This window comes from Mesorhizobium sp. B2-3-2, assembly GCF_006442295.1.
GTDB lineage: Bacteria > Pseudomonadota > Alphaproteobacteria > Rhizobiales > Rhizobiaceae > Mesorhizobium.
Genome location: NZ_VFWA01000005.1, coordinates 230,687 through 346,029, shown reverse-complemented (window position 1 = coordinate 346,029; position 115,343 = coordinate 230,687). Strand labels below are relative to the sequence as shown.

General features: G+C 64.5%; 97 protein-coding genes, 1 pseudogene and 1 riboswitch (2 of these 99 running past the window's edge). Of the genes and pseudogenes, 44 read left to right on the top strand and 54 right to left on the bottom strand.

The genetic code is table 11. The features are described from left to right. On the bottom strand, window positions 1–757 hold the 5' portion of the coding sequence (locus tag FJ964_RS15760; protein ID WP_140551220.1) for a Gfo/Idh/MocA family oxidoreductase. It extends 392 nt beyond the left edge of the window; only the first 757 of its 1,149 coding nucleotides appear in the window; its start codon is at window positions 755–757; its stop codon lies off the left edge, out of view. A gap of 168 nt (window positions 758–925) precedes the next feature. Here FJ964_RS15760 and FJ964_RS15755 point away from each other — a divergent pair, with 168 nt between their 5' ends. Genes FJ964_RS15755 through FJ964_RS15715 form a run of 9 tightly spaced genes read left to right on the top strand, consistent with a single transcriptional unit; the run spans window position 926 to window position 9,325 of the window. Further along, on the top strand, window positions 926–2,272 hold the full coding sequence (locus FJ964_RS15755; protein ID WP_140551219.1) for an ABC transporter substrate-binding protein: 1,347 nt from the start codon (window positions 926–928) through the stop codon (window positions 2,270–2,272). A gap of 2 nt (window positions 2,273–2,274) precedes the next feature. Next, window positions 2,275–3,207, top strand: coding sequence for a sugar ABC transporter permease (locus tag FJ964_RS15750; protein WP_140551218.1), 933 nt, complete (start codon window positions 2,275–2,277; stop codon window positions 3,205–3,207). After that, a complete protein-coding gene (locus FJ964_RS15745) occupies window positions 3,204–4,040 on the top strand; it encodes a carbohydrate ABC transporter permease (protein WP_140551217.1) in 837 nt (278 codons plus the stop codon). The genes FJ964_RS15750 and FJ964_RS15745 overlap by 4 nt, the downstream gene beginning before the upstream one ends. Window positions 4,041–4,045: 5 nt before the next feature. Beyond that, a complete protein-coding gene (locus FJ964_RS15740) occupies window positions 4,046–4,867 on the top strand; it encodes a sugar phosphate isomerase/epimerase (protein ID WP_140551216.1) in 822 nt (273 codons plus the stop codon). A 4-nt stretch (window positions 4,868–4,871) separates the two neighbouring features. After that, entirely contained in the window at window positions 4,872–5,948 is a 1,077-nt protein-coding gene (locus tag FJ964_RS15735) for a Gfo/Idh/MocA family oxidoreductase (RefSeq protein WP_140551215.1), read from the top strand. Then, window positions 5,948–6,766, top strand: coding sequence for a sugar phosphate isomerase/epimerase (locus FJ964_RS15730; RefSeq protein ID WP_140551214.1), 819 nt, complete (start codon window positions 5,948–5,950; stop codon window positions 6,764–6,766). Before FJ964_RS15735 ends, FJ964_RS15730 begins: the two co-directional genes overlap by 1 nt. Further along, on the top strand, window positions 6,766–7,599 hold the full coding sequence (locus FJ964_RS15725; protein WP_140551213.1) for an alpha/beta hydrolase: 834 nt from the start codon (window positions 6,766–6,768) through the stop codon (window positions 7,597–7,599). Before FJ964_RS15730 ends, FJ964_RS15725 begins: the two co-directional genes overlap by 1 nt. Continuing rightward, on the top strand, window positions 7,596–8,318 hold the full coding sequence (locus FJ964_RS15720) for a ribulose-phosphate 3-epimerase (protein ID WP_140551212.1): 723 nt from the start codon (window positions 7,596–7,598) through the stop codon (window positions 8,316–8,318). The genes FJ964_RS15725 and FJ964_RS15720 overlap by 4 nt, the downstream gene beginning before the upstream one ends. Then, entirely contained in the window at window positions 8,315–9,325 is a 1,011-nt protein-coding gene (locus FJ964_RS15715) for an ROK family protein (protein WP_140551211.1), read from the top strand. The genes FJ964_RS15720 and FJ964_RS15715 overlap by 4 nt, the downstream gene beginning before the upstream one ends. A gap of 114 nt (window positions 9,326–9,439) precedes the next feature. On the opposite strand, the gene FJ964_RS15710 is transcribed toward FJ964_RS15715, so the two are convergent. Then, the gene (locus FJ964_RS15710) at window positions 9,440–10,768 is read right to left on the bottom strand and encodes a dicarboxylate/amino acid:cation symporter (RefSeq protein WP_140551210.1); all 1,329 of its coding nucleotides are present in this window, start codon (window positions 10,766–10,768) and stop codon (window positions 9,440–9,442) included. A gap of 322 nt (window positions 10,769–11,090) precedes the next feature. Between FJ964_RS15710 and FJ964_RS15705 the strand changes: the two genes are divergently transcribed. The 3 genes from FJ964_RS15705 to FJ964_RS15695 are packed head-to-tail and all read left to right on the top strand — an operon-like array spanning window position 11,091 to window position 14,764. Next, window positions 11,091–12,896, top strand: a complete 1,806-nt coding sequence (locus FJ964_RS15705) for a sensor histidine kinase (RefSeq protein WP_140551209.1) — start codon at window positions 11,091–11,093, stop codon at window positions 12,894–12,896. Continuing rightward, complete coding sequence (locus FJ964_RS15700; RefSeq protein ID WP_140551208.1) at window positions 12,893–14,299, top strand: sigma-54 dependent transcriptional regulator; 1,407 nt, start codon at window positions 12,893–12,895, stop codon at window positions 14,297–14,299. The genes FJ964_RS15705 and FJ964_RS15700 overlap by 4 nt, the downstream gene beginning before the upstream one ends. A gap of 39 nt (window positions 14,300–14,338) precedes the next feature. After that, complete coding sequence (locus tag FJ964_RS15695; protein ID WP_140551207.1) at window positions 14,339–14,764, top strand: GNAT family N-acetyltransferase; 426 nt, start codon at window positions 14,339–14,341, stop codon at window positions 14,762–14,764. On the opposite strand, the gene FJ964_RS15690 is transcribed toward FJ964_RS15695, so the two are convergent. From FJ964_RS15690 to murA, 9 genes are all read right to left on the bottom strand, one after another. Further along, window positions 14,765–15,880, bottom strand: a complete 1,116-nt coding sequence (locus FJ964_RS15690) for an anhydro-N-acetylmuramic acid kinase (protein WP_140551206.1) — start codon at window positions 15,878–15,880, stop codon at window positions 14,765–14,767. Continuing rightward, window positions 15,880–16,881 carry a serine hydrolase gene (locus FJ964_RS15685; RefSeq protein WP_140551205.1) on the bottom strand — a complete coding sequence of 334 codons (1,002 nt, stop codon included), beginning with the start codon at window positions 16,879–16,881 and terminating at the stop codon, window positions 15,880–15,882. The genes FJ964_RS15690 and FJ964_RS15685 overlap by 1 nt, the downstream gene beginning before the upstream one ends. A gap of 232 nt (window positions 16,882–17,113) precedes the next feature. Further along, entirely contained in the window at window positions 17,114–18,862 is a 1,749-nt protein-coding gene (locus FJ964_RS15675; RefSeq protein ID WP_140551203.1) for an ABC transporter ATP-binding protein, read from the bottom strand. Further along, complete coding sequence (locus FJ964_RS15670; protein WP_140551202.1) at window positions 18,859–19,698, bottom strand: ABC transporter permease; 840 nt, start codon at window positions 19,696–19,698, stop codon at window positions 18,859–18,861. The genes FJ964_RS15675 and FJ964_RS15670 overlap by 4 nt, the downstream gene beginning before the upstream one ends. Continuing rightward, the gene (locus tag FJ964_RS15665; protein WP_140551201.1) at window positions 19,698–20,657 is read right to left on the bottom strand and encodes an ABC transporter permease; all 960 of its coding nucleotides are present in this window, start codon (window positions 20,655–20,657) and stop codon (window positions 19,698–19,700) included. The genes FJ964_RS15670 and FJ964_RS15665 overlap by 1 nt, the downstream gene beginning before the upstream one ends. A 31-nt stretch (window positions 20,658–20,688) precedes the next feature. Continuing rightward, window positions 20,689–22,203: an ABC transporter substrate-binding protein gene (locus FJ964_RS15660; protein ID WP_140551200.1), complete on the bottom strand. Its 1,515-nt coding sequence runs from the start codon at window positions 22,201–22,203 to the stop codon at window positions 20,689–20,691. Between the two features lie 186 nt (window positions 22,204–22,389). Beyond that, window positions 22,390–23,322 carry an N-acetylmuramic acid 6-phosphate etherase gene (gene murQ / locus FJ964_RS15655; RefSeq protein WP_140551199.1) on the bottom strand — a complete coding sequence of 311 codons (933 nt, stop codon included), beginning with the start codon at window positions 23,320–23,322 and terminating at the stop codon, window positions 22,390–22,392. Window positions 23,323–23,487: 165 nt separating this feature from the next. Continuing rightward, on the bottom strand, window positions 23,488–24,372 hold the full coding sequence (locus tag FJ964_RS15650; protein WP_140551198.1) for an N-acetylglucosamine kinase: 885 nt from the start codon (window positions 24,370–24,372) through the stop codon (window positions 23,488–23,490). Next, on the bottom strand, window positions 24,369–25,625 hold the full coding sequence (gene murA / locus FJ964_RS15645) for a UDP-N-acetylglucosamine 1-carboxyvinyltransferase (protein ID WP_140551197.1): 1,257 nt from the start codon (window positions 25,623–25,625) through the stop codon (window positions 24,369–24,371). The genes FJ964_RS15650 and murA overlap by 4 nt, the downstream gene beginning before the upstream one ends. A 183-nt stretch (window positions 25,626–25,808) precedes the next feature. Here murA and FJ964_RS15640 point away from each other — a divergent pair, with 183 nt between their 5' ends. Continuing rightward, entirely contained in the window at window positions 25,809–26,669 is an 861-nt protein-coding gene (locus tag FJ964_RS15640) for a MurR/RpiR family transcriptional regulator (RefSeq protein ID WP_140551196.1), read from the top strand. 17 nt (window positions 26,670–26,686) lie between these two features. Here the strand turns inward: FJ964_RS15640 and fhuB are convergent, their stop codons facing one another. The 5 genes from fhuB to FJ964_RS15615 all read right to left on the bottom strand — a co-directional run bounded on the left by fhuB (window position 26,687) and on the right by FJ964_RS15615 (window position 34,280). Continuing rightward, window positions 26,687–28,666, bottom strand: a complete 1,980-nt coding sequence (gene fhuB, locus FJ964_RS15635; RefSeq protein ID WP_140551195.1) for a Fe(3+)-hydroxamate ABC transporter permease FhuB — start codon at window positions 28,664–28,666, stop codon at window positions 26,687–26,689. Window positions 28,667–28,692: 26 nt separating this feature from the next. Continuing rightward, complete coding sequence (locus FJ964_RS15630) at window positions 28,693–29,568, bottom strand: iron-siderophore ABC transporter substrate-binding protein (protein WP_140551194.1); 876 nt, start codon at window positions 29,566–29,568, stop codon at window positions 28,693–28,695. A 22-nt stretch (window positions 29,569–29,590) separates the two neighbouring features. After that, a complete protein-coding gene (locus FJ964_RS15625; RefSeq protein WP_140551193.1) occupies window positions 29,591–31,774 on the bottom strand; it encodes a TonB-dependent siderophore receptor in 2,184 nt (727 codons plus the stop codon). A gap of 136 nt (window positions 31,775–31,910) precedes the next feature. Further along, window positions 31,911–32,795, bottom strand: a complete 885-nt coding sequence (locus tag FJ964_RS15620; protein WP_181172485.1) for an AraC family transcriptional regulator — start codon at window positions 32,793–32,795, stop codon at window positions 31,911–31,913. A gap of 129 nt (window positions 32,796–32,924) precedes the next feature. Continuing rightward, a complete protein-coding gene (locus tag FJ964_RS15615; protein ID WP_140551192.1) occupies window positions 32,925–34,280 on the bottom strand; it encodes a glutamine synthetase family protein in 1,356 nt (451 codons plus the stop codon). 487 nt (window positions 34,281–34,767) lie between these two features. Here FJ964_RS15615 and ftsZ point away from each other — a divergent pair, with 487 nt between their 5' ends. The 14 genes from ftsZ to FJ964_RS15545 all read left to right on the top strand — a co-directional run bounded on the left by ftsZ (window position 34,768) and on the right by FJ964_RS15545 (window position 51,233). Further along, on the top strand, window positions 34,768–35,805 hold the full coding sequence (gene ftsZ, locus FJ964_RS15610) for a cell division protein FtsZ (RefSeq protein ID WP_140551191.1): 1,038 nt from the start codon (window positions 34,768–34,770) through the stop codon (window positions 35,803–35,805). A gap of 380 nt (window positions 35,806–36,185) precedes the next feature. Continuing rightward, window positions 36,186–37,160, top strand: coding sequence for a sugar-binding transcriptional regulator (locus tag FJ964_RS15605; RefSeq protein ID WP_181165158.1), 975 nt, complete (start codon window positions 36,186–36,188; stop codon window positions 37,158–37,160). Window positions 37,161–37,205: 45 nt separating this feature from the next. Next, window positions 37,206–38,651: an extracellular solute-binding protein gene (locus FJ964_RS15600; RefSeq protein ID WP_140497757.1), complete on the top strand. Its 1,446-nt coding sequence runs from the start codon at window positions 37,206–37,208 to the stop codon at window positions 38,649–38,651. A 154-nt stretch (window positions 38,652–38,805) separates the two neighbouring features. Next, entirely contained in the window at window positions 38,806–39,729 is a 924-nt protein-coding gene (locus tag FJ964_RS15595; protein WP_023777019.1) for a sugar ABC transporter permease, read from the top strand. Window positions 39,730–39,741: 12 nt separating this feature from the next. Further along, a complete protein-coding gene (locus tag FJ964_RS15590) occupies window positions 39,742–40,599 on the top strand; it encodes a carbohydrate ABC transporter permease (RefSeq protein WP_140551190.1) in 858 nt (285 codons plus the stop codon). Window positions 40,600–40,603: 4 nt separating this feature from the next. Then, the gene (locus tag FJ964_RS15585; RefSeq protein WP_140551189.1) at window positions 40,604–41,722 is read left to right on the top strand and encodes an ABC transporter ATP-binding protein; all 1,119 of its coding nucleotides are present in this window, start codon (window positions 40,604–40,606) and stop codon (window positions 41,720–41,722) included. Continuing rightward, window positions 41,719–42,843 (top strand): ABC transporter ATP-binding protein, encoded by a 1,125-nt coding sequence (locus tag FJ964_RS15580; protein ID WP_140551188.1) that lies wholly within the window; start codon window positions 41,719–41,721, stop codon window positions 42,841–42,843. The genes FJ964_RS15585 and FJ964_RS15580 overlap by 4 nt, the downstream gene beginning before the upstream one ends. After that, complete coding sequence (locus tag FJ964_RS15575; protein ID WP_140551187.1) at window positions 42,843–44,396, top strand: FGGY-family carbohydrate kinase; 1,554 nt, start codon at window positions 42,843–42,845, stop codon at window positions 44,394–44,396. The genes FJ964_RS15580 and FJ964_RS15575 overlap by 1 nt, the downstream gene beginning before the upstream one ends. Window positions 44,397–44,406: 10 nt before the next feature. Next, window positions 44,407–45,447, top strand: coding sequence for a 2-hydroxyacid dehydrogenase (locus FJ964_RS15570; protein WP_140551186.1), 1,041 nt, complete (start codon window positions 44,407–44,409; stop codon window positions 45,445–45,447). Window positions 45,448–45,493: 46 nt separating this feature from the next. Next, a complete protein-coding gene (locus FJ964_RS15565) occupies window positions 45,494–47,011 on the top strand; it encodes a glycerol-3-phosphate dehydrogenase (RefSeq protein ID WP_140551185.1) in 1,518 nt (505 codons plus the stop codon). 48 nt (window positions 47,012–47,059) lie between these two features. Then, on the top strand, window positions 47,060–48,001 hold the full coding sequence (locus FJ964_RS15560) for a TIM barrel protein (RefSeq protein ID WP_140551184.1): 942 nt from the start codon (window positions 47,060–47,062) through the stop codon (window positions 47,999–48,001). Window positions 48,002–48,232: 231 nt separating this feature from the next. Then, window positions 48,233–49,066, top strand: a complete 834-nt coding sequence (locus tag FJ964_RS15555) for a transporter substrate-binding domain-containing protein (protein ID WP_181172484.1) — start codon at window positions 48,233–48,235, stop codon at window positions 49,064–49,066. Between the two features lie 2 nt (window positions 49,067–49,068). After that, entirely contained in the window at window positions 49,069–50,430 is a 1,362-nt protein-coding gene (locus FJ964_RS15550) for a cation:dicarboxylase symporter family transporter (RefSeq protein ID WP_140551183.1), read from the top strand. After that, complete coding sequence (locus FJ964_RS15545; protein WP_140551182.1) at window positions 50,427–51,233, top strand: amino acid racemase; 807 nt, start codon at window positions 50,427–50,429, stop codon at window positions 51,231–51,233. Before FJ964_RS15550 ends, FJ964_RS15545 begins: the two co-directional genes overlap by 4 nt. A gap of 21 nt (window positions 51,234–51,254) precedes the next feature. On the opposite strand, the gene fba is transcribed toward FJ964_RS15545, so the two are convergent. Then, window positions 51,255–52,319: a class II fructose-bisphosphate aldolase gene (gene fba / locus FJ964_RS15540; protein ID WP_140551181.1), complete on the bottom strand. Its 1,065-nt coding sequence runs from the start codon at window positions 52,317–52,319 to the stop codon at window positions 51,255–51,257. Window positions 52,320–52,581: 262 nt separating this feature from the next. Here fba and FJ964_RS15535 point away from each other — a divergent pair, with 262 nt between their 5' ends. The 3 genes from FJ964_RS15535 to FJ964_RS15525 are packed head-to-tail and all read left to right on the top strand — an operon-like array spanning window position 52,582 to window position 54,607. Then, a complete protein-coding gene (locus tag FJ964_RS15535; protein WP_140551180.1) occupies window positions 52,582–53,352 on the top strand; it encodes a DeoR/GlpR family DNA-binding transcription regulator in 771 nt (256 codons plus the stop codon). A gap of 18 nt (window positions 53,353–53,370) precedes the next feature. Further along, window positions 53,371–54,129: a triose-phosphate isomerase gene (locus tag FJ964_RS15530; protein WP_140551179.1), complete on the top strand. Its 759-nt coding sequence runs from the start codon at window positions 53,371–53,373 to the stop codon at window positions 54,127–54,129. A gap of 34 nt (window positions 54,130–54,163) precedes the next feature. Next, window positions 54,164–54,607 carry an RpiB/LacA/LacB family sugar-phosphate isomerase gene (locus FJ964_RS15525; protein WP_140551178.1) on the top strand — a complete coding sequence of 148 codons (444 nt, stop codon included), beginning with the start codon at window positions 54,164–54,166 and terminating at the stop codon, window positions 54,605–54,607. Here FJ964_RS15525 and dhaL read toward each other — a convergent pair. The 4 genes from dhaL to FJ964_RS15505 form a co-directional block, all read right to left on the bottom strand. After that, the gene (dhaL, locus tag FJ964_RS15520) at window positions 54,604–55,239 is read right to left on the bottom strand and encodes a dihydroxyacetone kinase subunit DhaL (RefSeq protein WP_224713286.1); all 636 of its coding nucleotides are present in this window, start codon (window positions 55,237–55,239) and stop codon (window positions 54,604–54,606) included. The genes FJ964_RS15525 and dhaL overlap by 4 nt on opposite strands. 10 nt (window positions 55,240–55,249) lie before the next feature. After that, window positions 55,250–56,257: a dihydroxyacetone kinase subunit DhaK gene (locus FJ964_RS15515; protein ID WP_140551176.1), complete on the bottom strand. Its 1,008-nt coding sequence runs from the start codon at window positions 56,255–56,257 to the stop codon at window positions 55,250–55,252. Between the two features lie 77 nt (window positions 56,258–56,334). Next, on the bottom strand, window positions 56,335–56,808 hold the full coding sequence (locus tag FJ964_RS15510; protein WP_140551175.1) for a 6,7-dimethyl-8-ribityllumazine synthase: 474 nt from the start codon (window positions 56,806–56,808) through the stop codon (window positions 56,335–56,337). Between the two features lie 77 nt (window positions 56,809–56,885). After that, a riboswitch (FMN riboswitch) is annotated at window positions 56,886–57,034 on the bottom strand. Between the two features lie 59 nt (window positions 57,035–57,093). Continuing rightward, on the bottom strand, window positions 57,094–58,284 hold the full coding sequence (locus FJ964_RS15505; RefSeq protein ID WP_140551174.1) for an MFS transporter: 1,191 nt from the start codon (window positions 58,282–58,284) through the stop codon (window positions 57,094–57,096). A 49-nt stretch (window positions 58,285–58,333) separates the two neighbouring features. Here FJ964_RS15505 and FJ964_RS15500 point away from each other — a divergent pair, with 49 nt between their 5' ends. Continuing rightward, window positions 58,334–58,873 carry an Lrp/AsnC family transcriptional regulator gene (locus FJ964_RS15500; RefSeq protein ID WP_140551173.1) on the top strand — a complete coding sequence of 180 codons (540 nt, stop codon included), beginning with the start codon at window positions 58,334–58,336 and terminating at the stop codon, window positions 58,871–58,873. Between the two features lie 155 nt (window positions 58,874–59,028). Then, a pseudogene (locus tag FJ964_RS15495) lies at window positions 59,029–59,842 on the top strand (methyltransferase domain-containing protein). 102 nt (window positions 59,843–59,944) lie between these two features. Here FJ964_RS15495 and FJ964_RS15490 read toward each other — a convergent pair. Beyond that, entirely contained in the window at window positions 59,945–61,267 is a 1,323-nt protein-coding gene (locus FJ964_RS15490; protein ID WP_140551172.1) for a four-carbon acid sugar kinase family protein, read from the bottom strand. An 8-nt stretch (window positions 61,268–61,275) separates the two neighbouring features. Further along, window positions 61,276–62,526: a 3-oxo-isoapionate-4-phosphate decarboxylase OiaX gene (oiaX, locus tag FJ964_RS15485; RefSeq protein ID WP_140551171.1), complete on the bottom strand. Its 1,251-nt coding sequence runs from the start codon at window positions 62,524–62,526 to the stop codon at window positions 61,276–61,278. A gap of 283 nt (window positions 62,527–62,809) precedes the next feature. On the opposite strand from oiaX, the gene FJ964_RS15480 reads away from it, so the two are divergent. Next, a complete protein-coding gene (locus FJ964_RS15480) occupies window positions 62,810–63,523 on the top strand; it encodes a transcriptional regulator NanR (RefSeq protein WP_140551170.1) in 714 nt (237 codons plus the stop codon). A gap of 10 nt (window positions 63,524–63,533) precedes the next feature. Here FJ964_RS15480 and FJ964_RS15475 read toward each other — a convergent pair whose 3' ends face one another. The 10 genes from FJ964_RS15475 to FJ964_RS15430 form a co-directional block, all read right to left on the bottom strand. After that, the gene (locus tag FJ964_RS15475) at window positions 63,534–65,372 is read right to left on the bottom strand and encodes a hypothetical protein (RefSeq protein ID WP_140551169.1); all 1,839 of its coding nucleotides are present in this window, start codon (window positions 65,370–65,372) and stop codon (window positions 63,534–63,536) included. Beyond that, window positions 65,369–66,403, bottom strand: coding sequence for a Gfo/Idh/MocA family oxidoreductase (locus FJ964_RS15470; RefSeq protein ID WP_140551168.1), 1,035 nt, complete (start codon window positions 66,401–66,403; stop codon window positions 65,369–65,371). Before FJ964_RS15470 ends, FJ964_RS15475 begins: the two co-directional genes overlap by 4 nt. Window positions 66,404–66,405: 2 nt before the next feature. Continuing rightward, window positions 66,406–67,470, bottom strand: coding sequence for an ABC transporter permease (locus FJ964_RS15465; RefSeq protein ID WP_140551167.1), 1,065 nt, complete (start codon window positions 67,468–67,470; stop codon window positions 66,406–66,408). Then, window positions 67,470–69,017, bottom strand: a complete 1,548-nt coding sequence (locus FJ964_RS15460; RefSeq protein ID WP_140551166.1) for a sugar ABC transporter ATP-binding protein — start codon at window positions 69,015–69,017, stop codon at window positions 67,470–67,472. Before FJ964_RS15460 ends, FJ964_RS15465 begins: the two co-directional genes overlap by 1 nt. After that, window positions 69,014–69,658, bottom strand: coding sequence for a DUF2291 family protein (locus FJ964_RS15455; RefSeq protein WP_140551165.1), 645 nt, complete (start codon window positions 69,656–69,658; stop codon window positions 69,014–69,016). The genes FJ964_RS15460 and FJ964_RS15455 overlap by 4 nt, the downstream gene beginning before the upstream one ends. 76 nt (window positions 69,659–69,734) lie before the next feature. Next, the gene (locus tag FJ964_RS15450; RefSeq protein WP_140497809.1) at window positions 69,735–70,676 is read right to left on the bottom strand and encodes a D-ribose ABC transporter substrate-binding protein; all 942 of its coding nucleotides are present in this window, start codon (window positions 70,674–70,676) and stop codon (window positions 69,735–69,737) included. A 287-nt stretch (window positions 70,677–70,963) separates the two neighbouring features. Further along, window positions 70,964–71,791, bottom strand: a complete 828-nt coding sequence (locus tag FJ964_RS15445) for a phosphogluconate dehydrogenase C-terminal domain-containing protein (protein ID WP_140551164.1) — start codon at window positions 71,789–71,791, stop codon at window positions 70,964–70,966. Window positions 71,792–71,894: 103 nt separating this feature from the next. Next, window positions 71,895–72,944 carry an ABC transporter permease gene (locus FJ964_RS15440; protein ID WP_140551163.1) on the bottom strand — a complete coding sequence of 350 codons (1,050 nt, stop codon included), beginning with the start codon at window positions 72,942–72,944 and terminating at the stop codon, window positions 71,895–71,897. Further along, entirely contained in the window at window positions 72,941–75,424 is a 2,484-nt protein-coding gene (locus FJ964_RS15435; protein ID WP_140551162.1) for an ATP-binding cassette domain-containing protein, read from the bottom strand. Before FJ964_RS15435 ends, FJ964_RS15440 begins: the two co-directional genes overlap by 4 nt. Before the next feature lie 74 nt (window positions 75,425–75,498). After that, complete coding sequence (locus FJ964_RS15430; RefSeq protein WP_140551161.1) at window positions 75,499–76,521, bottom strand: ABC transporter substrate-binding protein; 1,023 nt, start codon at window positions 76,519–76,521, stop codon at window positions 75,499–75,501. A 349-nt stretch (window positions 76,522–76,870) separates the two neighbouring features. On the opposite strand from FJ964_RS15430, the gene nanR reads away from it, so the two are divergent. From nanR to FJ964_RS15410, 4 genes are all read left to right on the top strand, one after another. Further along, window positions 76,871–77,584, top strand: a complete 714-nt coding sequence (gene nanR, locus FJ964_RS15425; protein ID WP_140551160.1) for a transcriptional regulator NanR — start codon at window positions 76,871–76,873, stop codon at window positions 77,582–77,584. 104 nt (window positions 77,585–77,688) lie between these two features. Beyond that, a complete protein-coding gene (locus tag FJ964_RS15420; protein ID WP_318013078.1) occupies window positions 77,689–78,951 on the top strand; it encodes a ribulose-bisphosphate carboxylase large subunit family protein in 1,263 nt (420 codons plus the stop codon). A gap of 45 nt (window positions 78,952–78,996) precedes the next feature. Then, window positions 78,997–79,842 carry a phosphogluconate dehydrogenase C-terminal domain-containing protein gene (locus FJ964_RS15415; protein ID WP_140551158.1) on the top strand — a complete coding sequence of 282 codons (846 nt, stop codon included), beginning with the start codon at window positions 78,997–78,999 and terminating at the stop codon, window positions 79,840–79,842. 60 nt (window positions 79,843–79,902) lie between these two features. Further along, window positions 79,903–80,703: a TIM barrel protein gene (locus FJ964_RS15410; protein ID WP_140551157.1), complete on the top strand. Its 801-nt coding sequence runs from the start codon at window positions 79,903–79,905 to the stop codon at window positions 80,701–80,703. A 37-nt stretch (window positions 80,704–80,740) separates the two neighbouring features. On the opposite strand, the gene mtnA is transcribed toward FJ964_RS15410, so the two are convergent. Together mtnA and mtnK are read right to left on the bottom strand one after the other, a co-directional pair. Then, window positions 80,741–81,835 carry an S-methyl-5-thioribose-1-phosphate isomerase gene (gene mtnA / locus FJ964_RS15405; RefSeq protein ID WP_140551156.1) on the bottom strand — a complete coding sequence of 365 codons (1,095 nt, stop codon included), beginning with the start codon at window positions 81,833–81,835 and terminating at the stop codon, window positions 80,741–80,743. Further along, window positions 81,832–83,103: an S-methyl-5-thioribose kinase gene (mtnK, locus tag FJ964_RS15400; RefSeq protein ID WP_140551155.1), complete on the bottom strand. Its 1,272-nt coding sequence runs from the start codon at window positions 83,101–83,103 to the stop codon at window positions 81,832–81,834. The genes mtnA and mtnK overlap by 4 nt, the downstream gene beginning before the upstream one ends. A gap of 135 nt (window positions 83,104–83,238) precedes the next feature. Here mtnK and FJ964_RS15395 point away from each other — a divergent pair, with 135 nt between their 5' ends. From FJ964_RS15395 to FJ964_RS15385, 3 genes are all read left to right on the top strand, one after another. Continuing rightward, window positions 83,239–84,750, top strand: a complete 1,512-nt coding sequence (locus FJ964_RS15395; protein WP_140551154.1) for a sugar ABC transporter ATP-binding protein — start codon at window positions 83,239–83,241, stop codon at window positions 84,748–84,750. Between the two features lie 92 nt (window positions 84,751–84,842). Continuing rightward, window positions 84,843–85,838: an ABC transporter permease gene (locus FJ964_RS15390; protein ID WP_140551153.1), complete on the top strand. Its 996-nt coding sequence runs from the start codon at window positions 84,843–84,845 to the stop codon at window positions 85,836–85,838. Between the two features lie 40 nt (window positions 85,839–85,878). Beyond that, complete coding sequence (locus FJ964_RS15385) at window positions 85,879–86,931, top strand: substrate-binding domain-containing protein (protein ID WP_140551152.1); 1,053 nt, start codon at window positions 85,879–85,881, stop codon at window positions 86,929–86,931. A gap of 80 nt (window positions 86,932–87,011) precedes the next feature. Here FJ964_RS15385 and FJ964_RS15380 read toward each other — a convergent pair whose 3' ends face one another. From FJ964_RS15380 to FJ964_RS15365, 4 genes are all read right to left on the bottom strand, one after another. Beyond that, window positions 87,012–87,284 carry a type II toxin-antitoxin system YafQ family toxin gene (locus tag FJ964_RS15380; RefSeq protein ID WP_140551151.1) on the bottom strand — a complete coding sequence of 91 codons (273 nt, stop codon included), beginning with the start codon at window positions 87,282–87,284 and terminating at the stop codon, window positions 87,012–87,014. Window positions 87,285–87,286: 2 nt separating this feature from the next. Continuing rightward, the gene (locus FJ964_RS15375; RefSeq protein ID WP_140551150.1) at window positions 87,287–87,544 is read right to left on the bottom strand and encodes a type II toxin-antitoxin system RelB/DinJ family antitoxin; all 258 of its coding nucleotides are present in this window, start codon (window positions 87,542–87,544) and stop codon (window positions 87,287–87,289) included. A 57-nt stretch (window positions 87,545–87,601) separates the two neighbouring features. Next, window positions 87,602–89,656 carry a bifunctional aldolase/short-chain dehydrogenase gene (locus FJ964_RS15370; RefSeq protein WP_140551149.1) on the bottom strand — a complete coding sequence of 685 codons (2,055 nt, stop codon included), beginning with the start codon at window positions 89,654–89,656 and terminating at the stop codon, window positions 87,602–87,604. A 79-nt stretch (window positions 89,657–89,735) separates the two neighbouring features. Continuing rightward, the gene (locus FJ964_RS15365; RefSeq protein WP_140551148.1) at window positions 89,736–90,701 is read right to left on the bottom strand and encodes a sugar-binding transcriptional regulator; all 966 of its coding nucleotides are present in this window, start codon (window positions 90,699–90,701) and stop codon (window positions 89,736–89,738) included. A 193-nt stretch (window positions 90,702–90,894) separates the two neighbouring features. Here FJ964_RS15365 and FJ964_RS15360 point away from each other — a divergent pair, with 193 nt between their 5' ends. The 4 genes from FJ964_RS15360 to FJ964_RS15345 all read left to right on the top strand — a co-directional run bounded on the left by FJ964_RS15360 (window position 90,895) and on the right by FJ964_RS15345 (window position 98,110). Beyond that, the gene (locus FJ964_RS15360; protein WP_140551147.1) at window positions 90,895–92,535 is read left to right on the top strand and encodes an acyl-CoA synthetase; all 1,641 of its coding nucleotides are present in this window, start codon (window positions 90,895–90,897) and stop codon (window positions 92,533–92,535) included. Between the two features lie 367 nt (window positions 92,536–92,902). After that, the gene (locus FJ964_RS15355; protein ID WP_140551146.1) at window positions 92,903–93,511 is read left to right on the top strand and encodes a TetR family transcriptional regulator; all 609 of its coding nucleotides are present in this window, start codon (window positions 92,903–92,905) and stop codon (window positions 93,509–93,511) included. A gap of 56 nt (window positions 93,512–93,567) precedes the next feature. Further along, on the top strand, window positions 93,568–94,713 hold the full coding sequence (locus tag FJ964_RS15350) for an efflux RND transporter periplasmic adaptor subunit (RefSeq protein WP_140551145.1): 1,146 nt from the start codon (window positions 93,568–93,570) through the stop codon (window positions 94,711–94,713). Between the two features lie 247 nt (window positions 94,714–94,960). Continuing rightward, window positions 94,961–98,110 (top strand): efflux RND transporter permease subunit, encoded by a 3,150-nt coding sequence (locus tag FJ964_RS15345; RefSeq protein WP_140551144.1) that lies wholly within the window; start codon window positions 94,961–94,963, stop codon window positions 98,108–98,110. 77 nt (window positions 98,111–98,187) lie between these two features. On the opposite strand, the gene FJ964_RS15340 is transcribed toward FJ964_RS15345, so the two are convergent. From FJ964_RS15340 to FJ964_RS15265, 15 genes are all read right to left on the bottom strand, one after another. Continuing rightward, the gene (locus tag FJ964_RS15340) at window positions 98,188–99,897 is read right to left on the bottom strand and encodes an APC family permease (RefSeq protein ID WP_140551143.1); all 1,710 of its coding nucleotides are present in this window, start codon (window positions 99,895–99,897) and stop codon (window positions 98,188–98,190) included. Window positions 99,898–100,149: 252 nt separating this feature from the next. After that, entirely contained in the window at window positions 100,150–102,519 is a 2,370-nt protein-coding gene (locus tag FJ964_RS15335; RefSeq protein WP_140551142.1) for an aminomethyltransferase family protein, read from the bottom strand. Between the two features lie 262 nt (window positions 102,520–102,781). Further along, window positions 102,782–103,405 (bottom strand): sarcosine oxidase subunit gamma, encoded by a 624-nt coding sequence (locus tag FJ964_RS15330; protein ID WP_140551141.1) that lies wholly within the window; start codon window positions 103,403–103,405, stop codon window positions 102,782–102,784. Further along, window positions 103,398–106,379, bottom strand: coding sequence for a sarcosine oxidase subunit alpha (locus FJ964_RS15325; RefSeq protein WP_140551140.1), 2,982 nt, complete (start codon window positions 106,377–106,379; stop codon window positions 103,398–103,400). Before FJ964_RS15325 ends, FJ964_RS15330 begins: the two co-directional genes overlap by 8 nt. A gap of 226 nt (window positions 106,380–106,605) precedes the next feature. Continuing rightward, window positions 106,606–106,881, bottom strand: a complete 276-nt coding sequence (locus FJ964_RS15315) for a sarcosine oxidase subunit delta (protein WP_140551139.1) — start codon at window positions 106,879–106,881, stop codon at window positions 106,606–106,608. A gap of 11 nt (window positions 106,882–106,892) precedes the next feature. Next, window positions 106,893–108,146, bottom strand: coding sequence for a sarcosine oxidase subunit beta family protein (locus FJ964_RS15310; protein WP_140551138.1), 1,254 nt, complete (start codon window positions 108,144–108,146; stop codon window positions 106,893–106,895). 35 nt (window positions 108,147–108,181) lie between these two features. Next, complete coding sequence (glnT, locus tag FJ964_RS15305) at window positions 108,182–109,489, bottom strand: type III glutamate--ammonia ligase (protein ID WP_140551137.1); 1,308 nt, start codon at window positions 109,487–109,489, stop codon at window positions 108,182–108,184. A gap of 63 nt (window positions 109,490–109,552) precedes the next feature. Further along, the gene (locus FJ964_RS15300; RefSeq protein WP_140551136.1) at window positions 109,553–110,881 is read right to left on the bottom strand and encodes an FMN-binding glutamate synthase family protein; all 1,329 of its coding nucleotides are present in this window, start codon (window positions 110,879–110,881) and stop codon (window positions 109,553–109,555) included. Between the two features lie 6 nt (window positions 110,882–110,887). After that, complete coding sequence (locus FJ964_RS15295; protein WP_140551135.1) at window positions 110,888–111,619, bottom strand: GXGXG domain-containing protein; 732 nt, start codon at window positions 111,617–111,619, stop codon at window positions 110,888–110,890. Between the two features lie 4 nt (window positions 111,620–111,623). Next, window positions 111,624–112,520: a glutamine amidotransferase family protein gene (locus FJ964_RS15290; RefSeq protein ID WP_140551134.1), complete on the bottom strand. Its 897-nt coding sequence runs from the start codon at window positions 112,518–112,520 to the stop codon at window positions 111,624–111,626. An 86-nt stretch (window positions 112,521–112,606) separates the two neighbouring features. Beyond that, window positions 112,607–112,933 (bottom strand): hypothetical protein, encoded by a 327-nt coding sequence (locus FJ964_RS15285; RefSeq protein WP_140551133.1) that lies wholly within the window; start codon window positions 112,931–112,933, stop codon window positions 112,607–112,609. Next, window positions 112,930–113,619 carry a hypothetical protein gene (locus FJ964_RS15280; RefSeq protein WP_181172481.1) on the bottom strand — a complete coding sequence of 230 codons (690 nt, stop codon included), beginning with the start codon at window positions 113,617–113,619 and terminating at the stop codon, window positions 112,930–112,932. The genes FJ964_RS15285 and FJ964_RS15280 overlap by 4 nt, the downstream gene beginning before the upstream one ends. Window positions 113,620–113,662: 43 nt before the next feature. After that, window positions 113,663–115,066 carry an amino acid permease gene (locus FJ964_RS15275; RefSeq protein ID WP_140551132.1) on the bottom strand — a complete coding sequence of 468 codons (1,404 nt, stop codon included), beginning with the start codon at window positions 115,064–115,066 and terminating at the stop codon, window positions 113,663–113,665. Window positions 115,067–115,080: 14 nt separating this feature from the next. Then, entirely contained in the window at window positions 115,081–115,242 is a 162-nt protein-coding gene (locus FJ964_RS15270) for a hypothetical protein (protein ID WP_140551131.1), read from the bottom strand. A gap of 15 nt (window positions 115,243–115,257) precedes the next feature. After that, window positions 115,258–115,343, bottom strand: partial view of a hypothetical protein gene (locus tag FJ964_RS15265; RefSeq protein ID WP_140497873.1) — the 3' end only. The gene runs 292 nt beyond the window's last position; the window shows 86 of its 378 coding nt (coding positions 293–378); its start codon lies off the right edge, out of view; it ends in the stop codon at window positions 115,258–115,260.

Below are 115,343 nucleotides of genomic sequence, written 5' to 3'. Positions count from 1 at the left end.
ACACGTCCCATGAGGCGCCGAAGGTGACTGTCGCTCCTGACCGGAATTCGAGCAGCGACAGCACGTTGGTCGGTGTGCCGACCTTGAAGGTCGTGTTCTTGAACGGTCCCTCGGCCGATATCAGCCGCTCCTGCTGGCCCCGCGTCGCCATCGCCATGACGCGGCTGACCGGGCCGAGCAGATTGACCAGCATGGTCAGATAGTAGGGCCCCATGTCGAACACCGGGCCGCCGCCCGGCTGGTAGTAGAATTGCGGGTTGGGGTGCCAGTGCTCCATGCCGCGCCCCATCATGAAGGCGGTGCCGGTGACCGGCCGGCCAATGGCGCCTTCATCCATCAGGCGCCGCGCCCGCCGCCCGGCGGCGCCGAGGAAGGTGTCGGGGGCCGAGCCGAGCAGCAGCCCCCGCTTGGCCGCCTCCGATACCAGGCGGCGCCCATCGCTGGCCGAGGTCGCCAGCGGCTTTTCGGTAAACACATGCTTGCCCGCCGAGAGCGCCGAAAGCGAAACGTCGAAATGTGCTGCCGGGATGGTCAGATTGAGGACGAGATCGATCTCGGGATCGGCCAGCATGGCGTCGACGCCGAGCGCACGGATGCCATATTCCTTCGCCCGCAGCGCCGCTATGTCGGCCGAGATGTCGGCGCAGGCGCGCAGCTCGATGCCGCCGAAAAGCGCGGCATTGCGCAGATAGGTCATCGAGATGTTGCCGCATCCGACGACGCCGATCCCAAGCTTCGTCTTCGATCTTCCGTGCATTTTCTTGTCGCTCCTCCGATGCATGGCCTGCCCAATCCGTTGCGCCGGCAGCCGATCACGTCTGGGAAACCGCTATACAGCATTTTGAATATTGACGCGCGTAAAATTTTTATAGAACATGCGAAAAAGCTGGCGATATCGGGAGGCTGCCAGCCCTAGGAGGAGAAAATGACAGATATGAAAAAACGGCCAATCGCCGCATCTGAGCCTGTGGGTCATGTAACGATTGCCGACCGCCGGCAATTTCTTATCGGTTCCGCCGGCCTTCTGGGCGCGGCGGCGTTCGGGGCAGGGACCTCTCTCGGCATTGGACGTGCCCGCGCCCAGTCGCGCGCCGAAATAAGCTTCGCCAGCGCTGCCTTCTTCGGCAAGGAGACCTTCGGCGACCTGATCAAGGCCTTCAACGAATCGCAGGACCGCGTCCTGGTCAAGAACATCGAACTGCCCCCGCCGAGCTCCTCGACGGAAGTCTACCAGGGGCTGGTGCAACAGCTTGCCCGCCGCAGCGGCACGCCGGACGTTTTCAGCCAGGACGTGATCTGGATCGCCGGCTTCGCCGCCGCCGGCTGGGCGCTGCCGCTCGACGAGTATTTCCCAGCCGACAAGCGCACTGCTTACTTCACCGGAACGCTCAACGCCTGTACCTATGGCGGCAAGCTCACAGCACTGCCGTGGTTCATGGATTCGGGCATGTTCTATTACCGCAAGGACGTGCTGGACAAGCACGGCGACAAGGTGCCGGACAACTGGGCCGACATGGCGACGCTCGCCGCCGCCGCGCAGAAGGCCGGCGACGTCGATTTCGGCTATCTCTGGCAGGGCAAGCAGGCCGAGGTTCTGGTCTGCGACGCGGTCGAGATCATCACCTCCAACAACGGCGCTATCCTGGCGCCCGACGGCAAGTCGTCGCTGATCAACCAGAAGGGCGCGGTGGAAGCGATCCAGTTCCTGCACGACACCATCGCCACGACCAAGATCAGCCCGCAGGACGTGCTGTCCTGGGATGAGGAGCCGTCGCGCCAGCCCTTCACCTCCGGCAAGGCGATGTTCATGCGCAACTGGTCCTATGTCTATCCTATCGCGCAGGACCCCAAGGCCTCGCAGGTGGTCGACAAGGTCGGCGTTGCGCCGCTGCCCGCCTTCCCTGGCGGCAAGAGCTCGGCCTGCCTCGGCGGCTATCAGCTCGGCGTCAACGCCAACTCGAAGCAGCGCGAGGCCGCGATCGAGCTTTTGACCTGGCTATCGTCGACCGAGACCCAGCACCGCATCGCGCTGAACTTCGGCCTGGCGCCAACACGGCCGGCGCTGTTCCAGGATGAGCAGATCAAGAAGGAACAGCCGTTCATGGCGAGCCTGGAGAAAGTCTTCACCGGCGCCACGGCGCGACCGATCACGCCTGAATATGCCAAGGTGACGCTGGCGCTGCAGTCCGGCATCTCCAAGGCGCTGGTCTCCGGCAAGGTCCAGGCCGAGATGGACGCGCTCGCCGACCAGATCAACAAGATCGTCGCCTGATCATGGCCGCGGCCGCCACCGTTTCGCGCGCCGGCCGGCCGCGGCGGCTTGGCAAGGCGCTTCCCGGCGCCTTCTGGGCCCTCATCCTGCTGACGCCGGCCTTCGTGTCGCTGGCGTCGGTTTCCTTCTACCCGATCGTCAACGGGCTCTATCTCTCGCTGACCAACACCTCGCTGATCACGCAGGATCAGGATTTCACCGGCTTCGCCAATTACGTCCAGCTCTGGGGCGATCCGCAGTTCTGGAATGCCTGGTGGCATACGATGTGGTTCACCGCTGCCTCGACGGTGCTGGAGACGGTGATCGGGCTCTGCATGGCGCTCATCCTGTGCGAGGCCTTCAAAGGGCGCGGGCTCGTCCGCGCGGCCATGCTGGTGCCATGGGCGATGCCCACCGTCGTCACCTCGAAAATGTTCGGCTGGCTGTTCGACGGCCAGAACGGCATCATCAATTACATCCTCCTGCATGCCGGCCTGATCGACCACAACATCAACTGGTACGGTTCCCCCGATACGGCGATGACCACCATCATCATCGCCGATGTCTGGAAGACGACGCCATTCATGGCGCTGCTGCTTTTGACAGGGTTGCAGACCGTGCCCAATTCGCTGATCGAGGCGGCGCGCATGGACGGCGCCAGGGGCTGGACCACCTTCTGGCATATTCGCCTGCCGCTATTGATGCCGACCTTGCTGATTGCCGGCCTGTTCCGGGCGCTCGACGCCTTTCGCGTCTTCGACCTTGTGTACGTGCTGACCGGCGGCGGCCCGGCCGATTCGACCGAAACGCTGTCGACGCTGTCCTACAAGGTACTGTTCTCGACGCTGCAATTCGGCTACGGCTCGGCCGTGTCGACGGCGATGTTCATCACCGAAGGCATCATTGCGCTGGCCTTCGTCCTCTACCTCGTCAGGCAGATCAGGAGGGCGCAATGAACCGGACGCGCCCGCCGCTGCAAAGCCTCGCCATCTATGCCGGCGCCGTGCTGATCCTGGTCTGGTCGGCCGGACCGTTCATCTGGCAGTTCTCGACCTCGTTCCAGCTCGACAAGATGCTGACGTCGGGCTCGCCGTCGCTGATCCCGCACCCTTTCACGCTGGAGCACTACTACAACGCCTTCGTCGAGAAAGAGCTTCACCGTTATGTCTGGAACTCGCTGGTGGTGTCGCTGGCGACGACATTCCTGTGCCTCTTCGTCGGCTCGCTGGCCGCCTTCGCGCTGTCGCGGCTCAACGTCAAGGGCCGCTTCGGCATCCTGATGGTCATCCTGTCGGTGTCGATGTTCCCGCAGATCGCGCTGGTCGGACCGCTCTATCTGGTGGCTACCAATCTCGGCCTGCTCGACACCTACACGGCTCTGATCATCACCTATCTGGCGCTCGGCCTGCCTTTGGTGACCTGGGTGCTGTTCGGCTATTTCGAGACGCTTCCGCGCGAGATCGACGAGGCGGCGCGCATGGACGGTGTCAGCGTTCCCGGCCTGCTCTGGCGCATCATCCTGCCGATGTCGCTGCCCAGCCTGGTGACGACAGGCCTGCTCGCCTTCATCACCGCGTGGAACGAATTCCTGTTCGCGCTTGCCTTCACCTCCAACATCGACCGGCAGACGATCCCGGTCGGCATCGCCAATTTCACCAACCTCTATTACGTCCCCTGGGGCGACATCGCCGCGGCCTCCGCCGTGGTCACCGTGCCGCTGATCCTCCTGGTGCTGTTCTTCCAGCGCCACATCATCGAGGGATTGACCCAAGGCGGCGTCAAGGAATGAACGACATGACGAAGACGAAGCTCAAGGTCGGCTGCCAGACCTTCACCTGGGAGATGCTCGGCAAGGCCTGGACCGGCGGCCCCGACGATCTCCTCAAGGCGATCGCCGATGGCGGCTATGCCGGCATCGAGATCACCGACACCATGATCGGCCGCTATGCAGGCAAGCCGGTCGAGTTTGCCGCGGCGCTGGAGTCATCCGGCCTGATCCTGGTCTCCTTCGCCTTCGGTTCGAAAAGCGGCTTCACGCTGAAGGACGAGATCGGCGCCGACCTCGACACCGCAAAGCGCTGGATCGACTTCGCCGCCGCCTTCCCCGGCGCGCTGGTGTCGATGGGCTCGGCGACCGTCGTCTCCGACGGTTCGCGCGACGACAAATTCGCCATCGCCGCGGAGGTCTATAACAGGGCCGGCGAACTCGGGCGTAAGGCCGGTGTCCAGGTCGCCGTGCATCCGAGTTCCCACCACAACACGCTGCTCTTCGACCGCGCCGACTACGACGCGATCTTTGCCTTGCTCGACCCCGACCTGGTCGGCTGGGTGCCGGATACCGGCCACATCCTTCGCGGCCACAAGGACATGTCTGATACGCTCACCACCTACCGCGACCGTATCCGCTACATCCATCTGAAGGACGTCGACGCCAAGGGCGATTGGGCGATGCTGGGTGAAGGCGTCTGCGACACGCCTGAAGTGATCGAGATCATCGGTGCGGCGCCGCGCTTCAACGGCTGGCTGGTGCTTGAGGAAGAATCCGACACGGCCGCTGCCGATCCTGCCGGCGCGGTCAAGACCAACCGTCGGACGATGCGCGGCTACGGGGCCTGAGACGATGATCAGGAAACAAGACAGGCGCCTCAGGGTCGGCGTGCTCGGCTGCGGCCCCATCGCGCAGTTCGCGCATCTGGAATCCTGCGTCAAGGCCGGGAATGCCGACCTTTACGCCATTTGCGACGCCGCACCCGACCTGCTCGCCCGCATGGGCGCCACCTACGAGCCGCAGAAGATGTATGCCGACTACGACGCGATGCTCGCCGATCCCGAACTGGAAGCGGTCATCGTCGCCACGTCGGACGCCTATCACGTGCCGATGTCGGTCAAGGCGCTCGACGCGGGCAAGCATGTGCTGTGCGAAAAGCCGATCGGCACTTCGGTCGAGGAGGGCGAGGCGCTGGCGGCGGCAGTGAAGCGCTCCGGCAGGATCCTGCAGGTCGGCCACATGAAACGCTTCGATCCGGCGCTGGAGGCGGCGCGCGACTTCGTGCGCGACGAAATGGGCGAGGTGCTGGCGCTGAAGGCCTGGTATTGCGATTCCACCCACCGCTACACCAACACCGATGCGGTGCAGCCGCTGCCTGTCACCAGCAAGCTGGCGAAGAAACCGGCGGGCAATCCGAAGGCGGATCTCCGGCAGTATTTCATGCTGGCGCACGGCTCGCATTTGGTCGACACCGCGCGCTTCCTCTGCGGCGAGATCACGGCCGTACGCGCGCGCCTCAACGAGCGCTTCGGCGCCTATTGCTGGTTCGTCGAGACCGAGTTCGCCAGCGGCGCGCTTGGCCATCTCGATCTCACCGTCGCCGTACGCATGGACTGGCACGAGGGTTTCCAGCTCTATGGCGAGAACGGCTCCGTCATCGCCAAGACGTTCAATCCCTGGTACTTCCGCGCCAGCGAGGTCGATATCTTCCATGAGAAGGACGCGACCTCGCGAAAACCGCTCGGCGCCGACGGCCATTTCTTCCGCCGCCAACTGGAAGGTCTCGCCGACACGGTGCTGAACGGCGCGCCGATGCGCGGCGCCAATGTCGAGGACGGCATCGCCTCGATCCGCGCCATGGTCGCCATTGCCCGCTCCGTCGAGACCGGCGAGCGGATTGAGCTCGCCTCGGTCTCGGGTGCGGTCTGATGCGTCTCGGCATCTTCGCCAAGACCTTTGCGGGCACCGAGCCGGCTGCTGTGCTGAAAGCCGTGCGGCAGGCGGGTTATGAGACGACGCAGTTCAATCTCGCTTGCGCCGGCCTGCCGTCGATGCCCGATGCCGTGCCTGACGCAGCCATTCCTGCCATCCGCGCCGCCGCCCGATCGTCAGGCATATCGCTCGCCGCCCTGTCGGGCACCTACAACATGGCGCATCCCGACAAGGCGGTTCGCGACGATGGTCTTCGCCGTCTTGCCGTCGTCATCGGTACGGCGGCCGCCCTCGACATTCCGCTGGTCACGCTCTGCACCGGCTCGCGCAATGCAGCCGACCAATGGGCTTACCATCCCGAGAACGCCACACCGGCCGCCTGGTCCGACATGGCCGCCGAGATGGAAAAGGCGCTGGCGCTGGCCGAAGAGGCCGGCGTCGATCTCGGCATCGAGCCCGAGCAGGCCAACATCGTCACCTCTGCGAAGGATGCCACCCGCTTGATCGCCGACATGGGCTCGAAGCATCTGAAGGTCGTGCTCGATCCGGCGAACCTGTTCGAACATGCGACGCAGGAGGAGGCGCGCGCCATCGTCGCGGCGGCGGTCGACGAGGCCGCCGGCCATATAGCCATGGCGCATGCCAAGGACCGCTTTGCCGACGGACGCTTCGCCACCGCCGGCCGGGGCGTTGTCGACTTTCCGGATTTCGTCGGGCGGTTGAAGGCTGCCGGGTTCGACGGCCCGCTCGTCACGCACGGACTATCCGCCGAAGAGGCGCCTGGCGTCGCCGCCTTTCTGCGCGGGCTGCTCTGATGGTTGCCGCGCCGACGATCATCCTTCGCGACGATGCCGCGCTTCGCATCTTCGACACGGGGCAGGGAAGGCTTCCCGTCGTCTTCCAGCACGGTCTCGGCGGTGACGCCGCCCAGGTGGCGCAGAATTTTCCCGACGGCCCGTCGCGACGCCGGCTCACCGTCGAATGCCGTGCGCAAGGCGGCTCCGGCGCCGGCCACAAGCGCCCCTTTTCGATCGCCATGTTCGCCGACGACGTGCTGGCCGCCGCCGATGCGGCCGGCATCGAACGCTTCGTCGCCGGCGGCATCTCGATGGGTGCGGCGATCGCGCTGCGCCTGGCCGTCCGGCATCCCGAGCGCGTCACCGGCCTGGTGCTGGTCCGTCCGGCATGGGCCTTCGACGCGGCCCCCGAAAATATGCGTCCCTATGCGGAAGTGGCCGAGCTCATCCGAAACCGTCCGCCGAACGAGGCGCGCGCCGTCTTTGCCGCTTCCGTCACGGCGGCCCGATTCCGCGCCGAGGCACCCGACAATCTGGCGTCCTTGCTCGGTTTCTTCGAGCGCGACAACACAGCGGTCTTCGCCGAGGTAATGCAGGCAATCGCCGCCGATGGGCCGGGCGTCTCGCGTGGCGTGGCCGGCTCGCTCGCTGTCCCCACACTGGTCATCGGCAGCGGTACCGATCTCGTCCATCCCTTGGCGACTGCCCGCGAACTGGCGAAGACAATCCCCGACGCGGTCTTCGCCGAAGTGACCCCGAAGGCCACCGACAAGGATCGCCACTTCGCCGAAATCCGTGCCGCGATCGGCGACTTTCTCGATAAAAATTTCAACAACCAGGACCAGTCATGATCTCGAAACCCCTTTCAGGCCCAGCCGCCATCGCCGCCTTGCCGCGCGATCGTCTGATCGCCGAATTCTCGCTCTGGTCGGCCGATCTTGCCAATTTCGAGAGCGACCTCCGGCGCATTGAACCCTATGTCGATCTGCATCACATCGACGTAGCCGACGGTCTCTTCGCCCCGTCCTTCCTGTTCTTTCCCGATCTCGTCGCCCGCATCGCCAAACTGACGGCCAAGCCCATCCACGTGCACCTCATGGTCGACGCAGGGATTGTCGAGGCGCAGACGCGCCAGTTCATCGAGGCCGGGGCCGACATGATCAGCGTCCATGCCGAAAACGGCGAGGCGGGTCTGCGCGCGGTTCGGCTGGCACGACAACTCGGCGCCGAGGCTGGCGTCGTGCTGAGACTTGAAACGCCGGTCAAGACGGTGGCGCCTTTCGTCTCCGAAGTCGCGTTCGTCACGCTTCTGGGAACCGCGATCGGCGTCAAGGGGCAGGGCCTTTCGGAGAAAGCCTGCGACAGGTTGGTTGAGGCCCGCGCCATCCTGCGCAAGACCGGCCGCGAGGCGGCCGTCGTTTTGGCAGCCGACGGCGGCATCCGCCATGAGACGGTGCCGCGGCTTCGCGCCGCAGGCGCCGAGACCGTGGTGCTCGGCTCGCTCGCCTTCGGCGACAAGGATCTGGCCGGCCGCATCGGCTGGCTGCATGGGCTGAAAGTCGCGGCATGAGCAACGAAGCCGCTCTCGCGATCGATCTGGGCGGCACCGAGCTTCGTGCAGCCCTGGTCGACCGCGAGGGCAAGATACTGGCATTCGCGGCGGTGCCGACACAGGCGCAGGCTGGTCCCGAAGTGGTGATCGGCCAGATCGAGGCTCTCGCCGCGACCATCCATGCCGAGGCACCGGCGCTCGCCATTCTTGGCGTCGGCGTCGGCGCGCCGGGACCGCTCGATCCGCTGGCCGGCATCGCGGTCGGGCCGCCGACGCTTGCCGGCTGGCTGGACGTGCCGCTGGCCGACATCCTCGAGCGGCGACTCGGCTTGCCGGTGCGGCTGGAGAACGATGCCAATGCCGCGGCACTTGGCGAGTGGCGCTTCGGCGCCGGCCACGGCGCCCGTTCGCTCGTCTTCGTCACTGTTTCGACCGGCATTGGCGGCGGCGTCGTCGTCGACGGGCGCATCCTGCATGGCCGCCGCGGCCTTGCCGCCGAGATCGGCCATATGACCATCACCAATGAAGGCGAGCGCTGCATGTGCGGTGTCGTCGGCTGTTTCGAGGCCATCGCCTCGGGCACCGCGCTCGGCCGCCGCGCCAATGCCGCGACTTCAGCCTTCGACGGCTCGACGCTGCGCCGCCTCTCGGCCAACGGCGAGGTTACTGGCCGTCATGTCGTCGATGCGGCGCGGCTGCAGGACGATCTCGCCCTGGCCTTGCTCGAGGAGGAGGCGCGCTGGCTGGGCGTCGGCTTCACCAACCTCCTGCATCTCTATTCGCCCGACGTGCTGGTCGTCGGCGGCGGCATCGCCAATGGCCTCGATCTAATGGCTCCGGCAATAGAGGCGACCATCCGCCAGCGCGCCATGCGCGCCTATCGCGACGTGCCGGTGGTTCAGGCCCAACTCGGCCGCCACGCCGGGCTGGTCGGCGCGGCAAGCCTTGTCCTGTTCGACGACGGCACGGCCCGCGTGCCTGTCGAAGGGCCGAGCAGATATCCCGGACATGGGGAGGGACACTGATGGCCGAGCTGCGCGGCGTGCGCAAGTCCTGCCGCCTCACACGGTGAACACACGAAAAATGGCCGGAGGCAGCGATGCCTCCGGCCATTTACTATCGCTGTGCGACCGTGCGGGCTACTCGGCTGGAACGATGTCCGCCGGCAGGCTATCGTCGGCGGTACCCGCCAGCGCCCTGGCCAGTTTGGCCTCGTCGAGTTCGCCTTCCCAGCGCGCCACCACCAGCGTCGCCACCGCATTGCCGACGAAGTTTGTCAGCGCCCGGCATTCCGACATGAAGCGATCTACGCCGAGGATAAGCGCCATGCCGGCGACAGGCACGGCCGGCACCACCGAAAGCGTGGCGGCAAGGGTGATGAAACCGGCGCCGGTGATGCCGGCCGCCCCCTTGGAGGAAAGCATCGCCACCAAGAGCAGCAGGATCTGGTCGCCGAAGGAGAGGTGGATGTTCGTAGCCTGCGCGATGAACAGCGCGGCCAGCGTCATGTAGATGTTGGTGCCGTCGAGGTTGAAGGAATAGCCGGTCGGGATGACCAGGCCGACCACCGAGCGCTTGGCGCCGGCCTTCTCCATCTTCTCCATCAGCGAGGGCAGTGCCGCTTCCGAAGACGAGGTGCCCAGCACCAGAAGCAGTTCCTCCTTGATGTAGCGGATCAGCGACAGAATGGAGAAGCCGTTGTAGCGGCAGACGGCGCCCAGCACGATGAACACGAACAGGAAAGCGGTCACGTAGAAGGTGCCGACCAGCATGGCGAGGTTGATGACCGAGCCGATGCCGTATTTGCCAATGGTGAAGGCCATGGCGCCGAAAGCGCCGATCGGGGCTGCCTTCATCAGCACGCTGACCAGCTTGAACATCGGCGCCATCAGCGCCTGCAGGAAATTGAGCACCGGCGCGCCCTTGTCGCCGACCAGCGCCAGCGCGATGCCGAACAGCACCGAAAAGAACAGCACCTGCAATATGTCGCCGTCGGCGAAGGCGCCGACGATGGTCGCAGGGATGATGTTCATCAGGAAGCCGGTGACCGACTGGTCGTGCGCCTTGGCGGCGTAGCTGTTGACGGTCGCGGCGTCGAGCGTCGCCGGGTCGATGTTGAAGCCGGCGCCGGGCTGCACGACATTGGCCACGATCAGGCCGATGATGAGCGCCAGTGTCGAGAAGGTGAGGAAATAGAGCATCGCCTTGCCGGCGACACGCCCGACCTTCTGCAGGTCGCTCATGCCGGCGATGCCGGTCGCGACCGTCAGGAAGATGACCGGGGCGATGATCATCTTCACCAGCTTGATGAAGGCGTCGCCGAGCGGCTTCATGCTTTCGCCGAGCGACGGATAGAAATGGCCGAGCAGGATGCCGACGGTGATCGCGACGAGCACCTGCACGTAGAGCTGGGCGTAGAAAGGCTTGCGCTGCGCGGCAGGCGCGCGTGATTGGTTTGCCATCTGCATCTGCTATCTCCCTGGCCGGAGGGGACGGTACGCGCCGCCCCGCAAGACTTCTCCCATCGCGGCACTCCGGTCGCTCGCCGCTGTTGAGAGTTTTGCAAGCGCCGTGCCAGATCGAGAAAACGCCGGAACCCCGGATTTCCGGCAGTTTTGTCCCGTTTCGATGGAGGCCTGTGCGGATTTCCGCACTCACTCTTGTTTGCCTGGGCGGAGTTTCGCATTACAGTGGCTGCTGAACAGCGAACGGTGGAGAGGTCAGACGCCACAGGCAGGCACCGATAGCGGATATCAGGAGTTTGCCGGCCGCGACCTGCTGCGCGAAGCGATGGCCAGGCTGCGTGACGGCCGCTGGCTCATTCTCCTGATCGCCCTGGCAATGCTGGCGGGAGCGGTCGCGATTGCCGGGCGCCTTGCCGCCAACCAGGCCGCCGGCGATCTGCGCGACGGAGCACTGGCAGCCTTGCCGCTGGCGGCGGGCACCCTGACCGGCGAAATCGAAAAGCAGCGTCTCGTTCCCTTGGTGCTGGCACGCGACGATGCGGTGCGCGACGCGTTGCGCCGGGCCGGCAAAACGCAAGAGACAGCGCTCGATAACAAGCTCCGGGCCATTGCCGCGGACGCCTCGGCATCCGCCATCTATGTCATCGACACGGCAGGCATCGCAATATCCGCCAGCAACGCCGGCGAGCCGGGCAGCTTCGTCGGTATCGACTACAACTTTCGACACTATTTTACCGATGCCATGGTCAAGGGCGCCGCCAGCCAGTATGGCCTCGGCACCATCAGCGGCAGGCCGGGACTTTATCTCGCCAGCCGCGTCGACGACGGCAACACGCCGCTCGGCGTCGCGGTGCTGAAAGTCGAGCTCGACGGCGTCGAAGCCAATTGGCGCTCCAGCGGCTTTGTCGTCTTCGTCACCGACGAGCGCGGTGTCGTGCTGGCGACCAGCCGGCCCGAGTGGCGGTTCCACGCGCTTGCTCCGCTGTCCGCCGCGGACGCCGCGACAGCCCACGAGCAGCTTCAACTCGCCGAAGCCCGCTTCGAACCGCTGCCCATACGACGCGGTGCCGGCGACGGCCTGGCGACGATCGACGATGCCGGAAAGCCGCGCCGGTTCGTCGAGGTGGTGCAGGACCTGCCCGGCGCGGTTCCTGGCTGGCGTCTGTGGCTGCTCACGCCTGCCGATGCCGCCTTGACGTCGGCCGCCAACACGGCGCGCCTGACCACGCTGCTGGCGCTGCTGCTGACGGGTTTGCTTGCCTATGTGCTTCTCAGGCGCCGCCGTGCCCGCCGCCTGAGGCAGGAAGCGCTGGCGCGCATGAATGCCGAACTGGAGAGCAGGGTAAGCACACGAACGGCGGAACTGACCCGCTCCAACGCGGCCCTCGCCGGCGAGATCGCCGAGCGCGAAAACGCCGAGGCCAAGGTCCGTCGGCTGCGCGACGATCTCGCCCAGGCCAACCGGCTTTCCATCCTCGGCCAGATCGCCGCCGGCGTCGCGCATGAGATCAACCAGCCGGTGGCGGCGATACGCACCTATGCCGAGAATGCCGGCCGCTTTCTGCATGGCGGCAAGGTCGAATCCGTTTCCGGCAACCTGACATCGATCGTGTCGATGACCGAACGCATCGGCGCCATCACCGGCACGCTGCGCACCTTCGCGCGGCGGCCAGGCGTCGCCGCCTCGCCATTGCCGGTGCGCGAAGCGATCGACGGCGCGCTGTCGCTCCTGTCCGGCCGCATCCGCGATTCCGGCGTGACCATCGTCAAGCCGCGCGGCACTGCCTCGCCGATGGTCATGGCCAGCCGCATCCGGTTGGAGCAGATCCTGGTCAATCTCTTGCAGAATGCGTTGGATGCCCTGAAGGACCGGCCCGATCCGCGCATCGAGATCGAGCTTGCCGAGCGCGACGACAGGGTGCTGGTTTCGGTGCGCGACAACGGCCCTGGTCTCGGGCCGGAAGCGGCCGGCAATCTGTTCATGCCGTTCCAGACCACCAAGGAGAAGGGGCTTGGCCTCGGCCTGGTGATCTCGCAGGAGATCGCCCAGGAACTGGGTGGCACACTGCGCCTCGATCCGGACAGTACAAAAGGCGCGTCCTTCACCATAGATCTGAGGCGAATTGAATGACGCAGGGATCAGGGCTGGTCGCGCTTGTCGAAGACGACGCGGATCTGCTTCACGCCACCACGCAATTGCTCGAGCTTGCCGGCTTCAACGTGATCGCGTTAAAGGCCGCGGAGGCAGCGCTTGCCGCCGTCGACCGGGATTTCCAGGGCGTGGTTGTCAGCGATATCCGTATGCCCGGCATGAATGGCTTGCAGCTGTTCGATCGGATCAGGGCGATCGACATCGACATACCGGTCATCCTGGTCACCGGGCATGGCGATATCGACCTCGCGGTGGCCGCGCTCAAGGATGGCGTCTACGACTTCATCCCGAAACCCTATGCCGGCGAGCGCCTTGTCGAGGCGCTGAAGCGGGCAAGCGAAAAGCGGCGGCTGGTGATGGAGAACCGGCGGCTGCACGAGGCCGCCGCGCAGGCCGCCGACGGCCTGCCGCTGATCGGCGAGGCGCCCGCCATCCGCCGCCTTCGCGAGACCTTGCGCCAGATCGCCGACATGGATGTCGACGTGCTGGTGGAAGGGGAGACCGGCACCGGCAAGGAGGTGGTGGCGGACCTCCTGCACCGATGGGGGCGGCGCCGCGCAAAGCCGTTCGTGGCGCTGAATTGCGGCGCCCTGCCGGAGACCGTCATCGAGAGCGAGCTGTTCGGCCACGAGCCGGGCGCGTTCACGGGGGCGCAGCGGCGGCGGATCGGCCGCATCGAGCATTCCAGCGGCGGCACGCTTTTCCTCGACGAGATCGAATCCATGCCGGCGCCGCTCCAGGTCAAGCTGCTGCGGGTGCTGGAGACGCGCAGCCTCACACCGCTCGGCTCCAACGAAACGCGCCGCCTCGATCTGCGGGTCGTGGCGGCAACGAAAATCGACCTCGGTCGGCCAGACCAGCGCGGCGATTTCCGCGAGGATCTCTATTTCCGCCTCAACGTGGTGACACTGCGCATCCCGCCGCTGCGCGAGCGGCGCGGCGACATCCCGATGCTGTTCGGGCATTTCCTGGGCAAGGCCTCGCAGCGTTTCGGCCGTCCTGTCGCGGCCGTGAATGCCGCGGTGAGCGACCATCTCCAGTCGCATGACTGGCCGGGCAATCTGCGCGAGCTGGCCCATTTCGCCGACCGCGTCGCGCTTGGCCTGGGGCCTGACGAGGAGGCCGGGGCGACGTCCGCGCGCTCGTCGGAGCCCGCGGCGGCGCTGCCCGAACGGGTCGGCCGCTACGAGGCGCAACTCATCCGCGAGGCCTTGCGCGATCACGCCGGAGACGTGCGCGGCGCCATCGATGCACTCGGCGTCCCGCGCAAGACTTTCTACGACAAGCTTAAGCGCTACGGCATCGTCGCGTCCGAATACCGCAATAGCGACCCGGATACGCCCGGTTCGAGCACGGGCGTAAAACTTGCCCGCCCTTCGTAACGCTTCATTCCCAGCCAACTGCGCACTCCGGAAAGAGCCATGAACACGACACTGGAAACAACGGCAAACCCCTTGCCGGAAGAACTCGCCTTTCTCGGCGAGCGCCTGGCGGCGTTCAACGACGGCGATGTCGGAGCATCCGAAAGGAAGGCCCTGGCGGTGTTCGCACGCGACGAGCATGGCGCGGTCGTCGCCGGCATTTCCGGCTACACCGCCTGGGGCTGGCTCTACGTGCAGTGGCTGTGGGTCGACGAAAGGCTGCGCGGCCGGCACATGGCCGGCAGGATGCTGGACGCCGCCGAGAAGGAGGCGGTGGCGCGCGGCTGCCAGAACGCCTGGATCGACACCTTCAACCCGAATGCCGCCAGGGTCTATCAGCGCCAGGGATACCGGCCGTTCGGAACGCTTGCCGATTTCCCCGTCGGCCGCAGCCGCGTCTTCCTGCAGAAAAAGCTTGGCGACTGATCAACCGGCCAGCCGTCCGCCGCGCATCGGCTGCGGTGCGCCCGTCGTGCTGGGGAAACTGATCGGTAGGCCGCGCAGCACGCGCACCGCCAAAAAGGCAAAACACTCCGCCTCCACCGCGTCGCCGCTCCAGCCGAGGCTTTCGGCCTGCACCACCTCGACACCGGCGCGGCTGGCGATCATTGCCATCATCGTCGGGTTGTGGCGGCCGCCGCCGCTGACCACCAGTCTTTTCGGCCGGCTCGGCAGAAGATCGAGTGCCTTGCCGACCGCGGCGGCGGTGAAGGCGGTCAAAAGCGCGGCGCCGTCTTCCGCGTTCAGGCCATCCGCCATGGCGGCGCCGAAATCGAAGCGGTCGAGCGATTTCGGATAGGCCTTGGTCAGGTAGGGGTGCTGCAACAGCTTGGCGAGCCGGGCTTCGTCGACCTTGCCGGCACGGCCAAGCGCGCCGTCGCGGTCCATTTCGCCGAGCCCCTTCGACTTGATGAAGTCGTTGAGTGGCGCGTTGGCGGGGCCAGTGTCGAAGGCAACGACATTGTCGCCGCCGTCCCACCAGGTGATGTTGGCGACGCCGCCGAGGTTGAGCACGGCCACCTCGCCGCTGGCGCCGGCGCTGCGCATCAGCGCGGTGTGATAGGCGGCGGCCAAGGGCGCGCCTTGTCCGCCAGCACGCATGTCGGCAGAGCGGAAATCATAGGCAACCTTGGTGCCGAGGAGCGCATGCATCAACTCGCCGTCGCCGAGCTGGCGGGTCTGGCCGAGCCGCCCGACCTGCGGTGCGCGATGCAGCACGGTCTGGCCGTGGAAGCCGACCACGCCGATGTCCGCCATCCTCATCCCATAGCCTTCGACAAGCTCCCTGACCGCCGCCGATTGCGCGCGCGTCAGCGCTTCCTCGGCCTCGCGGAAGATAGCCGGCTCCGGTCCGGTGAAATTCCAGGCCCGCGCCTGCTTCAGCGTCTCCTCGAGCAGTGAGCGGATCGACGGGGGGTAGGGCATCAGCCGGTAGGTGCCGAAATCGTCGATGCGCTCGCCATCGGTCTTGATCAGGGCGACATCGATGTTGCCGTCCAGCACGGTGCCGGTCATCAGGCCGACGGCCCAGATGGATTCCATTATCGAACTCCATTGATGAGATCGCCGACCGCTTGGCGAAGCGCGACGATTCCGCTGTCGAAATGACGTGTCGGATGGATCCGGTTGGTAAGCAAGGTCCAGGCCTTGCCCCTGTCGAAGTCGATCCACAGCCCCGTGCCGGTAAAACCGGTATGGCCTATCGTTCCCGGGCTGCACAAGGCGCCGCCGGACCAGCCGTCATAGGGACGCTCCCAGCCATGAGTGCGGGTGGCGGACAAGGGCTGCCGCATCAGCGCGGTCGAGCATTCGGATGCGCCGGTCAGCAGCACTTGGGCGAAATCGAGCACCGAGGCCGCCGTGCCGAACAGGCCGGCATGGCCGGCGCCTTGCAATGCCGCGCAATTATCGTCATGGACTTCGCCGGACAGCACGCGATGGCGCCAGGTACAGTCCTCGGTCGCCGCGGCGACATCGGGCTTGGTGGACCACGCAAAGCCCGGGCCGGGCTCCATCTCGCGGATCGTCTTGCCCGACAGCCGCTCGAGCGCAAAGCCCAGAAGAATGAAATTGATGTCGGAATAAACCGGATCGCGCGCCCGCCATTCCCGTTGCAGGATGAAGGCGCGCAGCAGGTCGGGATCGCGGCCATAGGTGTAGATCGGTTCAACGGCCGGGAAGGGCGTCTGGTGCCCGAGGCACTGGCGAAACGTCACCTTCCGCTCCCAGGCACTCGCGTCGTACTGGCGAAGATCCGGCAGCACCGAGATCAGCGCCGCGTCGAGATCGATGGCACCGTCCTGCGCCAGCGCCAGAATGCGCGGCGTCGTGAAGATCACCTTGGTCAGGGATGCCAGGTCGAACCAGGTCTCCTCGCGCATTGGTCGCGCATTCGGAACCAACTGCGCCGCGCCGATGGCTCTGGTGATGCGTTGGCCATTGCTGTCGACAATGCCGAGCACGCCCCCGGGAATGCACCCGGCGGCCACTGCTGCCGCCAGTGGTTCGAAGGCGCGGTCGAAGATCTGGGCGAGGTCGGTCAATGGCGGCCTCCATCGGATAGGCAGCGATCCGTCGCGCCCCCCTCTGGCCTGCCGGCCATCTCCCCCACGAGGGGGGAGATTGGCAGCGTTAATGTTCCGCCAACCCTCCAACGCTGGAGATTGGCGAAAGCAGTGACGAAATCCGATGTCCCCCCTTGTGGGGGAGATGCCCGGCAGGGCAGAGGGGGGCGCTGGCCCGCCGACCTCGCATATCCCAGGGCGCCACTCCTCATCACCCTTCCACCCTCGCCATATGATCCCCGCCAAACCGCTCCCATCTCGCCGGCGCCGGCTCAAATCCCCGCGGGCGCACCAGCGACGGCACCTGGCGTGTGTCGATCTCGAAACGCTCATGCCGCCGGTCGATGGCCGGAACCGCTGATATGAGCTTCTTCGTATAGGAATGTTTCGGCGCCGACAGCACCGAGGCCGCGTCGCCGATCTCGACGATCTGGCCGGCATAGATGACGGCGATGCGGTGGGCGATCCGCTCGACGACAGCCATATCGTGCGAAATGAACAGATAGGCCAGCCCGAACTCACGCTGCAGGTCGACCAGCAGCTCAAGCACCTTGGCCTGCACCGAGACATCGAGGGCGGAAACCGCTTCATCCAAAACGACGACCGACGGGTTGAGCATCAGCGCGCGGGCAATGCACAGCCTTTGCCGCTGGCCTCCGGAGAATTCGTGCGGATAGCGCTGCAAACTGTTCTCCGGCAGGCCGACGCGCTCCAGCAGGCTCGCCATCCTGGCTCGCGTTTCGGCATCCGCCCGGCCGCCATTGGCGATCACCGGCTCCGCCAGGATGCTCTCGATGCTCAGCCGCGGGTTGAGCGAAGCGTAGGGATTCTGGAAAACCATCTGCACGGCCTTGGCGCTGTGCTTTGCCGAGGCTGTCCGGGCGGCGACCGAGAAGCTGCCGCGCGTCGAGCGCACAAGCCCAAGGAGTGCTTTCGCGGTGGTTGATTTGCCCGAACCGCTCTCGCCGACAATGGCCAATGTCTCGCCCGGCATCAGGTCGAAGTCGACACCGTCGACGGCGTGCACGGCGCCGTTCGCATGGCTGAAGAAACTGCTCCTGAGCGGAAACCGCACCACCAGGCCGTTGACCTCCAGGGCCGGGCCGGTCCTTGCATTCTTGTCGCGCTGTCGGTCCGCGCGTGTCGCGCGGCCGTGGGCGAAATGCGGCACATCCCGCAACAGATGCTGCGTATAGGCGTGCTGCGGCCTGTCGAGGATCTGGTTCAATTCGCCCTGTTCCACGACCTGCCCGTTCTGCATCACCATCACCTTGTCGGCGATGCCGGCGACAAGGCCGATGTCGTGGGTGATGAAGATCATCGACATGCCGCTTTCCTGCTTGAGCTCGGCAAGCAGCGCCATGATCTGCGCCTGTACCGTCACATCGAGCGCCGTGGTCGGCTCGTCGGCGATCAGCAGGCGCGGATTGCAGGCGAGCGCAATGGCGATCATCACCCTTTGCAGCATGCCGCCCGACAGCTGGTTGGGCGTGTATTTCAGCCGTCTTGCCGCATCGGGGATGCGCACCCGGTCGAGCGCGTCCTTGGCCGCCGCGGTGGCTTGTCTTCCGGTCAAACCACGGTGCAGCCGGAACGATTCCTCGATCTGCGTGCCGATCGTCAGCACCGGATTGAGCGAGGTCATCGGCTCCTGGAAGATCATGCCGATCTCTGCGCCGCGAATGCCGGTCAGTTGCGGCTCGGTCGCGGTCGTCAGGTCGAAGGCGCTGCCGTCGGCCCGTTTCAGTCTCATGGCGCCGCCGGTGATGCGGCCGCCGCCGAAATCGATGAGACGGTTGATCGACAGCGCGGTGACCGACTTGCCCGAACCGCTTTCGCCGACAATGGCCAGCGTTTCGCCGTCGGCGAGGTCGAAGCTGACGCCGCGCACCACTTCATTGGCTTGCGGATCGCGGCCGAAGCCGACGCGCAGGTCGCGAACCGACAGAAGCGGGATCATGCGAGCGCTCTCCGCATCCTGGGATCGAGGATGTCGCGCAAGGCGTCGCCCAACAGGTTGAAGCCCAGAATGCTGATCATGATCGCCAAGCCCGGGAAGATCATCAGCCATGGCGCGGTTTCCATCAAATTGCGGCTGTCACTCAGCATCAGGCCGAGCGAGGCGGCCGGCGGCTGCGTGCCGAGCCCGAGGAAACTCAAGCCGGCTTCGGTGAGCAACGCCCAGGCGAGCGCCAGCGTCACCTGGACGGTCAGGGGCGCCACCAGATTGAGCAGCAAATGCCGCGTGACGATATAGAACGAGCTGCTGCCGAAGGTGCGCGCGGCGTCGACGAACTCGCGCGCCTTGAGCGACAAAGCGGGGCCGCGCACCACGCGCGTGAAGATGGGCGTATAGACGACGCCGATGGCGACCACGCTGGTCCATGTGCCAGGTCCGGCAACGGTGACGATCAGCAGCGCCAGGAGGATGGCCGGGAAGGCCAGCAGCACGTCCATGATGCGCATCACAACGCCATCCCAGCGGCGCCCGAGCCAGGCGGCGGCGAGCCCGAGCACGGTGCCGGCAAGCGCGGCGAAGGCGACCGAAAAGAAGGCCACGGTGAAGGACTGGCCCACACCCGCCATCAGCCGGCTCGCCACGTCGCGGCCGAACAGGTCGGTGCCCATCCAGTAAGTGCCATCAGGCGCGTGCAGCCGGTCGATCCGGTATTGCGTGATCGGATTGTGCGGCGTGAGCCCCAGTAGGCCGAGGGCGGCGACCAGGAGATAGACGCCGACGATCACGCCGCCGATACGGCCGCTGCCGTGCCCGAAGATGGCGCGCAGCATGCGCATCACTGCTCGCCCAGCCGGATGCGCGGATCGAGCGCGACATAGGCGAGGTCCACCAGGAGATTGACGATCATGAAGTTGAAGGCGATGAACAGCACGCTGCCCTGCACCAGCGCGTAGTCGCGCTGGAGGATGGCATCGAGCACCATGCGGCCGAGGCCGGGCAGGGCGTAGATCTGCTCGACGATGACCGCGCCGCCCAGGAGATAGCCGAACTCGATGCCGCTCAGCGTCACCACCGGGATCAGCGCGTTGGGGAGCGCATGCCGCCAGATGACGCTGCGCGCCGAGGCGCCCTTGCTGCGGGCGGTGCGCACATAGTCGTCGCTCAACACGTCGAGCATGGCCGAGCGCGAGATGCGGGTGACCGAGGCGGCGAAAGCGAAGCCGAGCGTGATGGCAGGCAGGATCAGCTGGCTGAGATTGCGCAACGGATCCTGCCGCAGCGGCGCGAATTCGCCCATCGCCGGCAGCACGCCGAAACCGGCCGACAGCGCGTAGATGATCAAAAGGCCAAGCACGAAGCTCGGCGTCGACTGGCCGATCATGGCGACGATGCGCACTCCGAGGTCGGACAATTTCTCGCTATGCGTGGCGGCGTAGATGCCCGCCGGCATGCCGACGGCGAGCGCGATGATCATCGACAGCACGGCCAGTTCCAGCGTCAGCGGGAAGCGCTCGAGGATGACGTCCAATACCGGCCTGCCATAGGTGACGGAGATGCCGAAATTGCCGTGCAGGATGCCGCCGATCCAGCGCCAGTACTGGACGAACCAGGGCTGGTCGATGCCGAAATAGGCGGCGAGCGCGTCGCGCTGCGCCGGCGTCAGCAGGCCGGCCTCGGTGCCCAGCATCGCGGTGATCGAATCGCCCGGCACCATCCGGATCGCCACGAAGACCAGGATCGACACGCCAAGCAGGACGAGAGGAAACGCCGCCAGTCGTCGCATCAGATAGTTCACGCGAAGAAGTCCTCTCGTCCGATGCCTGCGGCTACTGCTGGATGGTAACCTTGCTCAGGCTGAACAGCGTGCCCGTCGGCGTCGGCACGAACCCGGCGATGTTCTTCTGCTGGGCCGTATAGCTGTAGGATGTGTAGAGCCAGATCCAGGGCGAGACTTCGGCGAGGTGCTTCTCGAACTCGGCGAAGATCGCCTTGCGCTTGGCCGGATCGGTTTCGGCGCGGCCTTTCTGCATCAGGCTGTCCAGCGTGTCGTCTATGTAGTTGGCCACCTTCTGCAGATTGCCTGATTTGGTCCAGTAGCGGTTGTACATTGTGTAGGGGTCGGCGCGGCCGCCATTAAGCGCGATCGCCATGTCGAAATCGCCCTTCAGCCAGGCGTCGACATAGACGTTGAGCTCCATCATCTTGATGTCGAGCTTGACGCCGATCTCGGCGAGCTGAGACTGGATGACCTGGGCTTCTGCCGCCGCCGTCGGCGGCTCGCCGGTGGCGCCGATCACGGTCGCCGAAAAGCCGTCGGCAAAGCCCGCCTCCGCCATCAGCTTCTTGGCCTTCTCGACATCGCGCTTGTAGCAAAAGAGCTGGCTTGGATCGGTCGCAAGGGCTGGGATGGTCAGCGGTCCGGTGACCTTGCCTTCACCGAGCGCGGCGGTGTCCAGCACCTCCTGCCGGTCGATCGCGCAGGAGATCGCCTGGCGCACCTTGAGCTCGGTCATCGGCTTGCGTGACGGATTGAGCTGCAGCACGTTATAGGCCAGCACCGGCGCGCGGTTCAGTTGCAGGCTGGCCTCCTTCGGCACAAGCGTGGCCACCAGCGGATCGTTGAGCAGCGCGAAATCGACCTGCTTGGTGCGCATGGCGGCGAGGATCGCCGCTTCATCGGGCAACACGCTGATCTCGATGCCGTCGACGCCGGTCGCGCCGCCGGCCCATTCCTTGTTGGCGCTCAAGACTTCCTTGGCATTGGGGTCCCATTTGTCGAGCTTGAACGGTCCGGAGCCGACCGTTTTGGTGCCGATCGAGCCGGCCTTGATCTCGGCCGCCGGCACGATGGCCGCGTTGATGTCGCTCATCGCCGTCAGGATCGGCGCGTCGGGCTGCGATAGATGGAAGACGACGGTTCCAGCGTCCGGCGTGTCGATGCTGGTGATCGACAGGAAGTTGGCGCGGGCGGCGGCGCCGGTCTTCTCGTCCAGGATGCGCTCGAACGATGCCTTGACGTCGGCCGGGGTCACGGCAGCGCCGTCCTGGAATTTCGCCTTGGGATCGAGCTTGAAGGTCAGATCCTTGCCGTCCTTGGAGAATTCCCAGGACGTGGCGATGGCCGGGATGATCCGCAGGCTGGCATCGACCCGCACCAGCGGCTCATAGATCAGCTCCAGGAGCCGCAGCGAGGAAAAGGCCGTCTGCTTGTGAGGATCAAGTCCCGTTGCATCCTGCGACCAGGCCATGTGCAGCGTTGCCGCCTGCGTCGAAACAGTGGCGATGCCAAGCATGGCTGCCAGCGTGATGCCCGACAGCAGCTTTCTTGTGAGGTGAACCATTCTCGTCTCCCATCTTTGCTTGAACCCGATGCCCTTGCAGTTCTGCGGACCGCTTCCAAGACACACGCGCTTTGGAGCATCGGCCCAGTCTATGCGGCTTCGCGCCGTCTTGTCTAAGTGGCTTCATGCCGCCTTGTCTAAAGCGGCTTCATGCCGTTTGGTCTCAAGCGCTTCATCCGTCTTGTCTCAAGCGCCTTCACGCGTCTTGTCGCTGATTGCCTTTCGCAGGAAACCCCCTGCCTTGGCGAGGGCTGCGCGTGCCTCCTCGACCTCAAGCCCGGTGATGGTCAGCAGGATCGCCAGCTTCACGTCGTTGCCGGTCCGGCCGAGCGCCTGGCGCGCCTGCGCCGCCGTGCAGCCTGTGGTCTGCATCACGATCCTGGTTGCCCTGGCGACCAGTTTCCTGTTGGACGGATTAAGGTCCACCATCAGGTTCTGGTAGCTCTTGCCGATGCGGATCATCGAGGCCGTGCTCAGCATGTTGAGCACCAGCTTCTGCGCCGTTCCGGATTTCAGCCGCGTCGAGCCTGTCAGCACCTCCGGACCGACGACCGGCGAGATGGCGATGTCGGCAATACCCGCTATGGTCGATGCCGGATTGCAGGACAGGGCGACCGTCGTTGCCCCCACCTGCTTGGCATGGTTCAGCCCGCCGATCACATAGGGCGTGCGCCCGCTGACCGCGATGCCGACCACCACGTCGTCCGGGGTGAGCCTGATGTCCTGCAAGGCCCTGGCGCCCCTCTTGGGATCATCCTCGGCGCCTTCGGTCGAGCGCACCAGCGCGTCGGGCCCGCCGGCGATCAGGCCAATGACCATGCCTTCCGGCACGCCGAAAGTGGGCGGACATTCCGAGGCGTCGAGCACGCCGAGCCGGCCGCTGGTGCCGGCGCCCATATAGATGAGCCGGGCGCCTTTCTGGAAGGCGAGCACGATGCGGTCGACCGCGGCCGCGATGTCCGGCAGCACCTTTTCGACCGCTGCCGGGACCTCCCGGTCCTCGTCGTTGATCTTGCGCAGCACATCGATCGTCGGCAGCAGGTCGATGTCCATGGTCCGCGGATTGCGGCCTTCGGAAACCAGCCGGTCCAGCTCGGACATCAAACCTTGCTCGCTCATCTCACGCTTTCAAAATCAGGTCGCTCAGCCTGTGACGGGAGTGGTTCCTCAACGGCTCCAGTACACGCGCACTTCGATCTATTGTCGCTACGCTGTTTCGTTAACGTCTTAGAATTCCATATTCGTTCCGTCAACGAAAAGATGGAATAAATTATTCCTCCGGTGCTAGCGCTCGCCGGGCGGCCTGCGGGCAAGAATGATCGCCCCGGAAACCGCGTCGCCATCGGCGGGTTTCAGGCGCCGGCGAACGTCGGGTGCGAGCCATGGTTCGAGCGGACTGGCGAGCCCGCCCAGCAGGGTCACGCGCGGCGCGCCTTTTTCGAACAGAACCCGCACCAGCGTGTCGATCTGTTCGGCGGCCTTTTGCACGATGCGCCGCCCGGCCGGATCGCCTTGGTCGGCGTGGCGCATCACCATCGGCGCCAGGGCCGCATAGTCGGTGGCGCTGGCGCGGTCCATCCAGGCCACGGCTTGCATAGGGTCGCTGTCGAAACGCTGCATGACCTCCGCCAGCAGCGCCGTGCGCTCATGTCGGCCGTCATGGGCGCGCAATGCCAACTGCACGGCCTTCAAGCCGAGATCGGCGCCGCTGCCTTCGTCGGAGATCGGAAAGCCATAGCCGCCGGCGCGCAGGTCGCGCCCTTCGACGAAGCCGAGCCCGATCGAACCGGTGCCGGCGATGACGATGGCGCCGTCCTGGCCCGAATGCGCGCCGAGGCAGGCGGCGACGCCGTCGCTGACGAAATCGATGCTGGCAAAAGGATGCGCGATCGCCCGCAGCGCCTCCAGCGCGCCCTTGCGGCCGATTCCGGCAAGGCCGATGCCGGCGTGGATCCGGTTGGTCTCGGCCGCTCCGAACCCTGCCTCCTCGATCGCCGCGCCAAAGGCCTTGGCAACCGACGCCCATGCCGCATCGATGCCGAGCCGCGTCGACGCCGGACCGGAGAGGCCCTGTCCCAGCACAGTCCCCTTCGCATCCTCGATGCGGGCGCGGCAGCCGGTGCCGCCGCCGTCGACGCCGAGAAAATAATCGGAGCGGCCGTCATTCATGCGCTCAACCGCTCGATGTCGGCGCCGCACAGACGCAGCTTGCGGTCCAGTTGCTCATAGCCACGATCGAGGTGATAGACGCGGTTGATGGTCGTCTCGCCCTCGGCGATCAAGGCCGCCAGCACCAGCGACACCGAGGCGCGCAAATCGGTGGCCATGACTTGCGCGCCGTGCAGGTTCTCGCCGCCGCGCACCAGCGCGGTGGTGCCTTGCAGCTTGATGTTGGCGCCGAGCCGCATCAGTTCGGGAACATGCATGAAGCGGTTCTCGAAGATGGTTTCGCGCAGCAGCGAGGCGCCCTGCGCGCAGCACATCAGCGCCATGAACTGCGCCTGGAGATCGGTCGGGAAGCCCGGATAGGGCTCCGTCGTGACGTCGGCGGCCTTGAGCGGCCGCTCGCGCGACACGATGAGCCCGCGGTCGCCGGGCCAGACGCCGACGCCGGTCGCCTCCAGCAATTGCACCACCGAGGCCATGTGCTCGAGCCGGGCATGCGTCAGTTCCAGCTGCCCGCCGGTGATCGCCGCGGCGATGGCATAGGTGCCGGCCTCGATGCGGTCCGGGATGATGTCGTGCCTGGCCGCGCGCCAGTCCGTGTCGCCGGCGATCAGGATGCGATGCGTGCCGGCGCCTTCGATGCGCGCGCCCATGGCGTTGAGGCAAGCGGCGAGGTCGGCCACTTCCGGCTCGCGCGCCGCGTTGAGGATTTCGGTTTCGCCCTTGGCCGTGGTCGCCGCCATCATGGCGGTTTCCGTCGCTCCGACGGATGGTGAGCTCAGCACGATGCGCGTGCCGGTGAGCCCGTTCGGCGCCGAGGCGACGATCAGCCCGTTCTCGATGGCGATCCGGGCGCCCAGTGCCGCGAGTGCGGCGACATGCATGTCGACTGGCCGCGCGCCGATCGCGCAGCCGCCGGGCAGCGAAACCCGCGCATGGCCGAAACGGGCGAGTAGCGGCGCCAGCACCAGCACTGTCGCGCGCATCTTTCTGACGGTGTCGTAGGACGTCTCCTTGGAAACGGCGGCACTGGTGTCGATCGTCGCGGCGTGGGCCGATCGCGTCACCTCGGCGCCGTGCAGCCGCACCACGCCGAGCATGTTCTCGACGTCGGTCACGTCGGGCAGGTTGGTCAGTTCGAGCGGGTAGGGACTGAGCAGCGCCGCCGCGATCTGCGGCAGAGCGGCATTCTTGGCGCCCGATATGGTGACCGCGCCTTGCAGCCTTTGCCCGCCGACGATGCGCAGTCTGTCCATGGCTGAAACCTTATGCGACCAGTGCCGGGCCGCGTCCGGCGTAGCGCGCTCGAAAGCCTGCTCCCAATCCGGTGCCTAATCCGGCCCGGTTCGAGAATTAATTCCGCGTTCTTGGCTGTCAATCGAAATTGGAATAAATTATTCCTCGGCCGTGCGACTGGACGTCAAAGCGCAAGGGGAACCATGTCCGTTCTGAACAGGATCAATGCCAAGCTCGACGGCATGGCGCCCGGCGATCGTGAGATCGGCCAGTACATCGTCGACAATCCCGACGAGATGCTGCGGCTGTCGACGGCTGCTCTTGCGGCCGAGATCGGGCGCAGCCAGTCGAGCGTCGTCAAGTTCAGCCAGAAGCTCGGCTATGCCAGCTACCAGGAGCTCAAGCTCGCCGTCAGCGAAGCCAAGGCGCGGGAATGGCAGATGCCGGCCGGTATGATCCACGGTTCGATCGAGGTCGGCGACGGCTACCAGGTCATCCTGAAGAAGCTGATCGGCAGCAAGCTTTTGTCGATGGAGCGAACCGTCGCCGCCAACAGCGAGCGGATCATCTCCAGGACGTTGGAATTGCTGAACGGCGCGCGCCGCATCCATCTGGTCGGCGTCGGCGCCTCTTCGCTGGTGGCGCGCGATTTCTCCTACAAGCTGATGAAGCTTGGCCGCAATGTGCTGCATGACAGCGACAGCCATATCCAGATGGCTAATGCCTCGACGCTCGGGCCTGGCGATGTGCTGTTCGCGCTCTCCCATTCGGGCGCCAGCATCGAAACCTTGCGCATAGCCGAGCTCGCCCGCAAGCGCGGCACCATGGTGATCGCCGTCACCGGCCTGCACGACAATCCGCTGAGCCGCGTTGCCGACATCTGCCTCTACACCATCGCCGACGAGGAGCGTGCGCGCTCATCGTCCATCACCGCGCGCGATGCGCAACTGGCGCTGACCGACCTTCTGTTCATCCTCCTGGTGCAGAAGCAGCCGGACGCCAATGATTATGTCCACAACAGCGAGGCGGCGGTCCAGGTGCTGAAGGCCGAACGGCCCTCGTAGCATGCCTGGACGCCGAGTCAGCCTTGGCGCGGCACGCCCTTGGCAAGCAGGTAGACGAGGTAAGGTCCGCCAAGCAGCGATGCGAACAGGCCGACAGGCAGTTCGTACGGGAAGGCCGCCATCCGCGACAGCCAGTCCGATATGGTCATCAGCAAGGCCCCCAGAAGCATCGCCCCGGCAAGATGAATGCATGCGCGCGAAAAGCCGAGGAGCCGGGCAAGGTGTGGCGCGATCAGGCCGACGAAGCTCAACGGGCCGACGATCAAAGCGGCCAGCGCGGTCAGGAGCGCGCTGACAACGACCAGCATCAGCCGCCCGCCGGCTACGGGCACGCCAAGTCCGCGCGCGCTGTCCGGCCCGAGCGGCAGGATGTCCAGCCAGCGCGCGGCAAGGAAAAGCGGCAGCGTCAGCGGCAACAGGCAGGCCTGTGCAACCGATGCGTCCAGGGCAGTCGCCTGGCCGGTCGAACCGCTCAGCCAGCGCAACAGCACATAGGACTGTGCATTGCCCATCGCGATCGTCGCGGTGATCAGCGCGCTGCACAGTGCGCTCATGGCAACGCCGGCAAGCAGCAATCGGTCGGCGCCGAATTTTGCCTTGGCGGCGATGGCCAGCATGGCGGCCAGTGCCGCCAGTGAGCCCAAGGCCGAGCCGGCGAGCTGCCAGCCCAGCCCGGCGGTTGCGCTGACCGTCAACACGGCGGTCAGGCCGGCGCCCGCGCCGGTGCCGACACCAAGCACTTCGGGGCTCGCCAGAGGGTTGCCGGTAACGCGCTGGATGACCACGCCCGCCGCCGCGAGCATTGCGCCGGCGGCCGCGGCCACGCCGACCCGCGGCGCGCGCCAGGAGACGAGATCGGCCAGCAGGTCGCCGCCGGCGATCGACCACCCTGCCGGTCCGCGACCGACCACGAGGGCCAGGGCGGCGGCGGCAAATGTGAGCGCAAGCAGGACGAGGATGACGCGCCAAGGCCGGCGGGCCTTGCGCGGCGTCATGCCATTGGAACCGAGATGCGGCCATTCGAACATGCGCAGCCGCGGCAGCAGCCAAAGCAGCAGTGGGCCGCCCAGAAGCGCGGTTCCCGCGCCGGTCGGAATGCGCTCGCCGCCAGGGCCGGCGGCGAGTTGGACCAGCCCGTCCGTCAGCCACAGCAGTACTGCGCCGATCAGCGGCGCGGCGATCAGCTTCTGCCGCAGCGTGCGCGCGCCCGAAAGCGTGGCGAGCGCCGGCGCGGCAAGGCCGACGAAACCGATGACGCCGATCTGCGCCGCGACGCTCGTCGCCATCCATACCGCAAGCGCGATGACGAGAAAGCGGCTGGTGTGGCGGGCAACGCCAAGGCCGCGCGCCGAGGCGTCGTCGAGGCCAAGGATGGTCAGCGGCCGCAGCAGCATCAATGCCGCGACAGCGCCGGCCGCCAGCCTCATCGTCAGTGCGATGGCCGGTCCCCAATCCTGCTGCACCAGCGACCCGCCGCCCCATATGAACAGCGAGAACAGGTAATCGCCATTGGCGAGGATCAGCGCGGCGCTGACGGAACTCGCGGTCAGCGCAACCATCATTCCGGCCAGCACGACCGACACCGGCTCCAGCCCGCGCCGCCAGGTCAACGCCAGCACCAGCAGCACAGCGGCGGTGCCGCCGGCAAAGGCGACCAGCCCTTGCGACCGTTCCATCAGCAACGGCGCGTAAAGCGAGGCTGCCGTCATCGCCAGTTGCGCGCCGCCCGAAATGCCGAGCGTCGATGGTTCGGCCAGCGGATTGCGCAGCACATGCTGCAACAGCAGGCCGGACAGGCCGAGCACGGCGCCCGCCAGCACCGCCACGACGGCGCGCGGCAGCGTGCTGTAGAACAGGATGACATGGTGGAGATCGCCCGGCAGCGACGCCGGCTGCTGCATGCCGACGCGCCATGCGAACAGGAGTGCGGCCACCCCCGCGAGCAGGCCCCACAGGACGAGCGGCGGCAGCGCGCCGCCGATGGTGCGGTGAGGCATCTCGCTTCTGGCTACGGCGCGCCCCGTCATGAAGCATGACCCGCAAGCGCCGCCGCCGCCAGGCGCGCGAAGCGGCGCGCCGACGGCAGGCAGCCGAAATGGTTGATGGCTTCGAGCACCGCGACGCGGCCCTGGCGCACGGCCGGCAGCGCGTTCCACAACGCATTGGTGGGAAGCGAGCGCCCGACATCCGCCGGCAAGGGCGAGACAATCAGGATCGAGGCCTCGGGCACCCGCGCCAGCGCCTCCAGGCCGACGGGTGCGGCAGCGCTGTAACTTGTCTCGTCGGACCAGGCATTGACCAGGCCGAGCCGCGTTAGCACGTCACCGAACATGGAGTCGCGGCCGAAGGCGCGGAAGTGCCTGGAGTCGCCGAGGCTGATGACAAAGACCGGCCGGCCGGACGTCGTTGGCAAGGCGGCGCGACGCCGCGCTATATCGTCGGCGGTGTCGCCGACGTAACGCTTCGCCTCCGCCGGTCGTCCGAGCTTTTCGCCCAGCGCCAGCGTTGCTGCCTCGGCGAGGGCGTAGGGCGGCACTCCGGCATCGTAGACGGTTTGCGCGAACACCGGCGCTATGCGCTCCAGAATCGGGCGTTGGTACTCGTAGAAATTGGAGATGACGATCAGGTCCGGCGCGACGATGCGCAACAGCTCGTAGTTAGGCGTGCCGCGCAGTCCCAGATCGGTCACGGATTGGGGAACGGCAGGCTCGACCGCAATCCTGCGGAACTGGATCAGTTCGGTCGCCGCCGCCGGCTCGACGCCGAGCGCCAGAAGCGTTTCCAGCATGCCCCAATCGATCGCGGCAATATTTGTCGTCGCGGTCCTGCCGGCAACCGGCGGCAGCAAGGCCGCGGCCGCCAGCGCAAGCACCTGCCGTCTGTTGGGCGGATGGATCATCGCCGGCGGGTTTGGTCCATGATTACCAACTCGTGTGCGCCTTCAGCTTGAAGGAGCGGCCTTCGCCGTAGGAGCAGGTGAGCGTTGCCTGGCAGCCCGACACATAGGTCTTGTCGAAGAGGTTGGTGATGTTGAGGTCGACGCCCCAGTTCTCCTTCTCGTAGCCGAGCTTCAGGTCGGCCAGCGTCACCGCCGGAACCTTCGCCGTATTCTCATTGTCTGCCCATGAGGAGCCGATATAGCGCAAACCGCCGCCAATCGAGATGCCGTCATACCAGTCGCCACGGAAGGTGTAGTCGACCGATGCGGAAGCCATCACTTCCGGCACGATGAAAGGCGTCTTGCCGATGAGCGCCGGATTGGCGTCCCTGGTGATGTCGATATCGTAAGCCGTGAATGCACCGGTAACCCGGAAATCCTCCGTCACGTTCACCTTGCCTTCGAGCTCAACGCCGCGTGAACGCAACTCGCCGGTCTGCATCTGGGTGAAGGGAGTGACATTCGACGGCACGTTCTGACGGGTCAGGTCGAATAGCGACAGGGTGAACAGGCCATCGACAAAAGTCGGCGCATACTTCACGCCGACTTCGTACTGCGTGCCCTCTTCCGGCTTGAACAGATTGCCCATCGCATCGGTGCCGATGATCGGATTGAAGAAGGTGGCGATGCTGGCATAGGGGGTTACGCCGTTGGCGAATTCATAGGCCAGGCCGGCGCGGCCGGAGAAATCGCCAACCGTGCTGCTCTGCGTGCTGGAGCCCGCCGAGTAATAGGTCGGGCGGTTGTCGGCTTCGAGCCAGCCACGGTCGTAGCGGCCGTTCAGTGTCACCAGCCAGCCATCGCCCAAGCGCATTTGATCCTGTGCGTAGAAGCCAAGCTGCTTCTGCGTCAGGTCCTGATTGAGATAGCTGACACGAGGCGTCAGCGGCGAACCGTACACCGGATTGAAAGCGTCGATCGGGTTGTCATAATTGGGATCGTAGAGGCCGGACGACTGTACCTGGTCGATGTTGTAATATTTGAAATCGACGCCACCCAGGATCGTATGTTCGATCGCTCCGGTCGCCACCTTGCCTTCGATCTGGTTGTCGGCGAGGAAGGTCTTGGCCGTGGTGTCATGATCGAAATTGATCCGCGCCAGCTCGGTCGGCCCTCCGATGGTTGACCAGCCGTTCGGATAGACGCTGACCTCGTTGATGTCGGCGGCGGTGAAACGGGCGTTGGAGCGAACGGTCCAGTCATTGTCGAACGTGTGCTCGAACTCGTAGCCGAGCGAGCCCTGCTCGCGTTTGTAGAGGTCGATGTTCGGTTCCATGAAGTTCGCATCGGGATCGATGCGGCCATAGTTCACGCCGCCGACAATGTGATCGATCACGGTTCCATCATAGGGCAGGAAGCTGCCGCCGTTATGGTTCTCGTCGATGTGGCTGTAATTGGCCAGTATGGTTAGCGTGGTCGCTTCGTCCGGCTTCCAGCTAATGCTCGGCGAGATGAAGCCGCGCCAGCCGTTCTGCAGGTCGCTGTAGGTATCGCCGCCGGCGACCTTGCCCGTCATCCGGTAGCTGACCGTGCCGTTGTTGGCGACATCGCCGATGTCGAAGCCGAGATAGACATTACCGGCATCGTTGACGCCGGTTTCGACATAGCGCGTGCGTTCGAAGTCCGGGCGCTTGCTGACATAGTTGACCATGCCGCCGGGATTGCTGCCGCCATAGAGCACCGAGGCCGGGCCTTTCAGCACTTCGATGCGCTCAAGGCCAAAGCTGTCGACATAGAAACCGCCGAAACCATAGCTGAACAGCTGGAGGCCATCCATGTAGGTGCCGGTGGCCGTTGCATCGAAGCCGCGAATGTACATCCAGTTGGTGTCGCTGTCGGGGCCAAAAGGCTGCGCAAAGACGCCGGCGGTGTAGCGCAGCGCCTCGTCGGCCTTCTGTGCACCCCGGTCCTCGATCTCCTGCCGTCCGACCACCGAGACGGATTGCGGGACATCCTTGATGTCGGTCGCGGTCTTGGAGCCGGTTCTGGTCTTCTTGGCGACGACGCCCTCGACCGGCCCGGTCGCGCTATCTCCGGCCTCGCCCTCGACCACGACCGGTTCAAGCTGGGTGCTGGATTGCGCCGTCTGCGCGAGCGCCGGCGGGATCATCGCGACCGCTGCCACGCCGGCCGCCAGAAGCGCCTTGATCCGGTAGATTCTGCTCATCAGGAAAGTCCCCGCCTGTCGTCGTTGAGATACTTGATGATTTATATCAACTTATCTGCGGGTCATTGGATGGATTTGGCCGGGTTGTCCGTTTTTGTCCAAACCTCGGACATCGCCGTCTCATGTTGCGGAAATGTCACTGGCGGCCGACGCTCTTCATCCACGCACCGGGCGTCAATCCGACCACGGACTTGAACACGCGGGTAAGGTGCGCCTGGTCGAAGAAGCCGGTGGCCTGGGCGATGTCGCCAAGCGAGGCAGCCTCATGCGCCATCATCGCCTTTGCCCTGTCGATCCGCGCCTGCATCTGCCAGCGGTGCGGCGGCACGCCCGTTGCCGCCTTGAAGGCATGGCTGATCGCCGTTTCGGACAGGCCGGTCAGCGCGGCAAGATCAGCAAGGCGGATCCTGTCCAGGCAGTGGGCGTCGATGTAGTCGGTGACGAGCCGCAGCTTGCGGCGGGGCAGGGGCGACCGGCGCCTGCCGGCGCTTGGCGGGTCTATCTGGAAAAGGCATGCGAACAACGCATTGAGGAGGCCCTCGCCATAAAGATCATGCAGCTTCCGCTCGCTGCCGCACTCGGCGGCGATAAGGCCGGCAAGCGTGGCGATCCGATCATCGCGAAACTGGAGGCGCGACATCTGCAAGGCATCGCGATCGAGGCTGCGGCCGAAGCGGCGGGTCAGTGTGGCCGCGTCGAAATGCAGGTCGAGATGCCTGATCCGCTTCAGTCCCTCGACCCGGCCGCGGATCGGCATCCCGGCCGGTATATAGGCCATGGAAAACGCCTGGTTGTGGCGGCGCGGTTCGCCCTTGGCGCCTTCGACGACGAAGGCGCCGTCGCCGGTGACGCCGAGAGCGACGAACAGCCGGGGGTCGGGAGAGACGTAATAACCCTCGGCATTGTCACCGCATGAGACATCCCAGAGATCGGCGACCACGCCGTCCCAGACGTGCCATTTCAGGTCGCCGATTACGGCAAATCCCTGAATCCGGCTCTCCATGCGCGCAACGAAGGTCAATTCTGTTTATCCCGGACATAATACATGACAAAAACTATCATGTTTATGCCCGGTCAGCGACTGCACCGCAAGCCCTTGCGGTTCGAAGGTCGTGCTGAACCGATGCCGCTGCCGTCGGTCAGCGCAGCCTCAGACGCTTTCGAGGTAGGTCTCGATCTCGAAGTCGCTGACGTTGAGCGCGAACGTATTCAGTTCCTGGCGTTTGCAGGCTATGAAAGAGTGGCGCAGGATCGCCGGGAAGATCTCCGACACATGCGTCCCGGTTTCAAAGGCCGCGATCGCGGATGCCCAGTCCGGCGGCAGCTTGGCCGGGGCAAGGCCTTGCCCGTCGTTCCCGGTCGGGTCGCCCGGTGACATCTGCCTTTCGATGCCGACCAGTGCCGCGCCCAGTATGGCGGCAAGCACAAGATAGGGATTGGCGTCCGCTCCCGATACGCGATGCTCGATGCGGCGCGCACCGGTCGGGCCGCCGGGAATGCGGATCGCGACCATGCGGTTCTCGTAACCCCAGGCGACGGCGGTCGGCGCGTAGGATCTCGGCCGGAGCCTGCGGTAGGAGTTGAAATGCGGCGCGAACACCAGCGTGCTCTCGGCCATCGCCGCCAGCAGTCCGCCGACAGCGTGGCGCATAATGCCGGAGCCCTGGTCGGTGCCGTCGTCGAAGACGTTGCGCCCATTGGCGTCGACAAGGCTGAAATGGACGTGGAAGCCGTTGCCGGCCCGGTCGCCATAGGGTTTGGCCATGAAGCAGGCGGCAAAGCCGTGCTTGCGGGCAATGCCCTTCACCGTGCGCTTGAACAGGACGGCGTCGTCAGCTGCCCGCAGCGCGTCCGCGACATGGTTCAAATTGATCTCGAACTGACCGACGCCGTTCTCGGCGATTGCCGTATCGACGGGAATGCCTTGTGCCCGGCAGGCTTCGTAGATGTCGTGGATGAAGGCCTCGAAGTCGTCGATCTCGTCGATAGACAGTGCCGCGTCGGAATCCAGACGCCGCCCGGTGACCGGCGAGACGGGCCCGACCGGCCGCTGCGATTGCGGATCGACAAGGTAGAATTCGAGCTCGGTCGCGGCGACCGGGGTCAGGCCCAAGGCCTTGTAGCGGTCGAGGATGCGGGCCAGCGCCCGCCGGGGATCGCCGAGATACGGTGCGCCGCTTTCGTCGGCGAGCCAGAGCGGGATGAGGGCGGTCGGATGCGCAGTCCAATTCACGGGAAGGATGCCGCGGCCGGTCCACTGGCACAATCCGTCTGCGTCGCCGGTCGAGAACACCAGCGCGTTGCCTTCGATATCCTCGCCCCAGATGTCCAGCCCGATCAGCGAATAGGGCATGCGCAGCTTGCCATCCAGCGCCTTGCGCGCCTGCTCGACGGGGATGCGTTTTCCCCGCATGATGCCGTTGAGGTCGCACACCGCGGCCCTCAGGCTCTGGATGTCGTTTCGGCTCTCAAGCCAGTTCAGAACGTCCGCGATTGCATCGCCCAATTTCCAACCTCTGGTTTCGAAGGGTGCCCGCGCCCTGATCGGCTGCACTATCCCTGGTAAAAATGGCTTGTGATTTTCGGAACCCGTATCCGGCCGCAGCCGGAACGGTTCCCTATTTTTTCAAGTCACTAGCTGGGATGTCGGGAGGCATTTCAAAACCAATTGCGCGATCTGCGACCGCAACATAGAGGTAAGGACGCGGAAAGCCAAGGCTCGGCATCGGCCTCAGCGCGCAGCGTCTGCAGCCGCATGAAGGCCCGAGATGCCTGCATCACTCTCGGGCATGCACGGCCGTCATGGGGATATGAAACGCCCCTATCACAAATCTTGACCTTCCCCGCCCTTGCACCTCTGGCCGCTCTCTGGCTTTTTGGGACACCCATCCGAGCGGACTGATTCGTCACGCCGCTCTGCGTCGGTTGCCGTTTCGCGGTGTGATCGATCTGGCGGGGCGTGAAGCGCGAGCGACTGGCGAAGGAGAAGAGGCATGGCCGAGTTCAAGAAGCCCGAGATCTCCGAGATGAGACCCAAGATCACCGTTGTCGGCGTCGGCGGCGGCGGCGGCAACGCCATCAACAACATGATCGCCGAGCAGCTTCAGGGCACCGAATTCATTGCCGCCAACACAGACGCGCAGGCGCTCACCATGTCCAAGGCGACGCGGCTGATCCAACTCGGCGCGCATGTGACCGAAGGGCTGGGCGCCGGATCGCTTCCCGAGATCGGCCGCGCCGCGGCCGAGGAATCGCTGGACGAGATCATGGACCATCTGGCCGGCACCCATATGTGCTTCGTCACCGCCGGAATGGGCGGCGGCACCGGAACCGGCGCCGCGCCGGTGATCGCCCAGGCGGCGCGCAAGGCAGGCATCCTGACGGTCGGCGTCGTCACCAAGCCGTTCACTTTCGAGGGCAGGCGCCGCATGCAGATGGCCGAAGAGGGGATCGAGCGGCTGCGCGAAAGCGCCGACACCGTGATCGTCATCCCCAACCAGAACCTGTTCCGGATCGCCGACGCCAAGACCACCTTCGCCGATGCCTTCGTCATCGCCGACCGGGTCCTCTATGCCGGCGTCAGCTGCATCACCGATCTCATCGTCAAGGAAGGCCTGATCAACCTCGACTTCGCCGACGTCAAATCGGTGATGCGCGGCATGGGCCGCGCCATGATGGGAACCGGCGAGGCGTCAGGCGATAGCCGGGCGATGAAGGCGGCGGAAGCCGCCATCGCCAACCCGCTGCTGGACGAGATGTCGATGAAGGGAGCCAAGGGCGTGCTGGTCTCGATTTCCGGCGGCCGCGACATGACCCTGTTCGAGGTCGACGAGGCCGCCACGAGAATCCGTGAAGAAGTCTATGAAGACGCCGACATCATCGTCGGCGCCATCTTCGACAAGAGCATGGAAGGCCGGTTCCGGGTTTCGGTGGTGGCCACCGGCCTCGACCGCGGGCTCGGCGTGGAAGATGCCGATGCCGGCATGGCGCACGACCATTCCATGCCGTCCGCGGCGCGGACGTTGCAATAGGCCCTGCTCGCCGGCGGCTTTCGCCGCCGGGCACATCGACGTCGCTCGGCCCATCACGCGGTCCAGCCTGGACCTGATCACCGAAAGCGGCTTGCCGAATGCTGCGATCCGCTCACCGGCGGGCCGCTGGGCGGCGGCGCTTCACCTGGCGGCGATGGTGATCGGGTTCCTGCGCGAAATATAAACCGACGCCGCTTTCTTTTGAGCGGTCGCCGTGGCCCTGATAGGTGCCGCGTGTCAGGTGTCCGCATGTCCATTCTCGTTGAAAATCAGCGCCCGTTTTTGAACCTCGCGTGATTTTGCAGGCCCTTGGCGCTTGACTCCGGCGCGTCGGTGTGAAAAATTTTGCAGAAACTGAAAAAAATATCAAAGGGCGGAACGTGGTTGGATTTGGAAACGGCCTCTTGCGCGATGATGAAACCGGCATGGCGGCACGCGCCGCCTGGCTTCATTACGCCGGCGGCCTGACCCAGTCCGAGGTTGCCAAGCGCCTCGGGCTGACCAGCCTCAAGGCCCACCGCCTGATCACCAAGGCCAATCAGGAAGGGTTGGTGAAGGTCTATATCGACGGCGAAGTCTCGGAATGCGTCGAGCTCGAGGACGAGCTGTCGCGCCGCTACGGCCTCGATTATTGCGAGGTGGTTCCCGATTTCGATTCCGAGGAGTTGCCGCTCAAGGCGCTCGGCATCGCCGGCGCGCAATTCCTCAAGCGGGAGATCGAACGCGGCGAGCAGGCGCTGATCGGCGTCGGCCATGGCCGCACGCTCGCCGCCTGCGTGGAATACCTGCCGCGCAGCTCGACAGACAAGATCCGCTTCGTTTCGCTGCTCGGCGGCCTGACGCGGAAGTTCTCGGCCAACCCGCATGACGTCATTCACCGCCTCGCCGAGCGCACCGGCGCCGAAGCCTATGTGATGCCGGTGCCGATGTTCGCCAACACTGTGGACGACCGCGCGGTGTTGCTGGGACAGAAGGGCATCAGTGAGGTTTTCGATCTCGCAAGATCCGCCGACCTTTTGTTTGCCGGCATCGGCACGGCCGAACGCGAAGCCTCGCTCGTCGCCACCGGCATGATCGAGAAGGGCGAGATGGAGGAGATCCGCCGCAATGGCGGCGTCGGCGAATTGCTCGGCCATTTCTTCGACGATGCCGGCAAAGCGGTGGCAACAACCCTTTCCAACCGGGCGCTGGCGCTGGCGCGCGAGGACATCGCCAGCCGCCGGATCGTCGCGGTCGCCGGCGGCAAGGTCAAGGTTCGAGCGGTCAAAGCGGTGCTGGAGGGCCGCTATCTCAAGGGCCTGATAACTGATGAGCGGACAGCGCGATCGCTCGTGGAGGAGACGCCAGTCGGGTAGCCGGCGTCGGTTCAGTTAAAACTACCCTGTGGAGGAGAAGACCAAATGCATGAGAAAGAGAAAGACCTCATTGACGCTTTCCTGCGCGGACAAGTCGACCGTCGTGGGCTGATCAAGGGCCTGGGTGCGATGGGCCTTGCCGCCGGCACGGCCGGTACGCTGCTCAATCTTGGGCAGACCCGGGCGCTGGCCGCCGACTTCGACTGGAAGGCGCACCAGGGCAAGACCATCAAGCTCCTGCTCAACAAGCATCCCTATGCGGATGCGATGATCGCCAACCTCGAAAACTTCAAGCAGTTGACCGGCATGAATGTCGTCTACGACGTGTTCCCGGAAGACGTTTATTTCGACAAGGTCACGGCCGCGTTGTCGGCGAGCTCGCCCGAATACGATGCCTTCATGACCGGCGCCTACATGACCTGGACCTACGGCCCAGCCGGCTGGATCACCGACCTGAATGAATGGATCAAGGATCCGGCCAAGACCAACCCCAACTATGCCTGGGACGACTTCCTGCCCGGCGTCAAGAACTCCTGCGCCTGGAACGGCAAGCCGGGCGGGGCTCTGGGCTCCGAAGACGCCAAGCAATGGTGCATTCCGTGGGGCTTCGAACAAAACAACATCACCTACAACAAGGGGATGTTCGACAAGGCGGGCGTCAAGGTTCCCGGCAATATGGACGAGATGGTGGCCGCTGCCGCCAAGCTCACCAAGGATGTCGGCGGCGGCGTCTACGGCATTGGCGTGCGCGGGTCGCGCTCCTGGGCGACGATCCATCCGGGCTTCCTGTCGGCCTACGCCAATTTCGACCAGAAGGACCTGAACGTGTCGGCCGACGGCAAATTGTCGGCCGCCATGAACACTGCCCAGTCCAAGGCTTTCCACAAGCAATGGGTGCAGATGATCCAGGAAAGCGGTCCGAAGGACTGGTCGACCTACACCTGGTACCAGGTCGGCGCCGATCTCGGCGCCGGCGCCTCGGCGATGATCTTCGACGCCGACATCCTCGGCTACTTCATGAATGGCGGCGACAACAAGATGGCCGGCAAGCTTGCCTTCGCCGCCTTCAAGGCCAACCCGGAGGCCAAGGCGCCAACGCCGAACATCTGGATCTGGTCGCTGTCGATGTCCAACTTCTCCAAGGACAAGGACGCCACATGGTACTTCATGCAATGGGCCTCCGGACCCGAGCATGCACTGTTCGGCGCCACCAAGATGGATTTCGTCAATCCGGTCCGCCAGTCGGTCTGGAAGGATGAGACATTCCGCGAGAAGCTGAACAAGAGCTATCCCGGCTACGTCGAGATGTTCGACGCCTCGGCGCCGGGCGCCTCGATCAAGTTCACCGCGCAGCCGCTGTTCTTCGATCTCACCACCGAATGGGCGGCGACGCTGCAGAAGATGGTGGCCAAGGAAGTGCCGGTGGACGAGGGTCTCGACAAGCTGGCCGAAAGCATCAACGGCCAGCTCAAGGAAGCCGGCCTCGGCTAGATGTAACGGAGGACCGGCCAGCCCTGGCAGGCCGGTCCGACCTTTTCAAGCTTGCGACGCGGTGCCGTAAGGTGGCCGCTAATTCGCCCGACCGGCCGCCTTGCTCCCTTGGGCGGCCGGCAGGGCGGAGCGACAGGGACAACGGAGCAGCACGATGACTGCGGTGGTATCGCAAAGACCCAAGCCCTCGGGCTTCAGGATCAGCAAGAGAGTGCTGCCCTACGTGCTCAGCCTGCCGGCTCTGCTGGTCTGTATCGGCATCCTGATTCCGTTCCTGACCTCGGTCGTGTATTCGTTCCAGCGCTATCGGCTGAGCCAGCCCTGGGCGCGGCAGTTCAACTGGGGCGACAACTACATCTCCTTTTTCACGGATCCGAAGTTCTGGAACACGCTCAAGGTCTCGCTGCTCTATGCCGGCACCACGGTGGTGCTGGAACTGCTTCTCGGCCTGGCCATCGCGCTGCTTTTGCAGAAGCGCTCGACCCTGAACAATTTTATCTCGATCATGCTGCTGATGCCGCTGATGACGGCGCCGGCGCTGGCCGCGCTGATGTGGAAGCTGATGACCAATCCCGGCTTCGGCGTGCTGAGCTATCTCGCCAGCCTCATCGGCTTACAGGATTTCCGCTGGGCCTCGTCGCCGTCGACGGCTTTGTTCACCGTCGTTCTCGTCGATATCTGGGTCTACACGCCCTTCATCATGATCCTGCTGCTTGCTGGGCTGCGCAGCCTGCCGACGCAGCCCTTCGAGGCCGCCGCCCTCGACGGCGTGCCGAGGAGCTTCGTCTTCTTCCGCATCACGCTGCCGATGCTGACGCCCTACATCCTGACGGCGACTTTGTTCCGCCTGCTCGATTCCATCCAGCAGTTCGACATCATCTACGCCATGACGCAAGGAGGACCGGGCGACACGCTGACCGTGTTCCAGGTCGAGGCCTACCTCAACTTCTTCCAGTCGACCAATGTCGGCCGCTCGGCGGCGCTGATGATCATCCTGTGGGCGATCACCTATTTCCTCTCCAACATCTTCATCAAGAACTGGCTCAGGCTGCGCGAGCGCGCCCGGGGCCAAGCATAGGAGGAGGCAGCCATGGAACACACCTCCTTGCTTGAACGCATCTTGCGCGGCGCGGCGCTGACGCTGGTCGTGATCTTCTTCATGTTCCCGATCGTCTGGATCCTGATGATGTCGTTCCAGACCAACGAGACCATCCTGCGCATTCCGCCGCAGCTGGTCTTCGAGCCGACGCTTGCCAACTACACCGCGCTGATTACCGGCAAGCTGACGACCGCCGCCGGTACGCTCGACATCGCCTTCATGCGCAATCTCTGGAATTCGGTTTTCCTGTCGGTGACCTCGGTCGCGGTCTCGCTGCTGCTCGGCGTCCCGGCGGCCTACGCCTTCGCGCGGCACAAGTTCCGCGGCTCGGAGGACATCGCCTTCACGCTGCTGTCGTTCAGGTTCGCGCCGGCCCTGCTGGTGCTGTTGCCGCTTACGCTCTATTTCCAGAAGCTCGGGTTGGCCAACACCTATATCGGGCTGATCTGGGTCTACCAGCTGATCTGCCTGCCGCTGATCCTGTGGATCGTGCGCGGCTATTTCGAGGATATTCCGGCCGACATCGAATATGCCTATCGCATCGGCGGCCATTCCTGGTTCGCCACCTTCCGCAGAATAGCGCTGCCGCTCGCCGGCCCAGGCATCGCCGCGGCCGGCCTGCTCGCCTTCATCTTCGCCTGGAACAATTTCGTTTTCGCGCTGGTGCTGGCCTCGGCCGACAAGCAGCCGGTGACGGTCGGCGCGCTCGCCTTCATCACCTCCTCGGGCATCCAGTACGGCCAGATCTCGGCGGCCATCGTTTTGTCGATCACGCCGACGCTGGCGCTCGCCCTCTATGCGCAGCGCTACCTTGTCGAAGGCCTGTCGCTCGGCGCGGTGAAGGGGTAGTTCCATGGCCAGCCTCGAACTCAGAAAAATCGTCAAGCGCTACAAGAGCCAGACCGTGCTCGACAATCTGTCGCTGACCGTCGCCGACGGCGAGACGCTCGTCCTGTTCGGACCCTCCGGCGCCGGCAAGACGGTGCTGTTGCGCCTCGTCGCCGGCGTCATCGACCCCGATGAAGGCAAGATCCTCATCGGCGGCGAGGACATGACCGATGTCGACGCTGAATTCCGTGGCGTCGGCATGGCGTTCCAGAATTTCGCGCTGTTTCCGCATATGAGCGCGTTCGACAACATCGCTACGCCGCTGGAGGCCAAGCGGTCGTCGCAGGGCGCGATCAAGGCCGGCGTCGAGAGCGTCGCCAGGCTGCTGAAGATCGCCCATGTGCTCTCGCATAAGCCGCGTGCTCTTTCCAACGGCCAGAAGCAGCGCACAGCACTTGCCCGTGCGCTGGTCGGCTCGCCGCCGCTGCTGCTGCTCGACGATCCCTTGCGCAATGTCGACGCCAAGCTGCGCTTCGAGATGCGGCTCGAACTGCCGCGCCTGCTCGCAGACCGCGGCGCCACGGTCGTTTACGTCACCCAGGACTATAAGGAAGCCATGGCGCTCGGCGACCGCATCGCGGTCATGTCGCAAGGCGTCATCAGCCAGCTCGGCACGCCCGAACAGATTTATCGCGAGCCGGCAAATGTCGAGATCGCGCGGCTGTTCGGCGACCCGACCATCAACCTGCTCGACGTCAAGCCGGCGCTTGGCGCCAAGGGAATCCATGTCGCCTTATCGAATGTGCAGGTCCATCTCGCCGGGGCTCCCGAGACCGCGGTCGGCCGCGACTGCATCATCGGGCTCAGGCCGGAAGCACTGCATTTCGTCGGCGAAAATGAACCCGGCGCCATTCCGGTGACGGTTGAGGCCGAAACGCCGCTCAACGAAAAGATCGTCACGCTGGTGCGCACGCTGCGCGGCCGCGAGATCTTGGTTTCGCGGCCGGCCGGAACACCGGGCCGCAGCGAAGGCAAGGCTTATATCGCCGTCGACGGCAAGAGCGCCCTGTTGTTCGATCGCGCCAGCGGCGAGCGCATCGGCTCCAAGAACGTCGTCAGTTTGCGCAACGGAGAAGCCGCATGAGCGCGAGCGCACTCACCATTTCCGGCGTCGACAAATTCTATGGCCCGATCGACCGGGGCGTCCACGCCGTCAAGAAGCTGACGATGGAGATCCACAAGGGCGAGATCGTGGCGCTGCTCGGTTCGTCCGGCTGCGGCAAGACCTCGACGCTGCGCATGATCGCCGGCTTCGAGGAGGTGTCGCGCGGCGCGATCTCGGTCGCCGGCCGCCAGGTGCACACGCTGCCGCCGGTCAGGCGCAACGTGGCGATGGCCTTCGAGGGCTATTCGCTCTACCCGCCGCTGACGGTGCGCGAGAACATGGCCTTCGCGCTCAAGGCGGCCCGGCTGCCCAGAAGCGAGGTCGAGGCCAGGGTCGCCAGCATCGCCAAGCTGCTCGAGATCGAGGACATATTGGAACGTTACCCCAGCTCCATCTCCGGTGGCCAGCAGCAGCGCGCCAGCCTGGGCCGGGCGCTGATCCGCGATGCCGACCTGCATCTGCTCGACGAGCCGATGGGGCAGCTCGAGCCGCAGCTTCGCGCCGTGCTGCGCGGCCGCATCAAGCATTTCATCAAGGAGCGCGGCTTGACCGCGATCCTGGTCACCCACGACCAGACCGAGGCCAATGCGCTTGCCGACCGCATCGCGGTGATGGAAGGCGGCGTGTTGCAGCAGTTCGACACACCGGACCGGATCAAGGAACGTCCGGCGAACCTGTTCACCGGCACCTTCGTCGGCGAGCCGCCGATGAACGTCTTCGAGGCCTATGTCGGCGCCACCGCCGGGCGCATCAATCTCAAGCTGCCCGATGGCCTGTCGCTCGACTACGATAAGGACGCCTTCAGCGCTCCCGTCCGCGACCAGCTGCTCAGCCGCGAGCGGGTCGTCATCGGCATCAGGCCTTACGCGGTGCGGCGCTCGAAGGAAGGTGTCCCCGCCAGGGTTTCGGCCAATCAATGGCTTGGCGACCAGACCCATATAGCGGCCGATTTCGCCGGCGGCTCGCTGGTCCTGGTCGAGCACGACCGCACCCGGCTGGACCTTGGCGCGCCGATCAATGTCAGCATCGACCCGAAGAACCTGCATGTCTTCGACCAGGCGAGCGGCGAGGCCATCTCGCACGGCATGGAGCTCGCCTGATGCGTGATCTCTTGATCGGCATCGACGCCGGCACCTCCGTCATCAAGTCCATCGCCTTCGACACGAAGGGCCGGCAGATCGCCGCCGCGGCAACGCCGAACCGTTACGAGACGCTGCCGGGCGGCGGCGCCGAACAGGATCTAGCGCGCACATGGGCGGATGCGGCGGCGACCTTGCGCCAGCTCGCCGAGAAAGTGCCCGATCTCGCCGGCCGGACCATCGCCATCGCGGTGACCGGGCAGGGCGACGGCACCTGGCTGATCGACGGCAAGGGCGAGCCGGTGGCGAAGGGCTGGCTCTGGCTCGACGCGCGCGCCGCAGGCGTCGTCGAGGAAATACGCGCGCGGCCGGAAGACAGACTGCGCTTCGAAAAGACCGGCAGCGGGCTCGCCGCCTGCCAGCAGGGCTCGCAATTCGTGTTCATGAAGCGCAACATGCCAGAAATGCTCGCCAAGGCGGCGACGGCGTTTCACTGCAAGGACTGGCTCTATTTCAAGCTGACCGGCGAACGTGCCACCGATCCCTCCGAGGGGACCTTCACCTTTGGCGATTTCCGCACCCGCGACTATAGCGAGGATGTGCTCGACGTGCTCGGCGTCGCCGACCTCAGGCATTTGCTGCCGCCGGTCACGGACGGCACCACGCACAGCGCCGCACTGTCGCAGGCGGCGGCCGCCGCCACCGGCATGCTTGCCGGCACGCCGGTCGTGCTCGGCTATGTCGACGTCGTCTGCACCGCGCTTGGCGCCGGCCTGCTCGACCGCGAGCGCAAGCCCGGCTGCACCATCATCGGCTCGACCGGCATGCATATGCGGCTGGCCGAGACGCCGGACGACGTGCAGCTCAACGAGGCCGCGACCGGCTACACCATGGCCATGCCGGCGCCCGGCGTGTTCGCGCAGATGCAGTCCAACATGGCGGCGACGCTCAACATCGACTGGGTGCTTGGGCTGGCCTCCGGCATCCTCGCCTCGCAAGGCATCACCCGCAGCAATGGCGAGATGATCGCGCTCGTCGACACCTGGATCGCCGCATCGCAGCCGGCGTCGTTGCTCTACCAGCCCTACGTGTCCGAGGCCGGCGAGCGGGGGCCGTTCGTCGATGCCAATGCCAGGGCCGGCTTCGTCGGCATTTCCTCGCGTCACGGTTATGCCGATCTGGTGCGCGCCGTCTTCGAGGGATTGGCCTTCGCCGCGCGCGATTGCTACGCCGCCATGGGGCCATTGCCGCGCGAGATCCGGCTGACCGGCGGCGCCGCCCGAAGCCCGGCGCTGCGCAAGATCCTCGGTGCCGCCGTCGGCGCGGACATCCGCACCAGTGAGCGCGAGGAGGCCGGGGCGGCCGGCGCGGCGATGATCGCGGCGGTATGCGTCGGCCTGTATAAGTCGATGGACGAATGCGTCGCGGAATGGGTAACGCCGCTGCTTGGCGAGGCCGAGCCGAGCGATCGGAACCTCGCCGCGATCTATGACAGGATGAGCCCGTCCTACATGTTGGCGCACCAGGCGTTGCGGCCGGTCTGGCGCGCGATGGCTTCAGTGCAGGCAAATTGAGAAGTCGAGTATGCCCAGGAAAATAGCGATCATTGGCGACAACTTCATGCTTCCGGAGGTGTTTCGCGCCAAAATCGAGAAGGTCGCGAGCGGTGACCTCGATGTCAGGACATTGCAGACGGCCTGGCCCGACGAGCCGATGGAATTCGGCGACCCGGCGCTCGGCCTCGACAAGGTCAAGGAGTATTTCGGCCGTCCCGACGAGGTCGTCGAGTTCATCGCCGATGCCGAGATCCTCGTCACCCAGCTCGCACCCCTGTCGGAGGGCATGATGCGGCGCCTGCCGGCGCTGAAGCTGGTCGCGGTTTCGCGCGGCGGCCCGATCAACATCGACATGGAAGCGGCCCGCACGCATGGCATCACCGTCGTCAATGTGCCCGGCCGCAACGCGACCGCCGTGGCCGAATTCGCCATCGGCGCCATACTGGCCGAAACGCGGCTGATCCGGGTCGGCCACGAAGCGCTGCGCAGGGGCGAATGGCGCGGCGATCTCTATCGCGCCGACCGCACCGGCCGCGAGCTTAGCGAGATGACCGTCGGTGTCGTCGGTTATGGCAATATCGGAACAAAGGTAGTCAGGCTGCTGCGCGCTTTCGGCTGCCACGTCCTGGTCAGCGACCCCTATGTGCAGTTGAGCGCCGAGGACCGCAATGCCGGCGTCGAGCTCGTCGCTCTGGACGATCTCCTGTCCCGTTCCGATGTGGTCACGCTGCATTCGCGGGTGACGCAGGAGACGCGCGGCCTGATCGGCAAGGACGCCATCGCGCGGATGAAACCCGGCGTGATCTTTGTCAACACGGCGCGTGGGCCGCTGGTCGACTATGACGCCCTGTACGAGGCGCTTGTTTCGGGACAGATCGCAAGTGCCATGCTGGAGACGTTCGCGGTCGAACCGGTGCCATCGGACTGGCCCTTGCTACGGCTCCCCAACGTGACGCTGACGCCGCATATTGCCGGCGCCTCGGTGCGCACCGTGACCTATGCGGCCGAGCAGGCCGCCGAGGAGGTGCGCCGCTATATCGCCGGGCTGCCTCCGGTCAATCCGTGCTGAGAGCGGCAGCCATGGCGCGTAAATCCGGCAGCGAGATCGTGACGAGATGAGCGGCGGACCCGAAATCGTCGATCTCGTCGTCATCGGCGGCGGCGTCAACGGCGCCGGCATCGCCCGCGATGCGGCAGGCCGCGGCCTCTCCGTCATTCTGTGCGAAAAGGACGATCTGGCGGAAGGCACCAGTTCGCGATCGGGCAAGCTCGTCCATGGCGGCCTGCGCTATCTCGAATATTATGAATTCCGCCTGGTGCGCGAGGCGCTGATCGAGCGCGAGGTGCTGTTGGAATCGGCGCCGCACATCATCTGGCCGATGCGCTTCGTGCTGCCGCACAGTCCTGACGACCGGCCGGCATGGCTGGTCAGGCTCGGCCTGTTCCTCTACGACCATCTTGGCGGCCGCAAGCGGCTGCCGGCTACCCGCACGCTCGATCTGCGCACCGCGCCCGAAGGCGCGCCGATCAAGGACGAATTCAAGCGCGGTTTCGAATATTCCGACTGCTGGGTCGACGACGCCCGTCTCGTGCTGATCAATGCGCTGGACGCGCGCGAGCGCGGAGCCAAGGTCTACACCCGAACCGCCTGCACCGCCGCCCGCCGGGAAGGCGGCCTCTGGTCAGTGGAGATGCGCGACGGCAAGACCGGCGTGAAAACCACCGTGCGGGCGCGTGCGCTGGTCAATGCCGCCGGCCCCTGGGTCAACGACATCATCAACCGCGTGGCTGGCCAGAACTCGACGCGCAATGTCCGCCTGGTCAAGGGCAGCCATATCGTCGTGCCCAAATTCTGGGAGGGGCGTCAGGCCTATCTCATCCAGAACAGCGACAAACGCGTGATCTTCATCAATCCCTATCAGAACGATCTGGCTCTGATCGGAACCACCGACATTCCCTATGACGGCCGGCCCGAGGACGTGGCGGCGGACGAGAGCGAGATCGAGTACCTGATCAGGGTGGTCAACCGCTATTTCAAGCGCGGCCTCGCGCGCAGCGATGTCGTCTATTCGTTCTCCGGCGTCAGACCGCTCTATGACGACAATGCCGACAACCCGAGCGCCGTGACCCGCGACTATATTTTCGAACTCGACGCGCCGGATGCTGAGGCGCCGCTGCTGTCCGTCTTTGGCGGCAAGATCACCACCTTTCGCAAGCTCGCCGAGCATGCGCTGGACAGGATTGCTCCGTTCTTCCCCCGGATGGGCAAGCCCTGGACGGCGAAGGCGCATCTGCCTGGCGGCGACATCGCCAATGCCGATTTCGAACAGTTTCTAGGCGATCTCGGGCGGGAGTATCCATGGATGCCTGCATCGCTGCTCAAGCACTACGGCCGGCTCTATGGGACCAGGACACGCCTTCTGGTCGGCGCAGCCCACTCGCTAGCGGAACTCGGGCGATGCTTCGGCAAGGATTTCTTCGAGCGCGAGGCCAGTTACCTGTTCGAGCAGGAATGGGCTGAGACACCGGCCGACATTCTCGAACGGCGCACCAAGCACGGCCTGCATCTTTCCGCCGAGGAGAGATCGGCTTTCGAACACTGGTGCGCGAGCCGGCTGGCGAGGGCAGGGTGATGGCAATCATCGCCAATGTAGCGCGACAGGGCTGAGAGGATCGCGATCGTGGCATTCACGCTGTCCCTCAACACCAATCCGCTGGTCAACCGCTTTGCCGAGCCTGACGACCTGGTTGATACCATCGCCTACGACATCGGCATCAGGGACATTCAGCTCACGCATGAATTCGTCAATCCGGGCTGGCCGGCGGCGACGATCGTGAAATTCGTCCGCCTGTTCCGCGGCGCCTTGAACCGCACCGGCGTGCGTGTGACATCGGGCATGACCGGTCCCTACGGCCGGCTCAACCATTTCGGCCATCCAGACGCCGACGTGCGCCGCTACTATGTCGACTGGTTCAAGACCTTTGCCGACATCTCGGCCGAGCTTGGCGCCGGCGGCATGGGTACCCAATTCGCGATCTTCACCCATCGCGATTATGATGATCCCGCGCGCCGCGCGCGCCTGTTCGACATTGCGCTGGAATGCTGGCGCGAGGTCGCCGAACACGCCCGTGCGGCCGGGCTTAACTACCTGTTCTGGGAGCCGATGTCGGTCGGCCGCGAGTTCGGCCACACGATCGAGAATTGCCGGCTGCTGCAGGATGCGATCGACGCGGCCGGCATGGCCATTCCGCTGGAGATGATGGTCGACATCGACCATGGCGACGTCACCTCCAGCAACCCGGCCGATATCGATCCCTATGCCTGGGCCGAGGCTTTCCCCAGGAAGTCGCCGATCATCCACATCAAGCAATCGTCGATGAACAAGGGCGGCCACTGGCCGTTCACCGCGGCTCACAACAGGAACGGCCGCATCACGCCTGAAAAGCTGATCGAGACTGTGCGGCGCGGCGGCGGCACCGACAACGAGATCTGCCTCGAACTGTCGTTCCGCGAACGCGAACCGGTCGACCACCAGGTGGTCGCCATGATCCGCGAATCGGTCGACTACTGGGCGCCGTTCATCGACACGGGCAGGCCTGATCTGTTGCCGAAAAACGGGTAGAAATCGGGGCGGGAGCCGGTGCCGCTCGCGCCTGTTGACGGTCCAACTGATTGGCCCTGCGAAGCAACCAGATATTCCAGACATATTAGATAATGCGAGTATTGCGGCAGCCTGCGCTGCTGATTGCTATAAAAGTACAACGCGAAAGATACTTTTGTTTAACTTCGCCGTGCATACTGCGAATTGGTCCGATTTGTCTGTCCGGCTTCCCTCGCTAACCAGAGAATCCGCATGTCGGTTACACGTCGCACGCTGCTCACGGCCGGAGGCGTCGGCTTGCTGGCCGCGCAAGCTCGGGCGGCGAACACTCCAGGACAGCAGGCGGAGATCGCTCCCGTCGTCGGCGGCAATGCGCTGCGCATTGCAATGCCGGCCTTTGCCTCCGATCCATTCTTCCCGGCCGACGGATCGGGGGACAGCGGCATAGACATGGAACTGGCCCGCGGCATCGCTGCGGAGCTCGGCGTCGAGCCGGTGTTCGACCGATCCGCCGCAACGTTCGACGGCATGGTGAAACAGCTGACTTCCGGCCAGGCGGACATAGCCATCGGCAAGCTCAGCCGAACCCTTCGCCGTGGCCGGTCGATCCTCTATTCCCGGCCCTATGCCATGCTGCACCAAGGCCTCATCGCCAATCGCCTCAACCTGGCGCGCATCGCGCAAGGCAAGCCACCCGAGCAGATCATCCGCGATTTCTCGGGCGATCTCGGCGTGATCGAGGGCTCGTCATTCGCAACCTATGCCGCGACGACCTTCCCGCATGCACAAGTTCATCGTTTCGCAGGCTGGGATATGGTGGTCGATGCGATCCGCGACGGGACGATCGACATGGCGTATCGCGACGATTTCGAGATCAAGAAGCTGATGGTCGACGATCCGTCGATGACGGTCGCCGCGCGCTCGATCACGCTGACCGACAAGGTAGACACGATCGCAATCGGCGTGCGACCGGACAATCCGCATCTCGCGGCCTTTATCGACCTTTACCTCGATCTCGCGCGCGGCCAGCAGGTTCTCAACACTGACGAGATCATCGCGCGCTACCGGCTGGGGAGCAAAGCCTGACGATGGCCATCTCGGAAGCAGCCGGACCTTTGGCTTTCGATTGGCGCCTGGCGGCAAGGCGCGTATTGCGCTCGCCCGCGACGACGATCGCGATGATCGGGGCGGGCATCCTTTGCGGCCTCTACTATCCAGCATTTGCCCATGCGATCAGCCCTGTCGCGCAGCTCTACCTGAACTTCCTCAAGATGGTCGTCCTGCCCTACCTGGTCTCGTCGGTCATCTTCTCGATCATGTCGATGGTTCAGGATCCGAACTCGGTCCGTTACCTGGGCCGCGTGGGTATGGCGGTGCTGGTCGTGTCGTTCCTGAGCGTATTGGTGAGTGGCACCTACTCGCTTGTCCTTCAGCCGGGCCAGATCGAGAATCCGCAATCGCGCATCGAGCTTGGCGAGTTCATCAATTCGCAGGGCAGCGTATCCACCGATCTCGCATTCCCCTACCAACCGCCACCTGACGAGGGGGCCGACAGCGGGCACTCGATACTGCTCGATCTTGTGCCGAACAACGTGTTCAGCGCGCTGGCCTCCGGTCAAACCATCCAGGTCCTGCTGTTCTGCCTACTCTTCGGGCTCGCGATGGGCAAGATTCCCCAGCCTTCGTCGATGAGCCTGTCTCAGGCGCTGAACGCGGTTTACCGGGCCTGCACGGTCCTTACCAACTGGTTCATCTGGGGATTGCCGTTTGCAACCTTCATCCTGATCGCGGATCAGACCGCGTCGACCGGAACCAAGCCGCTCACGCTGATGGGCGGTTATCTGCTGGTGATGGGTCTTTCCTGCCTCACATTCATCGCCGGCGCATTTGCCGTCATCGCCATCCGCTCTCGGCGAAGCTACTGGGTCACGATCAAGACGTGTCAACCCCTTCTCATGGTCGCCATCACCACCCGCTCTACCGTCGCCTCGCTTCCGTGGGTCATCAACTTGCTGAGCGAGCGTCTGCGGTTCAGCCTGGTGGTCGTCGAACTGCTCGTGCCTTTGCAGGCGGCATTGCTGCGCACTGGCCCGGCGCTGCTTTACACGTCGGGTGTTCTTTTCATCGCTCAGCTCTACGGCCGCCCCCTGGCAATCCCCGACCTCCTGCTCGTCGGCATCACCTCGGCGCTTCTCGCGCTCACGACCGGCGGCATGGGCAGTCTGGTCATCCTGTCCCAGATGTCGATCGTCTGTGGCTATCTGAAGATCCCCTTCGAGGCGGCGTTCGCCCTGTTCGTCGCGGTCGACGCGGCCGTCGACACGTTCATGACGCTGTCCAGCGTCTGCACCGTAGCGGCGAGCACCGCAATGATCGCGCCCAGCCATAGGGAGACGACGCAGTCTGTCGGAGCGGCTTCGGAACAGCTCGAAGCCGAGCCCGTCCGATGATCGATCACTGCATCGGCCTCCAGCTCGGCGTCATCGGCGGCCTCGGGCCGTTGGCATCGGCTGACTTCTACTTCAAGCTGACCCGAATGACCCAGGCGTTCCGGGACAATGAGCATGTGCCCGCCGTCATCCTCAGCGTGCCACAGTTGCCTGACAGGACCGAGGCGATCCTTGCCGGCCATGACGGTCCGCTGCCGTCTTTGAAAGCCGCGGTCTCGACGCTCAATGCGCTCGGCGTTGCCTGTATCGCAATGCCGTGCAACACCGCCCATCATTGGTATGAGCAACTGGCCGCAAGCTCGCAGGCGCGGATCATCCATATCGCCGACGCGGTCGTAGCTGAAACCCATCGTAGCCTGGGCCGAGGCAAGGTTACGATCCTCGCCACGCAGGGCACGCTGGTCTCCGGCTTCTATCGGGACAAGATGTTGGCGGCGGGATTTGAGCTCTGCTTCCCCGCCGGTACGGAATTCCAGGGTCGCGTCGACAGAGCGATCGGCCTCGTCAAGCGTGGTTCGATCGCGGAGGCGGCGAGCGAAACCGAGCGTGCGCTTGAAATCGTGCGATCGGCCGGCGCCGACACGGCCGTTCTCGGCTGCACCGAACTGTCGGTGGTGGCCGCCAGCCTCAACCCTACGAACGGATTGATCGTCATCGACAGCAATGCGGCCCTGGCGCGAGCCTGTTTGACACGGTTGGGCTTCGCCGCGCAGGACGTTCCGCGACCTCCGCCGGTGTTCTCATCCCGTAAAGAGTTGGCCCGTAAAGAGCTGGAGCGGTTCGGCGGTTCTATCCAACACTGAACCGCTCCGGGAACTGCTCGTTCAGCCGAATTTCGGATCAAGGCTGCCCGCTTTGTAGCGCTTGGCCATTTCCGAGACCGGCAGCGGCTTGATTTTCGGCGCGTTGCCTGCGGTGCCGAACTGCTCGAAGCGCTCCTTGCACAGCTTCCTCATCGCCGCCATCGCCGGCGTCAGATATTTGCGCGGGTCGAATTCGGAGGGGTTTTCCGTCAGCACCTTGCGGATCGCGCCGGTCAGCGCCATGCGATTGTCGGTGTCGATGTTGATCTTGCGCACGCCGTGCTTGATGCCGCGCTGGATCTCTTCCACCGGCACGCCCCAGGTCGGCTTCATCTGGCCGCCATATTTGTTGATGATCTCCTGCAATTCCACCGGCACGGAGGACGAGCCGTGCATGACCAGGTGCATGTTGGGCAGGCGGCGGTGGATCTCCTCGATGACGTTCATCGCCAGCACCGCGCCGTCCGGCTTGCGCGAGAATTTATAGGCGCCGTGGCTGGTGCCCATGGCAACCGCCAGCGCGTCGACATGGGTGTCGCGCACGAACTGTTCGGCCTGCACCGGATCGGTCAAAAGCTGGTCGTGGCTGATCGCGCCTTCGACGCCGTGGCCGTCCTCCTGCTCGCCGCCGCCGCTCTCCAGCGAGCCCAGCACGCCGATCTCGCCTTCGACCGACACGCCGCCCCAATGCGCCATATCGACGACACGCTTGGTGATGCCCGAATTATAGGCGTAGTCGGCCGGCGACTTGCCGTCTTCCTTGAGCGAGCCGTCCATCATCACCGAGGTGAAGCCATGCTGGATCGCGGTGACGCAGGTGGCCTCGTTGTTGCCGTGGTCGAGATGCATGCAGACCGGGATGTCGGGATGGATCTCGACCAGCGCATCGATCAGCTTGGCCAGCACCACGTCATTGGCATAGGCACGCGCACCGCGGCTTGCCTGCAGGATGACCGGCGACTTGGTCTCCTCCGCCGCCTCCATGATGGCGAGGCCCTGTTCCATGTTGTTCATGTTGAAGGCCGGCACGCCGTAGCCGTATTCGGCGGCGTGATCGAGCAATTGTCTCAGTGTGATGCGAGCCAACGAATAGTCTCCCGTATCTGGTTTCGAACCTGTGGTTGCGGGCTGTCCGCGCACCGTCCAGCCCACCGATGCTTCTGGCCGGATTTCCGCGCAACCGCAACCGTCAGACGCCGTCCCGGCAGCAATTCTTGTTACAGGGCCGTGATGAAGCCATAGAAATATCCCAGAAAAATATCTCATTATAACAAAAATCGTGATAGTTTCAGGAAGAACTATGTTATCTTATCGAAGAGCCAGCGTCGGTTGGCGGACATCGGCAGCAATGAAGAGCGATAACAGGCGTCAAGGCATCATGGACCATCTGATGGACGTCGGCGCGGCGAGCGTCGACGATCTTGCCTCACGCTTTGGCGTCTCCAGGATGACGGTGCATCGTGATCTCGACGACCTTGAGGAGAGCGGTTTCCTGCGCAAGGTGCGTGGCGGCGCTTCGATCCAGCCGAGCGGTCTCTTCGAAAGCGATTTTCGTTACCGGCAGAAGCAGGCGACAGGGGAAAAGCAGCGTCTTGCGGCGGCCGCCGTGGCGATGATCGAACCCGGCCAGACTGTCATCATCGACGACGGCTCGACGGCTGGCGGCATCGCGCGGCACCTCGCCGATTTCAGGCCGCTGACGGTGATCTCCAACAATCTGGCCGTCATCCAGGATCTGGCCGGCGCCGGGGGCATCGACCTCATTGCGCTCGGCGGCCAGTACAGCAAGAAGTTCCACGGCTTCTTCGGCCTGCTCGCCGAGGCTTCGCTGAGATCGCTGCGCGCCGATGTCGCCTTCCTGTCGTCATCGGCTATCCATGGCGCCTCCGCTTTCCACCAGGACCAGGAGGTGGTGCAGATCAAGAGGCTGATGATGGAAGCGGCGACGCGTAAATATCTGTTGGTCGATCACGGCAAATTCGGCCGCACGGCGCTACATTTCCTGACCGACCTCAAGGCCTTCGACGCCGTCTTCACCGGGCGCGAACCCGAGCCGGGAATTCGCGGCACGCTGGATGCCGCCGGCGTTTCGTTGACGGTCGTCGCCAACAAGGATTGAGGGTCAAGGAGCGCAGGCGTGGTTTATTGGGTCGGTACAAGCTGGAAGATGAACAAGACGCTCGCCGAGGCGCTGGATTTCGCCGGGGCATTGGCGGGCTTCGTGCCAGGCTTCGACGAGCGCATCCAGCCTTTCGTCATCCCGCCTTTCACGGCGGTGCGCGAGGTCAAGCAGGCGCTGTCGTCGACGCGGGTCAAGGTCGGTGCCCAGAACATGCACTGGGCCGATGCCGGGGCCTGGACCGGCGAGATCTCGCCGCTGATGCTGAGCGACTGCGGCCTAGATCTGGTCGAACTTGGCCACAGCGAACGGCGCGAGCATTTCGGCGAGACCGATCGCACCGTCGGCCTGAAGACGGCGGCCGCCGTCAAGCACGGATTGATACCGCTGATCTGCGTCGGCGAGACGCTGGCGGAGCGCGAAAGCGGCAAGGCCGATGCGGTGTTGACCAGCCAGGTCGAGAGTGCGCTGCGGTTCCTCGGAGGCGAGGCGAAGGCGGCAAAAATTCTATTTGCCTATGAGCCGGTCTGGGCGATCGGCGACAAGGGTATTCCGGCCAGCTCCGCCTATGCCGACAAACAGCAGGCGCTGATCAAGAAAGTGGCCGGCGGCCTGCTGCCGTCCATCCCGCCGGTGCTCTATGGCGGCAGCGTCAATCCCGGCAATGCGGCCGAGCTGATCGGCCAGCCCAGCATCGATGGCCTTTTTATCGGCCGCTCGGCCTGGCAGGCGGAGGGCTACATCGACATCCTCAGGCGCGCCTCGGCGGCGATCTGAACAAACGAAATCTCATTCAAGAAAGGACACGACCATGAAAATAGCCATTGGAGCCGACAGCGCCGGCAAGCCGCTGCTCGATGTCATCGCCGCGCATCTCGCGACAAAGTCCGGCCTCACCGTCAGCGACCTCAGCCAGGCCGGCTTTTATGCCGACCTGTCGCAAAAGCTCGCTCAGACGATCGTCGACGGCGAGAACGACCGCGGCATCCTGTTCTGCGGCACCGGCATCGGTGTTTCGATCTCGGCCAACAAGGTGCCGGGCATCCGCGCCGCACTCACCCACGACACCTATTCAGCCGAGCGCGCCGCCAAATCCAACAACGCGCAGATCATCACCATGGGCGCCCGGGTCATCGGCCCGGAACTCGCCAAGGCGATCGTCGATACCTGGTTGGCCTCGGAGTTCGACGAGAAGGGACCGTCGGCCGGCAATGTCCAGGCGATCAACAAGCTCGATGAAGCGAAGCAGGCCTAAGCCAGGCTTTCACGCAACGCCTCGATGACGGTTACGGCCGAGGCGGCGCCGGGGTCGATATGGCCGAGCGAGCGTTCGCCGAGCCGCGACGAGCGGCCCTTGGCGGCGATCATGTCCTTAGTCGCCTCCGCCCCCCGCCGTGCCGCGCCCACTGCCGCGTCGAGACTTTCGGCAAGGCCTTTTCCCGCTGCATTGCTGGCGCCGGCCGCTTCCGCCGCCGGCAACCAGGCGTCGATCATCGTCTTCTCGCCGATCTCGGCCTTGCCGCGATCGCGGATGCCTTGCGCCATCGCCTGGAACAGCGCGACGACATCCGCATCGGTCAGCGTGGTCTTGCCCTTGACGGCGGCGGCGGCGCGCATGAAGGCGGTGGCATAGAGCGGGCCAGACGAAGCACCGACGGCGTTGAGGAACGATTTCGCCGCCATATTGAGAAGCGCGGTCGGCTCGGTCGCCGCCAGGTCGAGTGGCGCCAGCGCGTCGCGCACGGCGTTGAATCCGAGCGCCATGGCGATGCCGTGATCGGCGTCGCCGATGACGCCGTCGAGCTGGCAGAGCCGGTCCTTGTCGGCTTCGATCGCCACCGCGATCGCATCGAACATTCTCTTCAGGTCAACGCTATCGATGCTCACGGATCGCTCCTCAGCCGGCGCGGAACATGGCGCAGTCGCATGGATGGTCGAGCATCGTCTGCAACTCGCCATCGAGATGGAACAGCGTCACCGAGGCGCCGGCCATTTCGAGCGACGTGCAATAACTGCCGACCCAGGTCGCATGGATGGAAACGCCGATGTCGTCGAGACGCTGCTTGACCCGCCGGTTCATGATGTAGAGTTCCATCAACGGTGTCGATCCCAGCGAATTTACCAGTACCGCGACCTTGTCGCCGCGTTGCGGCGCCATCTCGGCAAGGATCTTGTCCAGCATCTCGTCGGTGATCTCGTCGGCGGTCCCGAGCTTGCCGCGCGCGATGCCCGGCTCGCCATGGATGCCCATGCCGATCTCCATCTCGTCGGCCCCGATCTCGAAATTCGGCCGCCGGGTCTGCGGCAGCGAGCAGGGCGACAGCGCCACGCCCATGGTGAAGGTATGGTCGTTGGCCTTGCGCGCGATGCGCTCGCATTCGTCGAAGGAGAGCATGCGGTCACAGGCCGCGCCGGCTGCCTTGAAGACGAAGAAATTGCCGGCGACGCCGCGGCGCTTCTGCCGCTGGTCGCGCGGTGCCGAGGCGACATCGTCGGTGGTCAGCACCGTGCGCACCTCGATGTCGTCCATGGCGGCCATTTCGGCCGCCATGTCGAAATTCATCACGTCGCCGGCATAGTTGCCGTATGTGAACAGGACGCCGGCGCCGCCGTTCGCCGCCTTGGCGCATTCAAGGATGGGATCGGGTGGCGGCGAGGCAAAGACATTGCCGATCGCCGCCGCATCCGCCAAGCCCTTGCCGACAAAACCAAGAAAGGTCGGCTCATGGCCCGAGCCGCCGCCGACGACGAGCCCGACCTTGCCGGGACGCGGCCCGTTGCGGGCGATGATCGAGCGCGGGCTGCCGTCCGCGCTCCTGAGATGACGGGGATGCGCGGCCAGAATTCCCTCTAGCATCTCGTCGACGGTACGATCGCCGTCATTGATGATCTTCTTGGTCTGCACCGGCATCCTCCCGAACTCGGCATTTTCCTGAGATACTACAGGCTGTTACCGGGATTTCCACCCCGCTCTCGGCTGTTTCAGGCGGCGATGTGCTTTCGCGCCGCCAGGATCTGGACGCATGCGCCGGCCGCTTCCTTGCCCTTCACCTGGAAGTGCTCGAGAAAGAAGCGGTGGTGCTCGGCGCTGTCGTGATAATTGTGCGGCGTCAGTACCGCCGAAAGCACGGGCACGCCGGTTGCCAACTGCACGTTCATCATGCCGTCGATAACGGCGCCGGCGACGAACTCATGCCGATAGATGCCGCCATTGACGACGAAGGCAGCGCCGAGGATCGCGGCGTAGCGACCCGTCTCCGCCAAAGTCTTGGCGTGCAGCGGGATCTCGTAGGCGCCGGGCACGTCGAAGATTTCGACGGCAAAGCGGCCGTTGCCGAGTGCTGCAAGTTCCGCCTCGAAGGCAGCGACACACTGGTCGACGATATCCGCGTGCCAGCGCGCCCTGACAACGGCAACGCGGGTCGTTTCATAGTCTTTGTGGGAATGCTGATTCATGGGTCCATCCTTCCGTTTCGAACCAGAATCAGGACGCACGATACGAAAACCGGCCGCCGGGGGCGGTCCGTCTTCCGTTTCGTTCTCTTCCATCCGGACTGTAACCGTCGGCTCCGGAATTGCACCGGATCTGCTGACCCTTCCGGTTTTGCCGGAAAGCGCTCGCGGGCTTGGGCCGAAACCCTTTACCGCCGGTGGGGACTTTCACCCCGCCCTGAGAACATTGACGGCTTTGTATGGAAGGGCAGGGGCGCTGCTGTCAACCAGGCGAAGGCTGGTGGCCCATCACGTCCTGTGTGGCTGGCGCGGGCGCCATGCCGCGGCCGAGGCCGCGATCAGCATGAGCACCGCCGCCACCATCGCCGACACGGCAAAGCCGAAACCGGAATATAGCGGCCCGAAGCCGGTGGTGCCGACAAAGACCGCCAGATAGGTCACCGCGCTGTTCAGGCCCATAATCGTGCCGCGCCGCGACGGATCGAGCGCCGACAGGCGCATCACCAGCACGTTAAGACCGAAATGATTGGCCAGACCCCAAGCCGCCACCATGGCGAGCGTCAGGCCATAGTTGTTGCTTGTCGCGGCGATCGCGACATAGACGATGGCGACGAGAAGGTAGGCGAAGGGCATGACGCGGCGAGCCCCCAGGCGATCGATGATGCCGTCGAAGAGCGCCGCCGTGCCGAACCCGGCGCCATAGGCGAGTGCGGCCAGGCCGTTGGCGCTGACCGGCTGACCCAGCCCGCTGTGGAGATGGTCGCCAAGATAGCCGTAGACACCGTAGAAGGCAGTCATGAAGGCGCCGCAGGCGATCAGCAGCGGCACGATGCCGGGGGTGCCGAGCGCCTCGAGCGGCGCCGGCGCCGGGCCGGCCTTCCTGACATCCGGGAGTGACGATGCGGTGAGGCTGCCAAGCGCCATCGCCGCCAGCAGCGCCACGGCGGCGAAGACGGCCCGCCAATGCACGAGATCGGCAAGCACCGCCGACAGCGAAACGCCGGCCACCATGCTCAGTGTCCACCCTGTCAGCACGACGCCGATCGTTCCGCTTTCCCGTCCGGGCGGGGCGATCGCCGCGGAACTGGCATAGATTGCCGGCATGGCGACGCCGGCGGCGATGCCGGCGAGAAGCTGCGCGGCGACCAGTGCCGCCACCGTCGGCGCCGCGGCGCTCGCGACAAGCGCCAATGCCAGCAGCAGCAAGGCCGCCTGCAGCATCCGGCGCGCGCCGATCCGGTCGATGTAGCGCGCCAGGAACAAGGCGCTCGCCGAGGTGCCGAGGCCGAAAGCGGCCGCCGCCATCATCACGACAGGCACGCTGGTCGCGAACGACACCGCCACGGCAGGAGCAATCGGCCCCAGCACCAGGGAGTTCGAGCCGATCACGGCGATGCATCCGGTCAAGAGATAGGCCAGCGCCGGGATGGGCGGCCGGGCGTTCGCACCCAGGGTTGCTGCTTGATCACTGTTCGACATATCTTCATAATGGCCGTATTTTATTCGGCGACAATCGGGAATTTCCACTATGGACGAAGAAACAAATGGCATTCCGCAGAACAGGCCGGCACCCCGCGACGTCGACGCCATCGACAGAAAGATATTAGGCGTTCTCGTCGACGACGCCACGGTCAGCTATGCTGAACTCGGCGATCGTGTCGGCCTTTCGCCGCCCGCCGCGCATGAGCGCGTCAAGCGCCTTCGGCGCAGTGGCGCCATTCGCGGCACGGCTGCTATCATCGACCCCAAGGCGGTCAAGAAGCCGCTGCTGGCATTCGTGCATATAGACACCAAGGGCTGGGGCAAGACGCCGGAGCTGATGGCGGTTTCGCAATATCCGGAGGTCGAGGAGATCCACACGGTTGCCGGCGACACCTGTATGCTGCTGAAGGTGCGCACGGAGGACACGCGGGCGTTGGAAGGCCTGCTCGCTCGCCTCTACGAAACACCCGGCGTCACCTCGACACGTAGCTATGTCGTGCTGTCGACCTATCTCGAGCGGCCGGTGCAGCCCGGCGTCACGACGCAGTGGCCGGCGCCCAGGCACATGGCCGAGCCCCTGTACTAAGGCTTGATGCCGATAAGCGCGAAGCGGTTTTCGGACGACATCATGCTCTATCTCTTTGATTTGGAGGTGGACTGGTCATCTCCGCCGAAAACGGCGCAAGACAAACAATGATATGCTAATCTCCCGAACCTCCAGGCAGGCGGCGGGTGATGGCAATGCAGGACACGGACAAGCTGTTCGCTGGCTCCATACCGGAAAACTACGACCGCTATATGGTGCCGCTGATTTTCGAGCCGTTCGCTGCGGATCTGGCACGACGGGCAGCGTTTCTGTCGCCCGCCGCTGTTTTGGAGACGGCCGCCGGCACGGGGGTCGTCACGCGCGCATTGGCGCCAAAACTGTCTCCCGGCGCAAGCTATACCGTAACCGACCTCAACCAGCCGATGCTCGACCACGCCGCTTCGCGACAACCTCCCGACGGTCGCATCACATGGCGTCAGGCGGACGCCTTGGCCCTGCCGTTTGAAGATGCGGCCTTCGACCTCGTTTGCTGTCAGTTCGGCGCGATGTTTTTTCCCGACCGGCCATCTGCCTACCGCGAAGCCAGGCGAGTCCTGAAGCCGGGAGGACATTTCCTGTTCAGCGTATGGGATCGCATCGAGGAGAACGTCTTTGCCGACGATGTGACGAATGCTCTCGCGAGGATCTTCCCCGACGATCCGCCGCGCTTTCTGGCACGCACGCCGCATGGCTATCACGACAAGGCAGTGATCCGTCGCGAGCTGGAGGACGCTGGCTTTTCTCCCTGTGATCATCGAGACGAGAGCCGAACAAAGCCGTGCATCCTCGCCGCGCCTTCCCGCCGTCGCTTATTGCCAGGGAACTGTGCTTCGCACCGAAATCGAGGCCCGGGAGGCCGGGAAGCTGCAAGCCGCGACCGACTATGCCGCATCCGCGATTGCAGACAGACATGGCAGCGGCGCGGTGGCCGCCCAGATTCAGGCTCACGTCATCATGGCAACGGCTTAGAGCCATTCCAGCAAAAGTGCGCAGCGGTTTTGCGTCAGGAATTGCGTAGGAACAAACAGATAAAGCATTAGAGGCGATCCTGTTTCGCCGGAAATGCTCTAGCTAGCTTCCCAGCCGGATCGTCTCGAAATAGGCGTCGGTGCCGACCTGGCCGCCCTTGAGCGCGATTTCGAGGCCATCGATCGCGCCGCCGCCATGAGCGACACAGAGCGGTGATCCCGGCGATTCCGGCAACGGCATGCGCACGGTCAGCGCGTCGATGGCCAATTGTCCGAGCGCGTGGCTGGAAGTGTCGCCGCCGGCGATCACCGCGCGCTTGAGTTTCTTCTCGACGACCAGCCGGCGCAGAATGTCACCCAGCGCCCGGCCCAGCCTGTTGCGTGCCCCTTCGATATGGTCGATCTCCGCACTACGGTCGGCCTGTGGACCAAGAGCTGTGTAGAGGATGACGCTGCGCCCCGCAGCCAGGCTTGCCAATCCGCTCGCGACGGCGCGCTCGATTGCGTCGGCGGCGCCCTCCGTGACCAGTTGCATGGCATCCATCTCGACGCCGTCGAAACCGTGGGCAAGGGCGTGGCGGATCTGCTTTTCGGTGGTCGGCGACACGCTGCCCGAGACCACCGCGAGGCGGTCCACCGGTCCCGGCGGCGCGAACGATGCCTGTCCGGAGGCAATGCCTCTGCCGGCCCATTCGGCAAGCAAGGCATATTCGACGCCCGAGGATCCGACAACGAAGCCATGGCCCTGGTTATGGATACGCCAGATCTGCTCACCGACGCGTTTCTGTGTCTGGCGACTTTCGACATCGAACAGGACGATCGCCCTGTTTTGCACGGCCTGGTCGACCGTTTGCGCGAGATCGTCGGTCTGCAATGTCGCCAGGTCGACAAGGCCGGAGCTGAGACTGGTCTGGCGCGAGAGATGCACCAGCAGGTCTGCTTCGTTCATCGGCGTCACCGGATGCCTGCTCATCACCGGATGCCTGTCGATGCGGAAATACTCGCCGCGGAACGCCGCGAAAAGGTTGCCGAAGGCCGTGTAGCGCTTGAGCTGCGGCGCCCCGACGACCATCGGCACGCTGCTCTGGCCGAAGATGCGCCGGCCGATCTCGATGGCGCGGCCGATATTGCCGACCGTCGGACTGGAATCGAAGGTCGAACAGATCTTGTAATGGCAAACCGCAGCTTCGAGGCCTTTCAGCCATTCGAAGGCGGGCGCCAGATTCTCCTCCATCCATTGCGGCGTTTCGCTTCGGCTGGTGCCGGCCAGTCCGACGGCCCGGCAATCGGCAAATCGCGCCAGCAGGCGCTGGTCGGGCGGGCGCATGAACAGCACCGTCGGCACGCCGCCGAGTTCGAGCGCCTCCATGACGTCGGTCGAGCCGGTGAGGTCGTCGCCATAATAACTCAGGAGCAGGTTCTGCATGACTTCGCTCAGGCTGCCTTGCCGTCACTGAACTTCTCGATCGAGCGTGCCAACTCGGCATGGTCGCGCGCGAATTCGTCGAGAGCGATGCCCTCGACCGCGGCCTGCCATGCCTGCAGCACCGCGCGCACGCCCGCGCCGGGCCCGTCCGGATGGCTGACGATGCCGCCGCCGCAGAGATAGAGGAGATCGACCGTGCGGCCGGTGCGCTCATAGGTCTCCGGCGCCTGGCCGCCCCATTGGCCAGAGCAGGCCACGGGCAGCGCGCAATCGTCTGGTGAAAACAGCGGCGTGGTCACCGCTTCGAAGGAGCGGACGAAAGAATCGTCCGGCTCCCAGTATTTCGAGCCGATGCCGTTGATCTGGAACTGGTCGACGCCGAGCAGCCGCCAGAATTGCTGCCATACCTTGAAATCCATGCCGAGGCCGGGGTGGCGGGTGAGTATGTCCCAGCCATTGCGGTGCGCATGCAGCACCAGCCCGGAGCGCTTCCTGAGATAGGCCATGCCGCCGAGGCCGATGGAGTTGATGTTGACAACCGCGCAATTGCCGCCGGCTTCGAGCACCAGATCGTGGTTGCGCATCATCTCGTCAGGATCGGCATGCGAGATGCCGAAGGCGTACATCACCTTCTTGCCGGTCTTCTGCTCGTGGTCGAGGATCAGCGGCATGATCGCCTTCACCCGCTCGCCAAGCGGCGAATAGGCCGGGCTCATCAGCTTCTCGTCGTCCTTGATGAAATCGACTCCGGCTTCGATCAGTTCCCCCACCATCGCGGCCGTCTCGTGCGGCCTGAGGCCCAGCGCCGGTTTGACGATGGTGCCGATGATGGGACGGCCCTCGACCCCGGTCAGCTTGCGGCTGCCGGCAACGCCGAATTGCGGGCCGGGATGGGCGCCCCGGTATTGTTCCGGCAGCTTCATGTCGATGACCCGGATACCGGACAGGCCCCTGATCGAATAGGTGCCGCTGATGGCGATCGTCATCAGCGCCGACAGGTCGGTGCCGATGGCGTCGAACGGGAAGCCGATGTCGACATCGGCGCGTCGGAAGGGGCCGTTCCCGGATCCGGGAAGCGACGGCTGCTCGGCATCGGGCAGGGGCCTGATCGCCAGCACACGAGCCGCCACACGCGCTTTCAACTCCTCGGTCTCGCCGGGCAGCGCGACGAACGTGCCGGTCGACTGGTCGCTCGCGATCTTGGCCGCCAGCGCTTCGATGCCGCCAGCGGTTTCGATGCGATAGGTAAGCGTGATCATGGTTTGCCGGCCGCTCGAAAAGGGTTCGAAAAAAGTTTTGTCGCGCAGGAAATCTGGTATAATGAGTACCTAAGTATTGCAAGCAATATCCCGACTTCGGCAAGAGGGCCGGGCTTCGGCAATTCCGGGAAGATGAGCGGCGTTTTTCGTTCGGAATTGCCTGGAACAAAGAGCTGGCGCGGCTTGGCGATTGCGTGATCGCGGGAACGCTCCAGGCGCAGGCATTCCGGTAATCCTGCCTGGAATGCTAAACAGGAACCGGGCCAGGGAGTGATTCGTCACGATGAACCGTTCGGAGCCGATCGTCCGGCGCAAACTTTCCGACGAAGTCTTTGCAAGGCTGAAGCGGCTGATCACCAGCGGCGAGCTGCAGCCGGGCGACGACATGCCGTCCGAACGCGAATTGATGGAGCGCTTCGAGGTCGGCCGGCCGGCGATCCGCGAGGCCATGCAGGCGCTGAGCAATATGGGACTGGTCGCCATCTCGCATGGCGAGCGCGCCAAGGTGCTGCAACTCACCGCCAAATCGATCATCAGGCAGGTCGACGGCGCGGCCAAGATCATCCTGTCTTCATCCAGGGACACGCTGGAGCACCTGAAGACGGCGCGCATCTTCTTCGAGCGCGGCATGGTCAGGGAAGCCGCGGAAAAGGCGACCGCCGAGGATGTGCAGCGGCTCAGGGCAACGGTGGCCGAGCAGCGCGCCGCGCGCGGTGATTCCGAAGCCTTCATCTCCGCGGACATGAAGTTCCACACCCAGATATCGGCGATATCGGGCAATCCGATCTATGTTGCCGTCAGCGAAGCCACACTCGGCTGGCTGAAGGAATACCACACCGAGATGCTGATCTGGACCGGTAAGGAACAATACACGCTGACCGAGCATGAGGAGATCATCGACCGCATTGAGCACAGGGATGCCGATGGCGCCGAAAAGGCGATGATCAAGCATCTCGAACGCTCCCGTGCGCTCTATGTGATGAATTCCGATAAGTAAGGCTGTTTGCCTATCCAATTCGCGCAATGGCGTAGGGCGACATCGTAAGATGGCCCTTGCTCAGCGCCGAAACATCAACCGTGAGATCGTTCGCCGTCAGGTTCGCCAGCCAGACGATGATGTCGCCCGAGGCGGCGCGTCCGGCCAGCGCCGCAACACGCGTCTCGTCGCTTGTTTTCGCGGCAACATGCGCGAGCCCGGCCAATTCGCAAAGCCCCTGGATGGCCTGGAAAATCGGCCGTGGTGATCCCTCGGCGACGGGCTCCCCGGATGCGGCCAGCACGCCGAACGGCCCGGTGACGCTGGACAGCGTCAGCATCTCCAGCCCGGCCGGCGCGACCCGCGCGGCATAGCCGATGGTCCAGGCGGCGGCAAACTGCGCGGCATGGCGGGGATCACGGTTCGCCATGGCGATGCGTTGGCCGGCGAAATTGTCCTTGGTCGCGCCGCCATAGGGGTTCTGCCGCATGGCAATGGTGGACGGGCCGATCCGGTAAGGCTTGTCGCCGAAGATCGCCCGGGTGGAACGGGTGATGAAGGGCAGCGCTTCCAGCGACTGCATGACGCTGAGATCGTCGGCGGCGTGAACGATCGGGCAGGTGCAGTGCGTGACGAAGTCGAGTTGGTCGGCGGGCACGCGCTTGCGGTTGAGCTCGGTGAAATAGCTGAACATGCCGCCGCCGAGGCGAATGCTGGGAAAGGCGCGCCGCGCCGCGGCATAGATATCTTCCAGCGGCGGACATGCCGGCCAGGCGCTGCCCGGCGGCGTCGACTGGCGGTCAACGGAAGGCGAGACGGCAACCGCATCGAGCCGCAGGCCGGCCCGGCGCACCATGGCGGCGACATCGGAGAGTTCGGCATCGACGTCGCCGGTGCAGGCCGCCACGCATTCCAGCGTGGTCGAAGCGGGATAGGCCGCGGAGAGCCGGGCATGGGCGAGCAGCGCGTCCAGGCCGTGGCCGCGCGTCGGATCGAAATGGAAGAGGAGTTGCTGCGGGCCGAGCCTTGCCAGCATCGGCAGTTCGGCCAGCGTTGCCTCAACATCCTCGGGATAGACGATCACGCCGACGTCAGGCAGCCTCGGCCCGGTCTCGCCGAGCTCGATGCGGACCGGTTCGGCACTCGCCGTCGCGGCGGGCATCCTGGTGTCGCCGATGAGGCGCAGGCTCACCGTCTGGCGCATCGGCTGGCCGGTCGGCAGCACATAGGGCCACGGCAAAGCCAGCGGCCGCACATAGGTCTTGTAGGAGGCGTCCGACCAGTTGCGCTGATCCTCCATCTCGAAAATATCGCCTTCCATCCGGCATTCGGCCCTGAGGCCGGGACGCACTCCATGGGTGATGGCACGCAGATCCTTGAAGGGCTGCCACGGGTCGATCAGATCAGGCAGCTCCGTCTCCACCACGCTGCCATCGGTGTGCTCCACCGTCACCGGGCTGCCGGCGAGGCCGGCGATCGGATGCAGGATGCAGAAGCCGCAGCGGTTGGTCTCGAAGTCGCTCTCGGGCAGTGCGGTCACATCGAAGACCAACCTGCCGTCGGCGGAGCCTTCGATCGTCGCGTGGAAGCGAAGGCTGCTGTCGTCCGGGCCGGTGCAATTCGCCTCATAGCTTACCGAGAAACGGTCGTCCTTCTGGTCGATGTTCAGGGCCGTGAGCGCCGGCTCATAAGTGCCCCAGTCGCGGTCGCGTACGATATAGGCGATGGCGCGCAGCACTTCGGTGCCGCCATGGCGGATGGTGCGCAAATTGCCATTGACCAGCTCCGCGCTCAGCGCGCCCGCACACAGCAGGATCGGTGCCGCTTCGGCCGCCCGTGTGTCGTAAAGATCGAACGCGTCGGCTGTCATTTGAGCAAGGCTTCGATCTGCACCGGTTCGCGGCTCGCAGCACCCGCATAGGCGGCTTCGACAAGGGCGAAGGTTTTGAGATTGTCGGCGCCCGAGGTGGCCGGCTCCTTGCCTGATGCAAGGCAGTCGACCCAGTGCCGCTGGATCGCCAGCACGCTTTCCTGGATGTTGTGCCATGGCCGCGAGGCCCAGGGCAGAAGCGGCGGCGAGACATCGCTCATTCTGGTTCCGCTCTTGCCGGTGACGGTCAGCCGGTAGCCCTGCGCCAGCCGGATCGTGCCGTCGGCGCCGTCGAGCTCGATGAGTGTTTCCGGGAACGGCTCGGTGGCGAGCTTGGTCGCATAGCTGCAGTCGACAACCGACGTGGCACCGCCGGCATGATCCATGAGCATCGTCGCCACATCCTCACCGGCGATCGCGGGGTTTATACGTGTGGTCCGCGCAGTCAGGCTCGTGACGTCGCCGAGCAGGAAGCGGGCGATGTCAAGGATATGGATGCCGAGATCCTCGATGATGAAGCGCTTTCCCGTTGCCAGATAGGGCTGGCCCGAAAACACGTCATAGCCGGAGCGGAAGGAGATGCGTCCGAAGAAGGGCGTGCCGATCTCACCGCTGTCGAGCGCGGCGCGCACCGCCTGGATCGGCGACTGCCAGCGGAAATTCTCATGCACCATCAGCGGCACGCCGGCTTTGGCGCAGGCCGCGACCATCGCCTTGGCATCGCCAAGCGTCGGCGCGAACGGCTTCTGACAGATGACGGGAACGCCATGCGCGGCCGCCATCTCGACCAGCGGCCGATGGCTGCCGACAGTGGTGGCGATGTCGACGAAATCGAGCGTCTCGGCGGCGAAAAGTTCCGCCGCATCGGTGTAGCGCCGCGTCACGCCGAACTGGTCGCCGACGATCCGCAGCCGCTCCGGATCGCGGTCGCAAATGGCGACGATCGAGGCGCCCTCGATATCGCGCCAGGCATGCATCTGGTTGACGGCGAAGAAGCCGCAGCCGATCAGCGCTCCACGCAACTCCGTCATGATCAGCCCGCCTTTGCCATCTGCATCAGGGTGACGCGCTGCTGGAGCCGGCGCTGCGCCTGGTCGACGACGACGGCGACGATGATGACGAGGCCCTTGATCACCATCTGCCAGAACGAGCTCACGCCCATCATCACCAACCCGTCCGAAAGGATGCCGATGACGAAGGCGCCGACGATGGTGCCGCCGATCGTGCCGCGGCCACCCGACATCGATGTGCCGCCAAGCACTGCCGCGGCGATGGCGTTGAGCTCAAAGCTCTCGCCCGTTGCCGGATGCGAGGCCATCAGCTCCGACGAGATGATCAGCCCGACGATCGCCGCGCAGAAGCCGGAGAACATGTAGACGAACATCTTGACCATATTGACGCGCACGCCCGAGATGCGCGCCGCACGCTCATTGCCGCCGACGGCGAAGATGTGGCGGCCGAGCGGGGTGTAGCGGGCGAGATAGGCCGCCCCAAGCGCCACCACGATCAGGATCCAGATCGAGACCGGCAGGCCGAGCAGCCGGCCGGCGCCCAGGAAGCCGAAACCGGTGGTGCCCAGTTCCGGTTTGCCGACGAGATTGGGGAAAGTGCGGCCGTCGGAGGAAAGCAGCGCGAAGCCGCGCGCCACATAGAGCACGCCGAGCGTGGCGATGAAGGGCGCGACATTGAGCCTGGTGATCAGCAGCCCGTTGACGGCGCCGATCAGCATGCCGACCGCGAGCGTGATCAGGGCGACCTCGACGACGTTGAAATAGATGGTGTAGCCGATCTGCAGGTCGATGCCGTTGAGCACGAGATAGCCGGCCACCATGCCGCACAGGCCGACGATCGAGCCGACCGAAAGGTCGATGCCGCCGGTGATGATGACGAAGGTCATGCCCATGGCGAGGAAGGCGTTGAGCGCCACGTGCTTGGCCATCAGGATCAGATTGGCGGCCGACAGGAAGTTCGGCGCCGCGATCGAGAAGAACACCAGCACGGCGATCAGGGCGATGAAGGTTCTGAGCTTCATCAGCGTCAGCAGCGCCGAGCCGCTGGAGGCGGAGGAAGCGGCCGCCTTGGCCGGAATGTCAGTCATCAGCGTTGCTCCCCATGTGCCGCCGGTCCGTGGCCCAGCGCCGACGCCGCGACGATCGCCGCCTCCGTCGCTTCGGCGCGGTCGAACATGCCGGTCAATCTGCCATTGCTCATCACCGCGATGCGGTCGGACAGCGCCATCACCTCATCGAGGTCGGAAGTGGCGAACAGGATGCCCAGCCCGTCGCGCGAAAGCTTGCGCATGGTGCGGAAGACATCGGCCTTGGCGCCGACATCGATGCCGCGGCTGGGCTCGTCCATCAGAAGCACTTTCGGCCCGGTGAGCAGCGCCTTGCCGATCACCACCTTCTGCTGGTTGCCGCCCGACAGCGACGAGACTTCCTGCGCCGGGTCGGCGACCTTGATTGCGAGTTCCCGCACCATCTGCATCACGGCCTGCCGCTCGGCGCCGCCTCGGATATGGAAAAGGCGCACGAAGCGCGACAGGCTGGCCATCGTCAAATTGCTGGCAACCGAGAGGATCGACACCAGGCCCTCGCGCTGGCGGTCCTCGGGGATCAAGGCCAGCCCGCGCTGGATGCGGCGCGTCGTGTCGCGCTCCTTCACCTGCTTTCCGGCGATGAAGATCTTGCCGCTGGCATGACCGTGACGGCCCATGATGCAGTCGAACAGCTCGCTGCGCCCCGCACCCATCAGCCCGTATATGCCGAGAATCTCGCCGGCGCGCAGCGACAGCGAGACGTGGTCGACCGCCAGCCCGCCGGTGACACGCGGCAGGCAGATCTCCTCGGCGCGAAAGATTTCCGCGCCCGGCACGTGGCCGTCGGCCTTGGCGAAGTCCTTTGCGTCCGAGCCGATCATCTGCCGCACGATCCACTGCGTATCGACGTTTTTCATCTCCTCCTGGCCGGTGATGCGGCCGTCGCGCAGCACGGTGATGTAGTCGCCGATGCGGATCAGTTCCTCCAGCCGGTGCGAGATGTAGACGATGGCGACGCCGCGCGCCTTGAGGTCGGCGATCACCTTGAACAGGATCTCGACTTCGGCGGCGCTCAGCGCCGAGGTCGGCTCGTCCATGATGAGGATCTTGGCGTCGAGCGAAACCGCCTTGGCGATCTCGACCAGTTGCTGCTGGCCGATGCGCAGATCCTCGACCAGCATGTCGGGCCGGATGCCGGCTTCCAGCCGTTCCAGGAATTCGCCGGCCCGCCGCTCCTGCTCCTTGCGGTCGATCTTGCGGAAGCGGTTGGTGATCTCGCGCGTGGCGAAGATGTTCTCGGCGACCGACAGATTGCCGAACAGGTTCAGCTCCTGGAACACCATGCCGATGCCACGGTCGACCGCATCTCCCGACGACGAGAACGAGACCTCTTCGCCTTCGAGCAGGATGCGCCCTACTGTCGGCTGCTCGACGCCGGCGATGATCTTCATCAGCGTCGACTTGCCGGCGCCGTTTTCGCCGACCAGCACGTTGACCGCGCCCTTGCGCACCTCGAAATTCGCCTGCTTGACCGCGACCGTGCCGGCATAGACTTTCGAGACATCCTCCAGCTTGAGGATGACGTCATGGCCATTCGTCTGGCTCATGGCTTCGGCCCGATCTCGGCCTCCGCCGGCGTCACCAGCGGCAGGTCCTGGCCGCCTTCGATCGTATAGGCGCCGAGCACCTTGGCGGTGCGGCCTTCCAGCGCCTCGCGCGGCAGCTTGGAGAGCACCGTCTTGCCGGCATGGGCGTTGAAAGCCTTGCCGAACTGGGCGAAGTCGATCTGATTGGTGAAATCGTTGAACTGGACGAAGTCTAGGCTGTCGCGCAGCGCCGTGCCGCGCATCGCCGGCCCGATCTGGACGCGCGCATCCGCCTTGCCGTCACCGTCGACATCGACATCGATGGTGGCCGCGCGCGACTGCGTGTTGGCGGCAACGATCTTGCCCTCGATGCGCACAGCGAAGGTCCATGGCGAATTCGCCTGCTTCTTCGGATTGCCGTATTTGGCGCCGGCCGCGGCCGGATCGTTCTTCGCCAGCGCATGGACCTCGGCGAATGGTCCCGCCTTCTGCCTGAGGTAGGGGATGACTTTCGCCGCCCAGATGTCCTCGACCATCTTGTCAGGGTTGAAGGCGGAAGCATTGCCGTCGCCTTGCGCCGATGGCGTCGGCAGGATCTTGCAGGCGCTGAGCGCGATGCCGGCGGTCAGGGCAAGGATCGGCCAACTCGGCTTTTTCTGCATGGCGGTCGAGGCATCCTGGTGAAAAGGAGCGAGGGACGAACCTCGGTTCGCCCCTCGCTGTTCGCGTTGCGCCGGCTCAGTTCTTCAGCGCGAAGGTTTCCAGTTTGGCGGCATTGTCGCCATTGATGAGCACGCAGTCCATCAACTGCTTTTCCTTCTCGGGCGACTTCTTGTTCTTGATGAAGTCGTTGGCCTGTTCGACCGCCATCTGCGCCTGGGCATAGGCAGGCTGCAGCACCGTCGCCTTGATGCCGCCCGAGGTGATGGAATCGCGCACGTCGTTCGATCCGTCGAAGCCGACGACGATGACGTCCTTGCGGCCGGCCGCGGCAAGCGCCGCATAGGCGCCCATCGCCATGGTGTCGTTGCCGGAGATGACGCCCTTGATGTCGGGATTGGCCTGCAGGATCGATTCCATCTTGGAATAGGCTTCGGTCTGGCTCCAGTTGGCCGACTGCTGCGCGACCATCTTCAGGTCCGGATAGTCGTCGATGACGTCGTGATAGCCCTTGGAACGGATGCCGGCATTGGTGTCGGATTCCTTGCCGACCAGTTCGACGAAATTGCCCTTCTCGCCCATCAGCTTGACGAATTCCTGCGCGCCGAGCTGGGCCCCCTGATAGTTGTTGGAGACGATTTGCGCCACCGCGACGCCGGTGGCGTTGATCTCGCGGTCGATGAGGAAGGAGGGGACGCCGGCGTCCTTGGCCTTCTGTACGGCGGCGACGGTGGCGTCGGCGCCGGCATTGTCGAGGATGATCGCCTTGGCGCCGCGGCCGATCGCGGTGTCGATCAGCTCGGACTGCTTGTTGGCGTCGTCGTCATGGACCAGCACCAGCGCCTCGTAGCCCAGTTCCTTGGCCTTGGCTTCGGCGCCGACGGCTTCCGCCTTGAAGAACGGATTGTCGTGCGATGGGGTGATGATGGCGATGAGATCCGCCGCGTAGGCGGGCATCGCCGTGCCGAGTGCCAGCACGCCGGCGAAAGCGGCAAGCGTCATTCTGCGTGTCAGTTTCATGAAGTCCTCCCGTTGAAACCCATGCCTCGATCGTTCGAGGCCGCTGTCTGCAATTGAACTCGTCAGGCAGTGCCGGCAGCGCGCCGCCCGGATTTCATAGCCGATCGCCGGCTGTCATCCGGACTGCTCCCCGCTCCGCTCCCGCCGTCCTCCACTCGCGTCAACTTCAAAACTTCCAGGGAAGCATGACCGATGCGAGTCCAGGAACAGCTAAAGCCAACTGGTATGATGAGTCAACCACTAATTCAGGTGATCTGTATCCAAGCGGCCAGCCGACTCGGGCCTTCTCAGGTAATCCGCTGGATGCTGGCTGCGATCTCTTCCGGTTCGAAGACCCGCTTCCAGTCGTCGCGCATCAGCACCGGCTTGCCGAATTCGATGGCCTTGTTGCAGGCGTCGGAGAAGACGCCCTTGGTTTCGCCAAAGATCACGGCGCCGAGCACATTCATGTGGCCGAGCAGGAAATCGAGGGCCGCCTGCTGGTCGACGCCGCGCGCCACGACCTCGTCGACCGCTTCCTTCATGACCACCAGCAGCGAGGCGCATACGGTCTCCGAAAGGCCGGGCTCGAGCAGCGCCATCTGCTCGACGGAAACGCGGTGCGAGCGCATCACCGGCGCCCAGATGATCTTGGCGATGGCCTCGCCCTTGGCGTAGTCCGCTTCCGGTCCCTGCATCAGTGCGCTGACCATATGCTGCTTGGCCTTGACGCCGCCGAAATAATCCTTCTTGGCCGCCATGTCGGTTTCGTCGTTGAAGATCGGCGGATGGCAGGGGTGGGTGACGAAGTAGGTCAGGTCGGGACGATCGGGCAAATGGCCGGCAAAAGGCGCCGCGGCATCGAGAACGATCACCATCGTGCCCGGCGCAAGCTTGCTTTCGATGCTTGCCGCGACCTTGCCGATATGGGTGTCCGGAACCGCCAGGATCACCACCTCGGCGCCTTCCAGCGCCTCGTCGGCACTGACCGTATCGAAGCCCAGCCCGGTCTTCAGCCGCTCGCGCCCGGCCTCGCTGACCTCCACATGGCGGATCGTATAGGGCGAGCCGCGGAAGTTGGTCGAAAGGCGGTAGCCCATTTTGCCGCCGGCACCGAACAGCGCGATCGTTGTCATCTAGCCTTGCTCCTAAATAATGAACGATGGTCTCGCCAATCGTCACCTTATATACTGGTATGATCACTCTACCAAGTTGGCAAGAGAAATCATTTCCTCTTTGTCACTGCGTCCTGATTGCCGCAGCGCCCGCCCCGGGTTTCGCCGCGCCGTCGCCGCCTGCGCTCTCGAGGGCGGTGGGATCGATGGCGGCGCGCCGCGACAGCACCTGCCGGCCGGCCAGCGCCAGCACGAAAATGACGACGATGCCCTGAACGATGTCCTGCGCGCCAGGCGGCAGGCCGATGATCTGCATGGTGGTGACGATGAGGATCAGAAGGATGCTGGCGAACAGCGTGCCGAGCGCCGTCGCGGAGCCGCCGAAGATCAGCGTCCCGCCCAGCACCACCGCAGCGATGGATTGCAGGAGATAGGGCTGGCCCATTTCAAGAAAGGCGCCGCCGATATAGGCGCCCAGCAGGAGCCCATTGAGCGAGGCCAGCACCGAGGAGATGATGAACGCCGAGGCGATGACCCGGTTGTTGCGGATCGCTGCCAGCCGCGCCGCCGCGCGGTTCTGGCCGACTGCCGAGAGCAGTTGCCCGTAAACTGTATAGCGTAGCACGAACGACGTTGCGGCGACGCCCAGGATGGCGATGACTGCCATGATCGGCACGCCCGCGACGCGGCCCGTCGCCAGCGTCTTCAACAGCGGACTGACGGCGAAGCCCGATATCGCGCGGTTCGACAGCAGCGTTGCGGTCGCCAGCACATAGCCCGTCGCCAGCGTGGCGATGATGGCCGGTATGTTCAGCCCGACGACGAGCTGCGCGTTGAGAGCGCCGACCGCAAGGCCGAGCAGGATCGCGGCGCCGACGCCGACGGCGAGATTGGCGTCCTGGCCCTTGATGGTCAGCAGCGCCACGAAGGCGCTGAGCGTGATCACCGAGGCCACGGAGAGGTCGATATTCCCGCGCCCGGTGGTGACGACGAACATCTGGCCGATGCCGACGACCGTGAGGAACGAGGCCGACAGAATGATGCCGGACAGGCTTGAGAGGCTGAACCGGTTGGTGACGATGGACAGCACCAGCCAGAGCAGCAGCACCCCGATCGCGGACCAGATCCAGCGGTTTTTCTGCGCCCAAGGGCTGAAGGCGGCAAGCGCGTTCATTGTTCGCTCCTGCGGTCCGCGGTCAGGCTGCGCAAGGTCAGCAGGGCGATGAGGATCAGTCCCTGCGTGGCCGCATTGAAGTCGCTGCTCACGCTCAGCGTGCCGAGCAGGGCGCCGATCAACGCCAGCGTGACCGCGCCGGCGACGGCGCCGACCGGCGAGATGACGCCGCCCAGCAGCGAACAGCCGCCCATCACCACGGCGGCGACGCTGAGCAGCGTGAACGAATTACCGGAATTGATGTCGCTCGCCGTGTTGATCGCCGTCAGCGACAGGCCGGCGGCGGCGGCGAACAGCCCGGCGACGAGGTAGCGCACCAGCGCGTAGCGCGTCGGCGACCAGCCGGAACGGATCATCGCGGTCGGATTGTTGCCGAAACCGCGCAGCACCACGCCGAGGGGCAGCCGGTCGATCACGAACACCACGACCGCCACCGCGGCGATGAGGATGATCGAGGTTGGCACAAAGCCAAGCGACCAGTTGAACATCGCCGAAAGCCATTCGGGGCTGGCGCCGCCCGGCGTCGGCTGCAGCGCATAGCCTATCCCGACCCAGATGAACGAGGCGCCCAGCGTCACGACGATGGCCGGGATCTTGCGCGCCTGGATCAGGCCGCCGAGGCCGGCATAGGCGGCGATCGCCGCCGACAGCGCCAGCGCGCCGAGCCACGGCTGGTCGTAGAGCAGCGTGGCGCTGAGCACGCTGACGAGCCCCGCGAACGCGCCGACGCCGAGGTCGATCTCGCTGCCGCCGACGATGAACATCTGCGCCGCGGTCACCAGCACCAGCGACAGCGCCGGCATGAGCAAGAGGTCGAGCCCGAAAATGGAGGCGACCGCCGGATTGGCCGAGATCATCACGGCCAGTACGGCGGCGAGGCCGATGAAGGGGGCAGCGTTCACCAGCCGGCGGGCAAGCCCGGCGCCAGCAGCGCCGCTGCGCGCGACACCGGCGGCTTTGTCCGCCTGCTGGGCAAAGGACGCTCCAACGATGGCCGATTCCGTGATCGCCTCGCCAGCCAGTTCCTTGACGATGCGGCCGCCGGAAAATACCAGCACGCGATCGCAGGCCAGGAGTTCGGCATCTTCGGTCGTGTGCCAGATGAGCGTGCGCCCGCCTCGCGCAATGTCGTTGCAGAGGCGGTAGAAATCCTGCTTGGTGGCGATGTCGACGCCGCGCGTCGGGTCGTCGAGCAGGACGATCGGCGTGTCGGCGACGAGCGCCCGGGCGACCAGCGCCTTCTGCTGGTTGCCGCCGCTGAGCTCCAATATGTTGGATCCGAAGCGGGTTTCGTCGAGCCGCAGCCGGCCGGCGGCATCGGCCGCTGCCGCGCGGTTGGCGCGGTCCGACACCAAGCCCAGCGCCGGGCGACGCGCCAGGGCGCCGATGCTGATATTGCCCAGCACGCTCCACAAGGGGAACACGCCTTCCTTCTGGCGGTCGCCCGCGATGAAACCGGCTTCACCCTTTCTGACGACGGCCGCATCCGTTCCGGAACCGGGCTTGAAGATTGCGTGCAGCAACTCTTTCTGGCCGCTGCCCTCGAGGCCTGCCAGTCCGATGATCTCACCGCGGCCGATCTCTATGTCGCGGCCGAGTTCAGCCGTCAGGAACCCGGACAGGCGCACCAGCGCTTCGCGGCTGCCGGTGGCGGCGGTACCGTGCTGGTGGATCGAATTGGCGTCGCCTCCCATGAGTTGCACCAGCCTGCCGATCGACGTCTCGGCCACATCGCCGCGCCAGGCCGTGCGTCCATTTCGCAGCACGACCACCTGGGTGGCGATGTCGATGATTTCCTGAAGCTTGTGGCTGATGAAGATGAAGGCGAGGCCGGATTTGGCCCGCTCGCGGATGAAGCCCCGCAACTGTCTCGAGCGATCGAGATCGAGCGAGGAGGTCGGCTCGTCAAGAATGATCAGCTTGACGCCGGGTGTCGCGGCGGCCCGTGCAATCTCGACCATTTGCCGTTCGGCGATGGAGAGGTGGCCGACTTCGGCATTCACATCGATGCCGTTTGCGGGGAAGACGGCGTCCAGCGCCGAGCGGGCGCGCGCCCTGTAGAGTGCCCGCCAGCCCGGCCGGTTGGCGGCATCCGCCGGAATTTCCAGGAAGAAGTTTTCGGCCACCGAGAGGTTGGCGCACAGCGACAATTCCTGGTGCACCATGCGGATGCCGCGGCGCTGTGCCTCCGCCGTGTCGTAGCCGGCGAAGCCGATATTCTGACCGGCAAACGAAATCGAGCCCAGGGTCGGCCACATCGCCCCGCAGAGGATGCGCATCAGCGTCGATTTGCCGGCGCCGTTGCCGCCGACCAGCCCGATGATCTCGCCGGCGGAGACGGCGAGGTCGATCTCTATATTCGCCAGCGTCGGTCCGAAGCTCTTGGTGATCCCGGAAAGCGAAACAACGCTCTGCCGGGTCGGATCGGCGAGCACCGCTGCGGCTGCGCCTTCCGGGGCGGCTACGGCGAGATGGGACATTCGTCCTCCGTTTCTTCACGGGCAGGGACCGGGCGCGGCCGTTCCGCGGCGGCCGGTCCCTGGCGTTGCCAACCTTACTTGCTCAGCAGGTTCTGCTTGACCCAGTCGAGCGAATAGCTGGGGCTGATGATCTGGCCGCCCGGCAGCTTTGCGTATTCCTTGAGGTTGCCGGCATCGACGGTGGCCACCGGCATGATCATCACCTTGGGTGCCTTGGCGCCCTTGAGCAGCGACAGGCCGAGCCAGAACGCGGCGCCGCCAATGCCTGGTGTGGTGTTCATCGAGATCGTCTGGTAGCCGTTCTTGGCGTTCTCCTCGGCCCACCATTTGACGAAGTCGGTGCCGCCGCCGCCTTCGATGATCGGCATCTTGCCGGCATAGTCGCCGCCATACTGGACGAACGCCTGGGCGATGCCGACATCGTCGCTGCCGCCCTGTGCGAGCACGGCGTCGACATGCGGCAGCGAGGGCAGCACGTTGGCGATGGCCGCCTGTGCGACCGACGCGGTCGCCTGGCCGTAGACCGTGGCGACGACCTTGATATCGGGATATTTGGCCAGTACCGACTGTTGCGCGTTGAACATGTCGTTGTCGGGCGCCGAACCCTTCACGCCGCGCACCTGGATGACGTTGCCCTTGCCGCCGATCATCTTGAAAACGGCCTCGGCCTGGGCTGCCTTGTAGCCCTTGAAGTCGAAGTTGAGCTGGTAGTTGCAAGGCGCCGAGGCGACCGAATCGAACGAAACGACGATGATGCCGGCCTTGCAGGCTTTTTCGATGATCCCGTTGACCGCGGTTTCCGAGGCGGCGTCGACAGCGAGCACGTCGACCTTCTTGAGGATCAGTTCGGCGATCTGGCTGTTCTGCTGCGCTACCGAGCCGTCGCCGTTCATGACGATGTAGTCGGCGATCTGACCGGCCGCCTTGGCCTCCTTGGCCGAGGCTTCGAAAGCCTCCACCATCTGGTGCCGCCACGTGTTGCCGTAATAGGCGTTGGCGAGCGCGATCACCGGCGCATCCGGTGACGCCATTGCCGGCACAGCCGAGACGCTGACCAGCACGGCGCCGGCGAGCGCCGCCACGGTTGAAAACTTCATGATATTTCCTCCCAAAAACACCGGCCGATAGGATCGGCCTTGCCATTTCGCTACAGCGTCCATCCGAAAGACGCCATACCAGCTACATGTTATACCAGCATACCAAATAGGCAAGCGGGCACCGCAACCCAATCGCCGAAACCTCCTTTGGATTGTGGACGAGACGAAGCTCGGCCGTCGCTTCGTTCTTTCCTTGGCCAAACAGAGCCGGCCTGCCCCGGCAAGCGGTCCAAAGCCGGCCGTAGACGGACGTTAGGTCATCATATATGTAATGTCAATCGATCGCTCGACCCTTGTCTGCCGACACGACTCGGGATCGACTATGCCGCGAACACCCAGGGAGGGACGGATGGAGCCGGTCCAGAAAAAGAAATTGTATGTGGAGGTGCTTGACCGGCTGATGGCGGCAATCTCGACGTCCGAATTCCCGCCCGGCTCTCAATTGCCGTCGGAAAAGGAATTGATGACGATGATCGGCGTCGGTCGGCCCTCGATCCGGGAAGCGATGTTGTCGCTGCAACAGATGGGACTTATCAGGATCTCGCACGGAGAACGCGCCCGCGTCATCAATCCGACGCCCGATGTGATCGTCGATCAGGTCTCCGCGGCGATGGTCATGATGCTGGCGACGAACTCTCGCGGGCTCGAAGAACTCAAGGAAGTCAGGCTCTTGCTGGAAACGGGCCTAGTCCGGATAGCCACGCGGCGCGCTACGGCCAAAAGTCTGGAACGCCTCGCGGAGACCTTGCGTCATTTGCGCGAGGCAAAGGGCGACCAGGCCCGGTTCGTGGCCGCCGACATGGAGTTCCACGCCGTCATCGCCGAGATGAGCGGCAATTCGATGATAGCGGCGGTGGCGAAGGGAATGCTCGAATGGCTGTCCCGTTTCAAGCGGGATCTGGTGGCGATGAAAGGCGCCGAGCGGCTGACCGTCGAGGAGCACGAGCGGATCTACAAGGCGATTGCCAGTGGTGATGCGGAAGGCGCGAGCGCCGCGATGGCCGACCACATCGGCCGCGCCAACGAACTTTATTCCAAACTGGCCGGCGGCGGAGCCGGCTGAGCGGTCGGCGAATTTTTTTGCCTGGGAAAACTCATGTGATGACATGATATCTTTTTGGTGCTAACGGTCGCTCCATGAACATCATTCCAGCCGGGAAGCCTGCATTGTCCGGTCGCCTCCGCGCCACCTATCTGATCGAAACCCGCTACCCGCTGGAGGTTGCCGCGGCTGCAATGGCGGGCGAACAATCAAGCGGGACGTTTCGTGCCATACCCGGGGAAACGCCGGAGCTGCTGCGCAGGTTCGGAGCCCGCGTCGAATTCATCAGCGATGTTGCCGAGGTCGACAGCGAGGCGTTGCCGTTCTCGCGCTCGCCAAAAGATGCGACCGTGAGGCCGCGCCGGGCCAAGGTGGGCCTTTCCTGGAACATCGAGAATACGGGGACAGTGCTGGCTTCGGTCTGGTCGACGGTTCTCGGCAATCTGTTCGAGCTGCATCATTTTTCGGCCATGCGTCTCCTCGACCTTACCTTTCCCGATGCCTTCGCGGATGCCTATCCAGGGCCCGCTTTCGCCGTTGAGGGAACGCGTCGCCTCACGAGCGTCGAAGGGCGTCCGCTGATCGGCACCATCGTCAAGCCGAGCGTTGGTCTTAGCCCGCAGGAGACGGCGGCCCTGGCCGACACGCTGATTGCCGCGGGCCTTGATTTCATCAAGGACGACGAATTGATGGGAGACCCTCCGCATTCGCCGTTCGAACACCGGTTCGAAGCGGTCATGGCGGTGATAGACAGGCACGCCGACAGGACCGGGCGCAAGGTCATGTATGCGGCCAACATTTCCGGTGACATCGACGCCATGCGTCGCCAGCTGGATCTGATCGAGCGCCGTGGCGGGACCTGCGCCATGCTGGTCCTGAATTCCGTCGGCCTGTCCGCCGTCATCGAGATGCGCCGCCACTCCGCCGTTGCGCTGCACGGCCATCGGGCCGGCTGGGGCCTCTTCAGCCGCTCTCCCGATCTCGGCATGAGCTATCTCGCCTATCAGAAATTCTGGCGCCTGGCGGGCATCGACCACATGCACGTCAACGGGCTGTCCAACAAGTTCTGCGAGCCGGACGAGTCGGTGATGGCGTCGGCCCATGGCTGTCTCACCCCGATGTTCGAACGGGCTGGCCGTCCCGATACCGTCATGCCGGTGTTTTCGTCTGGACAGAGCGCTGTGCAGGCAGCCGAGACCTATACGAGGCTCGGCTCGGACGATTTCATCTACTGCTGCGGCGGCGGGATCATGGCGCATCCAGGCGGGCCGGCCGCCGGCGTCCGAAGCCTGCATGATGCTTTCGAAGCCGCGGCGGCAGGCATTCCCGCGCGCGACTACGCCGCCACGCATCCGGAGCTCGAAGCCGCGCTGCAAGCGTTCGGCTGAATCTGCGCCATCGGCGCGCCATCAAGGCAAATGGGAGAGAAGCAAATGACGACATCCGTGGCGGTGCTTGGAGCCGGAGGGAAGATGGGCTTCCGCGTGACACGCAAGCTGATCGAAGCGGGCTACGATGTCCGCGCCGTGGAGATCGGCGAGGCCGGCCGCAAGCGGCTGGGAGAAGCCGACATCGGCGCCGTCGCCATGGAGGAGGGCATTCCTGGCGCCAAGGTCGTGGTGATGGCTCTGCCGGACAATATCATCGGCCAGGTGGCGCGGCAGATCTCGCCGATGCTTGCCGCGGGCACCATGATCCTCATTCTGGATGCGGCAGCGCCCTATGCCGGCGACTTGCCCGCGGATCGGCCGGATCTCACCTATTTCGTCGGCCATCCCTGCCATCCGCCGCTGTTCGGCGACGAGACGGAGTGGGCCGCGCGTCGCGATTACCATGGCGGCATCGCCAGGCAATCGATCGTGTGTGCCCTGATGCAAGGTCCGGAAGAGCACTATGCGCTTGGCGAGCAAGTGTGCAAGGCCATGTGGTCGCCGATCATCGACAGCCATCGCGTCACCGTCGAACAACTGGCGATCCTGGAGCCGGGCCTGTCCGAAATGGTGGCCATGCCCTTCGTCGACACCATGGTCGAGGCCGTCGAGGAGTGTGAGCGCAAATATGGCATTCCCAGACAGGCCGCGATGGACTTCCTGATAGGCCATCTGAACGTCGAGATCGCCATGTGGTTCGGCTTCTCTCCGAAAGTGCCGTCCGATGCGGCGCTGCGCCTGATGCGGTTCGCCAAGGGGGTCGTGGTCCGGGACGACTGGCGCGAAGCGCTGTCTCCGGCCAAGGTGAAGGAAGCCTCGGAATTGATCGTCTACGGCAAGGGAGCCTGAGCCCTGCCTTCGCCGCGCCGGACCGTCTCGGTATCGACCGCGCTCTTCGATGGCTATTCCATGGAATTGGCCCTCGAGGAGATTGCAGCGGCCGGCGCCCTCCATGTCGAGCCGGCCTTCATCCGTGGTTATGTCGATTTCGATGAAAGCATGTTTGCGGCTGCGCAGGCCGCGAAGCTGCGCCGGGCAGCGGAACATGCCGGGCTGGGGATCAATGCCGTATCGGCTCATCTCGACCTCTCCGGAGCCGATGCCGTCGACGCCTTGTCCCGCCGCATCGGCTTTGCCGCCGGTCTTGGTGCGTCCTTCCTGATCACCAATGCCGGCCCGGCGAGAAACAGCGCGGCGATCCGCAAAACGATCGACGCCCTCCTGCCGAAGCTGGAGGAAGCCGGCATCGTTCTGGCACTCGAGAACCCCGGGCACGGCCAAGGCGATCTGCTCGGCGGCGCCCGGCTGGGGGCAGGCTTCATCCGCGACATCGGCTCGCGACATGTGCGCCTGAACCACGATGCTGGAAATGTCTTTACCTACAGCAACGAAGCGATGCAGCCGGCGCCAGATATCGCTGGTGCCATCGAGGCGATTGGGCATGCCCATCTGAAGGATGTCGCGAGCACCGGCGAGGGATGGGCGTTTTGTGCCATCGGCGACGGCTCGATCGGCTACGGACCGTACTGGGCAGCGCTTCCCGCGACGCTGCCGGTCAGCATCGAACTGCCATTGCGGCTGCAGCGCCCGCAGCGCCGCGATCCCCAGCGGCGAAGCACGCCGGTGGATATCGCCACCATTCGTCGCGCGCTGCGGCGTTCACTGGATTTCGTCAACTCGCTGGAGATCGCAAAGAGCAGCACCTTCTGAACCGCGAAAGGTGGTTCCTGGCCCTTGCGAGAGCCGACTATCCCCGCTCCGGGAACATTGCCTTCAGCCCGTCGCGCGAGGCCTTGGCGACGCCGCGCTCGGTGATCAGACCGGTGACCAGCCGCGCCGGCGTCACGTCGAAGGCGGGGTTTGCCGCGGGCGTCGCTTCCGGCGAGACGCGCACCTGGGCGATCTCGCCGCTCGCGGTCTTGCCCCACACCAGCGAAACCTCGTCGCCGGAGCGTTCCTCGATCGGGATTTCGGCAAGTCCGTCGCCCACCGTCCAGTCGATGGTCGGCGAAGGCAGCGCAACGTAGAACGGCACGTCATTGTCGGAGGCGGCGAGCGCCTTCAGATAGGTGCCGATCTTGTTGCAGACGTCGCCGTCGGCGGTGGTGCGGTCGGTGCCGACAATGACCATGTCGATTGCACCGCGCTGCATCAGGTGGCCGCCGGCATTGTCGACGATCAGCGTGTGCGGCACGCCGTGGCCGGCCATCTCCCAGGCCGTCAACTGGGCGCCCTGGTTGCGCGGCCGCGTCTCGTCGACATAGACATGGACCGGAATGCCGGCCTCCGTTGCCAGGTAGATCGGCGCGGTGGCCGTGCCGTAGTCGACGGTGGCCAGCCAGCCGGCGTTGCAATGCGTCAGGATGTTGACCGTTTCGCCCGGCTTTTTACGCGCAGCGATGTCCTTGATGATGGCGAGACCGTTCTCGCCGATGGCGCGGTTGAGCCCGACATCCTCGTCGGCGATCTCGCTGGCGCGCCGATAGGCGGCGGCAGCCCGTTGTTCCGTCGGAAGCGGCCGCAGGAAGCGCCGCATCTCATCCAGCGCCCAGCGCAGATTGATCGCCGTCGGACGCGTCTCGTGGAGCGTCTCCCAGACGGCATCGAGCGCGGCATCCGACGGATCGTCCGCCATCTGCATGGCGACGCCATAGGCAGCGGTCACACCGATCAGCGGCGCGCCGCGCACCCACATGTCGCGGATGGCGGTGGCGACGCCGTCAACGGTATCGACCTTCACGATACGGAAGTCATGCGGCAGCCAGCGCTGGTCGATGATCTCCACCGAGCGCCCATCGTCGCTCAGCCAGATAGTGCGATAGTGGCGCTCGCCGACGTTCAAATGCGGTTCTCCTGTTCGATCAGCGTGGCGAGGTTGTTGACCTCGTCGATGCTGTGGATATGACGCCTGTTGACGGCGATGTGGCGGCCGAACTTCAGCGCCCTCGCTTCACATGTGGCGCGCAGGTCTTCGTCGGCAATGGTTTCGAAATCGGCATTGTGGGCGAGGCCGAGTATGCGCCGGTGCACCTCGATGCCGGCAAAGCCGAGCAGGTCGTCCCAGATCTGGTGCAGCACATGGTCGAGCGCCTGCTCGGCGCCCAGCCTGTCGCCCTGATCCTCGAACAGGCTCTTCTGGTAGAGCATGCCGTTGCGCTCCGTGCGCCACAGATGCGAGAACTCGGCGCGGAACACCGACCACGTCTGCGCTGTGACATCGAGCAGATAGGCGCGCATGGCGTCGCGCTTGCCGTTCTGCTCATGGCCTCGCTGCGAAAAGAAGGCCATCCAGAAGTTGGCGAGCAGCATGCCGACGTCGAAAGCCATTGGCCCGTAGAAGGCGAACTCTGGGTCGATCATCCTGGTCTCTGTATCGGTGACCATGATCGAGCCGGAATGCAGATCACCATGCAGCAATGTCTCTGCATTGGCGGCGAACAGATGTTTCAGGCGCTGCGCTTCCACCTTGAGGTCGCGGTCGACGCGCAACTCGGCAACCAAGGCGTCGAGCTGCGGCGAGGTGTGGCGGTTTAGCTTGGCGTCGAAATAAGGATCGGAAAACACCAGGTTCTCGGTGATGTCGCACAGCTCGACATTGTCCGCAAACAGGGCCAGATCCGCCTTGCGATCCCTGGTCACCATCGAGAAATCGGAGCCACGAAACAGGGTGCGGGCCATGAACAGCCCGATATCCCTGGCGATGTTGGGCAATTGCCGGCCCTCGATCAGCGCCCGCCGCAAAATGATGTGCGGCGACAGATACTCCATGATGATCAGCGCCTGGGTCTCGTCGAAATGGTAGATGGCCGGCACCGAGCCCGGCGCGCGCGCCTCTTGCCGCGTCAGCGCGTGATATTCGAAGAAGGAACGCTTCAGCGGCAGCGGCCAGCTGTCGCCGACCAGCCGGACGTAGGGCAGGGCCTGCTTGACCACCGCCGCGCCCTTGTCGCCCTCGACGATGAAGACGAGATTCAGGTTGCCGTCGCCGACCTCGCGCACCTTCCAGCGGCTGGCGTCCTCGCCGATGCGCCGGGTGAGCGCCTCGTTAGTGCTGAGCCGCGTGGCGAGCGTCTCCACCGACAGTGGCTCGAACGGCGTCTTTCCGGTCATCCTCACCTCTCCTGCTCGTCCCTCAATAATAGCGGAGCCACGACGGCGGGGCCAAGCTAGGTAGCGCTCTGGCAATTGTCAATCGTGTTGACAATTGCCGATGCAGCCCATAGCGTCACCGTCAGGGAGGAACGCATGGTCGGCAATGCCGTGTTCCGCGTAGAGGGACTGAGGAAATCCTTTGGCCGCAACGAGGTGCTTGGCGGCGTCTCGCTCGAACTCCATGCCGGCGAAGTGACCGTGCTGATGGGCGCCAACGGCGCCGGCAAATCCACCCTCGTCAAGATCGTCAGCGGCGTCTACGAACGCGATGGCGGCACCATGACCTTGGCCGGCCAGGATTTTGCGCCGGGAAGGCCGGCGGAAGCAATCCATGCGGGCGTCGTCACCGTTCACCAGAACATCAATGACGGTGTCGTCGCCGATCTTGACGTGGCCACGAACCTGACATTGGACAGGCTGAGCGGCAAAGGCGCACCGATCCTGTTCAATCCGGTCCGTGTGCGTCGCGAGGCCAAGGCCGTTGCCGACCGCATGGACCTGGCGATCGACTTGAAGGCGCGCGTCAGCGATCTCTCGCTGGCCGATCGCCAGATGGTGGCGATTGCCCGCGCGCTGGCACATCAGCCGAAAGTGCTGATCCTCGACGAACCGACCTCATCGCTATCGAGCGCCGAAGCCGATCGGCTTTTTGCGCTGGTCGACAGGCTGCGCGCGCAAGGCGTGGCGATCCTCTACATCTCGCACCGGATGTCCGATATCAGGCGGCTTGCCGACCGCATTGTCTCGATGCGCGACGGCGCCGTGTCCGGCGTCTTCGACAAGAAGCCGCTCGACTACGAAGGCGCGGTCAATGCCATGCTCGGCCGCAAGATCCACCTCGACCAGATCGTCGCCAGGCATTCGGCCCGGGCGGTGCTAACCGTCGAGGGCCTGCGTATCGCCCAGGGCGCCAGGCCGATATCGCTGACGCTTGGCGACGGCGAGGTCGTCGCCGTCACCGGGCTGGTTGGTGTCGGCAAGACAGCGCTTGCCGAGACGCTGTTCGGCGTGCGCAGGCCTCTCGCCGGCACCATGACGATGAACGGCAAGCCCTACGCGCCGCGCTCGGCCGGCGATGCGATCGCCGCCGGCGTCTTCCTCGTCGCCAAGGATCGCGCCACCAGCGGCATCGTCGGCGGCTTCAACATCGAGCGCAATGTCAGCCTGCCGTTCCTGAGGCGGATGTCGAACCTGGGCGTGCTCAAGCGCCGCCGGGAACGCGCCACGGCGCGCCGGCAGATCCAGGAATTGGGCATCGTCTGCCGCTCCGAGAAGGACGAAATGTCGGCATTGTCCGGTGGCAACCAGCAGAAGGTGATGGTTGCCCGCTGGATGGCGCAGGATGCGAGCCTGTTCATTCTCGACGAGCCGTTTCAAGGTGTCGACATCTCGGCCAGGCGCGACATCGCAGCCAAGCTGAGGGCAAGCGCCAATGGCCGCGCGACGCTTTTGTTCGTCACCGAACTCGACGAGGCGCTGGAGACGGCCGACCGTATCCTGGTGATGTCGGAGCAGACCATCGTCGGCGAACACCGCAACGCGGACGTCGATCTCGATCGCCTGCTGGCCGAGGTGGCCGGCGGGCTGCCGCACCGCGCGGCTTGACCGGCTGGAATTGAAGAACTGGCGACGACAATTGGAATGGAGAGCATGGGTTCGAGTTGGGTAAAAATGGCAGCGGCGCGCGGGAGCGCTGAATGACGCAGCGCAACCACGCCATCCGCTACGGTTTCATCGTCCTGTTGTTCGGGCTCGTCGCTTATTTCGCGATCGCCGCCGACGGTTTCGTTTCGCCGCAAAGTGCGGTCTTCATCTTCCAGTCGGTCGCCATCACCGGCGTGCTGGCGCTTGGCGTCACCGCCACGCTGGTCGTTGGCGGTTTCGACCTGTCGATCGGCTCGGTCGCTACGTCAGCCATGATGGCGGCGGCCTATGTCATGGTCGTGCTGGAGCAGAACGCTGTCGTCGCGGTCATCGTCTGCCTGCTGATCGGCGTTATCGTTGGGCTCATCAATGGTTGGTTGATCGTCTATATGCGCGTGCCGGACCTGCTGGCGACGCTCGGCATGATGTTCCTGCTGGTCGGCCTGCAGCGCATCCCGACCGAAGGCCGCTCGATCGCCACCGGCATGACCATGCCCGACGGCTCGGTCGCCAACGGCAAGTTCGGCGAGGCGTTCCTGGCGCTCGGCCGCCACCGCTTCGACTTCTTCATTCCCAATCTCGTTCCGGTCTCGGTCGTCGTTCTGGCGGTGCTTGCGGTGCTGATCTGGTTCTTCCTCGAATACACCCGTTTCGGCCGCATGATGTATGCCGTCGGCTCCAATGAGCGCGCCGCCGAGCTCGCCGGCGCGCCTGTCAAGGCATACAAAATCTGGGCCTATATCATTTCAGGAGTTTTTGCCTCGATCGGCGGTATTTTGCTCGCCGCGCGGCTTGGACGCGGCGATATCGCCTCGGGTAATAATCTTCTGCTCGACGCCGTCGCCGCGGCGCTCATCGGCTACGCGGTTCTCGGCGCCGCCAAGCCGAACGCGTTCGGCACGGCTGTCGGCGCGGTCTTTGTCGGCGTCCTTCTCCAGGGTCTGACGATGATGAACGCGCCATACTACACGCAGGATTTCATCAAGGGCGCCGTTCTGGTCGTCGCCCTTGTCTTCACCTTCGCTCTTTCCGGCAGGGGCAGGACATAGATTTCGACCGGGTTGCATTTCAACAAGTGGAGGAAACGACGTGAACATCACAAGAAGACTTTTGGGCAAGGCAGCGCTCGGGCTCGCCGGCGCGGCGCTGCTGATGCAAGGGACGGCTCTGGCAGCCGACCGCCCGGCGCCGTTCGACAAGCCCGGCGTCAAGATCGCCCTGGTGCGCTATCTCTCGACCGGTGACTTCTTCCAGGCCTATCTGTCCGGCGTCGAGGCGCAAGCCAAGGCCCTCGGCGTCGACCTGCGCGTGCTCGACAGCCGCCAGGACGCCGCCCTCCAGGCCGACATGGTCGATCAGGCCATCGCGCTTGGCGTGCAAGGCATCATCATCCAGCACGGCCTGACGGAATCGATGAAGGACGCCGCCCAGCGCGCGGTCGACGCCGGCATCAAGGTGGTCGCTTTCGACGTCAATGTCGAAAACCCCAAGATCCCGCAGATCGAGCAGTCAGACCGCGACCTTGCGCGCCTCGCGCTGGAGCAGGCGGTCAAGGATAATGGCGATAGCTGGAAGGCCGGCTATGTCTATGTCGCGGGCATCGCCCCGCTCGACCGCCGCAACGAAACCTGGGTCGACGTGAAGAAGAAATATTCGGGCATCAACGAAGTCGCCATGTTCGGCACGCTGGACAACCCGATCGCCAACTCCGTTGCCAACCAGGCGCGCTCGGTGCTGACCGCCCATCCCGACATCAAGGTGATGTTCGCTCCCTATGACGAGTTCGCCAAGGGCGTGAAGATCGCCGTCGACGAGGCAGGCCTGAACAAGGACATCAAGATCTATTCGGCCGACATCTCGACCTCGGACATCGCGGCGATGCGGGAGCCCGACAGCGCCTGGGCGGCAACCGCCGCCACCAACCCGGCCGTCGTGGGCCAGGTCTCGGTGCGTGCGCTGGCGCAGCTGCTCGCCGGCGAAGACCCCGGCCACAACGTCGTCGTGCCGCCGACGCTGATCACCCAGAAGGACCTTCTCGACAAGGACATCAAGAACATGGAGGATCTGTCGGCCAAGCTGCCGCAGTTCGCCCATGCCGATGTCGCGATGCCTGCCTGGATGCCGAACCCGAACGCGAAGTAGGTTCGGCACTTTCGGCGTGCAGAATTACATGTATTGAGAGCCGCCCGCAGCAGATCGCCGTGGGCGGCTATTCCGCAGAGTCACTCTTTGAACAGGTCGGAATGCGAACCGGTACGGGCAAGCTGCAATTCGTCACCGACAACGCGGTAGATCAGGAGCCAGTCCGGCTCGATATGCGCATCTCGAAAGCCTTTCCAGTCGCCTTTCAGAGGATGATCCTTGTACATCGCCGGCAGATCATGCCCGGCGATGAGCAGGCCTAGCAGATCACGCAATTTCCCAAGGTTCTTGCCACGCTTTTCCATACGCTTCACATCCCGGCGAAATTGCCCGGAGCGAATGGGCTCTGGCATGCTTAGAGCCCCAAATCCTTGAACAACTCATCGGCCGAGGCGAAACGCTTTCCTTTGCCTTTCTCCAATTCGGCCATGGCCTTTTGAGTGGTAGCGTTCGGCACTTTTACCGGAAAGGGAAATTCCTTGTCGGCGGCGACGCGGACCAGCAACAGACGAATGGCATCAGAGACCGACAAGCCCATAGCTGCCAAAGCCTCCGTTGCCTGATCCTTCGTCGCGGCGTCGATCCGTGCGCGGACCACTGCATCTGTAGCCATATCGCGACTCCCTTCTGTTGAGCCACAATGTAGCTACAGTGTGCAGATCTTGCAAGCCTACCGCAGCGCCGCCGCGATGTTGCCGCCGTCGACCGTCGTCACGTCGGCGGTGGTCCGGTCGGCCAGCGCGTGATGCAGGAAGGCCTGCGCCACGTCCTGCGCCGTCACCTCCTGGCCGAGCAGATTGCCGGACATGTATTCCTTCTCCGAGACACCGCGCGCGCCCGAACGGCTGGCGATCATGGCGTCGGTCAAGAGGCCGGAGCGGATGCGGTCGGCATTGACGGCGTTGGAGCGGATGCCATGCGCGCCGTAATCAAGCGCGTATTGCCGGGACAGGAACAAAGTCGCGGCCTTCGGCACGCCATAGGCGCCGAATTTCGGCCCCGGATTGACCGCCTGCTTGGAGGTGTTGAACAAAAGCGCGCCGCCGGTGCCTTGTTCGAGCATGATGCGCACCGCGTTCTGCGCCACAGACTGGTGGGCGAAGAAATTGAGTTCGAAGCTCTTGCGCAGCAGCGCGTCGTCAAGTTCGCCGATCCGGCCTTCCCAGGCGGCACCGGCATTGGACACCACTATGTCGACGCCGCCATACACGGCAACGGCCCTGTCGAAGGCTGCACGCACTTGGCGCGGATCGGTGATATCGGCGGCGACGCCGATCGAATTGTTGCCCGCTTTCTTGGCCGCATCAGCGGCTTTTTCGCCATCGAGATCGACGACCACCGCATGGGCGCCATTATCCGCAAACAGCTTGGCGATCGCCGCACCGATCGCACCGGCACCGCCGGTGATCAGCACCACCTGGCCGGTCAGCGGCTTCGGCTTGTTGGAGGCGAGCTTGGCCTGTTCCAGCGACCAGTATTCGAGCGGGAACAGGTCGGCCTTCGAAAGCGGATGGAAACGGCCGACCGCCTCGGCGCCGCGCACGGCCTCGATCCACATTTCGCCGACGTCGGAAGCGATCCTGGCGTCTTTCAGCGTTCGGCCATGGCCGAACATGCCGAGCCCCGGCACAAGCGTCAGTCGTGGCATCGGGTCGAGCATGGTGCGCTTGACGTCGTCGAGCGCGTCATTGGTCTCGAAATAGGCGCGGTATTCCTTGGCGAAGGCGTCGACATGGCTCTTGATGACGGCCTTGTAGTCGCCGGACTTGTCCGCGTCGGGCGCCGGTACCGCCATCGGCCCGGTCTTGATGCGGATCGACAGGTCCGGCGTGGACACGCCGCGTGCGGCATAGTCAGCGATCTCGGCCGAATTGATGAAATCGACGATCGCGTCCGAGGTGCGGAAATCGCTGATCATGCGGTCGAAGCGGCCTTCGCCGCGCGCCACCGCCACGGCTCCGCGCAGCATCGGCGCGACGGAAGCCGGCGACGCAAGCTTTACCGGTAGTGCGGCCTTTGCCGCCTTTGGCTTGGCGTGGCTGGCAATATACGCCTCGGCGACGTTCACATAATGGATCATCCGATCGTAGGCCTGCCTGGCGTCGTCGCCGAAGGTGAAGATGCCGTGCTTGTCGAGGACCAGTCCTTCCACATCAGGATCGGCATCAAAGACGTCGGCCGCCGCCTTGGCGAGGTCGAAGCCCGGCATGATGTAGGGCACGTAGCCCATCTTGGTCCCGAACACCGTCTTCACCAGTGGTTTGCTGTCTTCCTGGTCGACGATCGCCAGTATGGCGGTCGAGTGCGTGTGGTCGACGAATTTGTGCGGCAGGAAGGCATGCAGCAATGTCTCGACCGAAGGATTGGGCGAGGACGGATCGATGAGGTTCGCCCGCTGCAGCGCGACCATGTCCTCATCGGAGAGCTTGTCCAGCGCGCGCGCCTTGAGGAGCGCGCCCATCTTCACCGCCGGCAGGCCCTGCGGCTCGATGACCGCCATGTCCCAGCCGCTGCCCTTGACGCACAGCACGTCCCATTCCTCGCCGACGAGGTCGGTCGCCTTGGTCTTGCAGGAGGTGTTGCCGCCGCCATGCAGCACCAGTCGCGGCTCGCCGCCCAGCAGGCGCGTCGTGTAGACGCGTAGCGCGAGGTCGCGTCCGACGCCTTTCTTTGCATAGTCGGCAACCATCTTCTCCGCATCGCCGTCATTCCACAGGTTTTTCATTAGCTTCGTCCGGTTGCTGTCATAGTGGTGAAACAGGAATGCCGCGACGCCTTGATGACGGCCGCGGCAGGAATGGTCTCTAGGATACCTTTTTGCCTGGCGCTCCGGCATGATCCAGAAGCCGCTGCGCCATATCGGCGCCGACCACCAGATGTGTGCAAAGGCCGCCGGCGATCGCCGCGAGCAGGGGTTCGAACTTGCTGTTCTCCTGCACCACCATCAGCCGCTTCTGGATGGCGCGCAACGAGGAAAGCTCCGCCGAGATCACCCGGCGGTTGTAGCCGCAGTCGAGCACCTTGCCCTCGGCATCGATGATCTGCCCGGCAATGACGCCGGCCGCGCCCGCCTTGCGCAGGTCGGCCATTTCGTCTGATGTCAGCGCGCCGCATTTGACCAGATGGCTGTCGGCATCGACCGCGCCGACCGAATACAGCGCCAGATCGCATTCGTGGATGCTCGACAGCTGTTCGAGGATAACCGGTTCGGCCCGCAGGCCTCGTGCCAGTTCTTCGGTGGTCAGCACCAGCGGCGCGTAGAAATTGATGCCCTTGGCGTTGAGCCGCCGCGCGATCTCCATCGTGCACTGGTCGGGACGATAGGAATAGGGCGCGCCGAGATTGCCGCAGAGCTGCACCACGGTAACATCCTGGAGATCGGCGTAGGACATGATGTCGGCGATCATGTAGACGGTGCGCCCCCAGGCGACGCCGATGCGGTCGCCCTTTTTCACCAATTCAAGAAAGACGCTCGCCGCCAGCACCGCGATATCGGTGGCGGGATCGGCGATATGGCCGTTCTCCGGTGCGATCCAGACCGCGTCGAGACCGAGCGCATCCTCGAGCTTGCGCGCCATGACGTCGTCGGTGAAAAGCTGGGTCGAGGTCGAGATGTTGACGATACCGGTCTCGCGCGCCTTGCGCAGATACATGGCCACCGAGGCGCGGGAAATGTTAAGCTGGCTCGCCACCTGATCCTGGCGCAGGCCATGCGCATAATAGAGCCAGGCGGCCTTGTGGATAAGTTGTTCTGCCGGTCGGATCGCCATGCCGTCTCCTCGGCTGACATTAGTCACGGCTCTCGACAAAAGTCAAACCGCGGGGAGGTACGTGATGCCTTTACGCGCGCCAAATCTAGATCATCATTGCGCCAAACGTGGCCTGTCGTGGCATCGTCGCTGGTGACGCGGCCCGAACCTGTGATTAGAACTTGTCGGCAAAAGGACATTCGGGGAGGACAGGATGGGCAATCCTTACGAACAGGATCTCGACAGGAACGCTGCCAACCATCAGCCGCTGACGCCGCTCACCTATCTGGAGCGGGCAGCCAAGACCTATCCCGATCATGTCGCCATCATCCATGGCCGGCAGCGCGTGACATATCGCGATTTCTGGCACCGTTCGCTGCAGCTCGCCTCGGCGCTTGCCAGGCGCGGCATCGGCAAGGGCGACACGGTGACGGTGATGCTGTCGAACACGCCGCCGATGCTGGAGGCGCATTTCGGCGTGCCAATGACCAAGGCGGTGCTGCATTCGCTCAACACCCGCCTCGACGCCGCCGTGATCGCTTTCCAGCTCGACCATGCCGGGACCAGGGTGCTCATCGTCGATCGAGAATTCTCCGCAGTGGTTCGGCAAGCGCTCGATCTGGCCAAGGTGAAGCCCTTGGTCATCGACTATGACGATCCCGACTACGCCGCGGACGCTCCCTATCCGAAGGGCGGTCGCATCGGCACTCTTGATTATGAGGCCTTCGTTGCCGAGGGCGAGGAGAATTTCGCCTGGTCGATGCCAGACGACGAGTGGGACGCCATTTCGCTCAACTACACCTCGGGCACGACAGGCAATCCGAAAGGCGTTGTCTACCATCATCGGGGTGCTGCGCTGATGGCCTACGCTAACACCGTCCATGCCGGCATGGCCAAGCACGCGGTCTATCTATGGACGCTGCCGATGTTCCACTGCAATGGCTGGTGCTTTCCGTGGACCTTGGCCGTCCAGGCCGGCACCCATGTCTGTCTGCGCTGGGTTCGGCCGAAGCAGATCTACGACGCCATCGCCGACCACGGCGTCACCCATCTGTGCGGCGCGCCGATCGTCATGTCGGTGCTGATCAACGCCAGGGATGAGGACAAGCGCCAGTTCCCGCAAGCCGTCACCTTCAACACGGCCGCCGCGCCGCCGCCGGAAGCGGTGCTCACCGGCATGGCCGATGCCGGCTTCGCCGTCACGCATCTCTATGGTCTGACCGAGACCTACGGCCCGGCAGTGGTCAACGAATGGCACAATGAGTGGGATCATCTGGAGAAGGGGCAGAGAGCCACGAGGAAGGCCAGGCAAGGCGTGCGCTACGCCGCGCTCGAAGGCCTCACGGTGATGGATCCCGAAACGATGACGCAGACGCCCGCCGACGGCAAGACCATCGGCGAGGTCATGTTCCGCGGCAACATCGTCATGAAAGGCTATCTCAGGAATCGCAAGGCGACCGACGAGGCGTTCGCCGGCGGCTGGTTCCACTCCGGCGATCTCGGCGTCATGCATCCGGATGGATATATCCAGCTCAAGGACCGCTCCAAGGACATCATCATTTCGGGCGGCGAGAACATTTCCTCGATCGAGGTCGAGGACGCGCTCTACAAGCACCCGTCCGTTGCGTCTTGCGGCGTGGTGGCGCGGGCGGACGAGAAATGGGGCGAAGTGCCGGTCGCCTATGTCGAGCTGAAGCCCGGCAAGACAGCGACCGAGGCCGAGATCATCGAGCATTGCCGGGCGCTGCTTGCCCGCTTCAAACTGCCGAAAGCGGTGGTGTTCGCCGAGATCCCGAAGACCTCGACTGGGAAGATCCAGAAATTCCGGCTCAGGGAAATGGCAAAGGAGGCGTAGGCCGCATGGCCGCCCTTGCTATGCCCTCGACAATTTGCGGCGGGCCTTGTGACTTCGTCATCCCAGCGAAGCAAGGAGCAAGCGACGCGGCACAGACCCTAGGATCCATGCCCTGACGTCGGTCAAAAATGAGGTGGATCAGGAAGTTACTGTAGCCCACGGCAACCATCCTCGACTGCCGGAGCTCGGCCGCAAGGCCACGGGGATCCTGGGTTTCCGCGACGTCGCTTCGCGAGGCGAGGCACCCCTCGCTGTCACCATCTGTCACCATTTTGTACGCGTACGCCGAATCCGTGTTGACATCTCGTTCCTTTCGATTTACGAGTGACGAAAATCAAAATTCATCACTAGTAAATCGAAAGAGGCTATGTCCGAAACCGCCAACATCGTCGCCGATGCCGCCCGCCAGGAGAATGTGACGCGCATTCTCGATTGCGCCGAGCGCCTGTTCCGGCACTATGGCTACGGCAAGACCAATGTCGCCGACATTGCCCGCGAACTCGGCATGTCGCCAGCCAACATCTATCGCTTCTTTGCGTCCAAGGTCGAAATCCACCAGGCGGTCTGCGGCCGGATGCTCGGGGCCAGCTACAGGATGGCCTACGAGATCATGCATTTGCCGATCAGCGCCGAGGAACGGCTGCGGCGCTACGTGCACGCGCAGTACAAGATGACCATGGAGGTCATGCTCGACGACCAGAAGGTCCATGAGATGGTCATCGTCGCCCTCGAGCGCGATTGGGGCGTCATCGACAAGCATGTCGACAGTATCCACGATCTTTTTGCCGAGGTGATCCGCGAGGGCATCGCGGCCGGCGAATTCAGGGAGCAGGATCCGGTGATTGCGTCGCGCTGCTTCGGCGCGGCCACGGTCATTTTGTGCCACCCGCAGATGGTGGCCCAGTGTCTTGCCAAGACCAACCGGGCAATGCCCGACGACCTCATCGACTATGCGATCAAGGCCTTGAAGAAGTAGCCGCCGCCCGCCGGGCGCCGGCAATGACAATCAATCTCCAGTTTGGGAGTGCTAAGGTGTCTTCGTCCAATTCCATTATCCGCTGGCTGCCGGTTGCCGGCCTGATCGTCGCGGCGCTCGGCCTTGCCGGCTGTTCCCAGGAGAAGGCGGAGGTCAAGGATATCATCCGCCCCGTCAAGGTCGTCGAGATCGGCGCGGCGCAGACCACGCGCCAGCTCGATTATTCCGGTTCGGTGCGTGCCCGCACCGAGATGAATCTCGGCTTCCGCGTTGCCGGCAAGGTCACCGAAAGGCTCGTCGACATCGGCCAGCATGTCACCTCGGGCGACGTCCTCGCCCGCATCGATCCCTCCGATTACGAGCTTTCGGTCAAGAGCACGGCGGCGAGCCTTGACGCCGCCGAGCGCCAGGTCGAGACGGTGGATCTCGCCAGGAAGCGCGCCGAGCAGCTTTATGCCAAGAATTTCGCGCCGAAATCGCAGCTCGAGCAGGCGACGCTGACCTACAACCAGGCGGTCGCGACGCGCGATGCCGCCCGCTCGACGCTCGCCCAGGCTCAGAACCAGGTCCACTACACCGACCTCAAGGCGAGCGAGAACGGCATCGTCACCGCGGTCAGTGCCGACGTCGGCCAGGTGGTCGCTGCCGGCACGCCCGTGATGACGGTTGCCGTCGATGGCGAGAAGGAAGTGCTGATCGCTGTGCCGGAAATGGATATTGCGGGCTTCAGGCCGGGCAAGGAGGTCAAGGCAAGCTTCTGGGCGGACGATGCGCTGACGCTTGCCGGCAAGGTCCGCGAAGTTGCCGGCAGCGCCGACCCGCAGTCGCGCACCTTCGCCGTTCGCGTCTCGCTCCCCAACGACCCGCGCGTGCTGCTCGGCATGACCGCCAACGTGCAGGCGACGGTCGACAGCAAGACCCAGCTGGTCTCGATCCCGCTCAGCGCCTTGGCTGAAAAGGACGGGCAGAAGATCGTCTGGGCCGTCGACCGCGGCAGCGACACCGTGCATTCGCGCCCGGTCAAGATCGCGAACTTCACCGCCGACGGCGTCGCGGTTGCCGACGGCCTCAAGCAGGGCGACGTCGTGGTTGCCGCTGGCACGCAGTTCATGACCGACAATCTGAAGGTCAAGCTGTCCGGCGACAGTCTCCAGCAGTCCGCCTCGGCGGCGGACGACGCTGCCACCAGCAGCCTGCGCTGACAGCCAGGCACAACGAAACCCTCCCTGTCCTGTCGGTGCGAGCCGCAAGACCGGGCAGGCCATGGTTCCGGGCGGCAGGCGCCCGATCGTCGAGACGCCGGCAAGATGGCTCCCCCGCATCATTGTCGCGTCACACGCGATGCGAGTCTCTCCGCTTGAGGGAGCTTCGCCGCCCGGAAGCCAGACGAAGAACGCATGAACGGCATGATGAACCTGCCTTGCAGATCAATTGGACTGGACTGGCGCCATGACCACCGACAGCAGCACTGAAAAGCGGCCTTTCAACCTCTCGCGCTGGGCGATCGGGCATCCGAGCATCGCACGTTTCCTGTTCGGCCTGATCATCCTTGCCGGCGCGCTCGGCCTGATGCGCATGGGCCAGAAGGAAGATCCCGATTTCACCTTCCGCGTCATGGTCGTGCAGGCGATCTGGCCGGGTTCTTCGATTCAGGAGATGGAAGACCAGGTCGTCAACAAGATCGAACGCAAGCTGCAGGAGACGCCGCATCTCGACTTCGTGCGCTCCTATACGCGCGCCGGCAGTGCCATCATCACGGTTCAGATCAAGGGCGACACCAATGCGGCCCAGGTCAACGACGCCTTCTATCAGGTGCGCAAGAAGGTCGGCGACATAGCAGGCGATCTGCCGCAAGGCCTGCTCGGCCCCTATTTCAACGATGAATTCGGCGACACCTTCATCACCTTGCATTCCATCAGCGGCGATGGCTTCAGCTATCCCGAATTGAAGAAGTTCGCCATCCAGGCCCGCGACATGCTGCTGACGACGCCCGGCGTCGAGAAGGCGGTCATCATCGGCGACCAGCCCGAGAAGATCTATATCGACGTCTCGTCCAAGGCGCTGGCCGAGCGCGGCCTGACGCTGACCGACCTGCAGAACGCGATCAAGGGACAGAACAATGTCGACCCGGCGGGCTCGGTCGACACCGGCCTGCGCTCGGTCCGCATTTCGGTCGAGGGCGACGTCACCAGGGCGGCCGACATTCGCGAGCTGCGCTTGCGCGCCGGCAACCAGGTAACGCGCCTTGGCGATATCGCGACGGTGAGCTCGGGGCTGGAGGATCCCTTCGAGCGCAAGTACCGGTTCAACGGCCACGAGAGCGTTCAGCTCGGTGTCGTCATGGCCAAGGGCTTCAACGTCACCGATGTCGGCAAGGACGTCGAGGCGACCTACAAGCGATTCGAGGAGGCGCTGCCCTATGGCGTCTCCGTCGACCAGATTTCGGACCAGCCCGAGGTCGTCAGGGACGCTGTCAGCGAGTTCATGCACGCGCTCGGCGAAGCGCTGCTGATCGTGCTCGTCGTTTCGTTCCTGTCGATCGGCTGGCGCTCCGGACTTGTCATTGCCATCGCCATTCCGCTGGTGCTGGCCGCCACCTTCGCCATCATGTACGAGATCGGCATCGACCTGCAGCGCATTTCGCTGGGTGCCTTGATCATCGCGCTCGGCCTGCTCGTCGACGACGCGATGATCGTCGTCGAGATGATGGAACGCAAGCTGGAGGAGGGGCTGGTCAAGATCGAGGCGGCGAGTTTCGCCTATTCCTCGACCGCATTCCCGATGCTGACCGGCACGCTGATCACCACCGCCGGCTTCATTCCGGTCGGCTTCGCCGCCTCCACCGCCGGCGAATATGTCCGCACGCTGTTCTACGTCGTCGGCATAGCGCTGGTGGTGTCCTGGTTCGTGGCGGTCTATTTCACGCCATGGCTGGGCTATATGATCCTCAAGCAGCGCAAGCATGCCGGCTCCCACCACGACGTCTTCGACACCAGCTTCTATCGCCGGCTTCGCTCGACGGTTACCTGGGCCGTGCGCCATCGCATCATCGTGCTGACGATGACGCTGGTGACCTTCGCCACCAGCCTGTGGGCCTTCCAGTTCATCCCGCAAAACTTCTTCCCGCAATCGTCGCGCCCGGAAATCCTCGTCGATCTCTGGCTGCCGGAAGGCACCAGCATCAAGGAAGTCGAGACGCAGGCCAAGGCGCTGGAAGCCAAGATGATGGACGACAAGGACAAGCGCTTCATCGCCACCTATATCGGTGAAGGCGCGCCGCGCTTCTTCCTGCCGCTGGACCAGCAGCTCAGGAACCCGAACTTCGCCCAGCTTCTTGTGATGGCCAATGACGAGCCGGCGCGCGAGCGGCTGATCGTCAAGCTGCGCACCATCCTGGCGCAGGACTTCCCCTCCATCCGCGGCAAGGTCGATCGCTTGTTCCTCGGCCCGCCAACTGGCTGGCCGGTGCAGATGCGCGTCATGGGCCCGGATCGCCAGGAAGTGCGGCGCATTGCCGACCAGGTGAAGGCGAAATTCCAGGCCAACCCGCTGCTCGGCGCCGTCCATGACGACTGGCTGGAACCTATGCCGGCGATGAAGCTGGTCATCGACCAGGACCGCGCCCGTGCGCTGGGCGTCACCTCGCAGCGCATCCGCCAGATGATGCAGGCCTCCATGTCCGGCGCGCCGCTGGGCGACTTCCGCGACGGCGAGGAAACGGTGTCCATCGTCGCCCGCGAGCCGGATGCCAGCCGCGCCCTGCTGTCCTCGGTCGATTCCATCTATATCCCGACCGATTTCGGCGGCTTCGTGCCGCTGTCGCAGGTGGCCAAGGTGGTGCCGGTGCTGGAGCAAGGCGTCGAGTGGCGGCGCGACCGCTTGCCGACCATCAGCGTGCGGGCGACCTTGCCTGACGGTGTGCAGTCCAACGACGTCGTCACCAAGATGTACAACGACATGAAGGATCTGCGCGACGGGCTTGCGCCCGGCTACAAGATCGAGATCCAGGGCGGTGCGGAGGATTCGGCGGAAAGCCAGGCTTCCATCGCCGCCAAGGCGCCGATCATGCTGGCCGTCATCGTCATTCTCCTGATGATCCAGCTGCAGCATTTCGGCAAGGCGATGCTGGTGCTGGCCACCGGCCCGCTCGGCATCATCGGCGCGGCGGCCGCGCTTCTGATCAGCGGCGCGCCGTTCGGCTTCGTCGCCATCCTCGGCGTCATCGCGCTGCTCGGCATCATCATGCGCAACTCGATCATCCTGGTCGACCAGATCGACCAGGACATCGCGAGAGGCATGGAACGTTCCGAAGCGATCATCGGTTCGGCCGTGCGCCGCTTCCGTCCGATCATGCTGACGGCGATGACGGCCGTGCTGGCGCTGATCCCGATCTCGCGCGGCGTGTTCTGGGGGCCGCTCGCCTACGCCATGATGGGCGGCATCCTTGTTGCAACCGTGCTCACCATCCTGGTGCTGCCCGCTGGCTACGCCCTGTTCTTCGGCCGTGAGCGCAAGAAGGTGCCGACCGACGAACAGACGCCCGAACCGGAAACCGTCGAAGGCGCCGAGAGGCCGCAACTCGCTTTGGCGGCTGAATGAACCAAATCGGCCGGTCCCGTTTGAGACCGGCCGATTTCTGTTGTTGCGGAGCCGAAGGCCGCTTGGCCGTCAGGCAATCAGATGACGAAAAACCAGTTGGCGATCAGCATTACCGCCACGCCGGCGCCCAGCGTCAGATAGGGCAGCATGCCCGCCTTTTTCACCGAGAGGTCCGCTCCCGCCATGCCGAGGTCGGCCAGCATGTGGTCGGGGAACTTGCCGCCGTCCTGGATGTAATGGCGGAAGCAGAACACCGGGATGATCAGCGCCGCGGTAATCAGCCCCGCCCACAGCGCCATCGGGTTCCACACCTTGGCCCCGGCGCCCATGAAGATCGCGTTGACATAGGCGAAGATCGCTCCGATCCCCAAGAGCCACGTCGGGGCCTTCCATGGCCGCGCGATATGGCCGTTGTCGATGCGGTGGATCCAGCCGGCATTGAGGTTGAGGAAGTTGAAGATGATGTAGCCGCAATTGGATACGGCGAGGATGAAGAAGAAGCTCGTCGCGTCGGCCGAGGCGATCGCCAGCACGATCAGGTTGAAGCACAGGTCGGTCCACATCGCCCGCGTCGGCGCGCCATGTTCGTTGACGTGGCTGAGATAGCGCGGCAGCCAGCCGTCGACCGAGCCCTGGTAGAGCGTGCGCGAGGAGCCGGCCATTGCCGTCATGATGCACAGCACCAGCGCCAGGATCATCAGCATCACCAGCAGGCTGTGGATAAGCCCGCCGCCGCCGACCATGCCGGCGAGAGCATCCGCCACGCCCGAACCGTCGACGATCGGCGTCGCCAGCATCCCGTTGAGGCCGAGCACGCCCTGGAAGGTGAACGGCACCAGGATGAACAGCAGCATGCAGAGCAGGCCGGAGTAGAAGATGGCCTTGAAGGTGTCGGTGCCGGGGTTCTTGAACTCGGAAGTGTAGCAGACGGCGGTCTCGAAGCCGTAGGTCGACCAGGCGGCGATGAACATGCCGCCGAGCACCAGTGTCCAGCCGGCGATGTTCCAGGCGCCGGGCTCCGGTGCATAGGCGGCCGCTAGCGGCACCAGCGGCGAAAAATTCGCCCAGTTGATCTGGCCGGTGAAGATCGGCACGACACCGACGATCAGCATCGGGACGATGACCAGCAGGCCGATATATTTCTGCACATTGGCGGTGCCGAGGATACCGCGATGCTGGATCGAGAAGATGATCAGCATCAGCACGGCGCCGATGAAGAAGGTGGCGTTGAAGGTGAAGGACACCGGTCCCAGCGTGTGGCTGAACGCCGACCACGTGCGGATCGCCGGGGTCGCCGCCGCGGTCACCGCGGTAATGGCGTCGGCGGCGCTCGTTCCGGCATGCGCCGCGATATAGGCGGCGACCTCGGGCGACGTGTCGGTAAAGATCGGCACCGGCGCCAGCGCATTGAGAATATAGGCGGCGGCGATCGAGCAGCCGAGGGAGAGCACCGGCGACCAGGCGAACCAGTTGCACCACACCGACAACGGCGCGATGAACTTGGAGTAGCGCAGCCAGGCGGTCGCGCCGTAGATCGAGGCGCCGCCCGACTTGTTCGGGAACAGGCCGGCGATCTCGGCATAGGTGAAGGATTGCAGGAAGCCCATGACCATGGACACCGTCCAGATCAGGAAGGCGAGCGTGCCGGTCGTGCCGGCGATGCCGCCGATCGAAAACAGGACGAGGGCCGGGACGCCGCTGGCCACCCAGAAGGCGCCGCGCCAGTCGATATGCCTGAGCAGCTTGCTTTCGGCAGGCTGGTCCAGGACCGTGCTTATGGTGCTCATGTCGGTGAATTCCCCTTTTTGATGTTCCCCGCCGGCGCCGCCTCGACTTTGCGAAGCTTGCTCCCCGGCCAATATCGCCGCGACTTCAGTGTTTCCACTCAGTCGTATTTTTTTCTTAAGAGTGAAGATCGATCCGGCGCGCTTTCACGTCAAGCGTTTTGTCGCGCCGTGCACATCACGCTTGCGGGCGGGCGCACAAATGTGCCCCGCGGCGCCGCCGACCGGCAATCCAGCATGCCCGAAAGGCCGCGGTCAGGAACGCGGCCTGGTCTTCTGCGGATCGTAATGGGCGAAGGCCACGACTCGTGCCGGCAGCCGCTTGGCATGGCCGTCGAGCTTACCGATTTCGACCTCGGTGCCGATAGCCGCGTGGGTGACGTCGAGCCGCGCCAGCGCGATGGTCTTGTTCAGCACCGGCGAGCGCATGCCCGAAGTGACGATGCCGATCTGGGCGCGGCCCACATGCAGGCAGTCGCCATGGCCGACCGCGACATTGGCGTCGATGTCGAGGCCGACCAGCTTCGTCTGCGGATGCTCCTTGCGCCGGATCAGCGCCTCACGGCCGATGAAGTCGTCGGTCTTGGTCTTCAGCGGCACGGTGAAGCCGATGCCCGCCTCGAACGGATCGGTCTGGTCGGAAAACTCGTAGCCGGCGAAGATCAGACCGGCCTCGATGCGCACCATGTCGAGCGCCTGCAGGCCCATCGGCTTCAGTCCATGCGGCTGGCCGGCCGCCCAGATCGCCTCGAAGACCTTTTCGGCGTCGCGTGGATGACACCAGATCTCGTAGCCGAGTTCACCGGTATAGCCGGTGCGTGAGACGACGACCGGAACGCCATTGCCGCCGCCAATGCGGGCGACCGCGAAGCGGAACCACTCCAACTCGTCGATAGAGGGCTGCAGCGGCGAGGTCCAGATCACTTCCCGCAGGATATCGCGGCTTTTCGGGCCTTGCACGGCGATGTTGTGCATCTGGTCCGTGGACGAGCGCACCAGCACGTTGAGGCCGAGCTTTGTCGCCGTCTCGCGCAGCCATTCGCCGGACAGATCGTCGCCGCCGACCCAGCGGAAATTCTCCTTGCCGAGCCTGAGCAGCGTGCCGTCGTCGATCATGCCGCCATGCTCGTAGCACATGGCGGAATAGACGACCTGGCCGACGCCGAGCTTCTTGATGTCGCGGGTCAGCGTGTATTGCAGCAGCGCTTCGGAATCCGGGCCGGTGACCTCGAACTTGCGCAGCGGCGACAGGTCCATGATCACGGCGGCCTGCCGGCAGGCCCAGTATTCGGCGATCGCGCCTTCCCTGGCGAAGGAGTTGGCCAGCCAATAGCCCCTGTACTCGACGAAGTCGCGGGTGTGCTTGGCAAAGCTCTGATGAAAGGCTGTCTCGCGGGTCATTTTGGATTCCGAATCGGGCGTCATGCGTCTGGCGATCGCTCGCGAGAATTTGTGCTGGCCGGAATAGGTGCGCACATGGATGTCGGTCAGGTTCCAGCCATTTGCCGGTGTCGTATCGTCGGGGCAGGCGGAGGAGACGCAGACGATGTCGGTAAGCGCGCGCAGCAGCACATAATCGCCCGGGCGGGACCATGGCTCGTCGGAGACCATGACGCCATGCGCGTCGATCGCCGTGTTGAAGAAGAAGTTGATCGCCATCCAGCCGGCGCGTGGCGTGACGCCCTTGTCCGACAGCGCGCGGTTGAAATTCTCCGAGCAGTTGGCATGGCCGGGATAGCCGATGTCATCATAATATTTGGCGGCGCATGCGAGCGCGAAGGCGTCGTGCCGGCCGCATGTGTCCTGCACCACTTCGACCAGCGGCTCCATATCCTGGTCGTAATATTTCGAGTGCAGCCCCGGCATCGGATAGCTCGCGCCCATAAGCGTGCGAGTGGTCGTCACGTCGAGCGGATGGTCTAACCCCTTGTCCAGCTTGCGCGCCGAAAAGCACTGGAAGTCGGTGCACTGGCGGCCGTCGACATCGATGATCTGCAGATAGTCGCCGGCCTTGACGAAATAGGATTCCGCCGTCGCCGAATGGACGCGCAGGTCGAGTACCGGATCGGCGAGCGGGTCGGCCAACCGCGACTTCGCCGCCGGGCGGATGGTGGCGCGCCGGAGGATCACAGTTAACGGCGTCGCCGTGTCATGGCCGTCGACCAGCATCGGCCCGCCGGGCGCGGCGATTATCACCGAGCCGTCGCGCGCAACCGTAAAACCCTGTTCGGTGCTGGCCGGCGTGGCGCCGCCGAACACCCGCACCGCCTTGGCCTGGTCGAGCTGCACCTGCCGGCGCGCGAGCCCGCGCCGCAGGGACGCGAGGCTGTCGTCGCCCTCGGCAAGCAGCGCCTTGATGCCGGCGGCATTGCTGTTGGGTTTTTCACCGAGGATGGAGGGATCGGTCGCACCTGTGCCGTCCCACGACAGCAACTCGCAAGCCTGGCCGCCCTCGACATTGCGCACCGTGATCGTGTCGCCGGCCTCGATCTCTATCAGCACCGCGCCGTTGCCCTGGACCGTGTAGCGCTCGAAACCCGGCGGCAGCGCGATCTGCCCGGGCCGCAGAATCAGGCTCGGCCGGGGCGGTCCGGATGCGACGGCAGGGTAGGGCGACTGGCTCATCTCAGCCTTGCGGTTAGAGAAACAAGTTTGCCTGTGTGTAAAATTATTTTAGCAGCAAGAATAGCAGTGCAGTCGCGTTTGGCAAGGCGGAGGTGGGTGGGGTTCTTCCTTCTCCCCTTGTGGGAGAAGGTGGATCGACGCGCAGCGCCGAGACGGATGTTCCAGCGGAGTGAGAGGTTGGCGTTCCCTGGAACACCCCTCATCCGACCTCGCTTCGCGAGGCCACCTTCTCCCACAAGGGGAGAAGGAAGACGCGTCAAGGCTACACCAATTCCTCAGAGTGGCTAGTCGTAACGCCATATTCCGCAGCCGAGTCCAGGATCGTGTGCCACAGGCTCTCGGCGAAGGTCGCGAACACAAGCAAATTGAACACCGCCTGTCCGTTTCGATCCTCCCCGCGCCAGAGCGTGACGCTGGTGTGATCCATCGACGTTGCGGCGGCTGCGCCGACGGGGAATGCCTCCGGGTGCAAATCGATCGACGACAATTTCGCCAGCATCTCCCGAGCCTTGCCGCCGTAAATGCTGATCAAGACTCGCGCATGCGATTGATCTGAAAGCGACCCTGAGGCCGCAAAGGCTTGAGCGAGCGGCTCGACCGGATGCTTGCCGCCCTGCGACAGCACGAGAAACTGATCCGGTCCCGACCAGATCAGCGTCGCGTCGGCCGTACTCACCGCCTTCGGTATTTCCGGCGCCGCAACGCCGAAACGCGCCTTGGCGGCCTTGGCCATTTCAGCCGCTTGGCCGCGCCGCGCCATCACTTGCACGAGGTCGAAATTCCGGATCTCGGTCAGCGACACGCCGGCCTCGCCACGCGCGCCATATGGCCCCGCGACCAGCGCGCGGTCGAGCGGGCTGCGGATTTCCCAGGAAAACTCAGCCACGCTGGCGCCCTCCATCCGGGTCGTAGAACACGGGATTGCACAATTCGACGTCATACTCTTCTGCGCGCAGCGGATCGTGCGCGCGCACGATCTCGCCGATGCGCTCGCGGCCGCGCTCGACAAGCGCGAGCCCGATCCACTGCTCCAGCGTCGGCGAGAAGCAGACTGAGGTGACATAGCCCTGGTCGTTATCAGGTCCGGGCGTCTGGCCCTTCGGAACGATGTGCGCACCGGAGCGCAGCCGCCGCGCCTTGTCGGTCGGTTTAATGCCGACGACGACTTGCCGGTCCGGCGCGACCAGCGCCTCGCGCCCGGCCATGACGCGGCCGATGAAATCCTTCTTGGTCGACATCATCTTGCCGAGGCCGAGGTCGGCGGCGGTGGTGGTTCCGCTCAGTTCCGGACCGGCCACATGGCCCTTTTCGATGCGCATGACGGTGAGCGCCTCGGTGCCGTATGGCGTTACGCCGAACGGTTTTCCGGCCAGCATCAAATTGCGCGCCATCGCCTCGCCATAGCGCGCCGGCACCGAAATTTCGAACGCCATTTCGCCGGAGAAGGAGATGCGGAACAGCCGCGCCTTGATGCCGCCGCGCAGCGCGACTTCGCGCGCGCCCATGAACGGAAAACCTTCGTTCGACAGATCCTCGGCCGGATCGACGATCTCTTTCAGCAGATCACGCGTCTTCGGCCCGGCGATCGAGAATTGCGCCCATTGGTCGGAGACGGATGTGAGCTGCACGTCGAGCTCCGGGAACAGCACCTGCCGGCAGTATTCGAGATGCTGCATCACCAGTCCGGCCTTGGCCGTGGTGGTGGTGAGGAAATAATGATCATCGGCCAGCCGCGACGTCGTGCCGTCATCATAGACGATGCCGTCCTCGCGCAGCATCAGCCCGTAGCGCGCTTTGCCGACGGCGAGGTTGGAGAAGGTGTTGATGTAGACACGGTCGAGGAAGGCGCCGGCATCGGGGCCGTGCACGTCGATCTTGCCGAGCGTCGAGACATCGCAGAAGCCGACGCCTGAGCGCACCGCCTTGACCTCGCGCGTCACCGAATCCAGCCAGTCCTTCTCGCCGGCGCGCGGATACCATTGCGCGCGCTTCCACAGGCCGGTGTCGACGAAGACGGCACCCTGTTCGGCGGCCCAGTGGTGCGAAGGCGTCAGCCTTGTGGCGTGGAACGTCTCGTCGCGGTGATGGCCGGCAAAGGCGCCGATGGCGACCGGCACATAGGGCGGGCGGTAGATCGTCGTGCCGGTTTCGGGAATGGACCTGCCCGACACTGCCGCCATGATGGCAAGGCCGGCTACGTTCGAAGTCTTGCCCTGGTCGGTCGCCATGCCGAGCGTCGTGTAGCGCTTCAGATGCTCGACCGATTCAAAGCCCTCGCGCTGCGCCAGTTCGATGTCGGAAGCGGTGACGTCGTGCTGCTGGTCGACGAACGCCTTGCCCTTGCCGGCGACGTGCCAGAGCGGCGTCAACGAGAACGCCTCGTCATCGGCGGTCGGCGCTGTGCCGGCCTTGCCGCTGCGCCCGGCGTCGAGCGCGGCCGCCGCGCCTGCTGCAAACCCTCCCGCCAGGCAGGCGCCGAGACCGAACGAGCCATTGGCGGCGCCGGCAGCGACCATGCCTGGAGGCGCGCCGTCGGGTACGAAGGCGGCGATGTCGTCGCGCCATTTCGGCCGGCCGCGATGATAGGAGGTGAGCCCGACCGCCGGGTTCCAGCCGCCGGAAACGGCAAGCCCGTCCGCTTCCACTTCGGCTCGCGCACCGCCGGTGAGAGAGACGGAGATCTTCCGCACACCGTCCTTGCCGCCGTCCACACGGCTGACGGCGCCATGCAGCAGCGGGAAACCGCTCTTTGAGGCGAGTGAACGATGGGCGGGCGAGACATCGGGCCGTGCGTCTATGACCGCCGCGATCTGCAATCCGGAGGCGAGCGCTGTCTCGACCGTGCGCCAGCCATCCTCGTTGTTGGTGAACAGCGCGATGCGTTTCGCAGGAGCGGCGGCATAGCGCGCGACATAGGTCCGCATCGCGGACGCCATCATCACGCCGGGCGTATCGTTGCCGGCAAAGACGACCGGACGTTCGAGAGCGCCGGCCGCGACGACGCAACGCCTGGCCACGATCCGCCACATCCGCTGGCGCACCTGATGCTCGGGCGGCGAGGGCAGATGGTCATTGACCCGCTCGATCGCGCCGTAGGTGCCGCCATCATAGACGCCGAACAGCGTCGTGCGGGTCATGATGCGGACGTCGGGCATTGCGGCGAGTTCCGCCAGGGTCCGCGACAGCCACTCGGCCGCAGGCAGTCCGTCGATCGTGCCGCCATCCGAGAGCAAGCGGCCGCCGGAGACAAAATCCTCCTCGCACAGGATGACGCGGGCGCCGGAGCGGCCGGCGGCGAGGGCTGCCGCAAGTCCGGTCGGGCCGGAGCCGGCGATCAGCACGTCGCAATGCGCCCAGGCCTTGTCGTAATGGTCGGGATCGGCAACGCCGGCAGCGCGGCCGAGACCCGCGGCGCGGCGGATCGCCGGCTCGTAGATCGCTTCCCAGAATTTCGCCGGCCACATGAAGGTCTTGTAGTAGAAGCCGGCGACGAAGATCGGCGCGAACAGTTGGTTGACCGACATCACGTCGAAATTGAGCGACGGCCAGCGGTTCTGGCTGGCGGCCTCGAGCCCTTCATAGAGCTCAGTTGTGGTTGCCTTGGTGTTCGGCTCGCGGCGTGCGCCGGTGCGCAGTTCGACCAGCGCATTGGGCTCTTCCGAACCGGAGGTCAGAATGCCGCGCGGGCGGTGGTATTTGAACGAGCGGCCGACCAGCTTGACGCCGTTGGCGACAAGCGCCGACGCTAGCGTATCGCCCTCGAAGCCGAAGAACGTCTTGCCATCGAAGCGGAAGCTCAGCGGCTCCGAACGGTCGATGAGGCCGCCGGTCGGGAGACGATGGGATTGGGAGGAAGTCACGATGCAGCCTCATGCACTGGCGCCGCACTGCCCCTCATCGCCCTGCCGGCACCTTCTCCCCGTATAGAGATGGGGAGAGGGGCGCTGTCGCCGACGGTTTCGCCAATCGCCATCGTTGTTGCAGTAATGGAGCCGGCGTAGCGGCCAGCCCCCTTCTCCCCGTCATTATACGGGGAGAAGATGCCGGCAAGCGGATGAGGGGCGGCGCTGACTTCTACAGAAAAGTTCATTTCGCAGCCTGCCTCGCGCCAGCACCGGCCGCCGGTTCGACCGCCGAAATCTCGTGCGTCAGCGTGTTGCGGGTGACCTTCAGCCACGCCCGGCAGCCGCCGCCGTGATACCAGTTCTCGTCCATCACGCCGGCGACATTGTCGCGCAGGTAAACGTAGTCGAAGACATCGTCCTCCGAAGCGCCAGTCGCCGGACGCACCAGCTTGGCGTCGCCGAGATAGGTGAACTCGCCGAGTTCGCGTTCGCCGCAGAAGGGACAGGTGATGCGCATGACAGGGCCCTTCAGTGCAAGTTCGGTTGGGCGCCCTGGCCCTTTTCGTCGATCATCGCACCGGACCGGAACCGGTCGAGCCGGAAGCGGGCGGCCTCCTTGTGCGATTCATCGCGGGCCAGGAGATGAGCAAAGACAAGGCCTGAACCCGGCGTTGCCTTGAAGCCGCCATAGCACCAGCCGGCATTGAGATAGAGCCCGTCGACCGGCGTCTTGTCGATGATCGGCGAGCCGTCCATCGACATGTCCATGATGCCGCCCCATTGGCGCAGCAGGCGCACGCGGCCGATCATCGGCATCAGCGCCATGCCGCCTTCGCAGACGTCTTCCATCACAGGCAGGTTGCCGCGCTGGGCGTAGGAATTGTAGCCGTCTATGTCGCCGCCGAAGACCAGGCCACCCTTGTCCGACTGGCTGACGTAGAAATGGCCCGCGCCGAACGTCATCACATTGGGGATGAGCGGCTTGATCGCCTCGGAGACGAAGGCCTGCAGCACATGGCTTTCGATCGGCAGGCGCAGCCCCGCCATCGCTGCGACACGCGAGGAACTGCCGGCGACGGCCATGCCGACCTTGCCGGCGCCGATCCTGCCGCGCGAGGTCTCGACGCCGGTCACCTTGCCGTTGGCGTCGCGCATGAAGCCCGTCACTTCGCAATTCTGGATAATGTCGACGCCGAGCGCGCTCGCCGCATGGGCATAGCCCCAGACCACGGCGTCATGCCGCGCCGTGCCGCCGCGCCGCTGCAACAGCCCGCCTTGCACCGGAAAGCGCGCATTGTCGTAGTTCAGGAACGGCATCATCTTCTTGACCGCGGCGAGATCGAGCAGTTCGGCATCGATGCCGTTGATGCGCATCGTGTTGCCGCGCCGCGCATAGGCATCGCGCTGCGCATCGGAATGGTAGAGATTGATGACGCCGCGCTGGCTGACCATCGTGTTGTAGTTGAGGTCCTGCTCCATCCGTTCCCACAGCTTCATCGACAGTTCGTAGAAGCCGGTGTTGCCGGGCAGGCCGTAATTGGAACGGATGATGGTGGTGTTGCGGCCGGCGTTGCCGGAGCCGATCCAGCCCTTTTCCAGCACGGCGACATTCCTGATGCCGAACTCGCTGGCGAGGAACCAGGCGGTGGCCAGGCCATGTCCGCCGCCGCCGATGATCACCACGTCGTAGCGGTCCTTCGGGCTGGCATCGCGCCAGGTGCGTTGCCAGTTCTTGTGGCCGGAAAAGGCGGCGCGGGCGAGCGAGAAGATCGAGTATTTCATAAATCGTTCCGAGGCCGCTCGCGTTGCGCTGGAGGTCAGATGTCCAGCGTGTGGTCGCGCTCCCATTGCGTGAAGTGCGAAGCATAGGAATTCCATTCCTGGTGCTTCAGCTTTAGATAAGCCGACGAGAATTCCTCACCCAGCGCCGTCTTCAGCGATTTGTCGTTGTCGAATTCGCGCAATGCATCGAGCAGGTTGAGCGGCAATTTCGGTGCGCCCTCCACCGTATGACCGTGCTGGTACATGTCGATGTCGTAGCGCCTGCCCGGATCGGCCTTGGAGCGGATGCCGTCCAGCCCGGCGGCGATGATGACGGCTTGCAGCAGATAGGGGTTGGCGGCGCCGTCCGGCAGGCGCAGCTCGAAGCGGCCGGGGCCGGGCACGCGCACCATGTGGGTGCGGTTGTTGCCGGTCCAGGTCACCGTGTTCGGCGCCCAGGTGGCGCCCGAAATGGTGCGCGGGGCGTTGATGCGCTTGTAGGAATTGACCGTCGGGTTGGTGATGGCGGCGAGAGCAGAGGCATGCTTCATGATGCCGCCGAGGAAGTTCTTGCCCTTGGCCGAAAGGCCGAGCTCCATCGAATTGTCGGCAAAGACATTGGTCTTGCCGGATTTGTCCCACACCGAGATATGCGCATGGCAGCCATTGCCGGTCAGTCCCTGGAAAGGCTTGGGCATGAAGGTGGCGCGCAGGCCGTGCTTTTCCGCGATCGACTTGACCATGAACTTGAAGAAAGAATGCTTGTCGGCGGTCGCCAGCGCATCGTCGAAGGCCCAGTTCATCTCGAACTGGCCGTTGGCGTCTTCGTGGTCGTTCTGGTAGGCGCCCCAGCCGAGCGCCAGCATGTGGTCGCAGATCTCGGCGATGACATCGTAGCGGCGCATCACCGCTTGCTGGTCGTAGCAGGGTTTCGACGCGGTGTCGTATTCGTCGGAGATCGTCTTGCCGTCCGGTGAGATCAGGAAGAACTCGGCCTCGACGCCGGTCTTGACATGCATGCCGTCGCTGGCGGCTTCCGTGACCAGTCGCTTCAGAGTGTTGCGCGGCGCTTGGTCGACCTCCTTGTCGTCCATGATGCAGTTGGCGGCGACCCAGGCGACCTCAGGCTTCCAGGGCAACTGGATGACCGAATTCGGATCCGGCACAGCCAGCATGTCGGGATGTGCCGGCGTGAGGTCGAGCCAAGTGGCGAAACCGGCGAAGCCGGCGCCGTCCTTCTGCATATCTGATATCGCCTGCGCCGGCACCAGCTTGGCGCGTTGCCCGCTGAACAGGTCGGTGTAGGAAATCATGAAGTATTTGACGTTTTTCGCCCTTGCGAACTCTGCAAGATCAACTGTCACGGAAGTTCCCCATTTTTTGTCGATTGTTGGCCCTAGAGCATATGGCCTTCGGCCCTTTGTTGATCAGAAGCCGTTCTTCCCCGGTATCCAGTTGGTGCCGGCCAGCGGCACGCCGGCCATCGCGGCGGCCTCGATCGTGAGCGCGACGAGATCCTCGGGTTCGAGATTGTGCAGGCTGTTCTTGCCGCAGGCACGCGCAATGGTCTGCGCCTCCAGCGTCATCACCTTGAGATAGTTGGCAAGCCGCCTGCCGGCTGCGATGGGATCGACCCGCTTCATCAGTTCGGGATCCTGCGTGGTGATGCCGGCGGGGTCGCGGCCTTCGTGCCAGTCGTCATAGGCGCCTGATGTGGTGCCGAGCTCGTTGTATTCCGCCTCCCAGCGGGGATCGTTGTCGCCGAGCGCGACAAGGGCGGCCGTGCCGATCGAGACCGCGTCGACGCCGAGCGCCAGCGCCTTGGCGACATCGGCGCCGTTGCGGATGCCGCCCGAGACGATCAGCTGCACCTTGCGATGCATGCCGAGATCCTGCAGCGCCTGCACCGCCGGCCTGATGCAGGCGAGCGTCGGCTGGCCGACATTCTCGATGAACACTTCCTGCGTCGCCGCGGTGCCGCCCTGCATGCCGTCGACGACGACGACGTCTGCGCCGGCCTTCACCGCAAGCGCGGTATCGTAATAGGGGCGGGCGCCGCCGACCTTGACGTAGATCGGTTTTTCCCAGTCGGTGATTTCGCGCAGCTCCAGGATCTTGATCTCGAGATCGTCCGGTCCGGTCCAGTCGGGATGGCGCGAAGCCGAGCGCTGGTCGATGCCCTTGGGCAGCGTGCGCATCTCGGCGACACGGTCGGAGATCTTCTGTCCGAGCAACATGCCGCCGCCGCCGGGCTTGGCGCCCTGGCCGACGACGACCTCGATGGCATCGGCGCGGCGCAGATCGCGCAGGTTCATGCCGTAGCGCGACGGCAGATATTGGTAGACGAGCTGCTTGGAATGGCCGCGCTCTTCCTCGGTCATGCCGCCGTCGCCGGTCGTGGTCGAGGTGCCCGACAGCGTCGCGCCGCGCCCAAGCGCTTCCTTGGCCGGGCCCGACAGCGAGCCGAAGCTCATGCCGGCGACAGTGATCGGGATTTTCAGCTCGATCGGCTTCTTGGCATGACGGGTACCGAGCACGACTGATGTGTCGCAGCGCTCGCGATAGCCTTCGAGCGGGTAGCGCGAGATCGAAGCGCCAAGGAACAGAAGGTCATCGAAATGCGGCAGCTTGCGCTTGGCGCCGGCGCCCCGGATGTCATAGATGCCGGTGGCCGCGGCGCGGCGGATCTCGGAAAGCGTGTAGTCGTCGAAAGTCGCGGATTTGCGCGGCGTCGTCGGCGGGTTGCGATAGGTCATGCTGCCTCAATACGCGTCGGCGTTGTCGATATTGAAATTGTAGAGCGTGCGCGCCGAGCCGTAGCGCTTGAATTCAGACGGCTTGACGCCGGTGACGCCGGCGCGATCGAGCAGGCCTTGCAGGAGTTCGAGGTGTTCGGGCCGCATTTCCTTGGCGATGCAGTCGGCGCCCAGGCTGTCGACCTTGCCGCGCACGAACAGCCGTGCCTCGTAGATGGAATCGCCGAGCGCGTCGCCGGCATCGCCCAGCACCACCAGATTGCCGGACTGCGCCATGAAGGCCGACATATGGCCGATATTGCCGTGCACGACGATGTCGATGCCTTTCATCGAAATGCCGCAGCGCGAGGACGCATTGCCCTCGATGACCAGCAGCCCGCCTTTGCCGGTGGCGCCGGCATACTGGCTGGCGTCGCCTTTGACCGTTATCGAGCCCGACATCATGTTTTCGCCGACGCCGGGCCCCGCCGAACCATGCACGGTGATGGCACTGCCGGAATTCATGCCACCACAGTAATAGCCGACGCTGCCGCGCACATCGATGCTGACCGGCTGGTCGACGCCGACGGCGACCGAATGGCTGCCCTTCGGGTTCAACACTTCCCAGGCGGTCTCGTTCGAGCCTGGCGTCAGATTGTGCAGTGCCTGGTTGAGCTCGCGCAGCGACATCTGGTCCAGGTCGAACACCCGGGAGGCATGGTCGCTCGCCGCCGCGGTTGAAAGTTTTGTTGCCGGCATGAACTCAATGCTCCCAGAAATAGACGGTTGCGGGTTCCGGTTCCCAGACCCTCGCATTGTCTATGCCGGGCAGCTTGGTCAGCGCGCGATATTCCGAGCCGAAGGCGACATACTGGTCCGTTTCGGCCATGACGGCGGGCTTGCAGGCGATCGGGTCGCGCACCACGCCGAAGCCGTTCTTGGTTCCGACGACGAAGGTGAAGAAGCCGTCGAGATCGGAGAGGGTGCCTTCCAGCGCTTCGCCGAGGTTCTTGCCATGCGCCATCTGGGAGGAGAGATAGGCGGCCGCCACCTCGGTGTCGTTCTCGGTCTCGAATGTCATGCCTTCGCGGACCAGTTCGCGGCGAACGTTGTTGTGGTTGGACAGCGAGCCATTGTGCACCAGGCACTGGTCGGCGCCGGTCGAGAACGGATGCGCGCCCATCGTCGTCACCGCCGATTCCGTCGCCATGCGGGTGTGGCCGATGCCATGCGTTCCGGTCATCCTACGGATGTCGAAGCGCTCGACCACAGCCTCGGGCAAGCCGACTTCCTTGTATATTTCCACGGCTTCGCCGGCGCCCATGATGCGGATGTCGGGCCTGAGCGACTGGATGGTCTCACGCGCCGCATCGACCTTTTCGGGCGTGGTCCTGATGACGGCATGCGTCGATTTTACGGTGACGCTCACCGGCGCGCCGAGCGCCTTGGTGAGTTCGGCGTCCAGTCCACGGAAATCACGCTCCGGTTTCGGCGACTGGATGGTGATCTTGGCCTCGTTGCCGGACGGCGCGCCATAGATCGCGATGCCGGCGCTGTCGGGGCCGCGATCGCTGAGCGATACCAGCATTTGCGACAACATCGCACCGAGCTGCGGCTCCAGCGCCTTGTCCTTCAGGAAAAGTCCAACGATTCCGCACATGCCAGCCTCCAGACCCTTTGTCGCTAAAAATGATGTATCGAATGAGTTCGGGGAATTCAATTGGTATGAAAAAAATATTCCTCTGATTACGCGTTGGGTTTTGTCCCATCGGGCGGCCCATTGCCTTCCCGGCGCATGGAATGGGTCCATTTGGCGGTCCGGATGCGTGCCATTTTATAGGCGTCGAGGATCGACAGCGCATAGATCAGGAAACCGCCGGCGTGGCGGCCGATAAAACTGGCGTCGGGCGGTGCGATTCTCGCCGTCACCCAGGCCAGGATAACCATGAAGAAAAGGAACTGCAGGCCGCGCGTCGGAACGCCAAGCATGACGTGTCCGCTGCCCGGCAGCAGGGTTGCCGCGCCCAGGACGATATATGGGCTGGTAGGTCCGGGAGAGGGGGCGCCGATCATGCCGCTTTCCGTTCGTTCCTGTTGATCGCGTCGCGCAGTCCCGAAAGGGATACGAGCAGCCGCGAGATTAGCGCCGGGTCGATTTGCGCGTCACCGAAAGCGGCTTGCCGAAAGACACCGTAGCGGGCCCGCTCGGCTTCGGCCAGCAGCCAGACGATGCGCACGCCTTTTGGCGTGATCAGAAGCTCCTTGGCGCGTCCTTCTGAAAAGGGCTCCAGATGGTCGGCGATGATGCCTTGCGGAAAGCGCACGCCTCTGCGGTCCGTTCGAAGCACCGCCTCGGCGGGAAAGCCGGGCGCCTTCGGCAGCGTGTGGTCGAGATGGTCGAAATTGGAGAATGTCGTCGGCGAGCCCGGCCGCATCATCATGTCGAAGGTGCCGGGCACGGCTGTTTTCTCCGTTATCGATACGCTGAGCCAGCGCGTCGGCAGCTTTCTCGTCGCAAGCGTGTCGACGATGGTGCGCAACTGCACGCGCTGGCCGTTCCACAAGCCTTCCCACGTTGTGACGCCGGCAGTGCCGTCCGAGACATCTTCTGCGTCGGCAATGACGGCGCGAATGCTGGCCTGGTCGGCGGCGCGCGCCACGGCAGCCCTGTTGCGGCTGCGGCGTGCCAGCCAGGCAAAGTGCAGGACGAGAGCCAGGACAGCCGCCCCGGCAAGCAGTGCTGACGTCACCTCGGACATTTCGTCATGCAAGGCCCGCCCAATTTGGGAGGGCCTACTCCCATCAATAGCCCTGCGGTTTCGGCCACGGCATGGTGAACTGGTCGCCGCGCCGCACGAATTTGTAGCGGTAGAAATGGAACCACAGCGAGATCAGGAAATAGAACGCGACCATGGCGATGAGCTGCGAGCCGAAGCCGAGGAAGATGGCGAAGAAGGTCACCAAGCACAGGCAGAACAAGACGATCGCCGGCAGCGGGTGGAAGGGATGCGTGTAGCCGCGGCGAATGGAGCCCAGCGGCCACTTCTTCCGGAACATCATGATGTTGATGCTCATGAACGTATATTGCAGCACGCCAGACAGGATCGAGAAGGTAATCGCCTGGTTGAGGTCGGCGATGAAGGCGAAGGCGAGCGCGATCGGCAGCAGGAACAGGATCGAGCGGTAGGGTGTGCGGTATCTCGGGTGCACCGCCGAGAACCAGCTCGGCAGGTAGCGATCGCGGCCGAGCGAGAACCAGGCGCGCGCCGCGTCGTTGATGCAGCCATTGGCGGACGCCAGTGCGGCAAGCAGCGTGGCGATGAACAGCAGGTTTTCCAGCAGCGGGTTGCCGGTCAGCTTGCCGGCGTCCCACAGCGGGTAATAGGTGATGCCGAGATATTCCCAGGGCATCAGCGAGGCGCAGACATACCAGGTCATGGCGGCGGCGATCAGAAGCGTGATCATGCCGGCCATCGTGCCATAAGGCAGCGAGCGCGCGGGCGAGCGCACTTCCTCGGCCGCCTGCGTGGTGCCCTCGATGCCGAGATAGTACCAGATGCCGAACTGGAAAGCGGCGATGACGCCGATCCAGCCATAGGGCAGCGCATTGTCCGGGGTGACCAACTCGTTGAGCTTCAGCACCGCGCCTTGCGTCCACGGGCTGACCGAGAAGAACAGGATGAGGATAGAGATATAGGCGACCGCGGTGATGACGAAGTTAACGTTGAGCGTCATCAGCACGCCGCGATAGTTGAGCCATGCCAGGACGACGATGGTGGCGGCGATGAAGGAGTTGTGGGTGAGGCCCTCGACGCCCGCCTTGGCGACGATCGTGTCGCCGAGCAGGATGGCGTCCGACACTTCAAGCATGGTGTAGGCAAAGACCAGGAACAGCGCGACGTTGAAGGCCATCAGCGGCCCGACGATGTGCTTGGCCTGCGCATATTGGCCGCCCGCGGCGGCAACCGTCGACGTCACTTCGGAATCGATCATGGCGACCGAGGTATAGAGCAGCCCGACAACCCAGCAGACGATCAGCGCCGCAAGCGCGCCGCCCTTGTCGGCGGCGAAATTCCAGCCGGTGAACTCGCCGACCAGGACGATGCCCACACCCAATGCCCAGACATGGGCCGGACCAAGCACCCGGAGCAGCGAGACCCTGTCGCCATTTGTTGCCGAACCCGCAGTTTCAACCACGACCGTCATCGATCAATCCCCACTCAGATCCGGTGTTTTTCGGAAGCGGCTTCAAGTTCGCCTTCGCGCGAGGACGTCAGCACATCCTCGGAGTAGGTCGTATCGACCTTGAACCAATCGTAGAGCATCCACAGCGCAAGCACGATCGAGATGCCCCAGCATGCGTAAGAGAGCGCTATCCACATGGTCTTGTCCCCGGATTATTTCTCGTCGAACTTCTCGTTGATGACGTCGCGATATTCACGGTCCGATGCCCGGAACAGGAACACGAAATAACCGATCAGCA

Coding starts and splice junctions, on each gene's coding strand:
- mtnK (WP_140551155.1), bottom strand. CDS start 83,103: ATGACCGGAAAGACGCCGTTCGAGCCACTGTCGGTGGAGACGCTCGCC.
- murQ (WP_140551199.1), bottom strand. CDS start 23,322: ATGAGCGAGCAAGGTTTGATGTCCGAGCTGGACCGGCTGGTTTCCGAA.
- FJ964_RS15440 (WP_140551163.1), bottom strand. CDS start 72,944: ATGAACGCGCTTGCCGCCTTCAGCCCTTGGGCGCAGAAAAACCGCTGG.
- fhuB (WP_140551195.1), bottom strand. CDS start 28,666: ATGCCTCACCGCACCATCGGCGGCGCGCTGCCGCCGCTCGTCCTGTGG.
- FJ964_RS15725 (WP_140551213.1), top strand. CDS start 6,766: ATGGTTGCCGCGCCGACGATCATCCTTCGCGACGATGCCGCGCTTCGC.
- FJ964_RS15375 (WP_140551150.1), bottom strand. CDS start 87,544: ATGGCTACAGATGCAGTGGTCCGCGCACGGATCGACGCCGCGACGAAG.
- FJ964_RS15555 (WP_181172484.1), top strand. CDS start 48,233: ATGTCGGTTACACGTCGCACGCTGCTCACGGCCGGAGGCGTCGGCTTG.
- FJ964_RS15340 (WP_140551143.1), bottom strand. CDS start 99,897: ATGAGCACCATAAGCACGGTCCTGGACCAGCCTGCCGAAAGCAAGCTG.
- FJ964_RS15710 (WP_140551210.1), bottom strand. CDS start 10,768: ATGCAGATGGCAAACCAATCACGCGCGCCTGCCGCGCAGCGCAAGCCT.
- FJ964_RS15580 (WP_140551188.1), top strand. CDS start 41,719: ATGAGCGCGAGCGCACTCACCATTTCCGGCGTCGACAAATTCTATGGC.
- FJ964_RS15430 (WP_140551161.1), bottom strand. CDS start 76,521: ATGAAGTTTTCAACCGTGGCGGCGCTCGCCGGCGCCGTGCTGGTCAGC.
- FJ964_RS15490 (WP_140551172.1), bottom strand. CDS start 61,267: ATGCAGAACCTGCTCCTGAGTTATTATGGCGACGACCTCACCGGCTCG.
- FJ964_RS15660 (WP_140551200.1), bottom strand. CDS start 22,203: ATGGTTCACCTCACAAGAAAGCTGCTGTCGGGCATCACGCTGGCAGCC.
- FJ964_RS15370 (WP_140551149.1), bottom strand. CDS start 89,656: ATGAAAAACCTGTGGAATGACGGCGATGCGGAGAAGATGGTTGCCGAC.
- FJ964_RS15650 (WP_140551198.1), bottom strand. CDS start 24,372: ATGAATGACGGCCGCTCCGATTATTTTCTCGGCGTCGACGGCGGCGGC.
- FJ964_RS15565 (WP_140551185.1), top strand. CDS start 45,494: ATGAGCGGCGGACCCGAAATCGTCGATCTCGTCGTCATCGGCGGCGGC.
- FJ964_RS15535 (WP_140551180.1), top strand. CDS start 52,582: ATGAAGAGCGATAACAGGCGTCAAGGCATCATGGACCATCTGATGGAC.
- FJ964_RS15570 (WP_140551186.1), top strand. CDS start 44,407: ATGCCCAGGAAAATAGCGATCATTGGCGACAACTTCATGCTTCCGGAG.
- FJ964_RS15525 (WP_140551178.1), top strand. CDS start 54,164: ATGAAAATAGCCATTGGAGCCGACAGCGCCGGCAAGCCGCTGCTCGAT.
- FJ964_RS15545 (WP_140551182.1), top strand. CDS start 50,427: ATGATCGATCACTGCATCGGCCTCCAGCTCGGCGTCATCGGCGGCCTC.
- FJ964_RS15745 (WP_140551217.1), top strand. CDS start 3,204: ATGAACCGGACGCGCCCGCCGCTGCAAAGCCTCGCCATCTATGCCGGC.
- FJ964_RS15445 (WP_140551164.1), bottom strand. CDS start 71,791: ATGACAACGATCGCGCTGTTCGGTGCCGGCGGCAAAATGGGCTACCGC.
- FJ964_RS15480 (WP_140551170.1), top strand. CDS start 62,810: ATGAACCGTTCGGAGCCGATCGTCCGGCGCAAACTTTCCGACGAAGTC.
- FJ964_RS15695 (WP_140551207.1), top strand. CDS start 14,339: ATGAACACGACACTGGAAACAACGGCAAACCCCTTGCCGGAAGAACTC.
- FJ964_RS15315 (WP_140551139.1), bottom strand. CDS start 106,881: ATGCGCATCACCTGTCCCTTCTGCGGCGAACGCGAACTCGGCGAGTTC.
- FJ964_RS15310 (WP_140551138.1), bottom strand. CDS start 108,146: ATGAAATACTCGATCTTCTCGCTCGCCCGCGCCGCCTTTTCCGGCCAC.
- FJ964_RS15735 (WP_140551215.1), top strand. CDS start 4,872: ATGATCAGGAAACAAGACAGGCGCCTCAGGGTCGGCGTGCTCGGCTGC.
- FJ964_RS15270 (WP_140551131.1), bottom strand. CDS start 115,242: ATGTGGATAGCGCTCTCTTACGCATGCTGGGGCATCTCGATCGTGCTT.
- FJ964_RS15500 (WP_140551173.1), top strand. CDS start 58,334: ATGGACGAAGAAACAAATGGCATTCCGCAGAACAGGCCGGCACCCCGC.
- FJ964_RS15280 (WP_181172481.1), bottom strand. CDS start 113,619: ATGTCCGAGGTGACGTCAGCACTGCTTGCCGGGGCGGCTGTCCTGGCT.
- FJ964_RS15740 (WP_140551216.1), top strand. CDS start 4,046: ATGACGAAGACGAAGCTCAAGGTCGGCTGCCAGACCTTCACCTGGGAG.
- FJ964_RS15470 (WP_140551168.1), bottom strand. CDS start 66,403: ATGACGGAGTTGCGTGGAGCGCTGATCGGCTGCGGCTTCTTCGCCGTC.
- FJ964_RS15625 (WP_140551193.1), bottom strand. CDS start 31,774: ATGAGCAGAATCTACCGGATCAAGGCGCTTCTGGCGGCCGGCGTGGCA.
- FJ964_RS15380 (WP_140551151.1), bottom strand. CDS start 87,284: ATGCCAGAGCCCATTCGCTCCGGGCAATTTCGCCGGGATGTGAAGCGT.
- FJ964_RS15475 (WP_140551169.1), bottom strand. CDS start 65,372: ATGACAGCCGACGCGTTCGATCTTTACGACACACGGGCGGCCGAAGCG.
- oiaX (WP_140551171.1), bottom strand. CDS start 62,526: ATGATCACGCTTACCTATCGCATCGAAACCGCTGGCGGCATCGAAGCG.
- FJ964_RS15360 (WP_140551147.1), top strand. CDS start 90,895: ATGGGCAATCCTTACGAACAGGATCTCGACAGGAACGCTGCCAACCAT.
- FJ964_RS15640 (WP_140551196.1), top strand. CDS start 25,809: ATGTCCGTTCTGAACAGGATCAATGCCAAGCTCGACGGCATGGCGCCC.
- FJ964_RS15455 (WP_140551165.1), bottom strand. CDS start 69,658: ATGCAGAAAAAGCCGAGTTGGCCGATCCTTGCCCTGACCGCCGGCATC.
- FJ964_RS15510 (WP_140551175.1), bottom strand. CDS start 56,808: ATGAATCAGCATTCCCACAAAGACTATGAAACGACCCGCGTTGCCGTT.
- FJ964_RS15755 (WP_140551219.1), top strand. CDS start 926: ATGACAGATATGAAAAAACGGCCAATCGCCGCATCTGAGCCTGTGGGT.
- FJ964_RS15575 (WP_140551187.1), top strand. CDS start 42,843: ATGCGTGATCTCTTGATCGGCATCGACGCCGGCACCTCCGTCATCAAG.
- FJ964_RS15290 (WP_140551134.1), bottom strand. CDS start 112,520: ATGTGCGGAATCGTTGGACTTTTCCTGAAGGACAAGGCGCTGGAGCCG.
- FJ964_RS15390 (WP_140551153.1), top strand. CDS start 84,843: ATGACGCAGCGCAACCACGCCATCCGCTACGGTTTCATCGTCCTGTTG.
- murA (WP_140551197.1), bottom strand. CDS start 25,625: ATGGACAGACTGCGCATCGTCGGCGGGCAAAGGCTGCAAGGCGCGGTC.
- FJ964_RS15295 (WP_140551135.1), bottom strand. CDS start 111,619: ATGCCGGCAACAAAACTTTCAACCGCGGCGGCGAGCGACCATGCCTCC.
- FJ964_RS15345 (WP_140551144.1), top strand. CDS start 94,961: ATGACCACCGACAGCAGCACTGAAAAGCGGCCTTTCAACCTCTCGCGC.
- FJ964_RS15730 (WP_140551214.1), top strand. CDS start 5,948: ATGCGTCTCGGCATCTTCGCCAAGACCTTTGCGGGCACCGAGCCGGCT.
- FJ964_RS15395 (WP_140551154.1), top strand. CDS start 83,239: ATGGTCGGCAATGCCGTGTTCCGCGTAGAGGGACTGAGGAAATCCTTT.
- FJ964_RS15670 (WP_140551202.1), bottom strand. CDS start 19,698: ATGCGCATGCTGCGCGCCATCTTCGGGCACGGCAGCGGCCGTATCGGC.
- FJ964_RS15415 (WP_140551158.1), top strand. CDS start 78,997: ATGACGACATCCGTGGCGGTGCTTGGAGCCGGAGGGAAGATGGGCTTC.
- FJ964_RS15275 (WP_140551132.1), bottom strand. CDS start 115,066: ATGACGGTCGTGGTTGAAACTGCGGGTTCGGCAACAAATGGCGACAGG.
- FJ964_RS15590 (WP_140551190.1), top strand. CDS start 39,742: ATGGAACACACCTCCTTGCTTGAACGCATCTTGCGCGGCGCGGCGCTG.
- FJ964_RS15450 (WP_140497809.1), bottom strand. CDS start 70,676: ATGAAACTGACACGCAGAATGACGCTTGCCGCTTTCGCCGGCGTGCTG.
- FJ964_RS15465 (WP_140551167.1), bottom strand. CDS start 67,470: ATGACTGACATTCCGGCCAAGGCGGCCGCTTCCTCCGCCTCCAGCGGC.
- FJ964_RS15700 (WP_140551208.1), top strand. CDS start 12,893: ATGACGCAGGGATCAGGGCTGGTCGCGCTTGTCGAAGACGACGCGGAT.
- FJ964_RS15675 (WP_140551203.1), bottom strand. CDS start 18,862: ATGATCCCGCTTCTGTCGGTTCGCGACCTGCGCGTCGGCTTCGGCCGC.
- FJ964_RS15550 (WP_140551183.1), top strand. CDS start 49,069: ATGGCCATCTCGGAAGCAGCCGGACCTTTGGCTTTCGATTGGCGCCTG.
- FJ964_RS15715 (WP_140551211.1), top strand. CDS start 8,315: ATGAGCAACGAAGCCGCTCTCGCGATCGATCTGGGCGGCACCGAGCTT.
- FJ964_RS15690 (WP_140551206.1), bottom strand. CDS start 15,880: ATGGAATCCATCTGGGCCGTCGGCCTGATGACCGGCACCGTGCTGGAC.
- FJ964_RS15300 (WP_140551136.1), bottom strand. CDS start 110,881: ATGACCTATCGCAACCCGCCGACGACGCCGCGCAAATCCGCGACTTTC.
- FJ964_RS15335 (WP_140551142.1), bottom strand. CDS start 102,519: ATGAGCCAGTCGCCCTACCCTGCCGTCGCATCCGGACCGCCCCGGCCG.
- FJ964_RS15585 (WP_140551189.1), top strand. CDS start 40,604: ATGGCCAGCCTCGAACTCAGAAAAATCGTCAAGCGCTACAAGAGCCAG.
- FJ964_RS15720 (WP_140551212.1), top strand. CDS start 7,596: ATGATCTCGAAACCCCTTTCAGGCCCAGCCGCCATCGCCGCCTTGCCG.
- FJ964_RS15595 (WP_023777019.1), top strand. CDS start 38,806: ATGACTGCGGTGGTATCGCAAAGACCCAAGCCCTCGGGCTTCAGGATC.
- nanR (WP_140551160.1), top strand. CDS start 76,871: ATGGAGCCGGTCCAGAAAAAGAAATTGTATGTGGAGGTGCTTGACCGG.
- ftsZ (WP_140551191.1), top strand. CDS start 34,768: ATGGCCGAGTTCAAGAAGCCCGAGATCTCCGAGATGAGACCCAAGATC.
- FJ964_RS15365 (WP_140551148.1), bottom strand. CDS start 90,701: ATGGCGATCCGACCGGCAGAACAACTTATCCACAAGGCCGCCTGGCTC.
- FJ964_RS15285 (WP_140551133.1), bottom strand. CDS start 112,933: ATGATCGGCGCCCCCTCTCCCGGACCTACCAGCCCATATATCGTCCTG.
- FJ964_RS15460 (WP_140551166.1), bottom strand. CDS start 69,017: ATGAGCCAGACGAATGGCCATGACGTCATCCTCAAGCTGGAGGATGTC.
- FJ964_RS15705 (WP_140551209.1), top strand. CDS start 11,091: ATGGCCAGGCTGCGTGACGGCCGCTGGCTCATTCTCCTGATCGCCCTG.
- FJ964_RS15355 (WP_140551146.1), top strand. CDS start 92,903: ATGTCCGAAACCGCCAACATCGTCGCCGATGCCGCCCGCCAGGAGAAT.
- FJ964_RS15750 (WP_140551218.1), top strand. CDS start 2,275: ATGGCCGCGGCCGCCACCGTTTCGCGCGCCGGCCGGCCGCGGCGGCTT.
- FJ964_RS15435 (WP_140551162.1), bottom strand. CDS start 75,424: ATGTCCCATCTCGCCGTAGCCGCCCCGGAAGGCGCAGCCGCAGCGGTG.
- FJ964_RS15410 (WP_140551157.1), top strand. CDS start 79,903: ATGGAATTGGCCCTCGAGGAGATTGCAGCGGCCGGCGCCCTCCATGTC.
- FJ964_RS15630 (WP_140551194.1), bottom strand. CDS start 29,568: ATGATCCATCCGCCCAACAGACGGCAGGTGCTTGCGCTGGCGGCCGCG.
- FJ964_RS15600 (WP_140497757.1), top strand. CDS start 37,206: ATGCATGAGAAAGAGAAAGACCTCATTGACGCTTTCCTGCGCGGACAA.
- FJ964_RS15505 (WP_140551174.1), bottom strand. CDS start 58,284: ATGTCGAACAGTGATCAAGCAGCAACCCTGGGTGCGAACGCCCGGCCG.